The 112,817-nt window shown below is 35.8% G+C and carries 132 protein-coding genes, 1 pseudogene and 2 riboswitches (2 of these 135 running past the window's edge); of the genes and pseudogenes, 101 read left to right on the top strand and 32 right to left on the bottom strand.

Annotated features, from left to right (window positions below; translation table 11 throughout):
• From AC3EMB_RS20970 to glcK, 12 genes are all read left to right on the top strand, one after another.
• Window positions 1–891: the 3' portion of an MFS transporter gene (locus AC3EMB_RS20970; protein ID WP_023523062.1), read on the top strand. It extends 387 nt beyond the left edge of the window; only the last 891 of its 1,278 coding nucleotides appear in the window; the start codon falls outside the window, past its left edge; it ends in the stop codon at window positions 889–891.
• Window positions 892–1,000: 109 nt separating this feature from the next.
• Complete coding sequence (locus AC3EMB_RS20965) at window positions 1,001–3,136, top strand: peptidoglycan D,D-transpeptidase FtsI family protein (protein WP_488517255.1); 2,136 nt, start codon at window positions 1,001–1,003, stop codon at window positions 3,134–3,136.
• 461 nt (window positions 3,137–3,597) lie between these two features.
• Window positions 3,598–4,506 carry a PstS family phosphate ABC transporter substrate-binding protein gene (locus tag AC3EMB_RS20960; RefSeq protein WP_206702091.1) on the top strand — a complete coding sequence of 303 codons (909 nt, stop codon included), beginning with the start codon at window positions 3,598–3,600 and terminating at the stop codon, window positions 4,504–4,506.
• Window positions 4,507–4,533: 27 nt separating this feature from the next.
• Window positions 4,534–5,484, top strand: a complete 951-nt coding sequence (gene pstC / locus AC3EMB_RS20955) for a phosphate ABC transporter permease subunit PstC (RefSeq protein WP_016080273.1) — start codon at window positions 4,534–4,536, stop codon at window positions 5,482–5,484.
• A gap of 1 nt (window position 5,485) precedes the next feature.
• Window positions 5,486–6,352: a phosphate ABC transporter permease PstA gene (pstA, locus tag AC3EMB_RS20950; RefSeq protein ID WP_029443309.1), complete on the top strand. Its 867-nt coding sequence runs from the start codon at window positions 5,486–5,488 to the stop codon at window positions 6,350–6,352.
• A gap of 28 nt (window positions 6,353–6,380) precedes the next feature.
• Window positions 6,381–7,196 carry a phosphate ABC transporter ATP-binding protein gene (gene pstB, locus AC3EMB_RS20945; RefSeq protein ID WP_000226681.1) on the top strand — a complete coding sequence of 272 codons (816 nt, stop codon included), beginning with the start codon at window positions 6,381–6,383 and terminating at the stop codon, window positions 7,194–7,196.
• 289 nt (window positions 7,197–7,485) lie between these two features.
• The gene (gene phoU / locus AC3EMB_RS20940) at window positions 7,486–8,142 is read left to right on the top strand and encodes a phosphate signaling complex protein PhoU (RefSeq protein WP_000251246.1); all 657 of its coding nucleotides are present in this window, start codon (window positions 7,486–7,488) and stop codon (window positions 8,140–8,142) included.
• 340 nt (window positions 8,143–8,482) lie between these two features.
• On the top strand, window positions 8,483–10,837 hold the full coding sequence (locus AC3EMB_RS20935; protein WP_048563824.1) for a sugar phosphate nucleotidyltransferase: 2,355 nt from the start codon (window positions 8,483–8,485) through the stop codon (window positions 10,835–10,837).
• Window positions 10,838–10,906: 69 nt separating this feature from the next.
• Window positions 10,907–11,056, top strand: coding sequence for a 50S ribosomal protein L33 (rpmG, locus tag AC3EMB_RS20930; protein ID WP_001265616.1), 150 nt, complete (start codon window positions 10,907–10,909; stop codon window positions 11,054–11,056).
• A 104-nt stretch (window positions 11,057–11,160) separates the two neighbouring features.
• Window positions 11,161–11,739 (top strand): 5-formyltetrahydrofolate cyclo-ligase, encoded by a 579-nt coding sequence (locus AC3EMB_RS20925; protein WP_069356203.1) that lies wholly within the window; start codon window positions 11,161–11,163, stop codon window positions 11,737–11,739.
• A gap of 102 nt (window positions 11,740–11,841) precedes the next feature.
• Window positions 11,842–12,042: a YqgQ family protein gene (locus AC3EMB_RS20920; protein ID WP_000253699.1), complete on the top strand. Its 201-nt coding sequence runs from the start codon at window positions 11,842–11,844 to the stop codon at window positions 12,040–12,042.
• Between the two features lie 19 nt (window positions 12,043–12,061).
• Window positions 12,062–13,045, top strand: a complete 984-nt coding sequence (gene glcK, locus AC3EMB_RS20915; RefSeq protein ID WP_000391701.1) for a glucokinase — start codon at window positions 12,062–12,064, stop codon at window positions 13,043–13,045.
• An 80-nt stretch (window positions 13,046–13,125) separates the two neighbouring features.
• Here the strand turns inward: glcK and AC3EMB_RS20910 are convergent, their stop codons facing one another.
• A complete protein-coding gene (locus AC3EMB_RS20910) occupies window positions 13,126–13,299 on the bottom strand; it encodes a DUF2759 domain-containing protein (RefSeq protein ID WP_000524852.1) in 174 nt (57 codons plus the stop codon).
• A gap of 170 nt (window positions 13,300–13,469) precedes the next feature.
• Between AC3EMB_RS20910 and AC3EMB_RS20905 the strand changes: the two genes are divergently transcribed.
• Complete coding sequence (locus tag AC3EMB_RS20905) at window positions 13,470–14,099, top strand: MBL fold metallo-hydrolase (protein ID WP_000871225.1); 630 nt, start codon at window positions 13,470–13,472, stop codon at window positions 14,097–14,099.
• Window positions 14,100–14,108: 9 nt separating this feature from the next.
• Window positions 14,109–15,221 carry a class I SAM-dependent methyltransferase gene (locus tag AC3EMB_RS20900; protein WP_098678667.1) on the top strand — a complete coding sequence of 371 codons (1,113 nt, stop codon included), beginning with the start codon at window positions 14,109–14,111 and terminating at the stop codon, window positions 15,219–15,221.
• Window positions 15,222–15,363: 142 nt separating this feature from the next.
• Here the strand turns inward: AC3EMB_RS20900 and AC3EMB_RS20895 are convergent, their stop codons facing one another.
• The 4 genes from AC3EMB_RS20895 to metI form a co-directional block, all read right to left on the bottom strand.
• Window positions 15,364–15,654 (bottom strand): ArsR/SmtB family transcription factor, encoded by a 291-nt coding sequence (locus AC3EMB_RS20895; protein WP_000894377.1) that lies wholly within the window; start codon window positions 15,652–15,654, stop codon window positions 15,364–15,366.
• A gap of 433 nt (window positions 15,655–16,087) precedes the next feature.
• The gene (locus tag AC3EMB_RS20890) at window positions 16,088–16,600 is read right to left on the bottom strand and encodes a cysteine hydrolase family protein (RefSeq protein WP_488517254.1); all 513 of its coding nucleotides are present in this window, start codon (window positions 16,598–16,600) and stop codon (window positions 16,088–16,090) included.
• 164 nt (window positions 16,601–16,764) lie between these two features.
• Window positions 16,765–17,928: a cystathionine beta-lyase gene (gene metC, locus AC3EMB_RS20885; protein ID WP_023523020.1), complete on the bottom strand. Its 1,164-nt coding sequence runs from the start codon at window positions 17,926–17,928 to the stop codon at window positions 16,765–16,767.
• Entirely contained in the window at window positions 17,925–19,037 is a 1,113-nt protein-coding gene (gene metI, locus AC3EMB_RS20880; RefSeq protein ID WP_000103889.1) for a cystathionine gamma-synthase/O-acetylhomoserine thiolyase, read from the bottom strand. Before metI ends, metC begins: the two co-directional genes overlap by 4 nt.
• 94 nt (window positions 19,038–19,131) lie before the next feature.
• Window positions 19,132–19,242, bottom strand: a riboswitch (SAM riboswitch).
• A gap of 203 nt (window positions 19,243–19,445) precedes the next feature.
• Window positions 19,446–19,555, top strand: a riboswitch (SAM riboswitch).
• 70 nt (window positions 19,556–19,625) lie between these two features.
• On the opposite strand from metI, the gene AC3EMB_RS20875 reads away from it, so the two are divergent.
• The 6 genes from AC3EMB_RS20875 (at window position 19,626) to AC3EMB_RS20850 (ending at window position 27,426) form a co-directional block, all read left to right on the top strand.
• Window positions 19,626–21,458 carry a bifunctional homocysteine S-methyltransferase/methylenetetrahydrofolate reductase gene (locus AC3EMB_RS20875; RefSeq protein ID WP_000770353.1) on the top strand — a complete coding sequence of 611 codons (1,833 nt, stop codon included), beginning with the start codon at window positions 19,626–19,628 and terminating at the stop codon, window positions 21,456–21,458.
• The gene (gene metH, locus AC3EMB_RS20870; protein ID WP_023523018.1) at window positions 21,458–24,856 is read left to right on the top strand and encodes a methionine synthase; all 3,399 of its coding nucleotides are present in this window, start codon (window positions 21,458–21,460) and stop codon (window positions 24,854–24,856) included. Before AC3EMB_RS20875 ends, metH begins: the two co-directional genes overlap by 1 nt.
• An 18-nt stretch (window positions 24,857–24,874) precedes the next feature.
• The gene (gene murG / locus AC3EMB_RS20865; protein ID WP_089171761.1) at window positions 24,875–25,933 is read left to right on the top strand and encodes an undecaprenyldiphospho-muramoylpentapeptide beta-N-acetylglucosaminyltransferase; all 1,059 of its coding nucleotides are present in this window, start codon (window positions 24,875–24,877) and stop codon (window positions 25,931–25,933) included.
• 194 nt (window positions 25,934–26,127) lie between these two features.
• Window positions 26,128–26,388: a DUF3966 domain-containing protein gene (locus tag AC3EMB_RS20860; RefSeq protein WP_000817964.1), complete on the top strand. Its 261-nt coding sequence runs from the start codon at window positions 26,128–26,130 to the stop codon at window positions 26,386–26,388.
• 95 nt (window positions 26,389–26,483) lie between these two features.
• Complete coding sequence (locus AC3EMB_RS20855) at window positions 26,484–26,858, top strand: nucleoside 2-deoxyribosyltransferase (RefSeq protein ID WP_001012331.1); 375 nt, start codon at window positions 26,484–26,486, stop codon at window positions 26,856–26,858.
• Window positions 26,859–26,937: 79 nt separating this feature from the next.
• Window positions 26,938–27,426: a hypothetical protein gene (locus AC3EMB_RS20850; protein WP_141544804.1), complete on the top strand. Its 489-nt coding sequence runs from the start codon at window positions 26,938–26,940 to the stop codon at window positions 27,424–27,426.
• 34 nt (window positions 27,427–27,460) lie between these two features.
• Here the strand turns inward: AC3EMB_RS20850 and AC3EMB_RS20845 are convergent, their stop codons facing one another.
• Window positions 27,461–27,772 (bottom strand): hypothetical protein, encoded by a 312-nt coding sequence (locus AC3EMB_RS20845; protein ID WP_001093240.1) that lies wholly within the window; start codon window positions 27,770–27,772, stop codon window positions 27,461–27,463.
• A 253-nt stretch (window positions 27,773–28,025) separates the two neighbouring features.
• On the opposite strand from AC3EMB_RS20845, the gene AC3EMB_RS20840 reads away from it, so the two are divergent.
• Window positions 28,026–28,241: a DUF3912 family protein gene (locus AC3EMB_RS20840; RefSeq protein WP_049107956.1), complete on the top strand. Its 216-nt coding sequence runs from the start codon at window positions 28,026–28,028 to the stop codon at window positions 28,239–28,241.
• An 87-nt stretch (window positions 28,242–28,328) separates the two neighbouring features.
• Window positions 28,329–28,721 (top strand): annotated as a pseudogene (locus AC3EMB_RS20835) (hypothetical protein).
• A 79-nt stretch (window positions 28,722–28,800) separates the two neighbouring features.
• On the opposite strand, the gene AC3EMB_RS20830 reads toward AC3EMB_RS20835, so the two are convergent.
• From AC3EMB_RS20830 to AC3EMB_RS20820, 3 genes are all read right to left on the bottom strand, one after another.
• Window positions 28,801–30,195, bottom strand: coding sequence for an L-cystine transporter (locus tag AC3EMB_RS20830; protein ID WP_001094344.1), 1,395 nt, complete (start codon window positions 30,193–30,195; stop codon window positions 28,801–28,803).
• Window positions 30,196–30,302: 107 nt separating this feature from the next.
• Window positions 30,303–30,545: a DUF2626 domain-containing protein gene (locus AC3EMB_RS20825; RefSeq protein WP_000375619.1), complete on the bottom strand. Its 243-nt coding sequence runs from the start codon at window positions 30,543–30,545 to the stop codon at window positions 30,303–30,305.
• A gap of 126 nt (window positions 30,546–30,671) precedes the next feature.
• Window positions 30,672–31,367, bottom strand: a complete 696-nt coding sequence (locus AC3EMB_RS20820) for a helix-turn-helix transcriptional regulator (RefSeq protein WP_000434107.1) — start codon at window positions 31,365–31,367, stop codon at window positions 30,672–30,674.
• 205 nt (window positions 31,368–31,572) lie between these two features.
• On the opposite strand from AC3EMB_RS20820, the gene comGA reads away from it, so the two are divergent.
• From comGA to AC3EMB_RS20770, 10 genes are all read left to right on the top strand, one after another.
• Complete coding sequence (comGA, locus tag AC3EMB_RS20815) at window positions 31,573–32,616, top strand: competence type IV pilus ATPase ComGA (RefSeq protein ID WP_001013187.1); 1,044 nt, start codon at window positions 31,573–31,575, stop codon at window positions 32,614–32,616.
• Window positions 32,609–33,640 (top strand): competence type IV pilus assembly protein ComGB, encoded by a 1,032-nt coding sequence (gene comGB, locus AC3EMB_RS20810; RefSeq protein WP_083530659.1) that lies wholly within the window; start codon window positions 32,609–32,611, stop codon window positions 33,638–33,640. Before comGA ends, comGB begins: the two co-directional genes overlap by 8 nt.
• Before the next feature lie 11 nt (window positions 33,641–33,651).
• Window positions 33,652–33,951 carry a competence type IV pilus major pilin ComGC gene (comGC, locus tag AC3EMB_RS20805; protein WP_053563652.1) on the top strand — a complete coding sequence of 100 codons (300 nt, stop codon included), beginning with the start codon at window positions 33,652–33,654 and terminating at the stop codon, window positions 33,949–33,951.
• Window positions 33,948–34,403, top strand: coding sequence for a competence type IV pilus minor pilin ComGD (gene comGD, locus AC3EMB_RS20800; RefSeq protein WP_002094140.1), 456 nt, complete (start codon window positions 33,948–33,950; stop codon window positions 34,401–34,403). Before comGC ends, comGD begins: the two co-directional genes overlap by 4 nt.
• On the top strand, window positions 34,396–34,698 hold the full coding sequence (locus tag AC3EMB_RS20795; protein WP_000829462.1) for a hypothetical protein: 303 nt from the start codon (window positions 34,396–34,398) through the stop codon (window positions 34,696–34,698). Before comGD ends, AC3EMB_RS20795 begins: the two co-directional genes overlap by 8 nt.
• Window positions 34,668–35,138: a competence type IV pilus minor pilin ComGF gene (gene comGF / locus AC3EMB_RS20790; RefSeq protein WP_000923102.1), complete on the top strand. Its 471-nt coding sequence runs from the start codon at window positions 34,668–34,670 to the stop codon at window positions 35,136–35,138. The genes AC3EMB_RS20795 and comGF overlap by 31 nt, the downstream gene beginning before the upstream one ends.
• Window positions 35,135–35,506 carry a competence type IV pilus minor pilin ComGG gene (gene comGG / locus AC3EMB_RS20785; RefSeq protein WP_069356197.1) on the top strand — a complete coding sequence of 124 codons (372 nt, stop codon included), beginning with the start codon at window positions 35,135–35,137 and terminating at the stop codon, window positions 35,504–35,506. The genes comGF and comGG overlap by 4 nt, the downstream gene beginning before the upstream one ends.
• Before the next feature lie 174 nt (window positions 35,507–35,680).
• Window positions 35,681–36,331, top strand: coding sequence for a 2OG-Fe(II) oxygenase (locus tag AC3EMB_RS20780; protein ID WP_000183863.1), 651 nt, complete (start codon window positions 35,681–35,683; stop codon window positions 36,329–36,331).
• 115 nt (window positions 36,332–36,446) lie between these two features.
• Entirely contained in the window at window positions 36,447–36,944 is a 498-nt protein-coding gene (locus AC3EMB_RS20775) for a shikimate kinase (RefSeq protein ID WP_488517253.1), read from the top strand.
• 38 nt (window positions 36,945–36,982) lie between these two features.
• Window positions 36,983–37,183 carry a YqzE family protein gene (locus tag AC3EMB_RS20770; RefSeq protein ID WP_000106083.1) on the top strand — a complete coding sequence of 67 codons (201 nt, stop codon included), beginning with the start codon at window positions 36,983–36,985 and terminating at the stop codon, window positions 37,181–37,183.
• A gap of 65 nt (window positions 37,184–37,248) precedes the next feature.
• Here AC3EMB_RS20770 and AC3EMB_RS20765 read toward each other — a convergent pair whose 3' ends face one another.
• Window positions 37,249–37,881 carry a VC0807 family protein gene (locus tag AC3EMB_RS20765; RefSeq protein WP_001073111.1) on the bottom strand — a complete coding sequence of 211 codons (633 nt, stop codon included), beginning with the start codon at window positions 37,879–37,881 and terminating at the stop codon, window positions 37,249–37,251.
• Between the two features lie 141 nt (window positions 37,882–38,022).
• Window positions 38,023–38,139 (bottom strand): hypothetical protein, encoded by a 117-nt coding sequence (locus tag AC3EMB_RS20760; protein WP_001987222.1) that lies wholly within the window; start codon window positions 38,137–38,139, stop codon window positions 38,023–38,025.
• A 73-nt stretch (window positions 38,140–38,212) separates the two neighbouring features.
• Here AC3EMB_RS20760 and AC3EMB_RS20755 point away from each other — a divergent pair, with 73 nt between their 5' ends.
• Together AC3EMB_RS20755 and AC3EMB_RS20750 are read left to right on the top strand one after the other, a co-directional pair.
• Window positions 38,213–38,440, top strand: coding sequence for a hypothetical protein (locus AC3EMB_RS20755; RefSeq protein WP_000032702.1), 228 nt, complete (start codon window positions 38,213–38,215; stop codon window positions 38,438–38,440).
• A 96-nt stretch (window positions 38,441–38,536) separates the two neighbouring features.
• Entirely contained in the window at window positions 38,537–38,668 is a 132-nt protein-coding gene (locus tag AC3EMB_RS20750) for a hypothetical protein (RefSeq protein WP_050844516.1), read from the top strand.
• 49 nt (window positions 38,669–38,717) lie between these two features.
• Here AC3EMB_RS20750 and AC3EMB_RS20745 read toward each other — a convergent pair whose 3' ends face one another.
• Complete coding sequence (locus AC3EMB_RS20745) at window positions 38,718–39,512, bottom strand: YqhG family protein (RefSeq protein WP_044784477.1); 795 nt, start codon at window positions 39,510–39,512, stop codon at window positions 38,718–38,720.
• Window positions 39,499–41,181, bottom strand: a complete 1,683-nt coding sequence (locus AC3EMB_RS20740; RefSeq protein ID WP_001100040.1) for a DEAD/DEAH box helicase — start codon at window positions 41,179–41,181, stop codon at window positions 39,499–39,501. Before AC3EMB_RS20740 ends, AC3EMB_RS20745 begins: the two co-directional genes overlap by 14 nt.
• Before the next feature lie 390 nt (window positions 41,182–41,571).
• On the opposite strand from AC3EMB_RS20740, the gene gcvT reads away from it, so the two are divergent.
• The 11 genes from gcvT to AC3EMB_RS20685 all read left to right on the top strand — a co-directional run bounded on the left by gcvT (window position 41,572) and on the right by AC3EMB_RS20685 (window position 50,145).
• Window positions 41,572–42,672: a glycine cleavage system aminomethyltransferase GcvT gene (gene gcvT, locus AC3EMB_RS20735; protein ID WP_000631769.1), complete on the top strand. Its 1,101-nt coding sequence runs from the start codon at window positions 41,572–41,574 to the stop codon at window positions 42,670–42,672.
• Between the two features lie 20 nt (window positions 42,673–42,692).
• Window positions 42,693–44,036 (top strand): aminomethyl-transferring glycine dehydrogenase subunit 1, encoded by a 1,344-nt coding sequence (gcvPA, locus tag AC3EMB_RS20730; protein WP_000903240.1) that lies wholly within the window; start codon window positions 42,693–42,695, stop codon window positions 44,034–44,036.
• Complete coding sequence (gene gcvPB / locus AC3EMB_RS20725) at window positions 44,033–45,508, top strand: aminomethyl-transferring glycine dehydrogenase subunit 2 (protein WP_000795702.1); 1,476 nt, start codon at window positions 44,033–44,035, stop codon at window positions 45,506–45,508. Before gcvPA ends, gcvPB begins: the two co-directional genes overlap by 4 nt.
• 442 nt (window positions 45,509–45,950) lie before the next feature.
• Entirely contained in the window at window positions 45,951–46,154 is a 204-nt protein-coding gene (locus AC3EMB_RS20720; RefSeq protein ID WP_000262496.1) for a DUF3929 family protein, read from the top strand.
• Window positions 46,155–46,224: 70 nt separating this feature from the next.
• On the top strand, window positions 46,225–46,416 hold the full coding sequence (locus AC3EMB_RS20715; RefSeq protein ID WP_000535933.1) for a hypothetical protein: 192 nt from the start codon (window positions 46,225–46,227) through the stop codon (window positions 46,414–46,416).
• 118 nt (window positions 46,417–46,534) lie between these two features.
• Window positions 46,535–46,939, top strand: coding sequence for a GntR family transcriptional regulator (locus AC3EMB_RS20710; RefSeq protein ID WP_366985810.1), 405 nt, complete (start codon window positions 46,535–46,537; stop codon window positions 46,937–46,939).
• A complete protein-coding gene (locus AC3EMB_RS20705) occupies window positions 46,914–47,786 on the top strand; it encodes an ABC transporter ATP-binding protein (RefSeq protein ID WP_095690219.1) in 873 nt (290 codons plus the stop codon). Before AC3EMB_RS20710 ends, AC3EMB_RS20705 begins: the two co-directional genes overlap by 26 nt.
• Window positions 47,767–48,435: an ABC-2 transporter permease gene (locus AC3EMB_RS20700; protein WP_001249554.1), complete on the top strand. Its 669-nt coding sequence runs from the start codon at window positions 47,767–47,769 to the stop codon at window positions 48,433–48,435. The genes AC3EMB_RS20705 and AC3EMB_RS20700 overlap by 20 nt, the downstream gene beginning before the upstream one ends.
• 14 nt (window positions 48,436–48,449) lie before the next feature.
• Window positions 48,450–49,082 (top strand): ABC-2 transporter permease, encoded by a 633-nt coding sequence (locus AC3EMB_RS20695; protein ID WP_326340812.1) that lies wholly within the window; start codon window positions 48,450–48,452, stop codon window positions 49,080–49,082.
• Between the two features lie 32 nt (window positions 49,083–49,114).
• A complete protein-coding gene (locus tag AC3EMB_RS20690; protein WP_142947059.1) occupies window positions 49,115–49,711 on the top strand; it encodes an ABC-2 transporter permease in 597 nt (198 codons plus the stop codon).
• Between the two features lie 245 nt (window positions 49,712–49,956).
• Complete coding sequence (locus AC3EMB_RS20685) at window positions 49,957–50,145, top strand: hypothetical protein (protein WP_095690222.1); 189 nt, start codon at window positions 49,957–49,959, stop codon at window positions 50,143–50,145.
• Between the two features lie 16 nt (window positions 50,146–50,161).
• Here AC3EMB_RS20685 and AC3EMB_RS20680 read toward each other — a convergent pair whose 3' ends face one another.
• The 5 genes from AC3EMB_RS20680 to AC3EMB_RS20660 all read right to left on the bottom strand — a co-directional run bounded on the left by AC3EMB_RS20680 (window position 50,162) and on the right by AC3EMB_RS20660 (window position 52,811).
• Window positions 50,162–50,419: a DUF3975 family protein gene (locus AC3EMB_RS20680; RefSeq protein WP_488517252.1), complete on the bottom strand. Its 258-nt coding sequence runs from the start codon at window positions 50,417–50,419 to the stop codon at window positions 50,162–50,164.
• Between the two features lie 15 nt (window positions 50,420–50,434).
• Window positions 50,435–50,749, bottom strand: a complete 315-nt coding sequence (locus AC3EMB_RS20675; RefSeq protein ID WP_046956356.1) for a DMT family transporter — start codon at window positions 50,747–50,749, stop codon at window positions 50,435–50,437.
• A gap of 1 nt (window position 50,750) precedes the next feature.
• Window positions 50,751–51,083, bottom strand: coding sequence for a DMT family transporter (locus tag AC3EMB_RS20670; RefSeq protein ID WP_071713565.1), 333 nt, complete (start codon window positions 51,081–51,083; stop codon window positions 50,751–50,753).
• Between the two features lie 71 nt (window positions 51,084–51,154).
• Window positions 51,155–51,730 (bottom strand): TetR/AcrR family transcriptional regulator, encoded by a 576-nt coding sequence (locus tag AC3EMB_RS20665; RefSeq protein WP_000126386.1) that lies wholly within the window; start codon window positions 51,728–51,730, stop codon window positions 51,155–51,157.
• 103 nt (window positions 51,731–51,833) lie between these two features.
• Entirely contained in the window at window positions 51,834–52,811 is a 978-nt protein-coding gene (locus AC3EMB_RS20660; protein ID WP_001273986.1) for a LacI family DNA-binding transcriptional regulator, read from the bottom strand.
• Between the two features lie 314 nt (window positions 52,812–53,125).
• Between AC3EMB_RS20660 and AC3EMB_RS20655 the strand changes: the two genes are divergently transcribed.
• Window positions 53,126–53,662, top strand: coding sequence for a DNA polymerase III subunit delta (locus AC3EMB_RS20655; RefSeq protein WP_071729690.1), 537 nt, complete (start codon window positions 53,126–53,128; stop codon window positions 53,660–53,662).
• Between the two features lie 40 nt (window positions 53,663–53,702).
• On the opposite strand, the gene AC3EMB_RS20650 is transcribed toward AC3EMB_RS20655, so the two are convergent.
• On the bottom strand, window positions 53,703–54,086 hold the full coding sequence (locus tag AC3EMB_RS20650) for a rhodanese-like domain-containing protein (RefSeq protein WP_000108653.1): 384 nt from the start codon (window positions 54,084–54,086) through the stop codon (window positions 53,703–53,705).
• Between the two features lie 170 nt (window positions 54,087–54,256).
• Here AC3EMB_RS20650 and AC3EMB_RS20645 point away from each other — a divergent pair, with 170 nt between their 5' ends.
• A complete protein-coding gene (locus AC3EMB_RS20645) occupies window positions 54,257–55,093 on the top strand; it encodes a lipoate--protein ligase family protein (protein ID WP_000514081.1) in 837 nt (278 codons plus the stop codon).
• Window positions 55,094–55,121: 28 nt separating this feature from the next.
• On the opposite strand, the gene AC3EMB_RS20640 is transcribed toward AC3EMB_RS20645, so the two are convergent.
• From AC3EMB_RS20640 to AC3EMB_RS20630, 3 genes are all read right to left on the bottom strand, one after another.
• On the bottom strand, window positions 55,122–55,961 hold the full coding sequence (locus AC3EMB_RS20640; protein WP_053563664.1) for a hypothetical protein: 840 nt from the start codon (window positions 55,959–55,961) through the stop codon (window positions 55,122–55,124).
• Window positions 55,962–56,162: 201 nt separating this feature from the next.
• Window positions 56,163–56,834, bottom strand: coding sequence for a DUF1129 domain-containing protein (locus AC3EMB_RS20635; RefSeq protein WP_139213260.1), 672 nt, complete (start codon window positions 56,832–56,834; stop codon window positions 56,163–56,165).
• Window positions 56,835–56,839: 5 nt separating this feature from the next.
• A complete protein-coding gene (locus AC3EMB_RS20630) occupies window positions 56,840–57,157 on the bottom strand; it encodes a PadR family transcriptional regulator (RefSeq protein ID WP_062923521.1) in 318 nt (105 codons plus the stop codon).
• A gap of 157 nt (window positions 57,158–57,314) precedes the next feature.
• Here AC3EMB_RS20630 and splB point away from each other — a divergent pair, with 157 nt between their 5' ends.
• From splB to AC3EMB_RS20615, 3 genes are all read left to right on the top strand, one after another.
• Entirely contained in the window at window positions 57,315–58,340 is a 1,026-nt protein-coding gene (gene splB / locus AC3EMB_RS20625) for a spore photoproduct lyase (protein ID WP_065485176.1), read from the top strand.
• A 144-nt stretch (window positions 58,341–58,484) separates the two neighbouring features.
• Window positions 58,485–58,913, top strand: a complete 429-nt coding sequence (mntR, locus tag AC3EMB_RS20620) for a transcriptional regulator MntR (protein WP_001143080.1) — start codon at window positions 58,485–58,487, stop codon at window positions 58,911–58,913.
• Window positions 58,914–58,967: 54 nt separating this feature from the next.
• Complete coding sequence (locus tag AC3EMB_RS20615; protein WP_454500878.1) at window positions 58,968–59,630, top strand: HAD family hydrolase; 663 nt, start codon at window positions 58,968–58,970, stop codon at window positions 59,628–59,630.
• On the opposite strand, the gene AC3EMB_RS20610 is transcribed toward AC3EMB_RS20615, so the two are convergent.
• Both AC3EMB_RS20610 and AC3EMB_RS20605 read right to left on the bottom strand, forming a co-directional pair.
• On the bottom strand, window positions 59,627–60,028 hold the full coding sequence (locus tag AC3EMB_RS20610) for an SA1362 family protein (RefSeq protein ID WP_001014463.1): 402 nt from the start codon (window positions 60,026–60,028) through the stop codon (window positions 59,627–59,629). The genes AC3EMB_RS20615 and AC3EMB_RS20610 overlap by 4 nt on opposite strands.
• A gap of 79 nt (window positions 60,029–60,107) precedes the next feature.
• Window positions 60,108–61,028 carry a DUF1385 domain-containing protein gene (locus AC3EMB_RS20605; protein WP_000807120.1) on the bottom strand — a complete coding sequence of 307 codons (921 nt, stop codon included), beginning with the start codon at window positions 61,026–61,028 and terminating at the stop codon, window positions 60,108–60,110.
• Window positions 61,029–61,272: 244 nt separating this feature from the next.
• On the opposite strand from AC3EMB_RS20605, the gene AC3EMB_RS20600 reads away from it, so the two are divergent.
• From AC3EMB_RS20600 to efp, 4 genes are read left to right on the top strand one after another with little or no spacing between them, the layout of a single operon-like run.
• Window positions 61,273–61,761, top strand: a complete 489-nt coding sequence (locus AC3EMB_RS20600) for a YqhR family membrane protein (RefSeq protein WP_048563838.1) — start codon at window positions 61,273–61,275, stop codon at window positions 61,759–61,761.
• A 52-nt stretch (window positions 61,762–61,813) separates the two neighbouring features.
• Window positions 61,814–62,254 carry a type II 3-dehydroquinate dehydratase gene (gene aroQ, locus AC3EMB_RS20595; protein ID WP_000735140.1) on the top strand — a complete coding sequence of 147 codons (441 nt, stop codon included), beginning with the start codon at window positions 61,814–61,816 and terminating at the stop codon, window positions 62,252–62,254.
• Window positions 62,255–62,258: 4 nt separating this feature from the next.
• Window positions 62,259–63,320: a Xaa-Pro dipeptidase gene (gene pepQ, locus AC3EMB_RS20590; protein WP_000411057.1), complete on the top strand. Its 1,062-nt coding sequence runs from the start codon at window positions 62,259–62,261 to the stop codon at window positions 63,318–63,320.
• Window positions 63,321–63,341: 21 nt separating this feature from the next.
• Window positions 63,342–63,899 carry an elongation factor P gene (gene efp / locus AC3EMB_RS20585; protein ID WP_000626513.1) on the top strand — a complete coding sequence of 186 codons (558 nt, stop codon included), beginning with the start codon at window positions 63,342–63,344 and terminating at the stop codon, window positions 63,897–63,899.
• 36 nt (window positions 63,900–63,935) lie between these two features.
• Here efp and AC3EMB_RS20580 read toward each other — a convergent pair whose 3' ends face one another.
• A complete protein-coding gene (locus tag AC3EMB_RS20580; protein ID WP_078400973.1) occupies window positions 63,936–64,256 on the bottom strand; it encodes a hypothetical protein in 321 nt (106 codons plus the stop codon).
• On the bottom strand, window positions 64,237–64,815 hold the full coding sequence (locus AC3EMB_RS20575) for a GNAT family N-acetyltransferase (RefSeq protein WP_023522996.1): 579 nt from the start codon (window positions 64,813–64,815) through the stop codon (window positions 64,237–64,239). Before AC3EMB_RS20575 ends, AC3EMB_RS20580 begins: the two co-directional genes overlap by 20 nt.
• A gap of 191 nt (window positions 64,816–65,006) precedes the next feature.
• Here AC3EMB_RS20575 and AC3EMB_RS20570 point away from each other — a divergent pair, with 191 nt between their 5' ends.
• From AC3EMB_RS20570 to AC3EMB_RS20530, 9 genes are read left to right on the top strand one after another with little or no spacing between them, the layout of a single operon-like run.
• Complete coding sequence (locus AC3EMB_RS20570; RefSeq protein WP_000816050.1) at window positions 65,007–65,288, top strand: YqhV family protein; 282 nt, start codon at window positions 65,007–65,009, stop codon at window positions 65,286–65,288.
• Window positions 65,289–65,315: 27 nt separating this feature from the next.
• Window positions 65,316–66,242, top strand: a complete 927-nt coding sequence (gene spoIIIAA, locus AC3EMB_RS20565; protein ID WP_000665907.1) for a stage III sporulation protein AA — start codon at window positions 65,316–65,318, stop codon at window positions 66,240–66,242.
• Entirely contained in the window at window positions 66,236–66,751 is a 516-nt protein-coding gene (gene spoIIIAB / locus AC3EMB_RS20560; protein ID WP_000238703.1) for a stage III sporulation protein SpoIIIAB, read from the top strand. The genes spoIIIAA and spoIIIAB overlap by 7 nt, the downstream gene beginning before the upstream one ends.
• 14 nt (window positions 66,752–66,765) lie before the next feature.
• A complete protein-coding gene (gene spoIIIAC, locus AC3EMB_RS20555; protein WP_000020914.1) occupies window positions 66,766–66,969 on the top strand; it encodes a stage III sporulation protein AC in 204 nt (67 codons plus the stop codon).
• 23 nt (window positions 66,970–66,992) lie between these two features.
• Window positions 66,993–67,376, top strand: a complete 384-nt coding sequence (gene spoIIIAD / locus AC3EMB_RS20550; RefSeq protein ID WP_077393170.1) for a stage III sporulation protein AD — start codon at window positions 66,993–66,995, stop codon at window positions 67,374–67,376.
• A 10-nt stretch (window positions 67,377–67,386) separates the two neighbouring features.
• Window positions 67,387–68,559: a stage III sporulation protein AE gene (gene spoIIIAE / locus AC3EMB_RS20545; RefSeq protein WP_000946113.1), complete on the top strand. Its 1,173-nt coding sequence runs from the start codon at window positions 67,387–67,389 to the stop codon at window positions 68,557–68,559.
• Window positions 68,560–68,571: 12 nt separating this feature from the next.
• Window positions 68,572–69,204 (top strand): stage III sporulation protein AF, encoded by a 633-nt coding sequence (spoIIIAF, locus tag AC3EMB_RS20540; RefSeq protein ID WP_001161037.1) that lies wholly within the window; start codon window positions 68,572–68,574, stop codon window positions 69,202–69,204.
• Entirely contained in the window at window positions 69,194–69,856 is a 663-nt protein-coding gene (gene spoIIIAG, locus AC3EMB_RS20535; RefSeq protein ID WP_000368890.1) for a stage III sporulation protein AG, read from the top strand. Before spoIIIAF ends, spoIIIAG begins: the two co-directional genes overlap by 11 nt.
• Before the next feature lie 15 nt (window positions 69,857–69,871).
• Complete coding sequence (locus tag AC3EMB_RS20530; RefSeq protein WP_065485172.1) at window positions 69,872–70,516, top strand: SpoIIIAH-like family protein; 645 nt, start codon at window positions 69,872–69,874, stop codon at window positions 70,514–70,516.
• Window positions 70,517–70,629: 113 nt separating this feature from the next.
• Here the strand turns inward: AC3EMB_RS20530 and AC3EMB_RS20525 are convergent, their stop codons facing one another.
• Window positions 70,630–70,824 carry a hypothetical protein gene (locus tag AC3EMB_RS20525; protein ID WP_002000935.1) on the bottom strand — a complete coding sequence of 65 codons (195 nt, stop codon included), beginning with the start codon at window positions 70,822–70,824 and terminating at the stop codon, window positions 70,630–70,632.
• 469 nt (window positions 70,825–71,293) lie between these two features.
• Between AC3EMB_RS20525 and accB the strand changes: the two genes are divergently transcribed.
• From accB to AC3EMB_RS20450, 15 genes are all read left to right on the top strand, one after another.
• Window positions 71,294–71,782, top strand: a complete 489-nt coding sequence (gene accB, locus AC3EMB_RS20520; RefSeq protein WP_000472863.1) for an acetyl-CoA carboxylase biotin carboxyl carrier protein — start codon at window positions 71,294–71,296, stop codon at window positions 71,780–71,782.
• 16 nt (window positions 71,783–71,798) lie between these two features.
• Window positions 71,799–73,151, top strand: coding sequence for an acetyl-CoA carboxylase biotin carboxylase subunit (gene accC / locus AC3EMB_RS20515; protein ID WP_000592870.1), 1,353 nt, complete (start codon window positions 71,799–71,801; stop codon window positions 73,149–73,151).
• Between the two features lie 22 nt (window positions 73,152–73,173).
• The gene (locus tag AC3EMB_RS20510) at window positions 73,174–73,566 is read left to right on the top strand and encodes an Asp23/Gls24 family envelope stress response protein (protein WP_000807630.1); all 393 of its coding nucleotides are present in this window, start codon (window positions 73,174–73,176) and stop codon (window positions 73,564–73,566) included.
• Between the two features lie 346 nt (window positions 73,567–73,912).
• Complete coding sequence (gene nusB, locus AC3EMB_RS20505; RefSeq protein ID WP_000830247.1) at window positions 73,913–74,305, top strand: N utilization substance protein NusB; 393 nt, start codon at window positions 73,913–73,915, stop codon at window positions 74,303–74,305.
• Window positions 74,306–74,328: 23 nt separating this feature from the next.
• Window positions 74,329–75,189, top strand: coding sequence for a bifunctional methylenetetrahydrofolate dehydrogenase/methenyltetrahydrofolate cyclohydrolase FolD (folD, locus tag AC3EMB_RS20500; RefSeq protein ID WP_000226732.1), 861 nt, complete (start codon window positions 74,329–74,331; stop codon window positions 75,187–75,189).
• A 26-nt stretch (window positions 75,190–75,215) separates the two neighbouring features.
• The gene (gene xseA / locus AC3EMB_RS20495) at window positions 75,216–76,574 is read left to right on the top strand and encodes an exodeoxyribonuclease VII large subunit (protein ID WP_000415244.1); all 1,359 of its coding nucleotides are present in this window, start codon (window positions 75,216–75,218) and stop codon (window positions 76,572–76,574) included.
• The gene (gene xseB, locus AC3EMB_RS20490) at window positions 76,564–76,794 is read left to right on the top strand and encodes an exodeoxyribonuclease VII small subunit (protein ID WP_000428423.1); all 231 of its coding nucleotides are present in this window, start codon (window positions 76,564–76,566) and stop codon (window positions 76,792–76,794) included. Before xseA ends, xseB begins: the two co-directional genes overlap by 11 nt.
• Window positions 76,794–77,684 carry a (2E,6E)-farnesyl diphosphate synthase gene (gene ispA, locus AC3EMB_RS20485; RefSeq protein WP_000150374.1) on the top strand — a complete coding sequence of 297 codons (891 nt, stop codon included), beginning with the start codon at window positions 76,794–76,796 and terminating at the stop codon, window positions 77,682–77,684. Before xseB ends, ispA begins: the two co-directional genes overlap by 1 nt.
• A gap of 301 nt (window positions 77,685–77,985) precedes the next feature.
• Window positions 77,986–79,878: a 1-deoxy-D-xylulose-5-phosphate synthase gene (dxs, locus tag AC3EMB_RS20480; protein WP_000366452.1), complete on the top strand. Its 1,893-nt coding sequence runs from the start codon at window positions 77,986–77,988 to the stop codon at window positions 79,876–79,878.
• Between the two features lie 3 nt (window positions 79,879–79,881).
• Entirely contained in the window at window positions 79,882–80,721 is an 840-nt protein-coding gene (locus tag AC3EMB_RS20475; RefSeq protein ID WP_000111872.1) for a TlyA family RNA methyltransferase, read from the top strand.
• A gap of 142 nt (window positions 80,722–80,863) precedes the next feature.
• Entirely contained in the window at window positions 80,864–81,313 is a 450-nt protein-coding gene (argR, locus tag AC3EMB_RS20470) for an arginine repressor ArgR (RefSeq protein ID WP_001032580.1), read from the top strand.
• A 264-nt stretch (window positions 81,314–81,577) separates the two neighbouring features.
• Window positions 81,578–83,317: a DNA repair protein RecN gene (gene recN, locus AC3EMB_RS20465; RefSeq protein ID WP_000947734.1), complete on the top strand. Its 1,740-nt coding sequence runs from the start codon at window positions 81,578–81,580 to the stop codon at window positions 83,315–83,317.
• A gap of 118 nt (window positions 83,318–83,435) precedes the next feature.
• Complete coding sequence (spoIVB, locus tag AC3EMB_RS20460; RefSeq protein ID WP_002000940.1) at window positions 83,436–84,734, top strand: SpoIVB peptidase; 1,299 nt, start codon at window positions 83,436–83,438, stop codon at window positions 84,732–84,734.
• 287 nt (window positions 84,735–85,021) lie between these two features.
• Complete coding sequence (gene spo0A / locus AC3EMB_RS20455) at window positions 85,022–85,816, top strand: sporulation transcription factor Spo0A (protein WP_011110369.1); 795 nt, start codon at window positions 85,022–85,024, stop codon at window positions 85,814–85,816.
• Between the two features lie 658 nt (window positions 85,817–86,474).
• The gene (locus tag AC3EMB_RS20450) at window positions 86,475–88,001 is read left to right on the top strand and encodes a glycosyltransferase family protein (protein ID WP_053563675.1); all 1,527 of its coding nucleotides are present in this window, start codon (window positions 86,475–86,477) and stop codon (window positions 87,999–88,001) included.
• A gap of 177 nt (window positions 88,002–88,178) precedes the next feature.
• Here AC3EMB_RS20450 and AC3EMB_RS20445 read toward each other — a convergent pair whose 3' ends face one another.
• Entirely contained in the window at window positions 88,179–88,325 is a 147-nt protein-coding gene (locus tag AC3EMB_RS20445; protein WP_001247671.1) for a YycC family protein, read from the bottom strand.
• Window positions 88,326–88,375: 50 nt separating this feature from the next.
• Here AC3EMB_RS20445 and AC3EMB_RS20440 point away from each other — a divergent pair, with 50 nt between their 5' ends.
• Window positions 88,376–89,104, top strand: coding sequence for a glycerophosphodiester phosphodiesterase (locus tag AC3EMB_RS20440; protein ID WP_000172580.1), 729 nt, complete (start codon window positions 88,376–88,378; stop codon window positions 89,102–89,104).
• A gap of 49 nt (window positions 89,105–89,153) precedes the next feature.
• Here the strand turns inward: AC3EMB_RS20440 and AC3EMB_RS20435 are convergent, their stop codons facing one another.
• On the bottom strand, window positions 89,154–89,387 hold the full coding sequence (locus AC3EMB_RS20435; protein ID WP_001190211.1) for a DUF2627 domain-containing protein: 234 nt from the start codon (window positions 89,385–89,387) through the stop codon (window positions 89,154–89,156).
• 137 nt (window positions 89,388–89,524) lie between these two features.
• Here AC3EMB_RS20435 and AC3EMB_RS20430 point away from each other — a divergent pair, with 137 nt between their 5' ends.
• The 19 genes from AC3EMB_RS20430 (at window position 89,525) to AC3EMB_RS20340 (ending at window position 108,156) form a co-directional block, all read left to right on the top strand.
• The gene (locus AC3EMB_RS20430; RefSeq protein WP_078400971.1) at window positions 89,525–91,597 is read left to right on the top strand and encodes a sigma-54 interaction domain-containing protein; all 2,073 of its coding nucleotides are present in this window, start codon (window positions 89,525–89,527) and stop codon (window positions 91,595–91,597) included.
• 195 nt (window positions 91,598–91,792) lie between these two features.
• Window positions 91,793–92,692: a phosphate butyryltransferase gene (gene yqiS / locus AC3EMB_RS20425; RefSeq protein ID WP_053563676.1), complete on the top strand. Its 900-nt coding sequence runs from the start codon at window positions 91,793–91,795 to the stop codon at window positions 92,690–92,692.
• A 34-nt stretch (window positions 92,693–92,726) separates the two neighbouring features.
• The gene (locus AC3EMB_RS20420; RefSeq protein ID WP_000171355.1) at window positions 92,727–93,827 is read left to right on the top strand and encodes a leucine dehydrogenase; all 1,101 of its coding nucleotides are present in this window, start codon (window positions 92,727–92,729) and stop codon (window positions 93,825–93,827) included.
• An 87-nt stretch (window positions 93,828–93,914) separates the two neighbouring features.
• Window positions 93,915–95,018 (top strand): butyrate kinase, encoded by a 1,104-nt coding sequence (gene buk, locus AC3EMB_RS20415; RefSeq protein ID WP_000115781.1) that lies wholly within the window; start codon window positions 93,915–93,917, stop codon window positions 95,016–95,018.
• A gap of 4 nt (window positions 95,019–95,022) precedes the next feature.
• Entirely contained in the window at window positions 95,023–96,444 is a 1,422-nt protein-coding gene (gene lpdA, locus AC3EMB_RS20410) for a dihydrolipoyl dehydrogenase (protein ID WP_001051295.1), read from the top strand.
• 27 nt (window positions 96,445–96,471) lie between these two features.
• Window positions 96,472–97,473: a 3-methyl-2-oxobutanoate dehydrogenase subunit alpha gene (gene bfmBAA, locus AC3EMB_RS20405; RefSeq protein ID WP_000852551.1), complete on the top strand. Its 1,002-nt coding sequence runs from the start codon at window positions 96,472–96,474 to the stop codon at window positions 97,471–97,473.
• Between the two features lie 13 nt (window positions 97,474–97,486).
• Window positions 97,487–98,470, top strand: coding sequence for a 3-methyl-2-oxobutanoate dehydrogenase subunit beta (gene bfmBAB, locus AC3EMB_RS20400; RefSeq protein WP_000290071.1), 984 nt, complete (start codon window positions 97,487–97,489; stop codon window positions 98,468–98,470).
• 15 nt (window positions 98,471–98,485) lie between these two features.
• Window positions 98,486–99,805, top strand: a complete 1,320-nt coding sequence (locus AC3EMB_RS20395) for a dihydrolipoamide acetyltransferase family protein (protein ID WP_095690229.1) — start codon at window positions 98,486–98,488, stop codon at window positions 99,803–99,805.
• 342 nt (window positions 99,806–100,147) lie between these two features.
• A complete protein-coding gene (locus AC3EMB_RS20390; RefSeq protein WP_000831181.1) occupies window positions 100,148–101,326 on the top strand; it encodes an FtsW/RodA/SpoVE family cell cycle protein in 1,179 nt (392 codons plus the stop codon).
• A 108-nt stretch (window positions 101,327–101,434) separates the two neighbouring features.
• A complete protein-coding gene (locus AC3EMB_RS20385; protein ID WP_000550963.1) occupies window positions 101,435–102,139 on the top strand; it encodes a DUF421 domain-containing protein in 705 nt (234 codons plus the stop codon).
• A gap of 70 nt (window positions 102,140–102,209) precedes the next feature.
• Window positions 102,210–102,674 (top strand): NUDIX hydrolase, encoded by a 465-nt coding sequence (locus AC3EMB_RS20380; RefSeq protein WP_053563679.1) that lies wholly within the window; start codon window positions 102,210–102,212, stop codon window positions 102,672–102,674.
• Between the two features lie 121 nt (window positions 102,675–102,795).
• Window positions 102,796–103,203 carry a YjdF family protein gene (locus AC3EMB_RS20375; RefSeq protein ID WP_000424203.1) on the top strand — a complete coding sequence of 136 codons (408 nt, stop codon included), beginning with the start codon at window positions 102,796–102,798 and terminating at the stop codon, window positions 103,201–103,203.
• Between the two features lie 144 nt (window positions 103,204–103,347).
• Window positions 103,348–103,761, top strand: a complete 414-nt coding sequence (locus AC3EMB_RS20370; RefSeq protein WP_166504400.1) for a BrxA/BrxB family bacilliredoxin — start codon at window positions 103,348–103,350, stop codon at window positions 103,759–103,761.
• A gap of 252 nt (window positions 103,762–104,013) precedes the next feature.
• Complete coding sequence (locus AC3EMB_RS20365) at window positions 104,014–104,793, top strand: transporter substrate-binding domain-containing protein (protein WP_000737678.1); 780 nt, start codon at window positions 104,014–104,016, stop codon at window positions 104,791–104,793.
• 36 nt (window positions 104,794–104,829) lie between these two features.
• Entirely contained in the window at window positions 104,830–105,489 is a 660-nt protein-coding gene (locus AC3EMB_RS20360) for an amino acid ABC transporter permease (RefSeq protein WP_001046915.1), read from the top strand.
• A complete protein-coding gene (locus AC3EMB_RS20355) occupies window positions 105,482–106,204 on the top strand; it encodes an amino acid ABC transporter ATP-binding protein (RefSeq protein ID WP_075716803.1) in 723 nt (240 codons plus the stop codon). The genes AC3EMB_RS20360 and AC3EMB_RS20355 overlap by 8 nt, the downstream gene beginning before the upstream one ends.
• Before the next feature lie 100 nt (window positions 106,205–106,304).
• Entirely contained in the window at window positions 106,305–107,273 is a 969-nt protein-coding gene (locus tag AC3EMB_RS20350; RefSeq protein ID WP_000472671.1) for an aromatic acid exporter family protein, read from the top strand.
• 16 nt (window positions 107,274–107,289) lie between these two features.
• Window positions 107,290–107,850 (top strand): L,D-transpeptidase, encoded by a 561-nt coding sequence (locus tag AC3EMB_RS20345; protein ID WP_340782720.1) that lies wholly within the window; start codon window positions 107,290–107,292, stop codon window positions 107,848–107,850.
• 66 nt (window positions 107,851–107,916) lie between these two features.
• The gene (locus tag AC3EMB_RS20340; protein ID WP_000281167.1) at window positions 107,917–108,156 is read left to right on the top strand and encodes a DUF3894 domain-containing protein; all 240 of its coding nucleotides are present in this window, start codon (window positions 107,917–107,919) and stop codon (window positions 108,154–108,156) included.
• Between the two features lie 72 nt (window positions 108,157–108,228).
• Here the strand turns inward: AC3EMB_RS20340 and prli42 are convergent, their stop codons facing one another.
• Window positions 108,229–108,321 (bottom strand): stressosome-associated protein Prli42, encoded by a 93-nt coding sequence (gene prli42, locus AC3EMB_RS20335; protein WP_000549037.1) that lies wholly within the window; start codon window positions 108,319–108,321, stop codon window positions 108,229–108,231.
• 189 nt (window positions 108,322–108,510) lie between these two features.
• Here prli42 and AC3EMB_RS20330 point away from each other — a divergent pair, with 189 nt between their 5' ends.
• From AC3EMB_RS20330 to AC3EMB_RS20320, 3 genes are all read left to right on the top strand, one after another.
• Complete coding sequence (locus AC3EMB_RS20330; RefSeq protein ID WP_025118231.1) at window positions 108,511–109,056, top strand: GNAT family N-acetyltransferase; 546 nt, start codon at window positions 108,511–108,513, stop codon at window positions 109,054–109,056.
• Window positions 109,057–109,183: 127 nt separating this feature from the next.
• Window positions 109,184–110,302: a tripeptidase T gene (locus AC3EMB_RS20325; RefSeq protein ID WP_488517251.1), complete on the top strand. Its 1,119-nt coding sequence runs from the start codon at window positions 109,184–109,186 to the stop codon at window positions 110,300–110,302.
• Window positions 110,303–110,645: 343 nt separating this feature from the next.
• Complete coding sequence (locus tag AC3EMB_RS20320) at window positions 110,646–111,884, top strand: DNA polymerase IV (RefSeq protein WP_069356180.1); 1,239 nt, start codon at window positions 110,646–110,648, stop codon at window positions 111,882–111,884.
• A 41-nt stretch (window positions 111,885–111,925) separates the two neighbouring features.
• On the opposite strand, the gene AC3EMB_RS20315 is transcribed toward AC3EMB_RS20320, so the two are convergent.
• Both AC3EMB_RS20315 and mgtA read right to left on the bottom strand, forming a co-directional pair.
• A complete protein-coding gene (locus tag AC3EMB_RS20315; protein ID WP_416474794.1) occupies window positions 111,926–112,627 on the bottom strand; it encodes an MgtC/SapB family protein in 702 nt (233 codons plus the stop codon).
• Between the two features lie 73 nt (window positions 112,628–112,700).
• Window positions 112,701–112,817, bottom strand: partial view of a magnesium-translocating P-type ATPase gene (mgtA, locus tag AC3EMB_RS20310; protein WP_488517250.1) — the end only. The gene runs 2,589 nt beyond the window's last position; the window shows 117 of its 2,706 coding nt (coding positions 2,590–2,706); its start codon lies beyond the right edge, outside the window — the gene reads right to left on this strand; the stop codon is at window positions 112,701–112,703.

Genomic DNA, 112,817 nt, shown 5'->3' with positions numbered 1-112,817 from the left:
TTTGAAATTACAGAACCAGAAACAAGAGATTTCTTTAATGGGTTTCTTGGACTTCTTACATCCTTCTCTGGGATGATCGGACCAATAGCAGCAGGATACACAATTTCACGTATGGAGAAATGGAGTGGTTATACTGTTATATTCTTTCTTTCATTAGTTCTATTTGCAATTGCTGTCGTCTTAAGCTTCTTTTTATCTAAAAGAGAATGTGAAGGGCGTTATGAAATCGTGCAAGTATTGAAAGAACGACGGATTGATAAAAACTGGGGAAAGATTACACGAGCTCATTTTTTCCAAGGATTGAGAGAAGGAACGTTTATTTTTGTCATTTCAGTATATGTTTATTTAGCAACTAATAGTGAGTTCGCATTAGGGAAATATAGTTTAGTGAACTCTGCTGTATCCTTTGTATGTTATTACTTAGTTGCTCGTATGTTAAAGAAGGAGTGGCGAAAAAAAGCAATTTTACTTGGAGGCATTATTTTATATGCTGTCGTCTTTTTAGTTATTTTCAATGTTACATACACGAAATTACTTATTTATGCGGCATGTATTGCGATTGCATATCCTATTTTACTTGTTCCGTACGGATCAATGACATATGACGTAATTGGTAGAGCGAAAAATGCGAGAGAATGGCGTGTGGAATATGTCGTTGTTCGGGAGCTGTGGTTAAACGCCGGAAGAATCTGTTCCATTTTAAGTTTTTTATGTGCTGTACTATTCTTTCCACCTGAAAAAAGTTTACCTTACTTATTATGTATTTTAGGTGCTGGACATTTTCTTATTTATTTTGCAGTTAAAAATGTCAAATATGATGAGGGAAATGCGAGTAAAACAAGTGTTGTAACGCAAGGAAACGCGCAAAACCAAACTGAACCAGAAGGTTAACTTCTCGTTTGTTTTATGCTAGAATAGAAAAAGATGTAAGACAGCAGTGAGGACACCTGTATGAAGGTGTCCCTTTCACATTACATAGCTGTTGGTAGAGGGGGTTTGTATGAGCAAGAAGCAGAAGCAAAAGCAAAATAAGAAAAAGACCCACGTTCCTTTTCGGTTAAACGTGCTGTTTTTCTGCGTGTTTTTAATGTTCTCCGCGGTTATTGTAAGGCTCGGATATGTACAAATTGTTCGCGGTGAAGAATATAAGAATGAAGTGGAGAAGAAAGAAAACTCAACGATAAGTAATCCTGTACCGCGTGGGAAAATATTTGACCGTTATGGGCGATCTGTAGTAGATAATGCAGCCATTCGTACTATTACATTTACAAAAATGAAAGGATCAACTGCAGAGGATCGCTTAGAAACAGCGAAAAAGCTAGCAGATTTGATTGAAGTACCGACAGATAAATTAACAGATCGCGATAAAAAAGATTATTGGCTTGCTATGCATAAAGAGGAAGCTAAAGAAAAAATTACGAATAAAGATCGTCAAGAGTTTAAAGATAAAAAAATTGATGATAAAGAATTAGACGAGCGTCAGCGCAGTCGTGTAACAGAAGAAGAGATTAATCAATTATCCGCAAAAGATCTAGAAATACTAGCGATTAAGAGTAAGATGGATGGCGGATATGCAATGACACCTCAAGTTCTTAAGAAAAATGCAACAGATGAAGAATATGCGATTATTAGTGAAAATTTAGCACAATTGCCGGGAGTAGATACAAGTGTTGATTGGGAACGAAAATATGCATATGATGGTGATTTGTTCCGAAGTGTACTTGGTGGTGTAACAACTTCTGACGAAGGTTTACCAAGAGAAAGACTAGATTACTATCTTGTTCGTGATTATAATCGAAATGACCGAGTAGGAAAAAGTTATCTTGAACAACAGTATGAAGATAGTCTGCACGGTACGAAAGCAGAAGTTAGAAATGTTACAGATAAAAACGGTAATATTTTAGAAACGATTAATGTATCAAAAGGACAAAGTGGTAATGACCTGAATTTAACGATTGATATGGAATTACAAAAGCGCGTGGAGGATATTCTTACGAAGAATTTAATGAGATTTAAAGGAAGCGAACCTCTTTTAGATCGCGCATTCGTTGTAATGATGAACCCAAAAAATGGTGAAGTTTTATCTATGGCTGGGAAACAATTAGTTAACGAAGATGGTCAAACGAAAGTAAATGACTTTGCATTAGGTACCATGACAAGTTCTTATCCGATGGGGTCAACTGTAAAAGGTGCAACAGTACTTACTGGATATCAAACTGGTGCGATTCAACCAGGTTCAGTACAATTGGATGAACCAATTAAATTAAAAGGTACACCTACGAAGTCATCTTGGAAAACGATGGGATATATTAATGACCTTACAGCTTTAAAAATGTCTTCTAACGTTTATATGTTTAAAACAGCGATGAATATCGCCGGTGTTCAGTATGTGAGAGGTGGTACGTTAGATATACCTCAAAAAGCATTTGATACGATGCGTTATTATTTCGGACAGTTTGGACTTGGTGTAAAAACAGGAATTGATTTACCGAATGAATCTGCTGGTCAGATGGGGAGAGGTAGTCAACCAGGTTTCTTACTAGATTTATCAATTGGACAGTATGATACGTATACACCGCTTCAATTAGCGCAATATATTTCGACGATTGCCAATGGTGGATATCGTATGCAACCACAAGTTGTAAAAGAAATTCGTCAACCGGCAGTGAAACCAGATGAAGTTGGGAAAGTTGTTCAATCTATGGAACCGAAAGTATTAAATCGTGTTGATATGCCAGAATCGCAAATTAAACGTGTTCAAGAAGGATTTAGACAAGTGTATAATGATTCAGGTGGTACAGCTACCAAATACTTTACAGGTGCAAAATATAAAGCGGCAGGGAAGACAGGTACCGCGCAAACTGTGTATGGCGGAGATAAAGAGATTGGTAGAAAGGCAAATGGTGAACGTGTGGAAACATATAACTTAACATTAGTAGGTTATGCGCCACTTGAAGATCCAGAAGTAGCATTCTCTGTTGTTGTTCCATGGGTACATGATGATAAGACTGGTATTAATGGATATATTGGTCGTGAAATTATGGACGCCTACTTTGATTTAAAAAACCAAGAAGTAAATGGTGAAGCTCCAAAAGATGATAAAAACAATAAAAATAAAGATCAAGATGATGAATAAAAAAATTTTAAAAAAGCACACTATCTGAAAAGATAGTGTGCTTTTTTTTATGGTTTATGCATATCGTGTAATAAATGTGGACAAGTATACAATATTGGGAAATACGCGGCCTTATAAATAATACTTGTATATGATGAGATAGGGGATAACTGTTTTATAGGGAAATTATCAGAGAAAATGAATAACTACTACCGATTAAAATTGTATCCCGCTATTAACGGGCAGTAAGACCCCCATCTCAAAATTCAGCGAAAGCAAAAAAGTTAGGTGGGGGTCGGGCTGTCCGTAAAAGCCCGATTGGTGAGGGCAGATTAAAGTTTCACTTTATCGTATGTTGATTTTTGTGGAACTTTACAAAACTTTTACAAACAATTAAAACCGAATTAATAGTTTAGCAGTATTCTTATATCTGTAATCCTGTTATTTCCGGTTACTTCTAGGAGGAAGAACACGTGAAATGGATGCGTACACCGATTATAATTTTCGTACTATCGATATGGTTCCTCTGTTTTGAAATGTCTACTGCATTTGCTTTAAATGATATGGGAGAAGTGAGAGTTGATGGATCCTCAACGGTTTTTCCTATTATAGAAGCAGTAGCGGAGGAATATACAAAGGTGCATCCAGACGTGAAAATTTCCATCAGTGTTTCTGGAACTGGAGGAGGATTTAATCGTTTCAGTAAAGGAGAAGTAGATATAAATAATGCTTCGAGAGTAATGAAACAAGTCGAGAAAAATGAGATGAAGAAAAACTCTATTCAGTTCACACCTTTTGAGGTCGCTAACGATGGTCTTACAATCGTTGTGAATCGGCACAATACATGGGTAGACGATATGTCAGTAGACGAGTTACGTTTACTGTGGAGTGAAGATGGAAGAGAGAAGCGATGGTCACAAATTCATTCAACATGGCCACGTGAACAAGTGAAGTTTTATGCACCAGGCGTAGACTCTGGTACTTATGATTATTTTCAAAATGTCATCTTACAAAATCATCGCATTGTAAAAAAAGTCTCTTTGTCTGAAGATGATCAAGTTATTATGCAAGGGGTAATGAATGATAAACATGCCATTGCTTTTGTAGGATATGCTTATTATATGGCTAATCGAGATAAGGTGAAAGCAATAAAAGTGAATGGTGTATTTCCGACGAAAGAGACCATTCAGTCAGGTAAGTATAAGCCGTTATCTAGGCCGCTACTTACTTATGTGAATAATGCCTCTATCCGAAATAAAATGAATGTAGCAAACTATGTTGAGTTTATGATTCAGCATGTTGGTAACCTCGCTGAAGAGGTCGGGTATGTAAAATTACGAAAAGAAAAATACAATGAACAGCTGCGTATGTTAACAGAAATAAAAAGGTAATGTCAGGGTGGAAAGGGGTTTTCATCTTTGGCTCATAATGACAAAAGTCAAATTACATTTTCTGTACAACATTTGATTGAAAGAAATACAAAACAAAGAAAAAAAACGCAGCGAATCAATCGAATAATGCCTTTGTTACTAAAAATAATTGCTAGCGTTTCTATTGCTACGACACTTGGAATTGTTTTTACGCTCTCTAATGAAACAATCATGTTTTTTCAAAAAATATCATTGTACTCCTTTTTGACGGAGAAAGAATGGTTACCGTTTTTTGAAAATCCTAAATTCGGTATATTACCACTTATATGTGGAACGTTCCTTGTAACAGCAATCGCTATGTTTGTAGCAATTCCTATTGGTTTAGCGTGTGCCGTATTTTTAAGCGAATATGCTTCAAATAGTGCACGGAAAATATTAAAGCCGATGTTAGAGCTATTAGCAGGTATCCCGACAATTGTATATGGTTTTTTTGCATTAACAATTGTTACGCCGCTTTTACAAAGGATTATACCAGATTTACAGTTTTTTAATGCGATTAGCCCAGGAATCGTTATCGGATTTATGATGATGCCTACAGTTGCATCTCTATCTGAAGACGCGATGAGAGCTGTGGCGAAAGGGACGAAAGAAGCTTCATTAGCACTCGGAGCGACGCGGTTTGAAATGGTAAAACAAGTGGTGTTTCCGTCCGCTTTTACAGGGATTATGGCAGCAATTATATTAGCGGCTTCGCGTGCAATTGGTGAAACGATGATTGTTGTAATTGCGGCAGGATCCACACCAAATGTATCGCTTGATCCGACACATTCTATTCAAACGTTAACAGCCTATATTGTGCAAGTAAGTTTAGGTGATGCTCCGCATGGAACGATTACGTATTACAGCATGTATGCTGTAGGTGCAACATTATTTTTGTTTACTTTTATTATGAACATCATTTCGCAGTCAATTATGCGCCGTTTTAGGAGGATGACATAATATGCGGATGTTGAATCATAAAAAAATACAAAAAAACATGGCATCACGCTTTTTAAAAGATCGAATTTACAAATTGTTATTTTATATAGCGATTTTATTTTCAATCGTAATTTTGTTTGTGTTACTGTTTCAAATTGTTGAAAAAGGTATAAGCTATCTTTCAATAGATTTCTTTACAAATTTCGCTTCACGTAATCCGAAAGAAGCTGGTATTGCTGCAGCTTTGTCAGGGACAATATTATTTATGAGTATTGTTATACCTGTTTCTTTTATATTTGGAGTTGGAACAGCCCTTTATTTAGAGCAATATGCGAAGGAATCTCTATTTAAAAAAATAGTAGAGATTAATAATCAAACATTAGCAGGAGTACCATCCGTTGTATTTGGATTGCTTGGTTTAACTATTTTTGTATATGCTCTTCATTTAGGAGAGAGTATAGTTGCAGCAGCACTGACGATGAGTTTACTCGTCTTACCAACAGTTGTTGTGGCGAGTCAAGAAGCAATCCGATCAGTACCAAGTGCATTATTAGAGGGTTCTTACGGATTAGGTGCTACGAAGTGGCAAACGATGTATCAAATTGTATTGCCATATGCTTTCCCGGGGATTATAACGGGCTGTACGTTAGCGATATCAAGAGCAATTGGAGAAGCAGCACCACTATTAGTTATTGGGGCACTTGCGTTTGCAAATTATGTTCCATTTAGTATGTTTGATAGATTTACAGTTTTACCAATTCAAATTTTTAATTGGATGAGTAGGCCACAAGAAGAATTTCAGTATGTAGCAGCAGCTGGGATGATTGTTTTGTTAGGTTTGTTGCTATTTATCAATATATTTGTTTTATGGTTACGAAATCGAAAATAAGTTGGAAGTGGATGAAAGGGGAATTCAAATGGTAGCAACAGTAGTAAATGTACAGGTGAAAAACGAAGAGAAAATCGAGACTGCGCCAAAGAAAGTAGTATTTGATACGAAAAACTTAAATTTATGGTATGGGGAAGACCATGCTTTAAAAGATATTAATTTAAGTATTCATGAGAATGAAGTTACAGCAATTATCGGTCCAAGTGGCTGTGGTAAATCAACGTACTTAAAAACGTTAAATCGCATGGTAGAGTTAGTACCGATCGTTCGAACTACAGGTGTAATTGAGTATAGAGAACGCAATATATTTGATAAATCATATCCAGTTGAAGAATTAAGAACGCACGTAGGAATGGTGTTCCAAAAGCCAAATCCATTTCCAAAATCTATTTATGAGAATGTAGCATACGGTCCAAAAATCCATGGTATTCGTGACAAAAAGACATTAGATGAAATTGTTGAGAAAAGTTTACGCGGAGCAGCGATTTGGGATGAGTTAAAAGATCGTTTGCACGATAATGCATACGGTTTATCTGGTGGACAGCAACAGCGTCTATGCATCGCACGTTGCTTAGCTATTGAGCCAGACGTTATTTTAATGGATGAGCCAACATCGGCACTAGATCCAATTTCAACATTAAAAGTAGAAGAATTAATTCAAGAGTTAAAGAAAGACTTTAGTATTGTTATCGTAACGCATAATATGCAACAAGCAGCGCGTATTTCAGACAAAACCGCTTTCTTCTTAAGCGGGGAAGTTGTGGAGTATACAGATACAAACAAATTATTTACGACGCCTTCAGATAAGCGTACAGAAGATTATATTACAGGTCGCTTTGGTTGATATCGTTGCAAAGCTAAGAGAAAATGCCCTCTTAACAGAGGGCATTTCTTATTTTTATCTCACTTTAATAGGGAAGTAATACCTTCTCTTTATCTTAAGGTTTATTACAAGCGTAAGAGGTTATGTAGGAGATTTATCCCGCTATTTGCGGGCAGTAAGACCCCACCTCAAAATTCAGCAAAAGCAAAGAAGTTAGGTGGGCAGGCGGCCTGTAAAAGCCCGATTGATGAGGGGTGATTAAAGTTTCACTTTGTATATAATGGCACATAATATTGAGGGGGAAGAAAAAATGGTAAGAGAACAGTTTCAAGGTGATTTAAAAGTGTTACAGCAAAAGGTGATTGAGCTTGGCGAATTAGCAAATGCGGCTTTATTGATTGCTATGGAAGGTCTGCATACAAGGGATGTAGAGAAAGCGTTAGAGGTCATTGATGGTGATTACCGTATGGATAATTTAGAAGAGGAAATAAACGATCTTGCGCTTATGCTCATTACGAAGCAGCAACCTGTAGCAAGTGACTTAAGAAGGATCTTTATTTCAATTAAAACAGCGACAGATTTAGAGCGTATTGCAGATCATGCTGTTAATATTGCAAAGGCTACAATTCGTCTTGGGGAAAAAGAAGTGGCTGTTAGTTTGCACAACCTGGATGAAATGTTTGCGGTTGCAAATAAGATGTTGCATTTAGCGTTAGAAGCATATGAACAAGAAAATTTAACTTTCGCGAAACAAATTGCTGAAATGGATGATTCCGTTGATGAAATATATGGAAAAGCAATTCGTGAGTTTATATCTTCAGTTCCGGAACAACCAGAAGCAATTACGCAAATTACACAATTATCATTTGTGGCGAGATATATTGAGCGTGTAGCAGACCATATTACAAACATTGCTGAAAATGTATTTTATTTAGTAAAAGGAAAGCATTATTTATTGAATGAGTAGGAATGAAAGTAGGTGATGAGAAATCACCTGCTTTTTTTAGTCAAAACATGACAAAAAAAGCTCGTTGTTTCCTTTAGTTTATGATGATAAGATGTATCATAATGTAATGGGAAAATTAGTATATATGTTGTTCGTTAATAAGTATTATTTATCAATTAATAGTAAGCGCTTTCTTGTCGTTTGAAATGTACGTTTTTATAGGTGGGAAATTTAATTATAGGGTCTTTTAAATGAGGATTCGTTTAACTAATCAAGTTTATGCTGCTAGTTCATGTGGGATAGAGAATATACATATGGTATATGGAGCTACTGAACATTATATAAGTGGAGGCTGAAGTATATGAAGGGGGTTATTTTAGCTGGAGGAAAAGGAAGACGCCTTAGACCATTAACATGTAATACTCCAAAGCCGATGTTACCATTATTAGAAAAACCAGTTTTAGAATACAATATTGAGTTATTACGCCAGCATGGTATTCGTGAAATTGCAATTACTGTTCAATATATGAGTACGACGATTAAGCGATATTTTGGTGATGGTAGTAAATGGGGAGTTAACTTGTATTATTTTGAAGACTCTCCTCCGCTTGGTACAGCAGGGAGTATTAAACAAGCAGAACAATTTTTAGATGAAACATTTGTTGTAATAAGCGGGGATGCATTAACTGACTTTCAATTATCAGAAGGAATTAGGTTTCATGAACAAAAGAAAAGAATGGTAACAATGTTTGTGAAAGAAGTAGAAAATCCACTCTCATTTGGATTGGTTGTAATGAATAAAGACCAGGAGGTTACACGATATATAGAAAAGCCGGGCTGGAATGAGGTAGTATCTAATGTTGTGAATACAGGCATATATATTATGGAGCCAGAAATCTTTTCTTACATACCGCCTAGACAATTTTTTGATTTCAGTCATGATGTGTTTCCGTTATTGGCAAACAAAAATGTGTTATTCGCATATTTGTCAGAAGGTTATTGGTTAGATATCGGCACATTTAATCAATATCGACAAGCACAATTTGATTTGTTAACGAAAAAGTTACAAGTACCTATTCCTTATACGGAAGTATTACCGATGGTATGGATGGGAGAAGGGGTGACGATTGGGAAAGGGACAAAAATTCATGGCCCCTCTTTCATTGGAGAAGGAGCAAAGATTGGTACAGGAGCTGTAATTGAGCCATATTCTATTATTGGAAAAAATAGTATCGTTTCAAATTATTCTCATCTTCAAAAAAGTATTGTTTTTGCAAATGCCCATATTGGAAAGTATTGTGAACTATTAGAAACGACAATAGGAGAGCGTACAATAGTTGAAGATGACGTTACACTGTTTCAAAAAAGCATTGTAGCGGATCACTGTCATATCGGGAGAAGTACGATAATTAAGCAAAAAGGAAAACTATGGCCTTATAAGGCGATTGATAGTCATTCGATAGTAGGAGCGGCTGGTATTCAAGAGAGTGAAATGAGTGCAGGGTGGTTACAAAAAAGCCGCATTGTAGGAAGAGGGAATGTTGAAATTACTCCCCAGTTTATCGTGAAGATTGCGATGGCGTATGGCTCTCTTTTTACAAAAGGAGAAAGTATATTAATTGGAAGTCAAGAAAATATAGAAACAACTTCTTATAAAAATTTATTTTTACATGCTATTCATGGTATAGGGATTCATACGATGGAATGCAAAGAAATGAACGAGTCACTTTTTCAATATAGTGTTCATCATTTGCAATGTGCAGGTGGGGTTTTCATTCAAGTGGAGAATGAGAATGAGATTGTTATAAAGTTGTATGGTCAAGCTGGCATGCCGTTAACGTATAAGCAGCAAAAAGAGATAGAACAAGTATATATGTCCGAATTGTTTTATTACGTGCATGAGAAAGAGATGGGGAGAAATAAGCTGGTTCATGTTTCTATGAATGAGTATATAGAAGTTATATTGGGGCATATTGATATCGAGAAAATACAGATGCAGAAGTTTCATCTTCTTATTAATAAGAGAAATGATACGTTGCAACATTTACTTATGCTCTTTCTACAAAGACTTGGTTGTACAGTTACATGGATTTATGCAAGCGAACAAAAAGATCATGTGAAAGCTTTGATGAAATCAAGTAAAGCAAATATGGCTCTTATGTTTTCTGAGCAAGGAAATCATTTCGAGTTATACGATAAACATAGTAATATTTACCAAGGTACAGATTTGGAAGAGGTAGATATTCCAGATTTCTTACTCGAATCTACAGGAAATATTTACCCAATGTCTTTGAAATTAGGAGAATGTTATCTTCTGTTTTATACGCAGGATGAAAGGAAGTCGTTTCAAGTAAGGTGGAAGCGAGATATTTTATATCGAATTGGAAAATTATTTGAGCTAATAGCATTGCAAGGAAAAACGTTTCTCAGCATAGTAGAGCAATCACCTCCGCTCTATTTACTTTATGATGAAGTGGTATGTTCATGGAATGAAAAAGGGAAAATTATGAGGAAATTATTGGATGATATTGAAAGGAAGGGAGAAGGTATATTTGAAGGAGTACAGTTCAAATATACTGAAAAAGAGTGGTCTTATATCGTTTCTGACACAAAACAACCAAAATTTTTAGTGTATTCACATGCTAGAAACCCAGTAATAGCAAGGGAAAACATGAAAAATCTTATAGAAAAAATTAGACAATATCAAAAGGTGTAGAATTTTTATTTTAAAAGTGGTATTATAGTATAGTCTGATTTAAGTTATTAGTACTGGAGGGAAATAAGAATGCGTGTGAATATTACTCTAGCATGTACAGAATGCGGAGATCGTAACTATATCTCAAAGAAAAATAAACGTAACAACGCTGAGCGTATCGAGCTTAAAAAGTATTGCAAGCGTGACAAGAAGTCTACGTTACACCGTGAAACAAAGTAAGCAGTAGGAATATTTTCCTACTGTTTCTTTTTTTATTCGATTCCTATGTTAAAAGTGATACACTATCATCATAGAGTAAAGTGTCACTGTAAGGAGGAGAATGTGTGAAAGAAGAGAAAGTGCGTTTGCGTAAACAAATAATAGAACACATGAATTCTTTATCAGAAGAACAATATACAACTTTATCAGAACAGATTGCATTTTCGTTGTATGCGCAAAAAGAGTGGGTTGAAGCTAAAACAATTGGAATTACTCTCTCAATGGAAAATGAAGTGAATACATATCCTATTATCGAAAAAGCTTGGGAAGAAGGAAAGAAAGTTGTAGTTCCTAAGTGTAATAAAGGAACAAGAACGATGTCCTTCCGGAAAATTAGTGATTTTGATCAATTAGAAACGGTGTATATGAACTTACGTGAACCGATTCCGGGACTTACGGAAGAAGTGAGTGCGGATGACATTGATCTTCAAATTGTGCCAGGCGTAGCTTATACAGAGCGAGGAGAACGGATTGGATACGGCGGGGGCTATTATGATCGTTATCTCGTGCATTATAAAGGGAAAACGCTATCATTAGCATATGATTTTCAAATGGTAAAACACATTCCGATAGAGCCATTTGATAAAAATATAGAAAAAATTATTACAGAAAAAGGAACAATGCTTATAAATGAGCTTGTATAGACAAATAAAAATTGACGAGACTTTTTCTTCTTGATTATAATAAAATATGTGAACGTTTTCTTATTATAATTTTTATAGTAAGTGAGCATAGAGGGTGATGAAATGGTATCTATTTATGATATTCAGCAATTGCTAAAGAAATTTGGTACGATTATTTATACGGGAGATCGAATTGCAGATTTACAATTAATGCAAGATGAATTGCGTGAATTAAATCAATCACAGCTAATCGATCCACAAGACTATCAAACAGCTTTATTTTTATTGAAGCAAGAAATTCAAAAAGAGCTAAATAAGAATTAGATAAAGGTAGGTAAGCAACATGGAAGAGAAATGGTTAGTTGGTGTTGACCTTGGTGGTACAACGATTAAATTAGCATTTATTAATGTATACGGCGAAATTTTACATAAGTGGGAAATCCCTACAAATACAGGTGAGCAAGGAAAACATATTACACTTGATGTTGCGAAAGCAATTGATAAAAAGCTAGAAGAATTAGGCGAATTGAAGAGCAAGTTAATTGGTATTGGTATGGGAGCTCCTGGCCCTGTACATGTGGCATCTGGAATGATTTATGAAGCGGTTAATTTAGGGTGGAAAAACTATCCGCTAAAAGATTTATTAGAAGTAGAAACAGGATTACCTGTTGTTATTGATAATGATGCAAACTTAGCAGCGCTTGGTGAAATGTGGAAAGGTGCTGGTGAAGGTGCAAAAGATTTAATCTGCATGACACTTGGTACGGGCGTTGGTGGTGGTGTAATCGCCAATGGTGAGATTGTACACGGCGTGAGTGGTGCTGCTGGTGAGATTGGACATATTACAGTAGTTACAGAAAATGCTTTCCCATGTAATTGCGGGAAGTCTGGTTGCTTAGAAACAGTAGCATCTGCGACAGGTATTGTACGTGTTGCTATGCAAAAAATACAAGAGACTAATAAAGAAAGCATGTTGCGTTCTATGTTAGCTGAAGAAGGACGTATTACATCAAAAGATGTCTTTGAAGCACTTGGACAAGGTGATGAATTAGCAGGCGAAGTAGTAGAAAAGGTAGCTTCTTATTTAGGGTTAGCTGTAGCGAACCTATCTAGTACGTTGAACCCAGAGAAAATTGTTATTGGTGGAGGCGTGTCTAAAGCTGGAGATGCGCTATTAGAACCAATTCAACGCTATTTCGAGCAATACGCTTTCTCACGTGCTGTAAAGAGCACGAAGTTAGCTATTGCAACACTTGGTAATGATGCAGGTGTTATCGGAGGAGCTTGGCTTGTAAAAAAGCACAAATACGAAGCGAAGATGATATAAGTTTTGAAATATGAAAAGAGGAAGGGGGAACCCTTCCTCTTTTTGTGTGAAATCTCGATGAAGAATAAAGTGTAAACGAATTAAGCTGCTGGTGGATACCCGTTATATAGAACAGTCATGATCGTAAACCATCCGAAAACGAGTACAGTTGCAATTGCAAAGCCGCTCGCGAAAAAGTTTTTTTCGCGAAGTGTTCTAAGCGTAGCAAATACAGCTAACAGAGTGACAAGTGTAAAAATAATAACAAGGCCCATGCAATATCCTCCTCTGTCTACCCATTTCTTATTATGAGTTTTTGGAATATTTACTCTTTTATATTGTACATGTTTTAAAAATGATTGTCGAGATAGCATCCTTTCTTTTCCTAAGAGAAAGAAATGTTGTATCATTAAAAGTAAGTTTAATAACTGGAGGAGATTTTCATATGAAATGGATACAAATGCCGTTAGGCCCATTACAAACAAATGCTTATATTTTAATGAACGATCAAAAAGAGTGCATTATCTTTGACCCTGGGCACGAAGGTGAAAAGCTCGTTACATATTTACAAGAAGAACAATTAAAACCATTGGCTGTTTTATTAACGCATGCTCACTTTGATCATATCGGTGCTGTTGATGCGGTAAGAGACGCTTTTCATATTCCTGTATACGTACATAAAGAAGAAGCAGATTGGTTAGGAGATGCAACTGTAAACGGCTCTCAAATTTTTATGATGAACCGCAGTATTACAGCAAAACCAGCGGATCATATTATTGATGCAGAAGGTACATTAACAATTGGATCATTTAATTTTGAAATTTTTGAGACGCCAGGACATTCTCCAGGAAGTATTTCTTATTATAGTAAAGAGGCAAATGCTGTATTCTCAGGAGATGTATTGTTCCAAATGAGCATTGGAAGAACAGATTTGCCTGGTGGAAGTTTTGCTGAATTAATTGGAAGTATTGAAGAGAAATTATTTGTATTACCAGATGAGACAGCGGTGTTATGTGGACATGGTCCAGAAACAAGCATTGGTTTTGAAAAAGAAAATAATCCGTTTTTACAATAAGGAGTCATTATGGGAATGGAGCTCATTTTAAGAGAATGGATGGGGAAAGAAAAGGATTATTCAATTTCATATAGTACGTATATGAACCTTGTATTGTATACAGAAGGTCATGGATATTATATGAAAGAACGTGAAAAGATTGGAAGACAAGGGGATTTTTTTACAAGTAGCAATGTATCCTCTGTTTTTGCAAAAACTTTTGCTAAACTTTTTATTCGTCTTGTTGAAAATGGTGAAGTTGCTTCGAATATTTGTGAGGTTGGTGGGGGAACTGGAAAGTTTGCCTATGATGTTTTACAAGAATGGAAGCAATTATCTCCAAAAACCTTTATTGATTTAAACTATTCAATGATTGAAGTGAGCCCTTTTCATAGGAAATTACAGCAGGAGCACCTTAGCTCATTTTCTAATGTATCGTACTATACCTCTTATAGTGAAATGGGAGATTCTTTCGAGGGAATTCTTTTTTCGAATGAGTTGTTTGATGCATTTCCTGTTGAAATAATTGAGAAAAGAAATGGTATGTTGTATGAAGTGCGTATTACATATACAGAGGAAGGAAACCTTTCAGAAGTATGTAGGCCGTTAGATAAAAGAATTGGTCGATATTTATTGAAATATAATATTCATATTGCTGAAGGGCAACGTTTTGAAGTACCAATTGTGATGGAGGAGTATATAAAAGAAATCGCGAAATGGTTTCAAAAAGGTATATGTATTACAGTTGATTACGGATACACAAAAGAAGAATGGATGCATCCAGCACACCGTGAAGGAAGTTTGCGAGGTTATTATCAGCATAAGCTAATACGTAACCCACTAGCGCATCCAGGTGAAATGGATCTTACTACTCATATTCATTGGGACGAGCTAAAGGAGATGTTTAGTATGCAAGGAATGAGTGCAGTATGGCATAAGAAACAATCTGAGTTCTTGTTAGCTGCAGGGATATTAGAACAGCTTAAGAGCCATCAAGATATGAATCCTTTTTCTGAAACGCAAAAACAAAATCGAGCAGTTCGTTCTATGATTTTGAATGGAGGAGTAGGGAGTGCGTTTGATGTTGTTATACATACAAAAGATATGCAACATTTACATTTGGATCGGTATGTAACAATATAAAAAACAAGACACAGTATATACTGTGTCTTGTTTTTTAATACGACTTATGTAGTATTATATATTTCCTCTCATGATATATATTTATATTAAAGATATGAGATAAAAAATATAGAATACGTTCTTTTTCTTCGATTATTAGTCCCTAACCTAATAATACGCGAACGAGTTGAATTATTGTTTCGTTCTCTACTTTGTAATAAATTTCCAATCCTTTTCTTTCACTAGAAACGATTTTAGCGCTTTTTAATTTTGCTAAATGCTGTGAAATTGTAGATTGTGGCATGTTTAAGCCAGTGTACATTGTAGAAACGTTGCTTGGACCGCGCTCAATTAATCCTTTTACGATACATAAACGAACAGGATGAGCCAGCACTTTTAATAATTCTGCATTACTTTCATATAGTTCTAATTCTTTTTGAAAGGTTTCTAACATGTTCTTTTCCACCTCCGTGTGAGCTATTATACCATACTATACATACCAAAAATTTAAAGAAAAGAAAATAGTTGTTGCAGAAAAAAAGTCCTAAAGTAAAGAAATTGTAAGAAAAGAGACCATGATGTAAATAAAATAGGTAAATTAGCACGTTTTTGTAAAATGACATTTTTGGGTGAAAATTTCGATGCGTTTTAAAAATTGAAAGATATAGATATATTTGTAACACAATTTTATCATGATTTTCTTATTCTTTCAAATGAATATACGAAATTTTTAAAATAATATGACAAAGGAATTATAATGATATATATAGAATATAAAACAGGTTAAAAGAACAGAAGCTGAATGTAATTCGCTTCTTTATGGTGATAATGAAATATTTGATTACGGCTGATAAATCTTAGGATAATCAAGTCATTAGTCATTTATTCTAAAATTCATCTTTTAGCAACGTTAAAAATCTGTGATTCCATATGTTCTCGTAAAAATCAATTGTCTCTTTTGCGGACATAAAAGGATTATTCAACGTAGAGGTTGTTTTCTGTATCATAAAGTTTTCGTATCCCAGTCCGTGGGCAAACTTAATCGTAGCATCCATACAGTACTCTGTTTGGGCACCGCAAAATTCAATGCGATTTACAGATAATTGATCTAAAATTTCTTTTAAGTTTGTTTTATAAAATGAATTTGCATGTGTTTTTCTTACAAAAAAATCTTGTTCTTGAACATCAAGATCGGTATGAATAGCCCAAAGTTCTTTCTCGGGTACTAAATCATCATCACAATGTTGAACAAAAAGGATTGGTTTATTTAATTTTCTGTATGAAGAAATTCTTTTATTTACTTTTGTTAGTAAGTTCTGTAAATCAAATAAATGCTCTCCGCCATAACATACGCCATTTTGTAAATCGATAACGATTAAAATATCTGCACAAGTATTCATTATTTTTACCCCTTTTTCATTTTTTAATATATCAATTAATCAATTTTTTAGAAATAGATGATATACTTTTATTTTTTATGGACTATAAGAAAAATTTCAAATGACTATAACTAAATCGCATAAAAAGAAGATATGAAAACCTATTCTCATATCTTCTTTTTTCTCTATGCATTTACAGGTTCTTCTACATAAGAAAGGGCATTTTCAAAATCGGATATTAAATCGTTAACATTTTCAAGACCGACTGATAACCGAAGTAATGAATTAGAGATTCCTCTTTCATCACGAGCTTCTTGCGACAGTGCTGCATGTGACATTTTTGCTGGATAAGAAAGAATTGACTCTACAGCTCCTAAACTAACTGCAAAAACAGGTAATTTTACTTTTGATAAAAATTGGCGGAGTGCATCTTCTGACTGCAAAGTAAATGATAAGACTGCTCCAGCTGATGTTGCTTGAGATTGTTGAATATCAAATCCGAGATGTGTTTGTAATCCCGGATAATAGACATTTTGTACTTTAGCGTGCTCTTGTAAATAATGTGCAATTTTATTGGCATTTTTAGCTGAATGCTCGAGGCGTACATGTAATGTTTTTAGACCGCGAAGTACGAGAGAACAATCTTGAGGTCCTAAAATAGCACCGAATGCATTTTGTAAAAATCCAAGCTTTTGAGCGAGTTCTGCATCTTTTACTACTGCTAATCCGGCAGTAACATCACTATGCCCAGCAATAAATTTTGTGGCACTATGAAGAACAACATCAGCTCCAAGTTCAAGTGGTTTTTGGAATAGTGGTGTCAAAAATGTATTATCAACAAAAGTAAGAGCCCCAATAGATTTTGCAAGTTTAGAAACCTCGCGAATATCTGTCACCTTTAAAAGTGGATTAGAAGGTGTTTCTACATAAAAGAGCTTTGTATTTGGTTTAATGCTTTGTTTTATTTCTTCTAAATTGGTCATATCAACAAATGTATGTGAAACACCGTAACGGGAGAGTACCTCAGTTATCACTCGGTAAGTGCCTCCGTATACATCTTCTGAAATGAGTACGTGATCACCTTGTGAAAGAAGGAGGAATGCAGTGGAAATCGCTGCAATGCCTGATGCAAAGGCGAATCCCTTTGTTCCACCTTCTAATAAAGCAATGATATCTTCAAGAGCTTCACGAGTTGGATTTCCTGACCTGCTATAGTCATATTTTCCGAACGTATCTACATCAAACTGGTGAAAAGTTGATGTGTTATAGATAGGAACGTTCACAGCTCCTGTTTGCGAGTCATGTTTATATTGGTTGTGTAGTAAGAGTGTATCTATAGAATAACTCATATTCTTACACCTTCTTTTACAAGTTTAATGGCTTGCTTTAAGTCTTGAATTAAATCGTTACTATTTTCAATGCCAACGGAGAATCGAAGAAGACGATTACATACACCGTTTGCTGTTCTAATTTCTTCAGGAATATCAGCATGTGTTTGCGTTGCTGGATAAGTCATTAAACTTTCTACACCACCAAGACTTTCGGCAAATGTAATTAAGGATAAAGATTGTAAGAATGGATTAATCCAAGCTTCATCTTTAAGGCGAAATGAAATCATGCCGCCTCTTCCAGGATAAAATACATCTGTCACCCCGTCTTCATCATTTAAATATGCAACAACTGCTTTCGCATTTTCTTCATGCTGTCTCATGCGAAGCGCTAACGTTTTCATACCGCGAATTAATAACCATGAGTCAAATGGGCTTAAAACTGCACCTGATGCATTATGATAATGAGCGATTTCTTCACAAAGTTCCTTTCCTTTTGCAACGACAAGTCCGCTTAGTACATCGTTATGTCCCCCTAAATATTTCGTTGCGCTGTGAAGTACAATGTCAGCACCTTCTGTTAATGGTTGCTGTATATAAGGTGTGTAGAATGTGTTGTCTACAATAAGAAGTAGTCCGTGCCTTTTCGCTACAGTTGCGACAGCAGCAATATCAGTAACTTGCATTAATGGATTAGTTGGAGTTTCTATGAAAATAGCCTTCGTTTCAGTTGTGATAGCTTGCTCAATTTGTTTAATAGACTGTGTATTTACGTATCTACATCGAACATTCCACTTTTTTTCATGTTCAGAAAATAATCGATACGTTCCACCGTATAAATCTTCAGATACAATAAGTTCGTCTCCAGAGCGGAATAGAGAAAGGACGAGGAGAACAGCCGCCATCCCTGAACTACAGGCATAACCTTGTTCGCCATATTCTAAGTCTGCGATTGCCTGTTCTAAAAGACCTCGAGTTGGATTGCCAGTTCGTGAATAGTCAAAGCCAGTAGATTTACCAATTCCTTCATGACGATAAGCGGTTGAGAAATAAACTGGTGGATTAACCGTTCCAGTTGTAGTTTCACTGCGATTGCCGATTTGTGCTAGTTTTGTTTCGATTGTTGACATGTGAAAATTCCTCCTTTTTAAATTGAAACATTAAGTGAATATAAAATAAAAAAAGCCTTCTAAGAAGAAGGCTTTCGGTTTGAATAGAGTCTTCTTCTCATCTGTCAAATCTTTCACAATTTGCTGGAATTAGCACCTTATTAACAAAATGTTAATGGTTGCTGAGGCGTCACAGGGCCAGTCCCTCTACCTCTCTAGATAAGAATGTTCGTATGAAATTTTTATTATGTTTTTAACTTTACAACAAAAGATAATTGAATTGCAACTTTATTTTGAAAAATTTTTATTTTTCCGCAAGTGTCATTGACTTTTACTTTTGTGCATGCTAAATTTATTAAAAAATTAACAAACATTGTTAAAAGGGGAACGCATTTCCTTTTAGCTACATAAATAAAATAATAAAGACAACTCTTATTGAGAGCGGTGGAGGGAAAGGCCCTGTGAAACCCGGCAACCTTCAAACGAAATGTTTGAAACGGTGCTAATACCTGCAAAACGAATGTTTTGCATAATAAGAGGAGGAACGATTATGTCCCCCTCTTCAAAGTGAAGAGGGGGTTTTTATATTGATAGAAATGAGGGAGATTCGTGAAATTACTAGATTTATTATCAAAAGGAATTGTAATAGGTGATGGTGCGGTTGGAACGTTATTGCATTCACATGGCTTGCAAAGTAGCTTTGAAGAATTGAATGTATCTGATCCAGACTTAATTATATCGATCCATAAACAATATGTAGCTGCTGGAGCAGATGTAATTCAAACGAATACGTATGGAGCAAATGAGGCGAAATTACGTATGTACGGCTTAGAAAATCAAGTTACAGAAATTAATAGAGCGGCAGTAAAACTGGCGAAAGCATCTGTTACAGATAAAAATGCAATTTTAGGAACAATTGGTGGTATGAAACATATCGGAGCCGTTACAACGACTGATATGGAAAGGGAGTTTATGCTACTTGAACAGGCAGGGGCTTTACTAGAAGAACAGGTTGATGGATTACTATTAGAAACTTTTTACGATGAATTTGAATTACTTCATGCTGTTAAAGTATTGCGTAAGCAAACGAACATTCCAATTGTTGCTCAATTAGCGTTACATGAAGCAGGTACGACTCAAAATGGAAATGATGTCAATGAAATATTAAAGCAACTTATAGATTACGGTGCAAATGTTGTTGGATTAAATTGTCAACTAGGGCCGCTTCATATGACGGAGGCTTTCAAAATGATATCGATTCCGCAAAATGGCTATTTATCAGCATACCCAAATGCAGGTCTCCCGAATTATGTGGAGGGACGTTACGTATATGAGGGAAGCCCAGCTTATTTTGAGGCGATGACGCCGAGATTTATTGAGCAAGGTATTCGGTTATTAGGTGGTTGTTGTGGTACGACTCCAGAACATATTCAAAGTATGAAGCACGCTGTTGCGAATGTTACACCTGTAATAGAAAAAGACACCATTCAAAGGCCGAAAGTTGTTCATACGCATGAGAAACGTTCGAAGGCTCACGTCACTCTAGCAGAGAAAGCGAAAAAACAAACGACAGTTGTAGTGGAATTAGATCCACCGAAAACGTTAGATACACAGCGGTTTTTTGAAGGAGCAAGAGCTTTAAAAAGAGCGGGAGCAGATGCTATTACTCTAGCAGATAATTCATTAGCATCGCCTCGTATTTCTAATATGGCAATGGGTGCGTTATTAACGAAGCATGATATCCCGGTATTGACACATTTAACGTGTAGGGATCATAACGTCATTGGACTACAATCTCATTTGTTAGGTTTATCGGCGTTAGGGATGGAAGAAGTGTTAGCTTTAACTGGTGATCCAGCGCGCGTTGGTGATTTTCCTGGTGCAACTTCTGTATACGATTTGTCCTCTATTGAGCTCATTAAAATGATTAAAGAAATGAACGATGGACGTTCAATTTTAGGGAAATCAATTGGACCGGCGACAAGGTTTTCTGTAGGCGGCGCATTTAATCCTCACGTGAGGCACTTAAAAGCAGCGGTTAAGCGAATGGAACGAAAAATAGATGCTGGAGCGGAATATTTTTTAACTCAGCCAATTTACGATATCGCGTTAATTGAAGAAGTGTATGAAGCGACAAAGCATTTGGAACAACCTATTTTTATTGGAATTATGCCGTTAGTAAGTAAGCGGAATGCAGATTTTCTTCATTTTGAGGTACCGGGTATTACTCTTCCAGAAGAAATAAGAGAGAGAATGGATGGACACGAAACGAAAGAGGCGGCAATTGAGGAAGGGATTCGCATTTCGCAAGAATTGATCGACGCAGCGATGAAATATTTTAATGGTATTTATCTTATTACACCATTTTTAAAATATGAAATTACAGAACATCTTGTTAAATATGTAAGAGAAAAGCAAGAAGTGAAAGAAGGTATTAATTGATGAAGTGTATAGAAGAAAAATTACAAAATAGCATTTTAATATTAGATGGTGCAATGGGAACAATGATTCAGCAAGAGGATTTAACTGCTGAAGATTTCGGAGGAGAAGAGTACGAGGGCTGTAATGAATATTTAGTAGAAACAAGACCAGACGTTATTTTAAAGATTCATAAAGCTTATATTGAAGCTGGAGCGGATATTATTGAAACAAATACATTTGGGGCAACGAATATTGTACTAAGTGATTATGAGCTGTCTCATTTAGATGAAGAACTAAATGAAAAGGCAGCACTTTTGGCGAAGCAAGCTGTTAAAGAAAGCGGTAAGGAAGTATATGTTGCGGGAGCGATGGGACCAACAACGAAAGCAATTAGTGTTACTGGTGGTGTGACTTTTGAAGAATTGATTGAGGCTTATACAAGGCAGGCACGAGGATTATTAAAAGGAGAAGTTGATGTATTACTCGTTGAGACGAGTCAAGATATGCGTAACGTGAAAGCAGCTTATATTGGAATTCAAGCTGCTTTTGAAGAACTGAAAAAAACGGTTCCTATTATGATTTCAGGAACGATTGAGCCAATGGGAACGACTCTGGCTGGGCAAACAATTGAAGCTTTTTATTTATCAGTAGAACATATGAAACCATTATCTGTTGGGTTAAATTGTGCGACTGGTCCGGAGTTTATGAGGGACCATATTCGTTCACTATCTGATTTATCGGAGTGTTACATTTCTTGTTATCCAAATGCAGGTCTTCCTGATGAAGATGGACATTACCATGAGTCTCCATCTTCTCTCGCTGAAAAGGTGAAGCGATTTGCTGAAGAAGGATGGGTTAATATTATCGGTGGTTGTTGTGGCACGACACCAGAACATATAAAAGCAATGAAAGAAGCACTAGCATCTCTTAAGCCTCGTGACCATCATGAGAGAGAAGGACATGGAATTAGTGGATTAGAGGCACTGCAATATGATGAGTCTATGAGACCGTTATTTGTAGGTGAAAGAACGAATGTTATTGGATCACGTAAATTTAAACGATTAGTAGCAGAAGGGAAATTTGAAGAGGCTGCTGAAGTGGCAAGAGCGCAAGTGAAGAAAAATGCTCATATTATTGATATTTGTATGGCAGATCCTGATCGTGATGAAATAGAAGATATGGAGAAATTTTTGACAGAAGTTACGAAAGTGTTAAAAGTACCGATTATGATTGATTCAACGGATGAAAATGTTATGGCAAGAGCACTTACTTATATTCAAGGAAAAGCTGTTATCAACTCTATTAATTTAGAAGATGGAGAAGAGCGTTTTGAAAAGGTAACACCGCTTCTTCGTAAGTATGGTGCTGCAATTGTAGTTGGTACAATCGATGAAGATGGTATGGCAGTAAGTGCTGAAAGAAAATTAGAAATTGCAAAAAGAAGTTACGAATTATTAACGACGAAATATGGGATACGCCCGTCAGATATTATTTTTGATGCACTTGTGTTTCCAGTAGGGACAGGTGATGAAGAATATATTGGTTCAGCGGCAGCGACTATAGAGGGCATTCGCCTTATTAAAGAAGCGTTACCAGAGTGTTTAACGATTTTAGGTGTAAGTAACATATCATTTGGTTTACCACCGGCTGGACGTGAAGTATTGAATTCCGTCTTTTTATATCATGCTACGAAGGCTGGATTAGATTACGCGATTGTTAATACGGAAAAATTAGAACGCTATGCGTCGATTCCAGAGGAAGAAAAACACCTTGCAGATGCATTACTGTTTGAAACGACGAAAGAGACGTTAGAAGAATTTACAAACTTTTACCGAGTCGCTAAAAAGAAAGATGTCGTTGTGCAAGAAACGTTAACGCTAGATGAACGACTAGCAAATTATATTGTAGAAGGTACGAAACAAGGATTACACGAGGATTTAAGTCTTGCACTTGAAGAAGGAAGAAAACCTCTTGATATTATTAACGGTCCGCTTATGACAGGGATGGATGAGGTAGGACGACTATTTAATAATAATGAACTTATTGTTGCTGAAGTATTGCAAAGTGCCGAAAGTATGAAAGCTGCTGTAAGTTATTTAGAGCCACATATGGAATCTAGCGATAGTGCAAAAAAAGGGAAAGTATTATTAGCAACTGTAAAAGGTGATGTGCATGATATTGGGAAAAATCTCGTTGAAATTATTTTAGCGAATAACGGATATGAGATTATTAATTTAGGAATTAATGTACGTTCGGATCGAATTGTTCAAGAAGTACAAGAAAAGAAGCCGGACATTATAGGCCTTTCAGGTTTATTAGTAAAATCAGCGCAACAAATGGTAACGACTGCTGAAGATTTAAAAGCAGCAAATATTGATGTTCCCATTGTTGTAGGTGGTGCAGCGTTAACGAGAAAGTTTACAGATAATCGGATTTCACCATCATATAAAGGGCTCGTTTGTTATGCGAGTGATGCGATGACGGGGCTCGATATTATTAATAAGCTTCAAAAAGAAGAAGAGCGTGAGAAGATGAAACAGGATAAAAAAGAACGTCATCTTCATATCGTAAAAAAAGAGGAGAAGAAAGTAGAAATTCCAGCAGTAATTGAGCCATTACCGAAGGCTGAGGTTATGGTGCCTGATTCAACAAAACGAATTGTATTACGTGATATTCCGGCTCTTCATCTCGCTCCATTTTTAAATAGACAAATGCTACTTGGGCATCACCTTGGATTAAAAGGAAATGTGAAGAAGCTTTTGAAAGAGGGAGATAAGAGAGCACATGAATTAAATGATTTAATAGATGAATTATTGCAGGAAGGACAATCTTGGTTAAAGCCGAAAGCAGTGTATCAATTTTTCCCAGCGCAAAGCGACGGACAAAACATTGTAATATATGATCCAGAAGATCATACGCGTGTTATAGAGCGTTTCACATTCCCTAGACAAGGAAAGGCTCCCTATCGTACTTTAGGCGATTATTTGCGCCCAATTGGAGATGAGATGGACTATGTTGCTTTCTTATCTGTTACGGTTGGGGAAGGAGTTCGGGACATTGCTGAAGAGTGGAAGGCGAAAGGTGATTACTTACGTAGTCATGCCATTCAATCGTTAGCGCTTGAATTAGCAGAAGGACTTGCTGAAAAAACACATATGCTCATTCGTGACCGCTGGGGCATTCCAGACTCACCTGAACTGACGATGGAAGAACGTTTCCGTACGAAATATAGAGGAATACGCGTGTCATTTGGTTATCCGGCGTGTCCAGAACTTGCAGATCAAGAAAAGCTATTTCGCTTAATTCATCCAGAGGAAATAGGTATTTCATTAACAGAAGGATTCATGATGGAGCCAGAAGCGTCCGTAACGGCTATGGTATTTTCTCACCCTGAGGCAAGATATTTTAGTGTATTATAGTCTAGAAGGGGGAGACGTATGAAGAAAATAGTCTTTACAGGTGGCGGTTCGGCAGGACATGTAACACCTAATTTAGCCATTATCCCATATTTACAAGAAGACAACTGGGATATCTCTTACATTGGTTCTCATCAAGGTATTGAGAAAACGATTATAGAAAAGGAAGGCATTCCCTACTATAGTATTTCGAGTGGAAAGCTACGTCGTTATTTTGATTTAAAAAATATAAAAGATCCTTTTCTTGTAATGAAGGGGGTTATGGATGCGTATGTAAGGATTCGAAAACTAAAACCAGATGTGATTTTTTCAAAAGGCGGTTTCGTATCCGTACCAGTCGTAATTGGAGGATGGCTAAATAGAGTACCAGTTTTATTACATGAATCTGATATGACGCCAGGACTAGCAAATAAAATTGCGCTTCGTTTTGCTTCGAAAATATTTGTTACATTTGAAGAAGCGGCGAAACATTTACCGAGAGAAAAAGTAATATATACGGGATCTCCTGTACGTGAAGAAGTGCTGAAGGGAAATCGTGAAACAGGTTTAGCATTTTTAGGTTTTTCACGTAAAAAGCCAGTTATTACGATTATGGGAGGTAGCTTGGGCGCGAAAAAAATTAATGATACGGCTCGAGAAGCATTACCAGAACTTCTTAAAAAGTATCAAATTGTTCACCTTTGCGGAAAAGGTAACCTTGATGAAAGTTTACAAAATAAAGAAGGATATAGACAATTTGAATATGTACATGGAGAACTGCCAGATATATTAGCGGTAACAGATTTTGTTATTTCACGCGCGGGCTCCAACGCAATTTTTGAATTTTTAACATTACAAAAGCCGATGGTTTTAATTCCATTATCGAAATTTGCAAGCCGTGGAGATCAAATATTAAATGCAGAGTCCTTTGAAAGGCAAGGGTATGCCTCCGTATTATATGAAGAAGATGTAACTGTAAAATCTCTTATAAAGTATGTCGAAGAATTGAATCAAAATAATGAGAAGTATAAAACAGCACTAAAAAAATATAATGGAAAAGAAGCAATTAAAACAATCATTCAAAATATTTCAGAGGCATGATGAAACAATCATGCCTCTTTTAGTAGGGTGAAAGATTCCAAGAATTGATATTTTTATGTTACAATAAAGTGAAACTTTAATCAGTTGGGGGCATCCTCCATCTAACTTCTTTGCTTTCACTGGAATTTGAGGAGGGGGTTTTACTGCCCTCAAATAGCGGGATAACAAATGGGTTAATAGGGAAATTCCAATTAATGAAGCGTGAAAATACGAATGGATTAGGAGTGACTGTGTTGGAGCTAAGTCTCTATGAAAATACTGCACTTATTATATGCTTTGTGTTGTACGTTGGTAGTGTTATTGTTTATATTTCAAGGAAATTTTCGCAAGAAAGAGAGCTTGAAAAATCAGAGATAACAGCTGAACTAGAAATGTTAGCTGATGAAAGTTATAAAAAACAAAAAATAAAAGAAGACCATGAAGCATCCCATCATTTAAACGCAAATAAGTTTTAAAGATGGGGATTTTTTTTGAAGTTGTTCTTTATTATAGCTATAACAATTAACGCTAAAAAGGAGTTTCCCCATACATAATGAAGGAGTGTATATAAATGAATTTTTATATCGCCTCAGGTTTCCAAAATAAACATCTTGTATGTTCCGTAGCAAATGAACTGAAACATGCAGGATGGCACCATACATATGATTGGACCAAAAACGAAAGAGCAGTGAATCAAGAACAATTAAGAGAAATTGGTCAGGCAGAAAAAAATGCTGTAAAAGAAGCGGATGTGTTTTTACTTATATTAGATGGCGGAAACGGGAGCCATACAGAGTTTGGAATGGCGATTGCACTAGAGAAAACGATATATGTATATCATGCAGGAAACCCGCTCCAAACAACGTTCTATCACTTGCCAGAAATAAATATTTTTGAAGGAGATGTAGCTGAGTTTGCATCTTATGTTATGAATCATGTGAAATAATAGTAACTACCTAAAAGGTTATAAAAGTGATCTTTTGGGTACAGTGATGATAAGAAACGTATATAAAGGAGTACATAATATGAAATTAGAAAATGGATGGGAAACGAGCTTTTTAGAAGTCGTACAAAATAGTGAATTTAAGAAAGAGGCACTTCTTAGTCAATTGCTTTGTCAGGATAGTGAAGAGGTAGAAGAGCTTGTGGATGATTACGGCTACGAAGAACTTGTTGAACGTGAACATGATGATGAGTTAGCTGAAATCTTAGGAGAAGAACTTTTTAGTGAGATGGAACGCCAAGTATTCTTATCTTCAAACCCAGAAGAAAAACTTATTGCATTCGTCAATGGATTAGGTTTTCATGTGTTAGATTGGATCGTTCTTCTTGAAACAGAATTTGGCATTGATAGTGCAAACTTTACATCAGATGCTGTAAAGGTGTTAGAAAAGCGTTTCAGACAGTTTCCGTACATAGAGGACAATATAATTTTTGACATGACATTTGGAGAATCGATGGATGTATTAGAATCTGTTACAGGATTACAACTAAAGGAAAAGATGAACATATAATGAAAAAAGAACGTGATTCAATCACGTTCTTTTTTTACATAATAATAATTTTATCATCTAGTTTTGTCTGCCCGGTAAGAAGTGCGTTTAAATATTCCACTTTTCTTATACAAGCTTGTATATGTCTTTCAACCTCTTGTAACTCTGCTTGGTGATGTGTTTCAATTGGATGAATTTGTACGTTGAATTTTTCAAATTGACTACTATATGTTATTTCTGCATAGCCGCTCATAATATCGGTTTCGTTATGAAATAAAAATTGCCTCGTTTTGTCACAGAATGATACATCCTGAAAGCCATATACTTTTAATGCTTCAATTACTTTTTTAATCATTTTTGTATTCATTTTTTTAACCCTCTTTACGAAGTTCTACTTTTATATTATAACATAAAAAATTACATAGAAAGCGCTTCCAAGTGTATTTTATTATAAACTTTACGTTTCAATCACAAAAATGAAACAAAGAAAAAATAATTGTAAAGAAGGAAGGACTCTTTTATTGTTTCGTCATATATATAGAGAAATAGTGCAATGAAAGGAAATTTTCCGAGGTGGAGATCGTATTTCCAATTTGAGCGCAGTAAAAGAGGTGAGAATCTTGAACTTTGATATTGTAGGACAAAAAGCATATATAAAAGATGGACCGCATCGGAACCAAATTGGAATTGTAAAGAAAAACGAGACAAAATTAGCATCGCAGTTTGCTATTGTAATTGGAGAACAAATTATTGATGTAGAGCTAAAGGATATCGTGTTAGTTGGAGTAGACGTAGGACAATTTCATAAATGGTGCGAACAAAATGGTTATTTGTGAAAAGGACGGGCTGTGAGATAATGAAATATATTTGAGGAAAGAGAATATATTATTGTATTCTCTTTTTCTATGTTTAAGGAGGCGAAAATGAAATATAAAGAACAGGAGTTTACGTTGGAGTTAAAAGAGAACATTCAATGTATGGAGAAGGAAATAGAGCGAATATCACTTAAATTGTATAAAGAGTATTCGCATTTATACATAGAAAAAAACATGGAATTAGATATGGGATTTGCAAGAGAAAAAGAGAATCCCTTTGAGGTGGGTTATTATTCAACAGTTGCTATAGCTATATTAGATGAAGAAAAAGAGATGATTAAATTTCACAATATTCCGATTTATGAATGTTAAAGAATCTTTTTAGGAATGCCAATTCAATCAAACATTTTGGGTAGTAAGAAAGTAGGAGAACTCGCTGATGAATCTTGTTATGAGATTGAGGAAGAGTTAAAAGAGCAATTAGAAGAATACTTGGAGTGATAATTCTCAAGATAAGATCTATAAAGAGGGAACGGAATAAAAAAGACGCTAACAATTGTATGTTAGCGTCTTTTTTTCATTATGAAGCAATTTCACCAGTTTTTGTATCATCTTGATTGTACGTATCTTGATCTAATTCACCAAGCCATTTACTTGAAATAAGACCTGCTGTCATAGAACCACTTACGTTAAGAGCTGTACGACCCATATCGATTAATGGCTCAACCGAGATAACTAGAGCAACAATACCGATTGGTAAGTTCATTGTAGATAGTACGATTAAAGCTGCGAATGTTGCACCGCCACCAACTCCGGCAACACCGAATGAGCTAATAGCAACAACAGCGATTAAAGTTAAAATAAATTGTGGTTGTAATGGATCAATTCCTACAGTTGGAGCGACCATCATTGCAAGCATTGCTGGATAAATACCTGCGCAACCGTTTTGTCCGATAGATACCCCAAATGAAGCTGCGAAGTTTGCAATTCCTTCGGAGATACCAAGCTTTTCTTTTTGAGCTTCAATATTTAATGGCATCGCACCAGCACTAGAGCGAGATGTGAATGCAAAAGTTAGTACAGGGAACACTTTTTTCAAATATTGAATTGGATTTAAACCAGACAATGCAATTAATAATAAGTGAATGATAAACATTACGATAAGTGCTACATAAGAGGCTAACACGAAGTTACCAAGCTTTAAAATAGCATTTATATCGCTACCAGCAACTGTTTTTGCCATAAGAGCTAATACGCCGTATGGAGTAAGGCGTAAAATTAATGTTACCATACGCATTACGATTGCATATACAGCATCAAGCATTTTCTTAAATAGCTCTGCTTGTTCTGGATATTTTCGTTTTACACCTATAAAGGCAATGCCGATAAAGGCTGCAAATATTACGACAGAAATTGTTGATGTTGGACGAGCGCCTGTTAAATCAAGAAACGGATTTGTAGGCAATAGCTCTAATAATTTATCTGGAATTGTTGTCTTTTCAATAGAAGTAAATCTTTCTTCAACTAGTTTCAGACGAGCAGATTCTGCATCACCTTGTTGCAAGCCTGTTGCAGATACATCAAATCCTGCACTTGCAGCGATACCGACAGCTGCAGCGATTCCTGTAGTAAGAATTAAAATTCCGATAATAAGACCACTAATTTTACCAAGGTTTTTCGTTAACTGTAATTTTGTAAATGCTGAAATAATAGATACTAAAATAAGTGGCATAACGATCATTTGAAGTAATTTCACATAACCGTTACCAATTAAGCCAAACCAAGTATTTGATTCAATAATTACTTTAGAAGTTGGCTCATAAATGAATTGTAATATAAGACCGAATAAAATTCCGACTCCTAAAGCGGTAAATACACGTTTATTAAAAGATACATGCTTACGTTGCATATAATATAATACGCCAACTAAGATGAGCATGACTGCAACGTTAATTCCGACAAGCAGTGTATTCATGTTGATTCCCCCTAATTCCAATCTGTTATATAGAATATAAGGTAATAAAACCTATAAGTCAACTAGGAAATTCCGGGATTAAAAAAAAGATGGCAAAATGCCATCTTTTAATGTCCAGCCCCAGGGACAAGTAAAAATGTCGTGTAGTATGTAAATCCTATGAAGAAAACAGTTAAATATGCCCCAAATACGTATATATACATACGCTCTGTTAATTTTAAATAGCTTAAAAGTACGAAGAAACCTGTTTGTCCTAAAAATAGTAGTGCAGCCTGTTGCATATCTCCTACGTAAAACATAACCGAGAAAATTCCAGTCCAAAAGCCGAGAACGCGAAACATGCGATCCATGCTATTTCCCTCCTTTTCTAGAAAAAGTAAAACCTCTTTTCATTATAGTTTATTTTTCTTACTATTGTAAATATTCGTTCGTATAAAAAGAAGCCAATTATTATTGGCTTCTTTTTATATGATAAATTAAATTGTTAGTTTATAATTACAAGATTTACATCCATCTAATAGACTATCATGTCGAGTTAATTCCATGTTAGGGAATAGGATTTCAAAAATGCCTTTCATCATATCTCCGTGCATGTTACAAATTTCAGTTGGATGATGAACAGCAACTTCTTTAAATGGACAATTGTGTACATCATAGAAAATTTTTGTTCCATCTGCACTTAATTCAAATGCAGGTGATAAGCCGGCTGTTGAGAAAGCTTCTTTTGCAATTTGAACTTTTTGCTCTACTGTTAAAGCATCTTCACTCACATTTAAACGTTGCATATGTTGTTGCATTAATTCGGCCCCGAATTGTTTTCCTGTTTCGTATAGCGCTTTTTCACCAGCAGCGCCAAGGCTAAGTAAAGAATTAAATGCTATTCTTGCTAACAATTGATAATCACGGAATGGAAATTGCAATTGAATAACATCTTCAGATAAGACATATAATCTGCTTGGTCTTCCGCCTTTTCCAGTTTTCTTCGTTTCCGATTTAAGCATATGAACATCTTCTAATTTAGATAAATGTAAACGCGCTACGTTTGGATGAATATCGAATTCATCTGCAATTTCTTGTACAGTTACGTAACTATGTTTTTGCGAAATATATTTATAAATGTAATAACGAGTTGGGTCAGCTAAAACACCTGTAATTTTTAAAGCTTGTTCCATGAGGATCTCCACCTTTATCACTTTATCCAAGATAATAACATTATAATACAGATAAACATGAGTATAGGTAATTTCAGACAATAATTCAGAAATTGTTCATAATTTCACAAACATATTTTTCCTTTTTGTTCTAGTGAAAATACAAAATTCCAAATTTTTATTGTGCATGTTTTCATGCTATATACATAGTGAGGAGGGAAAAGTGATGAATGGGATTGAAATTTTTGCGAATACAATTTTAAAAGAAGCGTGTAGGGTACAAGCGTCAGATTTACATATTGTGCCCCGGCAGAAGGATGTAGCGGTGCAACTACGTGTAGGAAAAGATTTAATGACGAGACATTGTATTGAAAAGGAGTTTGGAGAAAAACTTGTCTCACATTTTAAATTTTTAGCATCTATGGACATAGGAGAGAAACGGAAGCCACAGAATGGTTCGTTGTATTTGCAAATTGATGGACAAGAAGTGTATTTACGCCTTTCAACACTTCCAACAGTATATCAAGAAAGTCTCGTTATTCGCCTTCATTTACAAGCATCTGTGCAGCCCTTATCACATCTTTCGTTATTTCCAAGTACGGCAGCAAAACTACTCTCGTTTTTACGCTATTCACAGGGGCTACTCGTGTTTACTGGACCGACTGGTTCTGGGAAGACAACGACAATGTATGCATTATTAGAGGTAATTAGAAAAAAGAAAACACGTCGCATCATTACACTTGAAGATCCAGTTGAAAAAAGAAGTGACGATGTATTACAAATTCAAATAAATGAAAAAGCGGGTCTCACATATGAAACAGGGTTAAAGGCTATTTTACGTCATGATCCAGATATTATTTTAGTCGGTGAAATCCGTGATGAAGAAACAGCAAAAATAGCTATAAGAGCAAGTTTGACAGGACATTTAGTCATGACAACGCTGCATACGAATGATGCGAAAGGAGCAATCATTCGTTTCATGGATTATGGTATAACGAGGCAAGAGATTGAACAGTCTTTATTGGCTGTAGCTGCACAGCGACTTGTCGAATTGAAGTGTCCGTTTTGCAGAGGAAAGTGCTCAACTTTATGTAAATCAATGAGGCAAGTAAGGCAAGCAAGCATTTATGAGCTGCTATATGGATATGAGTTAAAACAAGCGCTTAAAGAAGCAGATGGAGAATGTGTTACTTACAAACATGAGACTTTAGAATCGTCAATAAGAAAAGGATATGCTTTAGGTTTTTTAGAAGATGATGTTTATGTTTAAGAAAACTTGGAGTTTAAGTGATCAAGTAGTATTGTTGAAACGTTTAGGAGAATTACTAGAAAAAGGCTACTCTCTTTTACAAGCATTAGAATTTTTACAGTTTCAATTACCTGTAGAAAAGAAAGTACAATTGCAGCACATGATTGAGGGGTTAAAAGATGGGAAAAGTCTACACGATTCTTTTCATCAGTTAAAGTTTCATCAGGACATGTTAAGTTATTTATTTTATGCCGAGCAACATGGTGATATTTCTTTTGCTTTGCAACAAGGAAGTGCACTTCTTTATAAGAAAGATAAGTATAGGAGAGATATGATGAAAATCATGCAGTATCCTATGTTTTTAATGTTTTTTCTACTAATCATGCTTTTTATTTTCAACCTCATTTTATTACCTCAGGTTGAAATGGTTTATAGTTCGTTCGGTTCTAATACACCACTACTTACAGAACAAATTTTAAGTGCAATAAAACTGCTACCTTACATTATTTTAACCGCTATTTTAACTGTTATTATTGGATGTAGTTTGTATATGTTGTATTTTAGGAAACTTCCACATATTAGCCAGGTAAAAATCATGCTTCGTATGCCCCTCATCAAAACATTTCTTATTTTAAAGCATTCACATTATTTTGCTACTCAGTTGAGTGGTTTATTAAATGGTGGACTATCAGTATGCGAAGCTTTAACAATAATGATGGAGCAAAGATATCATCCGTTCTTTCAATATGAAGCGAGCCGGATTGAAAGACAATTAATTGGAGGAGAACAGTTACAATCTATCATTGCTAAAAGTGGGTATTACGAGAAAGAACTTTCTTATGTTATTACGCATGGACAAGCAAACGGCAATTTAGCGATTGAATTAGGTGACTATAGCGATCTTATTATGGAAAAGATGGAACGGAAAATTAAACATATGTTAGTTATCATTCAGCCTATTTTATTTACATGTATTGGAGGAATCGTTGTCCTTATGTATTTAGCGATGATTATGCCAATGTTTCAAATGATGAATTCTATTTAGGGGGCATTTGTATGCAGAATGAGGAAGGATTTACTCTGTTAGAGATGCTATTAGTAATGGTTGTCATAACTATATTATTACTATTAATTATTCCGAATGTAGTTACACAGCGTTCATCGGTCCAAGGAAAAGGGTGTGCAGCTTACGTGAAATCTATAGAAGCGCAAATACAAGTATATCAATTACAACATAATAAAATTCCATCGTTAAAAGAACTGACAGATGAAAAGTATATTACAACTGATAAGTGCCCGAATGGCGAATCTATTCATATTTCAGATGATGGCTCAGTATCAATTAGGGCATTGTGAAACAACAGGGGTTTACTTTTTTAGAAATGTTACTCGTTTTATTTGCTATTTCTGTATTAAGTGTAGTTACGTATTTTAGTGTTCATTCCTTATACGAGCGACAAAAAGTTGAACAATTTTTGAGACAGTTTTCAAATGATATTTTGTATATGCAGCAATTAGCGATAAATCGTCAAAAGCACTATACATTACGTTGGCATAAAGATAGAAATATGTATGCTATAAAAGAGTCAGGTACAAAGTATTATATCGTCAAGCGGGAGTATGAAGAAGATATACAAATTGATTTGCATACGTTTCCAAATCCGATGACATATAATCCAAGTGGAAATATTAATAGAGGTGGTACGATTATAATTTCATATCGAAATTATAAATATGAAATTGTATTTCAGCTTGGAAGAGGGAGATTTACGTATCGTGAAATGTCAAAAAGGATCCATAATGGCTGAAATGATTGTATCGTTAAGTATTTTAATGATGGCTGTATCGTTACTACTACCGCAAACAGTATTAGTTATGCAAGAAAGAAAAAATATACAAATTCGTTATAAGGCATCTGGATTATTAAAAAAGGAAGCAATTATATATATGTATGGAAATGAAGAAAAGCGAATAATAGAAAAGAATATAAATGGAATTGTGTATTACACATATTGGGGAGGCAATGAAGTTTGTACCATGTGGAGAGATGTGAAAGACAGAGTGATGGAACAATGCTTTTATGTAGGAGAAAAAATAAATTAGAATTTGGTTTTTCATTAATAGAAATGATTGTATGTCTGTTTCTATTATCAATATTTTTTTTGCTCTTTCCCCGCCTACATTTCATTGAAATGGAAAATAAACAGTCGAAAGGGTTAAATGATTGGGAGTGGGATGTGTATTTAGGGCAAATGCAATTGGAGTTTCGTGAAGTATCATCTGGAGAACAGCTAGCATTTGAAAATGGAGAAAGTATTTTACGATTTCGATCGCGTAATGGGAGTGAAGTATCGTATGAAAAAGAGAATAGTCGTCTTATAAGAAAGGTAAATAGGCGCGGGAGGGAAGTTGTTTTACAAAATATTGGAACGGTTTCTTACAAACTAACACCTCATGTACTCATTATAAATGTGAAAGATACTAGCGGAAAAATATATGAAGGTGTAGTTATGCGATATAGTGAAATGGAAATGAATGTATGAGAGGGCAAAATGGGTTTACAATGCCTGGAACACTCATCTTTCTTATTTTATTAACTTCTTTTTTTATATACGAAACAAATATGTTGTTTACAGATAAAAATTTTTATATAGAAATAGAACAAAAGTTTTTACTGGATGAACTACTTAACCGATCTATTACAGATATAAAAAAAGACTTACAGCAAAAAGAAAAAGAAGGTGCATTTTTCTTTCAGTATGAAAAGGGAGAAGTGAGTGGAAATTATATCTTTGAAAATGATTTAATTCTCGTTGCGTTGCAGTGTACACTCAAACAGGAAGCTTTCTATACGGTGAGCTTTCGGTATAGAAAAAAGGATGGAAAAATAGTCGATTGGATAGAAGAATAGTATGTAAAAAATACGAAGAAAAACCAGGGATTTCTATTGTAAATTGAATTGATTTTTTAGAAGAAATGGATAAATATAATGATTAAAAGTTTAAATTTTCTCAAAAAAGAGAAAGGTAGAAAGAATGTGATATATTCATGCTATCCAATCATTATTTTTAGGGAGAATAGGGAAATGACAAACAACAATCAAATAGGTGAAAATAAGGAACAAACTATTTTTGATCATAAAGGAAATACGATTATGACAGAAGATAGAGAAATACACATTATTTCAAAATTCGAAGAACCCCTTATTGTCGTATTAGCAAATGTACTAAGTGATGAAGAGTGTGATGAATTGATTGAAATGTCTAAAAATAAAATGAAGCGTTCTAAAGTTGGTTCATCACGTGATGTAAATGATATTCGAACAAGTAGCGGTGCATTTTTGGAAGACAATGAACTTACTTCAAAGATTGAAAAACGAATTTCATCTATCATGAATGTTCCTGCGTCGCATGGTGAAGGATTGCACATTTTAAATTATGAAGTGGATCAACAATATAAAGCACACTATGATTATTTTGCGGAACATAGTAGATCAGCTGCTAACAATCGTATTAGTACGCTTGTAATGTACTTAAATGATGTAGAAGAAGGCGGGGAAACGTACTTCCCGAAATTAAATCTTTCTGTACACCCTAGAAAGGGAATGGCAGTATACTTTGAGTATTTTTATCAAGATCAATCACTAAATGAGCTTACGTTACACGGAGGGGCACCTGTAACGAAAGGCGAGAAATGGATTGCAACGCAGTGGGTGAGAAGAGGTACTTATAAGTAAAAGCGAGTGTTACGTTTTGTTCTTCATAGTATAAGAACAAAACGTTTTTTTATTAAACAAAGTAGCATCTTTCGTTATAATAACAATTAATAAATGACGATTGAGAGGACAGAAAATGAAATCTATATACATAACCGGCTATATGGGAGCAGGGAAAACAACAATTGGAAAAGCATTAAGTCAAGAACTTCAAATGGATGTTGTAGATACTGATCAAAAAATCGAAGAGAAGCAAGAGAAGGCAATTCGTGATATTTTTGCCGAAGAAGGCGAAACGGCTTTTCGGGAATATGAAAGCGAAATGTTACGTTCGCTACCAGTCCATAATGTCATTATTACAACTGGTGGGGGAATTATTGAACGAGCGGAAAATCGCAAGTGGATGAAAGAGAACGGAACTGTCGTGTATTTATATTGTGATCCGCATGTAATTGCAGAGAGGCTTCGTGAAGATAAGACACGTCCACTATTTCAAAAGAAAGATATAGATGCATTTGTAACGAAATTTGAATTACGCCGAGCTTATTATGAAGAGGCTCATATTCATATCGATACGACAAATAAGTCTGTAAAGCAAATTATGAATGAATTAAAGGGAAAGATTAATGTATAAAAAAGTGGACATACTAATCAAGTAGAGGTGATGATAATATGTCTACTAATGATTATGTTCGCTTTGTGACGCAGCAGTTTGTGTCGTATATGGATGCTCCAAAAGAAGATCGAAAACAAAAGAAAGAACAACGCCGTGCTGAAAAAGAGCCATTTATGAATAAGTGGTTTGGTGTTATGCCGCTGAGTGCTGCTTTGTTTTATCGAAATGTAAAAAGTAAAAGAAAAAAATCAAGTTAAATTTTAGTCATATGTCTAGCAAAATAAAGATCCCCTAGTGTCGTAATACACTAGGGGATCTTTATTTACTGCACGGATTCTTGTTCTTCCGTAACGGCATGTATTTTATTGTTCACCCATACGAACCCTATTCCGATACAAATAGAAATGCCCCAGCCGACAGCGGTCATAATCGCTCTCATTTCACCGTAGCCATCTACACCAAAAACAGAGATGAAATAAATTTTTAAAAAGCTTTTTAATATAAATTGCAGCCCGAAAAATAACGTTAAATATTGCAGTGCTGGATATATACGACTATCACGATAAAGCTCACGACTTTTATCGCGGTCATGTCCTTGCAGCGCTGCAATATCCGCAGCGAAATATAACATGAGTGGTTTTTTTATGAAAATTGTACAGATGACGATAATACCGAGTACGATGTGATAATATGCATCATTCCACAACATTCGTTCAGCTGACCCAGATAATAAATCTACCGTTGTATTAGAAATGAGTGTAATTAAAATAAAGAACCCTGTCACGTTAAACTGTTTTTCTTTTTTAAAGGTATACAGTGTATAAATAATCCCCGGAACAGAGGAAAGTAACATCGCGTAATAAGGATCGATATAAGGTTTTGCAAATTTCCAAATGAGGAATGGGATTACGAGATAAAAGACAAGATCTAATATAGCTTTTTTATTTTGATTCATACAAAGCCTCCTTAAGTCATACATATATTTTATAATATAATTTCTGAAAATTGTATAAGGTTTAATGGGAAAAGAAAAAATATATCAATTTTCGAGGGGTTAGTAGATTGAAAAAAATTGCCCCTAGCGTAGTAAGTTTTTTTAGTATATAATAAAGGAAACGCTTTCATTTTTAATTTGTTCACAAAATGGACGGAAAATCACATATTTACTATCGATATGTTGCTTTATAATGAAACTAATTAAATATACATGCATACAATATTGTGAAATAAATAACATAAATAATCTATATAAATGTAAACGTTATCAAAAGAGAGAGGTGGAGACAATGAGTAAATTTTTCTTCAATCATAATCCAGCAACAGTAGAGGATGGAAGGCTTGTTAAATATGCTGAAATTATTTATGGAGAAGGTGGCCGTTCTGTATTAGAAAATTTAATGGTGAAGGCATCTATCAGATTGCGTGATCGTTATCCGAATAAATCTGACGAGCAGATCTCGAACCTAGTAAATAAAGGCATCCATGATATGTTTCAAAAATATGTGAGCGAGTAAGAGTAGCCAATGGCTGCTCTTATTTTTTGTATAAGGATTGTAACTCTAGCTGAAAATAAACATGTATTTTGAAAAACGTAAAAAGGAGTGGGAAAGATGAGCAATGGAATTGGACGTTCGAAAGAAAATCTTCCAACTGATGCAAATCATGTGAGTGCAAAGGATCGTGCACACCAGAAACGTATGGCACAGAAAAAACAGCAAGAGCGTAGTGGCGATAGCGAGTAGGGTAGAAAATAGCTCAAAAGAGGCTCCTTCTAAAGCAGAAGGAGCTTCTTCAAGATAGAAAATGATTCGCGGTAACATAAAAAAGGCCACCGTTAATAATTTGCACTGTAATATGTGGTTCATACTGTTCTTGCAGAGCTTGTTTTTCAATTTCATAGCTCTCAGGAAGTTCGTCACTTTCTTCATAAAAACGGTTTAAAAGGTCTAAATCATGATTCCAACGCACTCTTGCTTCTTTTGCCCACGTATGGTCATCTTCTGCAATTATATTTTTTAAAGCGTCTTCTATGCGTTGTAAACCACTTTGAGGTTTAATGATGGGCGAGAGCGTAAAACAAAAATCAGGTATTTTTGGTGTAAGTTTAATGTTTGTTAATGTTTCATGAAAGTTTGCCATCATTGTTCCAGAAATGAGATGAATGCCAATCGAGTGAAGGATGTCTTTTTTTCGATCACATTGATAGGAAACTTTTATATTAATACCGAGCCAAGGGTGGAGCGGTGTATGTGTGGCCCCATTATGTCTTACATCCTCATATAAACGTATGTAAGAGCCTAATTCTTTTGTCGTTTGGAAAATTTGATGTAGACGTGGTGAACCGTAGTGAATAAGCTCACCATCATTTTCTTCATTTTCTGGATTTGTAATAAGAGTAAGGCGCATCGGATTCGGTACGCCTCCTGTTTTCTCAAGATAGTGCCAATAAAAAGGGCGATTCATTAATAATTTATCCATCTCAATTGTTAACTGTACATCTAATAAATGAGGAGAACGTTCTAAAATTTCACAGTTATTCGCTTCAAAGAAATTGTATAAGTAATTATGAATTTCATGTTGCTGCATAGCCTTGCACCTCAGCTTCATTTCGTTTCGCAAAGTCGATAATAGATGTTAAGTTTTCCATCTTAATTCTAATCTCACCTTCGCTTTTTGATTGCGCGAAAATTTCTTGAATGTGCGCGTCGATGTTTTTCATATTAATTCTCGTTAAAATTTCATCGAGTTCACCGATAACACGCTCGAATAAGTTGATTTTTTCATATAACAGTTTCAGAATATGTTCTTCAACAGTATGCTTTGTAGCTAAGTTATAAATATGAACATCATTCTTTTGACCGAGACGGTGAATACGTCCGATTCTTTGCTCAAGACGCATTGGATTCCATGGCAAATCATAATTGATCATATGGCTACAAAACTGTAAGTTAATGCCTTCTCCGCCAGCTTCCGTTGCAATTAACACTTGGGCACGATTTTGGAAAAGTTCCTTCATCCAATCTTTCTTCCCGCGTTTAAATCCGCCGCGGAATGGGACAGAAGAAATACCGTGTTGTTGTAAAAACCATTGTAAGTACATCTGTGATGCTCGGTATTCCGTGAAAATGACGACTTTATCGTCAATTTCTTTTATAAGCTCTAGAGCTTTAGTTGCTTTCGAGTTGAAAGGAATATGATTAATTTTGTCCATTAGCACATCGATATGTGGATCTTTTATATAATGTTCATTTTCTTTCTGTCTTTTTTCTACATGCTTTTTCAATGAATAGTAAACAGCCTCACGACTACTGCACGCTTCCCGTTTTAAAGTTAACGATGAGAAAGCAGATGTGAAGGCGTCTTGTCCTCGCCAATTTTCGATATCATTATATAGAGCTTGTTCTTGTTCATTAAACTCAACAAAAATTGTACGTACATGTCTCTTCGGCCAATCGATACCGGTATTATGTCGTCTATTTCGCACCATTACTTTGTTAATGAGAGCTTTTAAGTCTTCATCTGATTCGGCTGAACGATTTTTGGAAGCGTAATATTCTTCAAAGTTGGATTGATTGCCTAGATGTCCTGGCTTTAATAAAGAAACAAGGTTAAAAATTTCATCAATCTTATTTTGAACAGGAGTAGCGGTTAGTAATAAACAAAACTTCTTTTTTAATCGTTGTGCAAATTCATAGTTTTTTGTTTTATTATTTTTCAGTTTATGTGCTTCATCGATAATAATAAGGTCATATTCTAAGTTCAACACGATATCGCGATGTGGTGAACGTTTCGCAGTATCAATTGATGATACGATTACGTCAGCTTGTTCCCACGAGTAGCTTTTCTTTTGTGCTACAGCGGGAATGAAAAACTTTGTATTCAGCTCGTATGCCCATTGTGATACGAGAGAAGCTGGGACAAGTATAAGTACCTTTTTCACAAGCCCGCGGACCATGTATTCTTTCAAAATAAGTCCAGCTTCGATTGTTTTTCCAAGACCTACTTCATCTGCTAGAATCGCTTTACCATTCATTTGTTCAATTACATTTTGAGCGACTTCTAATTGATGCGGAAGCGGTGTGAAATGGGATAAATGTTTCGGTGCTTGTAGTCCATCAAAAGTAGGAACAAGTAACGATTTTTCTGTTTCATAAGCTAAGTGATATAAATCCCAGTTTGTCCAAGGACCATCTTCATCAATTCTATTTAAAAAATTGTTTTGCCACGTCCGATCTACGGAAATATCGACATTCATTACGACTCTCCCACCTTTTATAAACTAAAGTAATTATTTTTTAATGTATGATGATTTGCCTTAAAAGAAGGCATAATTATCGTTATTAAAGGCTATATGATAGACAATAATAAAGTATTAAATCTCAAAAGCTGTATTTATTGTGTTTTAACATAAAAAATTCTAAATTATTTTTTATGCTAGAATATTGATGAAATATAGCGAATGATGTTAGGATAATGGTGTGAAATGTGTGGAATCTTTCGTATTTTATCCAAGAAAGTGATTTTTTATTTACGCTTTCATAAAAAAATATAATGAGATTCCGTATATCCTATCTTTTCAGAATGAAAATGTTTAGAAAAGGGAAGCAACTTTTATTGATTTGTCAAAGCATAAGGGGGAGAGAGCATGATTACATTACAACGTACACCGTTATTTGATGTATACGCGAAGTATGGTGGGAAAACAATCGACTTCGGTGGTTGGGAATTACCAGTTCAATTTTCAAGCATTAAAGAAGAACACGAAGCTGTACGTACAGCTGCAGGTTTGTTCGATGTGTCTCATATGGGAGAAGTTGAAGTAAAAGGTGTAGATAGTTTAGCATTTTTACAACGTGTTGTTACAAATGACGTATCTACCTTAAAGGTAGGGGGCGCACAATATACAGCTATGTGCTACGAAAATGGTGGTACAGTAGATGATTTATTAATCTACAAACGTGGTGAAGAAGACTATTTATTAGTAATCAATGCATCAAATATCGAGAAAGATTACGAATGGTTAGCAAGTCATGTAATTGGCGATGCGACAGTAGTCAATGTTTCTAGTGAAGTTGCACAGCTTGCAATTCAAGGACCAAAAGCAGAAGGCATTTTACAAAAAGTTGTGTCAGAAGATTTGAAAGAAATTAAGTTCTTTAAATTTAAAAACGATATTCTTGTAGATGGAATTCCAGCACTTGTATCTCGTACAGGTTATACAGGTGAAGATGGATTCGAAATTTACTGTAAGAGTGAAGATGCTGCAAAACTTTGGGAGAAACTTCTTGAAGTTGGAGCAGAAGAGGGCTTAAAAGCATGTGGTTTAGGTGCTCGTGATACACTTCGATTCGAAGCAACATTACCACTTTATGGACAAGAATTATCAAAAGATATTACACCGATTGAGGCTGGAATTGGCTTTGCGGTAAAAACAAATAAAGAAGCAGACTTCTTTGGAAAAGCAACGTTAAAAGAGCAAAAAGAAAACGGTGCGCCTCGTAAATTAGTCGGCATCGAAGTAATCGAACGTGGAATTCCTCGTACGCATTACCCTGTATTTATTGGTGAAGAAAAAATTGGGGAAGTAACGAGTGGTACACAATCTCCAACGTTAAAGAAAAGCATTGGTTTAGCACTAATTGATGTAAAATACGCAGCAGTTGATACAGAAGTAGAAATTGAAATTCGTAATAAACGCGTCAAAGCAGTAGTTGTTCCAACACCATTTTACAAACGTTCAAAGTAACGGGGAGAGGGGTAGATTTCATGTTGCATCGTTATCTTCCAATGACAGAAGAAGACAAAAAAGAAATGTTACAAACGATCGGCGTTCAAACGATCGATGAATTATTCTCTGATATTCCAGAGAGTGTTCGTTTTAAAGGGGATTTAAAAATTAAAGAAGCAAAATCAGAGCCAGAGCTTTTAAAAGAGCTATCTCAAATGGCTAGTAAAAATGCTAACTTAAAAGAATACGCTTCTTTCTTAGGAGCAGGCGTATACGATCATTATGCTCCAGTAATTGTAGATCATGTTATTTCTCGCTCAGAATTTTATACAGCTTACACACCATACCAACCGGAAATTTCACAAGGGGAATTACAAGCAATCTTTGAATTCCAAACAATGATTTGTGAATTAACAGGAATGGATGTAGCAAACTCTTCTATGTATGACGGGGGTACAGCTTTAGCTGAAGCGGCAATGTTAGCAGCTGGCCATACTCGCAAAAAGAAAATTCTTGTATCTAGCGCGGTTCATCCAGAATCAAGAGCAGTACTTGAAACGTATGCAAAAGGTCAAAATCTTGAAGTTGTTGAAATTAATCATAAAGATGGTGTAACAGATTTAGACGTATTACAAAGTGAAGTAGATGATACAGTTGCTTGTGTAATCGTTCAATATCCAAACTTCTTCGGACAAGTTGAAAAATTAGCTGATATTGAAAAAATCGTTCATCAACAAAAATCATTATTTATCGTTTCTTCAAATCCATTATCATTAGGCGCATTAACACCACCAGGGAAATTTGGTGCTGATATTGTAATCGGTGATGCACAACCATTCGGTATTCCAACGCAGTTTGGTGGACCGCACTGTGGTTACTTTGCAACAACGAAAGCATTTATGCGTAAAATTCCAGGACGTCTTGTTGGACAAACTGTAGATTCAGATGGTAAACGTGGATTTGTATTAACGTTACAAGCACGTGAACAGCATATTCGCCGTGATAAAGCGACGTCTAATATTTGTTCAAACCAAGCGTTAAATGCATTAGCAGCTTCTGTTGCAATGACGGCACTTGGCAAACAAGGTGTGAAAGAAATGGCACGTCAAAACATTTCTAAAGCACAGTATGCAAAACGTCAATTTGAGGCGAAAGGCTTCACAGTAACATTTGCTGGACCATTCTTCAATGAGTTTGTTGTAGATTGCAAACGTCCAGTGAAAGAAGTAAACGATGCATTATTACAAAAGAATATTATCGGTGGTTACGATCTAGGCCGTGATTATAAAGAGCATGAAAACCATATGCTTGTAGCAGTAACTGAGCTTCGTACAAAAGAGGAAATTGACACACTTGTAAACGAAATGGGGGCTATCCAATGAAGAACCAAGACCAAGCACTTATCTTTGAAGTGAGTAAAGAAGGACGCATAGGATATAGCTTACCCAAATTAGATGTAGAAGAAGTGAAACTAGAAGATGTGTTTGAGAGCGATTATATTCGAGTAGAAGATGCAGAGCTACCAGAAGTATCTGAACTTGATATTATGCGCCACTATACAGCACTTTCAAACCGTAACCACGGTGTTGATTCTGGATTCTATCCACTTGGATCTTGTACGATGAAATATAATCCGAAAATTAATGAGAGTGTAGCTCGTTTCGCAGGATTTGCAAATATTCATCCACTGCAAGATGAAAAGACAGTACAAGGTGCAATGGAATTAATGTATGACTTACAAGAGCATTTAATTGAAATTACAGGTATGGATACTGTTACTTTACAACCAGCAGCTGGTGCACACGGAGAATGGACAGGTTTAATGTTAATTCGTGCATACCATGAAGCGAATGGTGACTTTAACCGTACGAAAGTAATTGTACCTGACTCTGCTCACGGAACGAACCCGGCATCTGCAACTGTAGCTGGTTTTGAAACAATTACAGTAAAATCAAATGAAAATGGCCTTGTTGACTTAGAAGACTTAAAACGTGTTGTAAACGAAGAAACAGCAGCACTTATGTTAACAAATCCTAATACATTAGGTCTATTCGAAGAAAATATTTTAGAAATGGCAGAAATCGTCCATAATGCAGGCGGTAAGTTATACTATGATGGTGCAAACTTAAATGCGGTATTAAGCCAAGCACGCCCAGGAGATATGGGATTTGACGTTGTGCATTTAAACCTTCATAAAACATTTACAGGTCCTCACGGCGGTGGTGGCCCAGGTTCTGGTCCAGTAGGTGTGAAAGCTGATTTAATTCCGTACTTACCAAAACCGATTTTAGAAAAAACGGAAAATGGTTATCACTTCAACTACGACCGTCCAGAAGCAATTGGTCGTGTGAAGCCATTCTATGGTAACTTCGGAATTAACGTTCGTGCATACACGTATATTCGCTCTATGGGTCCAGATGGCTTGCGTGCAGTAACTGAGTATGCTGTATTAAATGCGAACTATATGATGAGAAGATTAGCGCCATTCTACGATCTTCCATTCGATAGACATTGTAAGCATGAATTTGTATTATCAGGTCGTCGTCAAAAGAAACTTGGCGTACGTACATTAGATATTGCAAAACGTCTGCTTGATTTCGGTTACCATCCACCAACAATTTACTTCCCATTAAATGTGGAAGAATGTATTATGATTGAGCCGACAGAAACAGAATCAAAAGAAACATTAGATGGTTTCATTGATAAGATGATTCAAATCGCTAAAGAAGTAGAAGAAAATCCAGAAGTTGTACAAGAAGCACCGCATACGACAGTCATTAAACGTTTAGACGAAACGATGGCTGCACGTAAACCAGTTTTACGTTATGCAAAGCCAGCTCCTGTACAAGTTTGATTAGAATAACAAAAGGAGAACTCGCTGCGGCGGGTTCTTTTTTTGTATGGAGAATTTGTCCCGCATTAACGGACAGTAAACTCCCAACTCAAAACTTAGCTGGTGCAAAGAAGCCAGGTGGGAGATAAACTGTCCGTAAATGCCCGATTGGTTCAACTAATAATCAGTGGGGATGAACAAAAATCCCCACTGATTAAAGTTTCACTTTATGCAGAAATAGTGAAGAAAATGTTAAAAAAATATGTTTTTTGTTTCCTAATGGTGTAAAGGTGTAGTTTTATAGGTAGTTTTGTTGAAAAAGTCGGTTTGATAAAAGTATTTATTTTTGTTAGAATTTTATTGAAATTAAGAAGATGTGATGAGGCAAAAATTACTCATTTTTATGTATATGTGAAAAAACGAGCAAGACGGGGGTGAAAGTGTGGGATATCGATGTTATAGAATGGTATACCATTTAGAAAATGGAGAAACAATTAAAGATGTAAAAGAATTTTGCTATCGAGACCAAGGGAAAGTGTTAGAAAGAGTAGCAAATCGTGTAATGGATAATAGAGAAGTGACGGCGATTGATAAACAAGGAACAATCATTTCAATAGCATGTGAGGACATTGTAAAGGTGGAACTTGATTACATAACAGAAAGTTAACCTTGAGTCATATCGAATTATTCGATAAAATAAACTGTTGAATGGTGAAGTGAGAAGAGAGGAGTTTATCATGGGTAGTACAAGACACTTTTATATGTTTATCTTAGCGTTTGTTCTTGTTGTGGCATTAACGATTTACTTAATCGTTGACAGCAGCTGGTACAACACGGTTCATCCGGCATTCCTTCTGTTTATGTATATAGGAATTGCAGTAGTAAGTTTCGGAATGAGAGACGAGATGTTAGATCGCTTTGAAAAGTGATACATATACGAAAGACCAACAGGAAAATGTTGGTCTTTTTTTCTTGCCAAAAATAGGATGATGTGTATATACTGTATATATAAGGTATATACAGTATATACACACACTGGAGGAAAACATGAATATTATTATTTCGAATTCTTCCCAAGACCCTATTTATGTGCAAATAAGAAAACAATTAAGCCAGCTTATTTTAAATGGTGGTTTAAAGGGTGGAGACCAATTACCGTCTATTCGTAGCTTAGCGAAGGAATTGCAAATTAGTGTAATTACAACGAAGCGTGCGTACGAGGAGCTTGAAAAAGAAGGATATATAGAAACTGTTGCTGGGAAGGGGACTTATGTTTCACGTAAAAATAATGAACTATTAAAAGAACAGCGGCTACGTCTATTGGAAAGTAAGGCTGAAGAAATCGTAAAAGAAAGTAAAGTGTTGCAGCTTTCACTTGAAGAATTGCAGCAGATGATTGCGTTTTTATATAAGGGGAATGAGAGAGATGTTAGAGTTAAAAAACGTTTGTAAAAGTTATGAAGATTTTGCAGTGAAAAATATAAGTTTTGCATTACCACGAGGATATATTATGGGGTTTGTCGGACCAAATGGTGCTGGGAAAAGTACAACGATCAAAATGATTATGAATTTAATTAGAAAAGATAGCGGCGATATAAAAATTTTTGGCAAAGACAATAAGAAAGCTGAAAAGGACATAAAACAAAATATTGGTTTTGTATATGATGAAAATCATTATTACGAAGATTTAACGTGTGAACAAATGAAACGTATTATTGCACCGTTATATAAAAAGTGGGACGAAAATCAATACCAATCGTATATGCACAGATTGCAAGTTCCAAAGTATAAAAAAATTAAAGAGCTATCTAAAGGAATGAAAATGAAGTTTGCGATTGCCATCGCACTTTCACATCATGCAGAGTTTATCATTATGGATGAGCCGACAGCAGGATTAGATCCAGTTGTCCGAAGTGAATTACTTGATATGTTGCAAGAAATTGTAATGGAAGATGAAGTATCTGTATTATTCTCAACCCACATTACAACGGATTTAGAACGTATTGCAGATTATATTACGTTTATCAACGATGGAGAAATTATATTTACTGGTGAAAAAGATGAATTAATGGAGAACTACGTAATCGTTAAGGGAAGCAATGATTTATTAGATCGAGAAGGAAAAGAACTATTTGTTGGATTACGAAAAAATAAATTCGGTTTCGAAGGTTTAGCGAAGGATAAACAAGGAATTATCGATTGGTTTGGAAATGAGGTTGTACTAGAAAAGCCTACATTAGATGACATTATCGTTTACACTGCGAAAGGGAGAGGTGCTTATGCGTCAGCTCGTATATAAAGATTTGTTCTTTTTTCGGGTAATTTGGTTAGTGAATCTTGTTATGCCCCTTTTGTTCTTTATGTTAGATGCAAGTGGTGAATTGTTATTTCCAATGAGTTGTCTATTTATAACCTTTTCATCGGTTATGACGTTAACCGTTATGGATGAAAGAAATAAAAGTGACATTGTTATAAATAGTTTACCGGTAAGTCGAAAGGATATCATAATTGCTAGATATATTTCCTGTGCAATATTCATTGTTGGTGCCATTCTCTCTACGATGTTAGTTGTTTTTCTTATAAGGGGTATTGTGGTTATTAGTGATATCGGTGTATATCATCCTAATCTATACATTGAAATTCCATGGTATGAAGTCATAAATGGAGCTGTTTATGCCACATTTTTTGTTGTCACGTTTTTCCCTAGTTATTATGGTACAAAATCGAAGGTAGTAAGAAGTATAGGATCAGCAGCATCAATAGGAGTGGGTGTAATTCTTTGGATATTTATTAGTGATGGGCTGAATGAAACAACATCTTCATTCAGTGAGTGGATTATGAATCCAGTACATATTGGTGTATTTATAGTTGGAGGAATGATATTAGCTAGTGTCTATATCGTTTCTATGTTTCTTACAATTAAAATTTATGAAACGCGTGATTTATAGAGAGGAGAATTTATATGCAACAATTGATTTTGAAGGAGTTTTTCTTACAGAAGAAGATGTCTCCTTTCTATTTTTTAATACCTATTTTATCTATTTTTAAGCATTCCGTCGAACCAATGGGGATTGCAATAGGATTATTTATAACATGTAGTACGATTATATATATTTCTTTTTATTATGAAGAGAAAAGTAAAGCGGAAAAAGTATTAGTGAGCTTGCCTATAACGAGAACAGAGATAGTTATAGCTAAATATATTGCAAGTTCATTATTTATTATGGCTGGTTTGAGTGTAACTTTTATAGTCTTAATATTAGGAAATATTTTATTGGGCAGGGATATAGTCATGCCTGGATATGCAGTATTTTCAGCAATAGTAGCAACTTTAATCTATTGTGTTGTAACGATACCCGCTAATTACATTGGAGGATATAAAGCGACTTCTGTTTTGAATGTTATTATGATTTTGCCTTTAACAGGTATGATTGGCCTTATGTGTAATATTTTTGGTGATAAAACAATTATGCTAAAAGTACTCCACTCTCAAGAGGCTACACTAGCAATGAGTGTTCTTGGTATCGGAGTATTAGTAAGTATATTCATATCAATGTTCCTCTCAATGAAAATGTTTCAGGAGGCAGAGTTATAGAAGTGACATTTTCATATTAGGAGGTGTAATACATGATCAAGCAACTAATTTTAAAAGATTTCATCATTCAATGGAAATTTTTAATTTGGTACATACTGTATCCTGTTTTCTTTTATATGGCCTTAACGGATACGGAAAATCTGTTCATAATTATGTCAGTAATTATTACAATTGGGGCAACAGTAAAAACATTTGAAGCAGATAGTAAAAATGAAAGTGAAGTCATAGTAAATAGTTTCCCAATATTGAGAAAACAAATTGTGTATGCAAAATATATAGTAGCAATTATTATTCTTTTTATAAGTGTAACGGTTGGTTGTTTCACGATGGGAATGAAGAGTGGGGTTAACTTATTTGAATTTATTGAAACGAAAATGGTTGCTAGTAGTAGTTTTATTTTAGTGTATTTAAGTTTGGTTTTACCGCTATCCTTTTGGCTAGGGTATAAGAAAACTATTTTTATTGCGATTTTTATACTAATAGCACCTATGGCTGTTTCTTCTATTTTCTTTGGAATCAACCTAGAACAAATTCAGCTATATAACAGCTTGTTATTCATTGGTTCAATATGCATGTTCATAGCATCTATCTTCGTTTCAGTAAAAATATATGAAAAAAGAGAATTTTAAAAGGTGCCTTAAAAAAGGCACCTTCTTCAATAACGACAATACGAGAGCAGTAGTTTATAAAAAGAAACGCTATTTGGTACATCTTTCGGAGTATGTAATATAAAGCTGAAAACGATGATGAGAATAAGAAATAGGAAAAATAAAAATAGAATTTGCTTATGTATAGAATTTTGCATATTATCCACTCCTTTTTTAGGTAGTATGTCCAAAAGAAAGGAGTGTATGAAAAATTTTAGGAGGGGAGAATGATGAACAAAAGAAAATGGTTATATAGAATAGGGGTACTTTTTATTTCAATCGGTCTCATATTAGCAAATTTTTATTTAGACATACCGTCACCGTTTCCTAATTTGCATAAAGGAATTGGTATAAGTATTGTCATAGTTGGTCTTCTTTGTCTTATTGCATCTAACTTTTATAGAAAATCTGAATGAATACGAAAAAGGACAGTTACTCTTTTTCAGAAGTACTGTCCTTTTTAAATAACTTATTCCATAGCTTGGCGATACTCCATATAATGATGATTGCAATGGAGGCGATAATGGACCAAGCAATAGATATAATTTCAAGTGTCATGTTAGGAAGGAAGGTAAGAATGGATACTACTTTATGAAACAACCATTCTATTATATGAAAACTTATTTGTAATAGAATGACGATACCAAGTGTGATCCATGCTAATATTTTCTTTCCTTTTTCTTTCCACATGACATTCACCTCACGTTAGCTTAATAGTTTTAAGCCAACAGCGCCGCATAGAATGCAGCTTAAGAAAGCAAGACGACGCCAATCCGCTGATTCTCGGAAAATGAGAATGCCTAGAAGTGCACTTCCAGCAGTTCCGATTCCAGTCCAAATCGCGTAAGCAGTCCCCATCGGTAACGTGTTCATTGCAAGAGATAAGAAGAAGAAGCTTACGCCGAAGTTAGCGATTAAAATAACTTTTGGTGCCCAGCCTTTCTTTTCAGTGGCTACTTTCATAAAGAGTACACCAATAATTTCACAAATACCAGCTAGAATTAAAAATAACCAAGCCATTTTATGCGGCCTCCTTCGCGTCTTTTTCTTCTGTTACTCGTTTTAAACCAATTACTCCGAAGAAGATTAAACCGATTAATAAAACTTTTACGATAGAGAAAGGTTCTCCGAAGATGAAAATCTCTGTAAGAACGATTCCACCAGCTCCAATTCCTGTGAAGACTGCGTATACAGTGCCGACAGGTAAATCTTTATAAGCTCTAAATAATAAGACGAAACTAATTGTAATTAATAGAGCGACACCAGCCCATTCAAGTGGTGCCTCCGCTTTTTTTAGTCCAATCACCCAAAAGATTTCAATAATACCAGCGATGATTACATAAATCCATGCCATATGTCATTTCTCCTTCCTACCAGTCGTTAGGTAAAGGGCTTAAAAACGACGCATTGCAAAGGAGCAATCCGTCAGTTTGAAAGTCCGCGCCAAAATACTTTCCAAGAAGCGTCTAAACGTGTCTCAAAACGATTTAAACCTGCGTATAGTAGTTCAACCATAAGACCGTCGAGTAAGCATAGAAAAGCCTCTAAGGCGTCTTTTACTTCAATGTTATGCAGCTCATCTTGTTCGCTTGCTCTTTTAAATACAGGGAATAAAAGTTTTCCGACGTTTTCAATGTGTACATTTGCTTTATTAATAATTTGTTCGCGAAATGCATCAGGCGGAAAATAAGAAGTTCGTAACCAAAACATTGATTCTTCACTTTCACCAAAGCGTTTTGCATAGCCTTTTAATAATTTTAAAAGCAATTCTTCAGTAGACGAATTGGAAAAGCTTTCAATATCGCCTGTGAAGCTCTGCAAATCTTTTTGAAGAGCAGATTCTAAGCATATGAAATATAGCTCTTCTTTTCCTTTAAAGTGTGCGTAAATCGATGGTTTTTTAATCCCAACTTCTTGAGCAATATTTGCCAATGAAGTTCCTTCATAGCCGTAGCGTGCGAAATGAGAAAGTGCTACAGCTTTAATGCGGTTTGCTGTCATTTTTCATCCCCTACCTACCGTTCGTTAGGTTCATTATATGAGATAAAAAATATAATGTCAATAGGTGAAGAGCTGAAAAAGAGCGTTATAAGTAACGCTCTTTTTAGACAGTCTCTCGCTCAATTAAATGGAATGAAAGTTCTTTTGCACTGCCGACAATTTGCTCGCTTTGGATCTGCTTATGGAATAAAGAAAAAGCATGTGAGCCCATTGCGAGACCGGGATGTTCAATTGTGGAAATTTCTAATGCCTTTGAAATTTCATGATTATCAAATCCAAGGATAGCAAGGTCTTCAGGTACTCGAATACCATGTTTTCGAGCCTCTGTTAATAAACCAGCTGCAACTTGATCGTTCGCTGTAAAAATAGCAGTTGGACGATTTTTCATATTTAAAATACGATGGAGTATTTGTGCTCCGTCCTGCATTGTATAGCATTGGTGGAAAATCCATTCAGGATGCAACGTTTTCCCTTCGTTACGAAGGGTATCGGCGAACGCTTTTTCGCGCTCCATGGAATTTACACTTGTTTTTCTTGCTAAACAAATTCCGATTTTTTCATGGCCTTTACTTAGTAAATAGGCAGTACCGAGACGGAAACCTTCATAATGATCTACGTAGATGGATGAAATGAGGGGGTGCTTCATTTTTTCACATGAAATAATAGGGGCAAATTTTGCGAAAGGTTCGATTTGTTCCCAAGAGCTCGTTCGGGAGCAAATAATCATCCCATCAAATTGTTTCATTTTCATCATTTCAAGAACACGAATTTCTTCAAGGCTATCGTAATTTGTTTGGCATAAATTAATGTGATATCCAGCTAATAATGCTTCGTTACCGATTCCTTCAATAATGGTACTGAAGTAGGGGAGGTTAATGAAAGGAAGCATAACGCCAATTGTATATGTTTTCCCTCTTATTAAATGGACAGCATTTATATTTTTTGCGTAGTTTAATTCTTCAACAGCGTCTAGAACACGCTTACGCTTTTCTTCTTTTACGTAAGGGTGATTATTCAGAACACGAGAAACAGTTGATATCGATACACCAGCAGTTTTAGCAATTTGTTTTATATTGGCCATATGTATCACCTCTTTCCCTTATTATAAAGGGAAAATAATAAGAAAGAAAAAATCTTGACCTGAAAAGCTTTTCACAAACTATGGTATTAATAAGACTTCTTTTTATTCGCGTAACCTTTTCACTTGGGCGTAAGAATGATAGGGGTCTTTTTTGTTTGCAAAAAGTGTTGTCAAAATGTGTGAGAATAACGTGGAAAGTTTTCAAAGGTGGAGTTTGATGACAAAGCGAATATGAAGAGCATATCAACGCTTCGTTCGTTAAGAGAGCGGTATGAAAGGGCGGAAACAAATTGAAAAAAAGAATCATTTGTTTCGTGTTTTCTAGTTTTGTACTTAGTTCGTGTTCGTTTCAGCAAACGATGCAAGAAGGAAAACACTTTGTGGGAACAACAGGAGGAGCTATGGATCGTGTTACGGATCCTATTCCGCTAAAGGAACTTCCAAAATATTTTCCGGTGAAGTTTAAAGTTCCAACGTTTTTACCGTACGACATTACAAGTGATGTGAAGGGTGAAGTAAGAACGCTTGGGAAAAAGAACGCTGTCTTAACGATTAAATATAAACAGAAGGAGCCAGGTAGAAATGAGTATATTGAGTTAAATGTCGCGAACTTTCCTTATAGTTTTCCGGATCTTATGGAAGAGAAGCGATTTCAAGAACAAATGAAACTGAATAATGGAACGTCTGCTTATTTTAAAAATAAAGATGATTATGAACGTGGTGACGAATTTGCTACGCTTATATGGAAAGAGAAAGGAATTGAATATCAGCTGCTGTATCGGAATGTAGAAGAGAACGATGAAAAGGTAATCAAGCAGAATTTATTATACATTGCGAATAAGATGAAATGAAAAAACTAGCTGATTTATTCAGCTAGTTTTTTGTATGTTATTATTTCTTTTTAATTTTGCCTGTCCAAGATTTAAATCCACCTTGTAATTGGTAGAAATCTTTGTAGCCTTGTTTTTTTAAGTATTGCGCTGCACGACCTGTACGGAATCCGCTTTGGCAATATAAGTAAACAGGTTGATCTTGACGAAGTTCTTTATGGCGAAGGCGAATTTGTGATAACGGAATGTTACGTGCACCTAAAATATGCCCTGCGTTATATTCGTCTGCTTCACGAATATCGATAAGCTGTGCTTTACGGTAGCCAGCGCGAAATTCTTCTTCTGTAAGAGTTTTAATTAATTTTTTCTGATAGAAGTACATCCATACAGTGTAGCCGATAAATGCTACGATTACGGCTAATAAAATAATCCAAGTTGTTGACACGATTCTATCGCTCCCTTTTTTCTTATCCTACTTTCAATATTATAATGCCCATATGTATTTATGCAACAGATTCATTTGCATATAAGAAGAAATTTCGTATTCTTTCACAAATTTTGTCGAATTTGGTAGACTAGAGAATGTGAAAAATAATTGGTTATATGAGGTGCAGGATGGGAAAAGAAAAATGGTGTTATATTAACTCTGGTCAATGTTCACCGGCATTTAATATGGCGTTAGATGAATGTTTGTTAAATTGGCAAAGTGAAAAGAAAATGCCACCAACAATTCGTTTTTATGAATGGGAAGTACCAACATTAACAGTTGGATATTTTCAACGTGTTGAGAAAGATATTAATATGGATGTAGTTAACGAAAAAAAATATGGATTCGTTCGTCGTCAAACAGGCGGCAGGGGTGTACTACATGACAAAGAGTTAACGTATAGTGTTATTGTGTCTGAAGATCATCCGAATATGCCGAAAACAGTTACAGAAGCATATCGTGTTATTTCGCAAGGCTTATTAGATGGTTTTAAGGCATTAGGGTTAGAAGCATATTATGCAGTTCCAAAAACAGAAGCAGATCGTGAAAATTTGAAAAATCCACGTTCAGGTGTATGTTTTGATGCACCATCTTGGTATGAAATTGTAGTGGAAGGAAGAAAAATTGCTGGTAGTGCTCAAACACGTCAAAAAGGTGTTATTTTACAGCATGGATCGATTCCATTAGAAATTGATTTAGATGAACTATATGATCTATTTTTATTCCCAAATGAACGTGTGAAGGAACGTATGAAGAGTATGTTCTCTTCTAAAGCAGTAGCAATTAATGAATTAACAGACCGTACATTTACGATAGAACAGTTAATTAAAGCGTTTGAAGTTGGCTTTGAAAAAGGATTGGATGTAGAACTTGTTCCATATGAATTAACAGAAGAACAGTTACATGAAGTTCAAACGTTAGCGAAAGAAAAGTATGAAAGTAATGAGTGGAATTATAAAAAATAAGAGATGGCAATTGCCACCTCTTATTTTTTTATAGTAAATTAAGTACTTTTTCTACTTTGATTCCTTTATCTTGTAAAGAACGAAGGCGACTTACAACGTCCATAATTTCTTTGTCAAATGTAACGCTAATACCTTGGCTTTGTAGTTCTTCTTTTAAGCTTTCAATAGAATCATCTATGTCGATGCCAAGCTCGTAATCTTGACAAACTTCAATTGTCTTTTTCACGAGTTTCACATAATTTTCTTGTAGTTTTGTATTTGTTTCAGTCAAAGCAGATTGCTTCGGTTTTGCAGGCGCAACCGGTGCAGACTCTTGCTTTGTAACTGGAGTTGGTACTGCTTTTTTCACAGGTGCTGGAGTAGATAATTCCATAGCAGCTTCTACACTTACTGGCTTCGGTGTTGGTACCGGAGTAGGTTTAGGTGCTGCAGGTGTTTCTACTCGCGTAACAGGTTTTGGAGCAGGTGTAACTGCTTTTGGCGCTTCTACAACTACTTCTTTTTTCGGAGTAGCTTCTACAACAGTTTCTTCTTGCTCAGCAGCTTCTTTATTCTCTTTGCTCCACATAACGCGTTCAATTTCTAGAGAAACATTGTTTTTGTTCATCGCTGTTAATGTAACTTTACCAACTTCAGCGTTTCCAGTGAAATCAACAATTTTATAAATAACACTCTTGTTCCAATCCACGTTTCCGCTCAAAAATAATTCTTCGTTACATTTCGGCGTTAAGCCCTCGATTTTAATTTCTGCGTTTACACCGTTTTCACTATATACCATAATTAGCGAAGCATTTACATCTTCGTCTGCTAACATTAGTTCACGTACCATTTTGCCGGTGCGTACTTGCGTTTTCTTCTTAACTGACATCTAATTTCTCCTCTCAAAAATTCAGTAATAATAAAAAAATCGTATAACGAAAAATAATTGCTCACGAAGATTTATGATACCGATAATAAAAGCATCACGTCAACAATTAACTTTAATTATTTTGCATTTTTCTTATTTTCTTTATGAAATTTTTCAATTTGTAAAATTAGACAGAAGAAAAAACAGCCTTTTGAAGGGCTGTTAAAAATTTGATTTTTTATATAGTAATTTATATAAAATAAAAAATAAGATAGCGATTAAGGCATTTTGCCAAAAGGTTAGATGATAAATGAGATAAGGTTGTTTTTTAAAATAAATATTTAAGAATATAGCGGAACAAAACGGGATAGCAAATGCGAATCCAAATAGAATTCTTCTTTTCCAATTCATTTTCTGATCAAAGGAGTACCGCTTTAATAAATATAAAATAAATAGTATACCTAGTATAATTATTGAAACAGACGAAGTAGTTCCAAGGATACTAAAAGGTGGACTTATTATTTCGGTGTTCTTTTCAAAAAAGAAAATGAAAAGAGAAGCAATGGTGTCCATTCCAAACTGTATAGCGAGAAGTAAGCTAATAACAAAGCCGATTAAAGAAGTTTTTTCTAACATTGTTTGAACCGGCAAAGCCGATATGAGTTCATCACAATAAGATTGTAAGTCATCACCAAAAATGTCATAAGCATTTTTATTTTCTGTTTGTGCTTCGATGAGATGGTCTAATATTTCTAGTAATAGTTCTTCTACTTGTTGCTCGGGTACGTTTGATATTCGAAGATATACTAACATATCACCATAAGCAGCCTCGTTTTCGGAAGTTAGAAGCTCACGTTTTTTATTATTCAATTCAATCATGTCTTGTGCATTCATCCCTATCACTCCCTCTGTAATAAGTTATTTACCGTAGTTGAAACCATTCCCCAGCTTTGTTTAAATTCTTCAAGCTGCTCTAATCCTTTATCGGTTACGTGATAATATTTTCGTTTTGGACCGAGTGAGGAGGCTTTTAATGTTCCTTCAATCAATTTTTCTTTTTGCATACGTAACAATAACGGATATATGCTTCCTTCGCTTACGAATGTAAATCCGTGTTTATTTAATTTTGTGCTCAGTTCATATCCGTACACTTCTTCTTGTGAAATGATGTATAGGATGCAACCTTCTAGTACACCTTTTAACATTTGGCTGTGCATGATTTCACCACCTTTTACTCAGGTAACTTGCGTTGCAAGGTAGCTGTTATCCAAATTATAACATTCAGTAACTTGCAACGCAAGTTACTGAAGTGGAAAACTTTAATGCGTGTTAATTTTTCAACGTTTCCCATACTAACGAGAGGGAGGGAAGCACATGAAACCATTTATGCCAAAACTCGTTTACTTTGAACCAAAGGCACTTGAATATCCGCTTGGAAAAGAGCTTTATGAGAAGTTTACGAAGATGGGATTAGAAATTCGTGAAACGACATCACATAATCAAATTAGAAATTTGCCAGGAGAAAATGATTTGCAAAAGTATCGTAATGCAAAAGCGACGCTTGTCGTTGGAGTAAGGAAGACGCTAAAGTTTGATACGTCAAAACCGTCAGCTGAATATGCAATTCCGCTCGCAACAGGGTGTATGGGACATTGTCATTATTGCTATTTGCAAACAACACTTGGGAGTAAGCCTTACGTTCGTGTGTATGTCAATCTTGATGAAATATTTGAGAAGGCAAAGCAATATATGGATGAAAGGGCACCTGAAATAACAAGATTTGAAGCAGCGTGTACATCAGACATTGTTGGGATTGATCATTTAACACATGCATTAAAGCGGGCGATTGAATTCATTGGAGAAAGTGAATATGGGCGCTTACGTTTCGTCACGAAATATTCGCACGTTGATCATTTATTAGATGCAAAGCATAATGGGAAAACTCGTTTCAGGTTTAGTATAAATTCACGATATGTAATTAAAAATTTTGAACCAGGGACATCGCCATTTGAGGAGCGAATTGAGGCGGCACGTAAAGTAGCAGGTGCAGGTTATCCACTTGGTTTTATAGTCGCGCCACTTTATATGCATGAAGGATGGGAAGAAGGATATCGTGAACTATTTGAGCGACTGTACAATGCGCTGAAAGATATGACGATACCAAATTTAACGTTTGAATTAATTCAGCATCGTTTTACGAAACCAGCGAAAAAGGTTATTCAAGAGCGTTACCCAAATACGAAGCTTGAAATGGATGAAGAGAAGCGAAAGTATAAATGGGGACGATATGGAATTGGGAAATATGTATATAAAAAAGATGATGCAGAAGTATTGGAGGAAACGATTCGAGGATATATTCATCACTTTTTTCCTGACGCAGAAATTCAATATTTTACATGAAAGGAACTTGTATGTGAATACAGGTTCTTTTCACTTTTGCAGATTTAGGCTCGTTTCCACCTTGTCACGTTATTCTTTCTGGTGTATCATTTTATTGATTGCTTCGTACGGAATAAGCAAAATGAAATTGGATGGAGGAAACCGATGCCTACCCCTAGTATGGAAGATTATATTGAACAAATTTATTTGTTGATTGATGAAAAGGGTTATGCCCGTGTATCTGATATTGCTGAAGCGCTTAGTGTACATCCATCCTCTGTAACAAAAATGGTACAAAAATTAGACAAAGACGAATATCTAATTTATGAAAAATATAGAGGGCTTGTATTAACATCAAAAGGTAAAAAAATCGGGGAACGTCTCGTATATCGACATGAATTGTTAGAACAGTTTATGCGCATTATCGGTGTGGATGAAAGCAAAATTTATAATGATGTAGAAGGAATTGAACATCATTTAAGTTGGGAATCAATTGACCGTATCGGTGATTTAGTACAATACTTTGAACAAGATGAGGTTCGAGTGGAAACACTTCGTGGTGTTCAAAAAGCAAATGAAGAGAAAAGTAATTAAGGGGAACGGATGGCGTTTCCTTTTTTATTTCAATTCGAAAAGGATGGGAGAATTATGAAAGCAATTATTTTTGATTTTGATGGATTAATTGTGGACACAGAAACGATATGGTTTCACTCTTTCAGAGATGCTGTTCGTGAATACGGCGGGGAACTACCTTTAGAGGAATTTGCGAAATGCATTGGAACAACAGATGAGGTACTTTATGCATATTTAAATGATCAATTAAAAGAGAAGTTTAACAAAAGTGTATTAAAAGAAAAAGTGGCAACTTTACATAAAGAGAAAATGAAAATACCAGAAGCTCGTGACGGGGTAAAAGAATATTTAGAAGAAGCGAAAGAAATGGGATTAAAAATCGCACTAGCTTCTAGTTCGTCTAGAGAATGGGTTATTCATTTTTTAGAAGAGCTACAGATTCGAGAATATTTTGAAGTAATTAAAACGAGAGAAGATGTTGAGAAGGTAAAACCAGATCCAGCTCTTTATCGAGTTGCAATAGAAGAATTAGGAATTAAGCCATCTGAAGCTGTTGTATTTGAAGATTCATTAAATGGATTGAGAGCAGCAGTTGCAGCGGGATTAACGTGCGTTGTTGTACCTAATGATGTGACACGGAATTTACCATTTAAAAATCATCATCTTCGAATTGAAAGTATGAGAGAGAAAAGTTTAAACGAAGTGCTTCAAAGTATAAAAAAAGACCGTATTTCCTAAAAGGAAGCACGGTCTTTCTTTTTACTTTTTTTGCCTTCAATGACAGTTAAATGAGACTGTTTTCTTTTTCGTTTTAAAGTGGAAGAATTCCCTTTTTTACTTTTGTCATTAGAAGTATTTGACTTAAAGAAAGAATTGCCTAGGGGTGCTACATTTTGTTTCCCATGTTTGCGGTTCGATTGTTTTGCCGCACGCTTATATGAGCTTTGCGAATTTGCGGAACCACTGGAATTTGTAAACATCTTGTATAGCAAGTAAAAGATACCGACAACAAGTAACATGTACCCGATATTTCTTAATACACCCATGGGATTTGTAATAACAGATGAAACAAGGCCGAATATTGCCAATCCAATAATAAGCACAAATATAGCGAAAGTAAACGAACGACCGTTCATAAGGGACACCTCCTAAAAACGTATATTAAAATTAGTATATTAACGATGAGGAAAGGAGTTGAACACCATTTTTAAATAATTATTGTTTGTTCTCTAAACGTAATAATTCTTCAAACGATGCAATTGCTACTTCCACTTGGTCATCTGTTGGTTCTTTCGTTGTTAATAGTTGTAGCCATAACCCAGGATATCCAAGTACGCGTAATACGGGAATATCTCTTAATCGATTTGTAAATTGCAATACTTCAAAAGAAATACCAAGTACAACTGGAATTAATAAAATTCGGTTTATAACTCGTGCCCAAAGAGGATCTGTAGGGACTAGGAAATAAACGAACATTCCAATAATGACTGTAAATATAATAAAGCTACTGCCGCATCTATAATGGAGGCGAGTTTGCTTTTGAACGTTTTCTACAGTCAGAGGAAGGTTATTCTCATAAGCATTGATTACCTTATGCTCTGCACCGTGATACTGAAATACCCGCTTAATAAGTGGGGTTAAAGAAATAAAGTATATATAGCTCAATAATAGCATGAGCTTAATGACACTTTCGACAATGATTTGCCCAGTATGAGATGGGAAAATCGGTCTCGTTAATTCAGCTAATAGTGCAGGAACTGCTGTGAAGATGACTTTACCGAATATGAAAGATAAAACGCCAACAGCTGCAACTCCTAATACCATCGTTAATTTTGATTGTTCTTCTTTTTTATTTGCAATTTGTTCATCATCTTCTGGGTGGACGTCAAATCGTTCTGAAGCGAAGTTTAAATGCTTTGCTCCATTCGCACTTGCATCCACAATAGCGGCAATACCTCGTAAAAATGGAATTTTTTTTAGGATAGATAATACTTTATTACGAACGCGTGGTAATCGATAAAATTCAATCGATTTATCTTTACGACGAACCGCTGTAACAGTATATTCTCTACCGCCAAACATAACTCCTTCTATGACCGCTTGCCCGCCATATATTTGTTTTGACTCTTCTGCCATGTTAACACCAACCTGTATTTGTTTCTCTCTTATGTAGAAAAAGAGGCAATTGTCATACTGGGTTCTGTCGTTTTGAAATAAGACAATCACCGAGTTTCCTTTATTTTATCGGCAAATACAAGTAGATGACAAGGGAAAATGTTATGAGAGTCGGACATTTCTTATTCTTTTTATAGACAAATTTCGCAGGATTTAAACATGCTTCAAAATAGTTTCGGGCATACTATTGAGTGGAGGTGTCGATGTGAGTCAAGAACAATTAGGAACAAGGAATTTTGTGCAGATTGGTTTGTTTGGTGGAATCTTTTGGGGCGGGATATGGTATTTCCTTCATATATTTTCATTTACGGAGGCGGGACCGAATTATTTCCTTTTACCATTTGCGTTTGGAAGTTGGAAAGAAGGTGTATGGGGCAATGTGTCAGGAATAGTGTGTATGGGACTTCTTTCAATTTTGATTGCCTTTTTGTATAAAGCATTTTTTGCGAAGTTTGAAGGGATTATTCCGGGAATTATTTATGGGCTATTTTGGTGGGCATTGCTGTTTTTTGGGATGGGTTTAATGGCCCCTGTTATTAAAAGTGCGCTCCATTTACCAAAAGAGACAATTGTGACGACAATATGTATTTTTATATTGTATGGTGTGTTTATAGCATATTCTGTTTCTTACGCAGTAAATAGCAATAAAGTAGAACAAGAAGGGCAAGAGAAGACGAACTATTCAAATAAGTAACTCCTATGTTAAAATATTGTATAGATATTTAATATTAAGGAGTTTTAAGAATATGAAAAAGTTACTCCTCGTAAACGGTCCTAACCTAAATCGCCTCGGTGTTCGTGAGGTAAATGTATATGGGAAGGGCACGCTAGCGACACTTGAAGCAGATATGAAGCAAGAAGCAGAAACAATGGGAGTGGAGTTAGAATGTTTCCAATCGAATCATGAAGGTGCCATTATCGACATTATTCATGAAGCGGAAGATATATATGAAGGGATCATTTTAAATCCAGGAGCATTTACGCATTATAGCTATGCGATTCGTGATGCCATTGCGAGCATTTCGATTCCTGTTATTGAAGTACATATTTCTAACATTCATCAGCGTGAATCGTTCCGTCACGAATCTGTGACGGCAGCTGTTTGTGCAGGACAAATTGTTGGATTTGGTTTTTATGGCTATAAGTTAGCGTTATTTGCATTAATGGAGAAATTGAGGGAGGCATAAAGTAATGGAGAAAATTGAAAGATTACGAAGTGCATTTGGTGAGGCTGGCATTGACGGTATTTTGTTAACAAATGAACATAGTCGTAGATATATGGCTAACTTCACAGGAACAGCAGGTGTAGTTCTTATTTCAAAAGATCGTGCGCAATTTATTACAGATTTCCGTTACGTCGAGCAGGCAAGTAAACAAGCGGTTGGATATGAGATTGTACAGCACGCAGGATTAATCATTGATGAAGTGGCAAAGCAAGTGAAAGAGCTTGGAATTCAAAAGCTTGGTTTTGAGCAAGATACTCTTACATATAGTTCTTATTCAGCGCATAAGGAAGCGATTGATGCTGAATTTATCCCAACTTCTGGACTTGTAGAAAAGTTACGCTTGATAAAGACTGATTCAGAGATTAAGATATTAAAGGAAGCTGCACAGATTGCAGATGCTGCCTTTGAGCATATTCTATCATTCATTCGCCCGGGAGTATCTGAAATTGAAGTGTCAAATGAACTTGAATTTTTCATGAGAAAACAAGGAGCAACATCTTCTTCGTTTGATATTATCGTTGCTTCAGGTCTTCGTTCGGCATTACCGCACGGCGTGGCATCTGAAAAAGTGATAGAAACAGGAGATTTCGTTACATTAGACTTCGGCGCTTATTACAAAGGATATTGCTCTGATATTACTCGTACGATTGCAGTCGGTGAACCATCTGATAAATTAAAAGAAATTTATAATATCGTTTTAGAAGCACAACTACGTGGTGTGAACGGTATTAAAGCTGGTTTAACAGGTCGCGAGGCTGATGCGCTAACGCGTGATTACATAACGGAAAAAGGATATGGTGAATACTTTGGACACTCTACTGGTCATGGAATAGGTCTTGAAATCCATGAAGCGCCAGGTTTAGCGTTCCGTTCTGATACAGTACTTGAACCCGGTATGGCTGTAACAGTAGAACCAGGTATTTATATTCCAGGTATTGGCGGCGTACGTATTGAAGATGATATCATTGTGACAAGTGAAGGTAATGAAGTAATTACGAAATCACCAAAAGAACTTATTATTTTGTAATACACAGGAGGATTTTTTTACATGATTTCAGTAAACGATTTTCGTACAGGTTTAACAATTTCAGTGGACAATGCCCTTTGGCAAGTACTTGATTTCCAACACGTAAAGCCAGGTAAAGGTGCTGCATTCGTTCGTTCTAAACTACGTAACATTCGCACAGGATCTGTTCAGGAGAAAACATTCCGTGCAGGTGAGAAAGTAGAAAAAGCACACATCGAAAACCGTCGTATGCAATACTTATACGCAAGTGGTGAGGCTCACGTATTTATGGATAACGGAACTTATGAGCAAATCGAGCTTGGTGAAAAACAAATCGAGCGCGAGCTTAAATTCCTAAAAGAAAACATGGAAGTAGCAATCATGACTTACCAAGGCGAAGTACTTGGTGTTGAACTTCCAAACACAGTTGAATTACAAGTTACAGAAACAGAGCCTGGTATTAAAGGTGATACTGCTTCTAACGTAACAAAACCAGCTACATTAGAAACTGGTCTTGTTGTACAAGTACCAATCTTCATTAACGAAGGCGAAATGCTTATCATCAACACTGGTGAAGGTAAATACGTTTCTCGTGCATAGTAGAAAAGCACTCGTGATAATTCACGAGTGCTTTTTTTATAGGAAATAGGGTATATAGTAAATAGCTGTTATAATAAAACTGACTAAAACAAGTGAAAGAGTACCCATAATAGATGGAGTCAAAACAATTTGAAATGGTTTTATTTCGCCAGTCTCAACACCAGTTAATGTTTTACTTATTGCGTGATCTGTAATGTTATTTCTATGGTTACTCATAATAATTAACCACATAATTGCAAATATTGCTAAACTACCAAGGAAAAATGTCTCTATAAATGACCAACCGACCAATAAGGAAAAAAGATAAATAAGAGCTAATTCTACTACAACGGTTAAACTAATTTTCAATGTCTTCATATTTTTCCCCCTCATTCTGTAATCTCAACCAGTTTAAAAAATTTTCACGTGACACGACATGCAAAGAGCAAGTTGACTTTACTTCTTTCTCTAGTGCAGCGTATTCGTCTGGAAACTTGTTTTCCACATGCAATGAAATATAAGGTAGTTTTTCTTGTGCTTTTAACGAGCGGGTATTATTCGTTTTAGCACCAGCAAATACGTAGGAAAGTTGTAAGTCTAAAAAGGCGATTTTAAAGATTTCTTTTTTAGCAGCCTCGTTATAGCCTTTTCCCCAGTACGGATAGCCGAGCCAACTACCAATGTGAGATTGCTTCTTCTCATCATTAATATGTTTAAGTGTGGTGAGGCCAATTATTTCATTCTCTTCATTCACAATCATTCTCGATAAGGATTTCTTTTGATGTTCTTCTTCTATTGCGAAAAGAAGAAATGCTTTTGTGTCTTCGATGTTTTCTACCGTTATCCCTAATGCATTTTTTATATGTGGATCACTTGATAGCTCGAAAATCACATTTGTATAGCGTAAATCGAGTGGTAATAAAGTAACGTGCTGCATGATTTATACCCCTTTTAAACTAAATGTACCATAATATACCATAAAATAATATGAATATTCAGATTCTAATTCGGGCTTTAGAGAAAAATTATGTTTTTACTTCTGAAATAGACAACCTCTGCATATGGTTGTACAAATATATTCTTTTTAAGAATACGAAGTTAGTAACTGTTACGGGAGAAGGTGGAAGAATGAAACAGTGGCTAGCGGCAATGGAAACATCCGTGCTTGTTATGGGAGCACTTCGATTATTTTCAGGTAGTGCGGAGATATTTGCTGCTTTGCTTATGCTTTATGTGAATGATGCGAAGAAAGCGTTGTTTATAAATGGTATGTTAGCGTTTGTTGGACCTACCGTATTAATTTTAACAATGACAATTGGGATAGCGAGTGTAGCAAGTGAAATTTCTTTCTTGAAGCTCTTTTTTCTAGCGCTTGGAATTTGCTGTATTTTTATCGCATTACTGAAATAGTAAGTCGAGTATAGTGGGGAGAAGCCGATGAAAGAGGTATTAGAAGTTTTACCAAAAACGATGAAGTATTTAATTGAAGAATGTAAGCAATACGATGCTTTAGAGGAAATTCGTGTTCGAATTGGAAGACCGCTAGAGTGTATTGCACACGGAAAGGTGTTTTTTTATGACTATATCACTACTGCAGAGGATGCTATTTACTTACTGAATAAGTTAAGTCAATTCTCAATTTATACGATGGAAGAGGAATTAAAACGTGGGTATGTGACACTTCGCGGGGGGCATAGAATCGGATTAGCGGGAAAAGTCATTACAGAAAAAAGCGCAGTGAAAATGATTCGTGATGTCTCTTCCTTTAATATTCGTATTGCTCGTCAAAAAATAGGGATTGCTGAACCGCTTTTGCCATATTTGTATGAAAAAAGATGGTTAAACACGATGGTAATTGGCCCTCCGCAAACGGGAAAAACGACACTTTTAAGAGATGTAGCTCGTTGCATGAGTCAAGGAGTAAGTGCTTCGGAAATTCCTTCTTGTAAAGTGGGGATCGTTGATGAACGGTCAGAAATTGCTGGCTGTGTGAAAGGGATCCCGCAATATGATTTTGGTACCCGAGTCGATGTGTTAGACGCGTGTCCAAAGGCAGAAGGAATGATGATGATGATTCGTTCTATGAGTCCTGATATTTTGATCGTAGATGAAATTGGCCGTAAAGAAGATAGTGAAGCAATTATGGAGGCAGTGCATGCAGGTGTTCAGCTTTTTATAAGTGCACACGGATTTTCCTATGAGGATGTTGTGAGACGTCCATCGCTAAAGGCAGTGCTAGAGCTTGGTATATTTGATAGGTTTGTGGAGTTGTCAAAAGCGAGGGGTCCAGGAACGGTTATGCAGGTGAAAGATAAATATGGAAAACCAGTGCTATCAAGTAGAAAGGCTGAGGGCGTATGGTGAAAATATTCGGTGCAGTGTTAATCGTTGCGGTCAGCACCTTTTTCGGATTTTCATACGCTAAAAGATATAGTGAGAGGCCGAGGCAACTTAGATTATTAAAATCAGCACTTCAATCATTAGAAGCAGAAATTATGTATGGACACACACCTTTATCTGAGGCTGCCGAGCGATTAGTTAAACAAATGCCAAAGCCATTAAATTGGATATTTCAAAGTTTCGCCAGAAGACTACAAAGCGGGGAACAAACAGTAAGAGAAGCGTGGATAGATAGTTTGAAAGAGAACTGGAAGTTAACCGCATTTCAACAAACTGAGTATGAAATACTGCAGCAATTTGGTGAAACGCTCGGGCAACATGATCGTGAATCACAACAAAAACATATTCGCTTATGTATTACACATTTGGAGAGAGAAGAAGGAGAAGCGAAAGCACTACAACTGCAATACGAAAAAATGATTAAGAGCTTAGGGGTACTAGCAGGGCTACTTATTGTAATTTTACTGCTATAGGGGGGAGAAAGGCGATGTCCATTGATGTTGGATTAATATTTCAAATCGCCGGAATCGGCATTGTTTTAGCTTTCATTCATACTGTACTAAAAGAATTAAAGCGGGAGGATATTGCAAATTGGGTTATCCTTGTCGGTTTTGTCGTCATTTTATTTCATGTTGCATTTTTAATTAACACGCTATTTGACAAGATTAAAAGTGTCTTTCTCTTCCAGTAAAGGAGGCGGTTCGAATCGAAATTATACAAATTGTCGGATTAGGCCTCGTTGCTACGTTTTTAGCTGCTGTTTTGAATCAGCATAAATCTAGTATTACATCTTTATTTATTGTGTTCGTAGGTAGCGTGATGTTTCTTATTTTAATCGATCAAATTCATTCTATTTTACAAATGATTGAGAGAGTAGCAAGTGAAGCGAAAGTTAGTAACGTCTACGTGGAAACGTTACTAAAGATTATTGGAATTGCTTATATTGCTGAGTTTGGAGCCCAAATTACAAAAGATGCTGGTCAAGGTGCCATCGCTTCGAAAATTGAACTTGCTGGGAAAATCTTAATTCTCGTTATGGCGATTCCTATTTTGACGGTTGTAATTGAAACTATTCTCGGATTTTTACCGACGGGATAAGGGGGAGTGAATGTTGAGGAGGTTTGGAGCTAAGCTGCTATTTGCTTGCTTCCTTTTCTTTTCTTTACCGGTTGTTGTACAAGCTTCTCCTGTAGAAACAAACGTCGTTGATCAACAATTGGATAAGCTCGGAATTGAAGATGTGAAGCAATTTTGGGACGGGCTTGTTACAAAATATGGAGGCTATTTGCCAGAGAGTCAAAAAGGGAGCTTTATGGAGTTTGTAAAGGGAGAAAAAGAATTCTCTCTAAAAGAGTGGATGATAGGGTTATTAAAATATTTATTTCATGAGCTTGCTGCTAATGGAAAACTGCTTGGCACACTTATTATGCTCACAATCTTTAGTGCATTGTTGCAATCACTGCAATCCGCTTTTTCAAAAAGTAGCGTAAGTAAAATTGCTGATGCTGTTGTGTATATGGTACTTATTATTTTTGCTTTAAATAGTTTTTATGTCGTTATGACATATGCAAGAGAAACGATACAAACAATGGTAGATTTCATATTAGCGTTATTGCCAATTTTGCTGGCGCTTATAGCAACTGGGGGCGGGGTTGTATCTGTATCATTTTTTCATCCGGTTATCATTTTCTTAATGAATACGAGTGGGCTTCTTATGAATTATATCGTTCTACCACTTTTATTACTGGCAACGATATTAAGTATTGTAAGTACAATGAGTGATCAATATAAAGTGACGAAATTATCCAAGCTTCTGCAAAACGTTAGCGTAGGGATTATCGGTGTCTTTTTAACAATTTTTTTAGGAGTATTATCTGTACAAGGGACAGCAACAGCTGTTGCTGATGGAATAGCTGTGAAAACTGCTAAATTTGTAACAGGAAACTTCATTCCAGTAGTTGGAAGGATGTTTACAGAAGCGGCAGATACTGTTATTAGCGCATCAGGATTATTGAAAAACACAGTCGGAATTATTGGGCTCGTCATTTTATGCTTAATTGTTGCTTTTCCAGCGATTCAAATTTTCTGTATTGCATTTATTTATAAATTCGCAGCAGCAGTATTGCAACCGGTTGGCGGCGGAGCAATTATTCAATGTTTAGACATTATTGGACGAAGCATCATTTACGTATTTGCTTGCTTAGCTATCGTATCATTTATGTTCTTTTTAAGTATTACAATTATTATTGCTGCGGGGAATATTACACTCATGATGCGGTAGGAGGTGAAGAGTATGCAATTTGTTACAGAGTGGATCAGAAATATTATCGTTTTTTTGCTCTTAGCAACAATGCTTCATCTTATTCTTCCAAATTCGAATTTGCAAAAATACGTTAAATTCGTTGTAAGTCTTTTGTTAGTCGTATTAATTTTAACGCCCCTTTTTAAACTATTGCAGACAGATGTAAATGAAGTAATTGCAAATTTTAATGAAGAAAAGTACGTAGCAGAAGGATCTGTAAAAAATTCAATAGATTCGAAGAAAAAAGAAATACAAGCTCTAACACGTGCATATAGTTTAGAAGAGATGGCTACCAAAATGAAAAAAGAAGTAGGAAAAGAGTTTGAGAAAAAGTATGGTATGACTGTCTCTGAAATACAAATAGTCGCAGCAGAAAATACAGAAGAAGTAAAGTCAGCGAAAGATATTCAATCTGTTGTTGTGACGTTGAAAGAAAAAGAACGTAGTAAAAATGATGCAATCGAAACAGTAAAGCCAATTGAAATTAACACGAAAGAGCCTCCAAAAAAAGTGGAAGAAACGAATGTAGAAATGAAAGATTTCTTTTCAAGCAGGTGGCAACTAGAGGGTAAACAAATCCAAGTTCAAATGGAAGGGAGGACAGGTAGAGTAAATGGACAATAAAGATAAAAATTCGAAGTTCTCATTTTTTCGAAACTTATTGAATGGGGATCAAAAAGAAAGCAACGAGAAGGGTAAAAAGGTAACACCTAAGTTTTTACTTGTCCTACTCATACTTGGAATTTTGCTTATGTTTTCTAGTAGTCTCTTTTCAAGTAAAAAAGAAGAAGTACCTGTATTTAAAGAACAAAAAACTCAAAATCAAGAAAAAGACGTACCAACTTTCGGACAAAAAAGTAATGATAGTATGTCAAATGTAGAAAAATATGAAAAAGCGTATGAACAAGAATTAAAAACTGCTTTAGAAGAAATAGCAGGAGTAAAAGACGTAACGATTAAAGTGAATTTAGATTCATCTGAAGAAAAAATTTTAGAAAAAAATACAGTGAAACGCTCACAAACAACAGGTGAAACAGATAAAACAGGCGGTAAGAGAGAAGTAGAGGACGAGTCTCTTGATGAAAAGACTGTCATTATACGTGAAGGGGATAAAGAAACTCCTGTTGTTTTACGAACAGAGAAGCCGAAAGTACGTGGTGTTCTTGTCGTAGCAAAGGGAGTGGATAATATACAAGTTAAAGCAATGGTAAAAGAAGCTGTGATAAGGCTGCTAGATGTACCGGCCCATCGCGTTTCAGTTTCACCGAAAAATTGATAGGGAGGAAATAAAGTGTTAAAAAAACAAACAGTTTGGTTATTAACGATGTTAAGTTTAGTTGTTGTACTATCTGTGTATTACGTGACAACTCCTGACAAAATGAATACAGCATCGCCGGCAACAGGTGAAAAGATTGGACAAGAAAAACAAGGTACTGATAAAGCAGTAACAAACGAAGCGCCTAAAGAAACTCCGAAAAAAGAAAATACAAGCAAGGAAACAACAAATAAAGAAACAGACAAAAAAGAAAATGCAAAAAAAGAAACAAGTAAAAAAGAGGGCAATGTATCAGTTCAATCAAGTGATGAGAATTTCACAGCTTTACGTATGCAAATGGAAGATCAGCGTAGTGAAGCGAAAGCAAAATTACAAGAAGTGATGAGTTCAACAAAAGCTTCAGCAACAGAAAAGAATAAAGCAAAAGAAAATTTTGATGCCATTACGACAATGGAAACGAAGCAAGAATTACTTGAGACAGTAATTAAATCTCAAGGAGGATATCCAGATGCTCTTGTAAGAGCTGATGGTACTGACATTAGAGTAACGGTTAAAGCGGCAAAACATTCACAGAAAGAAGCAAATAAAATTATTCAACTTGTAAGAAGTGAAGGCGGATCAAAAGATGTAGGTGTGAAATTTGATCCACCAGCGAAATAAGTGAAACTTTAATCCGCAGGGATTTCCCTGCGGATTATTATCTTTTACTAAGCAAAGGGTATGCAAATAGTAAAATAGAGTATGTAAGTAAACGTGTGAATAGAAAAAAGCTATCATTTTCGATAGCTTTTTTCTATTTCGTCTTTGTAGTTATTTTTACTATGTTCAACTCGGAATGGAGAAACACGTTGCGAGTAAAAGATTAATGGTTCATGGTACTGATGATTACTTTTTCCGGATTTGACGTGGATGCAAAGAACACATGCCCAAACGATTACAGCAGGTAAAAAGAGAATGAGCCATATCATATTTCCACACCTCGACACAATATATTTTCTACACTTTGAACATACTATTCTTATATGAAGGAATGATGAACGGCGTGTAAACAAAAAAATAATATTTGGTAAAAATATGTTATTGACTATAGGGGTAGTGAAGAGTGGAGAGGGAATGGCATGTTTGCTGTGTAACGTTTTGCTAAAGTAGTGAATGTTTTTTAAGAAGTGGTCTTGCCAATTTCATGTGAAACTTGGTATTATTACTAGGTATTAAATTTTTGTTGGAATAATATTTTTACAGGAGTTTCGATTTATTATAAAGAAATATAAATTGGAATGTTTAAAAAATTTATCGTAAGATGGAAATAGTAAATATTTCTATTAGTTAATGAAATATATTTTCTAATAGAATACATCGTATTTTTACAGTCAATCTAGTTTTCGTGACGAGAATCTGTAAAAACGGGACAAACAAGAGTATGGGAGTGGATTTTACATGTTTAAAATTCAAGAAGTTCGTGAATTAATTAAATTAATTGATAGCTCTAATATTGATGAATTTGAATACAAAAAAGACGGTACAACAATCAAAATGAAAAAGCGTGGTAATGAAGTTGTTGCTGTGCAAGCACCTGCAGCAAAACAAGCTATGCAACCAGTAGCGCCTGTTGAAGTTGAAACGACAGTAGCAGCAGCGCAAGCAGAAGCGCCAAAACAAGAAGAGAAGAAAACTGTTCAAGATGAAAACCTACATAAGATCACCTCACCAATGGTAGGTACATTCTATTCTTCTTCTTCACCTGATACACCTCCATATGTAAGTGTTGGGGATAGAGTATCGAAAGATTCTATCGTATGTATTGTCGAGGCTATGAAGTTATTTAACGAAATTGATGCTGATGTAGAGGGCGAAATTGTTGAAATTCTTGTTAATAACGGACAGCTTGTTGAGTATGGACAACCGCTATTTCTTGTAAAAGCGTAATAAGGGAGTCTTTGTGATGATAAAAAAAGTATTAATAGCCAATCGTGGGGAAATTGCTGTACGAATTATTCGTGCTTGTAAAGAAATGGATATTGAAACAGTTGCAATTTATTCAGAAGCAGATAAAGAGTCACTTCACGTACAGATTGCAGACGAGGCGTATTGTGTAGGACCAACGATTTCGAAAGAAAGCTATTTAAATTTGACGAACATTATTAGCGTTGCGAAGTTAACAGGCTGCGATGCTATTCATCCGGGATATGGATTTTTAGCAGAGAATGCAGATTTCGCAGAGTTATGCCGTGAATGTAACTTGATTTTTATCGGTCCAAGTCCAGAAGCTATTTCAAAGATGGGCACAAAAGACGTTGCTCGTGATACAATGAAAGAAGCAGGGGTTCCGATTGTACCAGGTTCACAAGGGATTATTAAAAATACCGAAGAAGCGATCGAGCTTGCTAATCAAATTGGATATCCAGTTATTATTAAAGCGACTGCAGGTGGCGGCGGAAAAGGTATTCGTGTTGCACGCCATGAAGAAGAGCTTATAAAAGGAATTCAAATTACACAGCAAGAAGCTAGTACCGCTTTTGGGAACCCTGGTGTATACTTAGAAAAGTACGTTGAAGATTTCCGCCATGTTGAGATTCAAATAATGGCAGATACACACGGAAATGCCATTCATTTAGGAGAGCGTGATTGTACAATTCAGCGCCGTTTGCAAAAACTATTAGAAGAAAGTCCATCACCTGCACTTGATGAAGATATTCGCAAGCAGATGGGTGAAGCGGCAGTTAAAGCGGCGGTAGCGGTTGATTATACAGGTGCTGGTACGGTTGAGTTTATTTATGAATATAAAACGAAAACCTTTTATTTCATGGAGATGAATACGAGAATTCAGGTTGAGCATCCGGTTACTGAAATGGTAACGGGAATGGACTTAATTAAAGAACAAATTCTTGTTGCTTCAGGAGAAAAGTTATCGTTACAGCAAGAAGAAGTACAATTTAATGGTTGGGCAATTGAATGTCGAATTAATGCGGAAAACCCTGCCAAAAAATTTATGCCATCTCCAGGTAAAGTAGAAATGTACTTACCACCAGGAGGATTTGGTATTCGCGTCGATTCAGCTGTATATCCGGGATATTCAATCCCACCTTTCTATGATTCGATGGTTGCTAAATTAATTGTTCACGGAAAAACACGTGAAGAGGCAATTGCAAAAATGAAGCGCGCACTTAGTGAATTTGTCATTGAAGGCGTACATACAACAATCCCGTTCCATTTGCAATTGCTAGATCATCCTGATTTTGTAAAAGGTGAGTTTAATACGAAATTTTTGGAAGAGCATGAACTTGTGACGCAGTGATACATTAAAGGAGGTTTTTTTCATGGCTGAACATATGTTAGATATGGGTCAAGATACAACTCTTGGTAAAGTAGAAATTGCACCAGAAGTAATTGAAGTAATTGCAGGTATTGCAGCTGCTGAAGTAGAAGGTGTAGCGGCAATGCGCGGTAATTTTGCTACAGATGTTGTTGAGAAGTTAGGTAAGAAAAATCATGGTAAAGGTGTAAAGGTTGAATTAGCAAACGAAGATATTATCGTTGACCTTTATGTTGTAATGTATTTTGGTGTAGCAATTCCAGTTGTTGCACAAAAGATTCAAGACAATATTCGCCAAGCACTCTTTACGATGACAGGACTTGAGCCAAAAGAAGTGAATGTTCACATCGTTGGCGTAACATTCGAAACACAAAAAACAGAAATCGAACCAGTGTAAGAATGAAAAGGTGCCTAGTAACATAGGCATCTTTTTTATCGTTTCATTTCTTCACAAATTACAACCCTCTAATTATTATACTATTTCAAAAAATAAGAAATAAACAAGAAAATGTGTCGTTTTTCCAAAAAACGTACATTGTGATAAGATATGGAACTTGAAGTTAATCTTTTTATTATTTTTCAGCCTTGTAACCCGTGTGTGAAACGATAAATTGTGTTATTATCATTGTATTATAAGGTTGGAAAATCAATGAAAACTGTAAGAGTAAGTGAATTGACGGCTTATAAATTATAATAATATAACAAAGTATAAGGAAAGACTTGAAGCATAAAGGAGAGTTACAATGAAACGTAGGACGGCTAGAGAAAGAGCAATGCAAGCATTATACCAAATGGATATTACAGGTGAATTAGAACCGAAAGTAGCAGTGGAAAACACGCTAGATGAAGGCGAAGAAACAAATGAGTTTCTAGAGTCACTTGTAGTAGGTTTTGTAGAAAATAAAGAAGCAATCGATGAAGCGATTCGTCAAAACTTAAAAAAGTGGAAGCTTGAGCGTATTAGCATTGTTGATCGCAGTATTTTACGTGTAGCTGTGTATGAAATGAAATACATGGAAGAAATTCCACACAACGTAACAATTAACGAAGCAATTGAAATTGCTAAAACATTTGGGGATGAGGAATCTCGTCGTTTTATTAACGGCGTTTTATCTAATATAAAAGATACACTGTAAATTCTTTAAGGGGGAATCTTAAAATGGTAGCAGTAATCATCAAAGGAAATGAAGTTGCGGAGAAAAAACGAGCACAATTAACAGAAGAAGTTGTGAAGTTGAAAGAGCAAGGTATTGTACCAGGGTTAGCAGTTATTTTAGTTGGAGAAGATCCAGCATCTCGTTCTTATGTGAAAGGAAAAGAAAAAGGCTGTGAACAAGTAGGGATTTACTCAGAGCTAATTGAACTTCCTGAAACAATTACTGAGGAACGTTTGCTTGCTGAAATCGATCGCTTAAATGGCGATGACCGTATTAATGGCATATTAGTGCAATTACCTTTACCAAAACATATTGAAGAAAAAGCTATCATTGAAAGAATTTCACCAGAAAAGGATGTAGACGGATTTCACCCAATCAGCGTGGGACGTATGATGACGGGACAAGATACATTCCTTCCATGTACACCGCATGGTATTGTAGAATTAGTAAAAGAAACAAATCTTGATATTTCTGGAAAACATGTAGTAGTAATTGGAAGAAGTAATATTGTCGGTAAACCAGTGGGGCAATTGTTTTTAAATGAAAATGCAACTGTCACATATTGTCATTCTAAGACGCAAAATATGAAAGAGTTATCGAAGTTAGCTGATATTTTAATCGTAGCTGTTGGACGACCTAAAATGATAACAGCGGATTATATTAAAGAAGGAGCGGTTGTAATTGACGTTGGTGTTAACCGTTTAGAAACAGGAAAACTTTGTGGTGATGTTGACTTTGACAACGTGTTAGATGTTGCGGGTTACATTACACCTGTGCCAAAGGGTGTTGGTCCAATGACAATCACAATGCTTCTTCATAATACTGTTGAATCTGCCAAACGTGCAGGTGTCGTTTGTAAATAATTTGAGTCGGCTATGAGGAGAGAGAAATGGAGAAGCAATATTTAACCGTTACAGCGTTAACACGCTATATAAAAACAAAAATAGAATATGATCCGCATTTGCAGTCTGTTTGGTTAAAAGGTGAAATTTCCAACTTTAAAAATCATAGCCGTGGCCACATGTATTTTACATTGAAAGATGAAAATGCAAGAATCGCAGCGGTTATGTTTGCGGGTCATAATCGTAATATTAAATTCAAACCTGAAAATGGGATGAAGGTACTCGTGAAAGGGAAAATCTCTGTTTACGAGGCGAGTGGTTCTTATCAAATTTATATTCAAGACATGCAGCCTGACGGAGTCGGAAATTTACATTTAGCGTACGAACAGTTAAAAGTTCGCTTAGAAGAAGAAGGACTTTTTTCTCAAGTTTATAAAAAAGCAATTCCTCCTTACGCTAAAACAATAGGTGTGATTACGTCGCCAACAGGAGCAGCGATTCGTGATATTATAACAACGATTAAACGTCGTTATCCAATTGGGAATGTTATTGTATTTCCGGTACTTGTACAAGGGGAGTCAGCGGCTCCCTCGATTGTACAAGCGATTCGTACAGCGAATGAAATGGGAGAGATAGATGTACTAATCGTTGGTCGTGGTGGAGGTTCTATTGAGGAATTATGGGCTTTCAATGAGGAAATGGTTGCAAGAGCAATCTTTAAGAGTGAAATTCCTATTATTTCGGCAGTAGGCCATGAAACGGACTTTACAATCGCAGATTTTGTTGCAGATTTACGCGCACCAACACCGACTGCAGCAGCTGAGCTAGCAGCACCTAATATTATAGAGTTACAAGAAAAGGTATTACAAAGAACTCTGAGATTGCAAAGAGCAATGAAAGAGTTAGTACATAAAAAAGAAGAAAAACTACAAGTGTTGCAAAAATCGTATGCGTTCCGTTATCCAAGACAAGTATATGAGCAAAAGGAAGAGCAATTAGATAGAGCGCTAGAACAGCTTGTTTTAGCGAAAGAGCGCTATATTGATAAAAAGGTGAATCAGTTAAAGCAACTTTCATTTTATTTAGAGAAGCACCACCCATCTCAAAAAATTATTCAAACGAAGGTAGCTGTTGAAACTTTGCAAAAGCAATTACAACGTGAAATGCAAACGTTACTTCAAACGAAAGAATTTGCCTTTGTAAGAGCTGCTCAAAAACTTGAAGCGTTAAGTCCGCTTAAAGTAATGATGAGAGGGTACGGGCTTGTATATGATGAAGAGAAGCAAGTGTTAAAAAGTGTGAAAGATGTAAGCCTTGGAGATGCTGTTTCAGTTCAATTACAAGATGGAATACTAGATTGTAGCGTATCAGGCATAGAGGAGCGTGAATTGAATAATGGAAAATAAATTAAGCTTTGAAGAGGCAATTTCGCAACTTGAGCATCTTGTTTCTAAGCTAGAACAAGGTGACGTACCTTTAGAAGAAGCGATTTCTTATTTTAAAGAGGGTATGGAATTATCTAAGCTTTGTGATGAGAAGTTGAAGAATGTACAAGAACAAATGGCAGTTATTCTTGGGGAAGATGGAGAGCTTGAACCGTTTACTGCTTTAGGAGATGAAGCATAGTGACGATTGCTTTTGATACTTTTTTGAAGGAAAGTAAAACTTTCGTAGAAGAGAAACTTGTAAGCTATGCAAATGAATTACAATGTCCAAATGTACTTCGTGAAGCGATGGCATATTCTTTAGAAGCGGGTGGAAAACGTCTCCGCCCGTTACTTTTGTTTGCAACATTACAAGCGTTTGGGAAAGAAAGAAATCTTGGAGTAGGTGCAGCTTGTGCTCTTGAAATGATTCATACATATTCGTTAGTTCATGACGATTTACCTTGTATGGATGATGATGATTTAAGAAGAGGAAAGCCCACAAATCACAAAGTATTTGGTGAAGCGATGGCAGTTTTAGCAGGAGATGGCTTATTGACGTATGCTTTTCAAGTTATTATGGCATATGAGCAAAAAGAAATTTCTGCAGAAAAAAAAGTAAGACTTGTACTTGAACTTGCAAAAGCAGCAGGACCAGAAGGAATGGTTGGCGGACAAGTGGCAGATATGGAAGCTGAAGGGAAACGCCTTACGATTGATGAATTGGAGTACATCCATAAACATAAGACCGGAAAACTGCTTGAATTTGCTGTACTTGCGGGTGCGATACTTTCTGATGCGACAGAAGAGCAAGAAGAAAAGTTGCTTACGTTTGCTAAATATATCGGTCTAGCTTTCCAAATTCGAGACGATATTTTAGATGTCGAAGGCACCGAAGAAGAGATTGGAAAACCGATTGGTAGCGATCTTTCTAATGAAAAGAGCACATATACGACGTTGTTTACTGTAGATAGAGCAAAGGATATTTTAGAAGAAACAATTGCAGAAGCAAAAGGTGCAATTAGCTCCTTGCAATTACAAGATGAATATTTACTATCTATTTGCGATTTGATTGCAAAACGTAATAACTAATATAACAGCGTTTTCATTTGTTGAGTCATTCATCATTTTATGATATAAATGTAGGAAAAGGTTTTTCTTTTCTTGTTATTGGCAAAAATATATGTAGATTACATTGCCGTTATCACTTCGTGTTAGCGGCTATTTTTTTCATCGCCTAAAGAAATATGGTTTATAATAGGATTAAGGCGCAATAGACTGGTTAATAGCGGGACAAGACGAAAAATAGAAAAGAGAATTTCTTGTTTTGTGTAAATGTTTTTTATAATATTTGACATGTTGACAGATTATGAAATGAAAGTGAGTGATCCATGTGGATCTAACGCAAATTCAAAACCCTAGTTTTTTGAAAGATATGTCTATCAGTGAACTAGAGGGATTGAGTGAGGATATTCGTAAGTTTTTAATTGAAGAGCTCTCTCAAACAGGTGGACATATTGCACCTAATTTAGGTGTAGTAGAACTCACAATTGCTCTGCACAAATTATTTGATAGCCCGCAAGATAAATTTTTATGGGATGTAGGACATCAATCCTATGTACATAAAATTTTAACTGGACGCGCGAAAGAGTTTGGTACATTAAGGCAATATCAAGGTCTATGTGGTTTCCCGAAACGTTGCGAGAGTGAGCATGATGTATGGGAAACTGGTCATAGCTCGACTTCGTTATCGGCTGCAATGGGAATGGCTCTGGCACGTGATTTAAAGAAAACGAAAGAATATGTTATACCAATTATTGGAGATGGTGCTTTAACAGGTGGAATGGCCTTAGAGGCATTGAACCATATTGGACATGAAAAAACAGACATGATTGTTATTTTGAATGATAATGAAATGTCAATTGCACCAAACGTTGGTGCGCTTCATAATGTACTCGGTCGTTTACGTACCGCAGGAAAATATCACTGGGTAAAAGATGAGTTAGAGTATATATTAAAGAAAATCCCAGCAGTTGGCGGAAAAGTGGCTGCGACAGCAGAGAAAATAAAAGATAGTCTTAAATATTTACTAGTATCTGGTGTCTTTTTCGAAGAGTTAGGCTTTACATATTTAGGTCCAGTCGATGGGCATGATTATGAAAAGTTATTCGAAACGTTGCAATATGCAAAGAAAACAAAAGGCCCAGTACTTGTTCACGTTATTACGAAAAAAGGAAAAGGTTATAAACCGGCTGAGAGTGACGTTATTGGAACTTGGCATGGAACAGGACCTTATAAAATTGAATCAGGTGACTTCGTTAAGCCAAAAGAAGTTGCACCAGCATGGAGTGCTGTCGTTAGTGAAACAGTACTTAAGCTAGCGAGAGCGGATGAGCGTATCGTAGCAATTACACCTGCAATGCCTGTTGGATCAAAACTTGAGAAATTCCAAAAAGAATTCCCAGATCGTATGATTGATGTAGGTATTGCAGAACAGCACGCTACAACAATGGCAGCAGGTATGGCAACGCAAGGAATGAAGCCATTCTTAGCAATTTATTCGACATTTTTACAAAGAGCATATGACCAAGTTGTTCATGATATATGCCGCCAAAATTTAAATGTTTTCATCGGAATAGATCGCTCGGGATTAGTAGGAGCAGATGGTGAAACGCATCAAGGCGTATTTGATATCTCATTCTTACGTCACTTGCCGAATATGGTGCTTATGATGCCGAAAGATGAAAATGAAGGGCAACATTTAGTTTATACGGCGATGCAATATGAAGATGGACCAATCGCATTGCGTTATGCTCGTGGTAATGGACTTGGCGTTCATATGGATGAAGAATTAAAGGCGATTCCAATCGGTACGTGGGAGACGTTAAAAGAGGGTACACAAGCAGCTATTTTAACGTTTGGTACGACAATACCAATGGCAATGGAAGCAGCTGAGCGTCTTGAAAAAGCTGGGGTTTCAGTGAAAGTAGTGAATGCTCGCTTTATTAAACCAATGGATGAAGCATATTTACATGATCTTCTAGGGAAGAATATACCGATTTTAACGATTGAAGAAGCTTGTTTAATCGGTGGTTTTGGAACAGGAGTAGTTGAATTTGCATCTGAAAATGGTTACCATAGTGCATTAGTTGAACGAATGGGTATTCCAGACCGCTTCATAGAGCACGGAAGTGTAACAAAATTATTAGAAGAAATTGGTTTAACGACAGATGCTGTTGTAGACCGTATTCATACAATGATTCCATCAAAACAAAAAAGGGCGTAACAAATGAGCGTAAAAAAAGAAAGAGTAGATGTACTATTAGTAGAGCGAGGACTTATAGAAACGCGTGAGAAAGCAAAGCGCGCCATTATGGCCGGACTCGTATATGCAAATGAGATGAGACTTGATAAGCCAGGAGAGAAAATCTCGCAAGATACTGAGATTACGGTGAAGGGACAAGTTATGCCGTATGTAAGTCGTGGTGGTTATAAACTTGAAAAGGCATTAGAGACATTTCATCTTGATTTACAAGATAAAGTTATGATAGATATTGGTTCATCAACTGGTGGCTTTACAGATTGCGCGCTTCAAAATGGAGCGAAATTATCTTATGCATTAGATGTAGGATACAATCAACTAGCGTGGAAATTACGTCAGGATGAGCGTGTTGTTGTAATGGAACGAACAAACTTCCGTTACGTGACACCAGCAGACTTAGAACGTGGTTTACCTCAATTTGCAAGTATTGATGTTTCATTTATATCATTAAAGCTTATACTGCCAGTTTTAAAAACAATGCTTATGCCTAACGGAGATGTAGCAGCGTTAATTAAACCGCAGTTTGAAGCTGGAAGAGAGCAAGTTGGGAAAAAAGGTATCGTTCGTGATAGAAAAGTACATGAAGCTGTTGTAGAAATGATTGTCGATTTTGCTTTAAAAGAGGGCTATGATGTGGAAGGTTTAACATTCTCACCAATTACGGGTGGGGATGGTAATATTGAATTTTTAATTCATCTGAAATGGCATGGTGAACGTGAGAATGGCGAAAATCATTCTCCGATTTCTATAGAGCAAGTTGTTACAGAAGCACATGACGTTCTAAAACAAAAAGGGAAAGGGGAATAACATATGTTGTTCCTCTTTTTGCTGTAATTGTATAATGATTGTAAAAACAATTGTGTACAAGAAACGAATTATAAGTTAACATAAATAAGTGAAGTATACCAATGTTTAAACTATGGTAAGAGATAGTGTGAGGTGCAAATGTATGAATAAAGGTCAGCGCCATATTAAAATCAGGGAAATTATTGCAAACAAAGAAATTGAAACACAAGATGAATTAGTTGATATTTTACGTAATGAGGGATTTAATGTAACGCAAGCAACAGTATCGCGCGATATTAAAGAACTGCACTTAGTGAAGGTGCCATTACATGATGGGCGCTATAAATATAGCTTGCCAGCAGATCAACGATTTAACCCGTTACAAAAATTAAAACGAAATCTAGTGGATTCATTTGTAAAATTAGACACGGCAGGACATATGCTTGTGCTAAAAACATTGCCTGGTAACGCTCATTCACTTGGAGCACTTATTGATCATTTAGAGTGGGATGAGATCATCGGAACCATCTGTGGTGATGATACTTGCTTAATTATTTGCCGTACACCTGACGATACAGGTGTTGTCTCTGATCGTTTCTTAAATATGTTGTAACAAAAAATCTTGTTTGCTTTCCATCGTAAAGTGGGAAGTGAACAAGATATTTTTATTGGTCAAAAATATGATTTTTCAATTGTAATATAATATTTTGTTTGCATAAAGTTAGAAAATAGATGGATTGACCCGTAAAACAAATGTTTGGTACAATGAAGCGGGTTAGAAGAGTATATACATACAAATATATAGCATGATTATTTGAATGAAGAAATGAGAAAATCCTTTAGTAAGGGATTATTTTATAACGAGGTGAATGGGGCATTGTTATCGGAATTATCGATTAGAAACTTTGCTATTATTGAAGCATTAAATATTTCTTTTCAAAAAGGTTTAACGGTTTTAAGCGGTGAAACAGGGGCCGGAAAATCGATTATTATTGATGCGATTAGTTTACTTGTAGGTGGCCGTGGGTCAGCAGAATTTGTTCGATATGGAACAGAAAAGGCTGAGATTGAAGGGCTGTTTTATGTTGAAGATGATAAGCATCCATGTATTGAAAAGGCAGAAGAGTTAGATATAGAAATAGAAGATGGCATGATTATTTTAAAGCGTGATATTGCTGCGAACGGGAAGAGTGTATGTCGTGTAAATGGGAAGCTTGTTACACTTAGCATATTAAAAGAAATTGGGAAAACACTTGTTGATATTCATGGACAGCATGAAACGCAAGATTTAATGAATGAAGAACGACATCTGTTTATGCTTGATCACTTTGATGGGGATCGAATCGTTAAACAACTAGACATATATCAAAACGTATACGCTGACTATGAAAAATTAAAAAAACAATTGAAATCGTTAAGTGAAAATGAACAACAGATGGCACATCGCTTAGATTTAATTCAATTTCAGCATGAAGAAATTCGCAAAGCTGATTTAAAGATGGATGAAGAAAATGAATTAACTGAGGAACGATTGCAAATTTCTAATTTTGAAAAGATTTATAAAGCATTAGGTGATGCATATCGTTCATTGAGTGCTGACGGACAAGGATTAGATAATGTAAGAAGCGCAATGGGACAAATGGAAAGTATTACACATTTAGATGAAATGTATCAAGAGAATCATGATTCAATTGCAAATAGCTATTACTTATTAGAAGAGGTTGCATATCAACTGAGAGAAAAGCTCGATATGATGGAATATGATCCAAATCGTTTAGATGAAATCGAAACACGTTTGAATGAAATTCGTATGCTAAAGAGAAAATATGGAAATACTGTAGAAGAGATTTTAGCGTATGCAGATAAAATTGAACAAGAAATATTTACAATTGAAAATAAAGACGTTCATATTGAAACGACGAAGAAACAGTTGAAGGAATTAGAAAGTGTTATTCTGAAAGAAGCAACGTTGTTAAGTAATATGCGTCATGAGCTTGCAGAACACCTTACAAATGCAATTCATCAGGAATTAAAAGAATTATATATGGAAAAAACGAAATTTGAAGTGAGAATTATGAAGAGAGAAGGAAATGCAGAAGAGCCCCTTGTGGAAGGTGCACCGGTAAGACTTACGGCAGATGGTTACGATCATGTGGAATTTTATATTTCGACCAACCCAGGAGAGCCGCTAAAACCACTTTCAAAGGTTGCTTCTGGCGGAGAGTTATCTCGTATCATTTTAGCTTTAAAAAGCATTTTTTCTAAGCATCAAGGGGTTGCATCTGTTATTTTTGATGAAGTGGATACGGGTGTAAGTGGCCGGGTCGCACAGGCTATTGCTGAAAAAATTTATCGAGTATCAGTAAACTCGCAAGTACTTTGTATTACGCACTTACCTCAAGTAGCTTCAATGGCAGATTCGCATTTATTTATTCGAAAACAAGTAGCGAATGATCGGACAATTACATCAGTTACTGTTTTAACTATGGAGGATAAAGTAACAGAAATAGCTCGAATGATTTCTGGTGTGGAAATCACAGATTTAACGACGGAGCATGCGAAAGAATTACTTACGCAAGCGCATCATTTTAAACAGACAGCAGAGGCTATCCAGTAATGGATAGCTTTTTTTCTCAAATGATGATTTCTTAATTCTTCCGGTTATAAATAAAGCATTGCAAGGAGAGATTAAAAAGTGAAGCCAAGAGGCTGAATGTGGGGTAGGAGCGAGGAGAGTGAACAAGTTGAAATTAGAAAAATTTCGAAAAATAATAGGTCTTTGTCTCCTTGTTTCTTTAGTTTTTATTGGATGTTTTAAACCGCTTCGAACGTTTATTTCATCACCGAAACAACTTGTTGTTTTTGAAGGACAACAATCAGAAATATCATCATTACCAGTTTTCAAAGCTTCATCCACAAATCGTCATGTATTTACAGTGAGTTCGAATGAACAAAAACAAGGACTTATGGTAAATTCTCATCAAAATGGTGAAGCTGATATGGTATTTCAGCTTGCGGGTTTTCCAGTGAAAAAAGTAAATGTGAAAGTGTTAAAAGATTTTAAAGTGATTCCAGGTGGACAATCAATTGGTGTGAAATTAAATACAAAAGGTGTACTTGTTGTAGGCCATCATTTAATTCAAACTGAAAAAGGTAAAATATCTCCTGGTGAAACAGCAGGTGTACAAATTGGAGATATGATTACTGAAATTAATGGTAAAACCATTGAAAGAATGAGTGATGTAGCACCGTTTATTCATAATAGTGGAGAAACAGGTGAACCGCTTAATCTTGTATTGTTAAGAGATGGAAAATATATTCGCACGAAGCTAACGCCGCAAAAAGACAATGGTGAATCGTCTTATCGAATTGGCTTGTATATCCGCGATTCGGCAGCTGGAATTGGAACAATGACATTTGTTCATCCGGATTCTATGAAATACGGGGCGCTTGGTCATGTTATTTCTGATAATGATACAAAAAAGCCGATTCAAGTCGAAGATGGACAAATTATGCGCTCGACAGTTACATCAATTGAAAGAGGCAGTCATGGGAATCCAGGCGAGAAATTAGCAAGATTTTCACCAGATCGTGAAGTGATTGGCAATATTACAATTAATAGTCCATATGGTATTTTTGGAAAATTAAATACGAATATGAAAAACGGTATAATGGATAAAGCAATGCCTATCGCATTATCTCATCAAGTAAAAGAAGGACCGGCAAAAATATTAACAGTTATTGATCAAGATAAAGTAGAAGCGTTTGATATTGAAGTTGTTAGTACAGTGCAGCAAAAATTCCCAGCTACAAAGGGTATGGTAATAAAGGTAACAGATAAACGTCTATTAGCGAAAACGGGCGGTATCGTACAAGGAATGAGTGGAAGTCCAATTGTACAAAATGGAAAAGTAATTGGTGCTGTTACACATGTATTTGTAAATGATCCAACATCCGGATATGGTGTTCATATTGAATGGATGTTACATCAAGCTGGAATTAATATTTATGATCAAGAGAAAAAAGCGAGCTAATACATATTAGCTCGCTTTTTCTGTTGAAAAATTCGTTGAAATTTTGTAAAAGCTCCGCAAGAGGTGTTTTTTGTTGTAAAATAAAAGAAAAGGGTTGAACGTTTCGTTGTATTTCTATGATGGAATGTGTTGCGAAAGGGAATAAATGAACGATAAACATATTTTTTTGTGATTTTATCGGAAAGTAAGAAACTTTAAAAGGGAATTTTCACACAATTGTCGAACAATTCATGTAGCCTAGAAGGATACACATGTCGGAGAATCGATTCGGTAAGGGAGGAAAAGCTGTGGAGAAAATTAAAGTATGTCTTGTGGATGATAATAAAGAACTAGTATCAATGTTAGAGAGCTATGTAGCTGCTCAAGATGATATGGAAGTAATCGGTACTGCTTATAATGGTCAAGAGTGTTTAAACTTATTAACAGATAAGCAACCTGATGTACTCGTTTTAGACATTATTATGCCACACTTAGATGGTTTAGCTGTATTGGAAAAAATGCGACATATTGAAAGGTTAAAACAGCCTAGCGTAATTATGTTGACAGCATTCGGGCAAGAAGATGTGACGAAAAAAGCAGTTGACTTAGGTGCCTCATATTTCATATTAAAACCATTTGATATGGAGAATTTAACGAGTCATATTCGTCAAGTGAGTGGTAAAGCAAATGCTATGATTAAACGTCCACTACCATCATTCCGATCAGCAACAACAGTAGATGGAAAACCGAAAAATTTAGATGCGAGTATTACGAGTATCATTCATGAAATTGGTGTACCCGCTCATATTAAAGGATATATGTATTTACGAGAAGCAATCTCCATGGTATACAACGATATCGAATTATTAGGATCGATTACGAAAGTATTGTATCCAGATATCGCAAAGAAATATAATACCACAGCAAGCCGTGTGGAGCGAGCAATTCGTCACGCGATTGAAGTAGCTTGGAGCCGTGGGAATATTGATTCTATTTCGTCCTTATTCGGTTATACAGTATCCATGTCAAAAGCAAAACCTACGAACTCTGAGTTTATCGCAATGGTTGCGGATAAGCTGAGACTTGAACATAAGGCTTCGTAAACGCTGTAGTATCAAGGTGTTAAGCGTATTTCATAATAAAATTTAATAACCAACGAATTACGTATGTAGGCAATAAAGTACATAGGTAATTGGCGGTTAATTTAAAAACCTTCTATTTATTGGATTGAAATTTTGATTCCAATAGCTAGGAGGTTTTTTGTTGTATGAATAACTTTCAAATGAATGTAGAAAACTTTTTACTTCATTGCGATGCAAAGCATCTAAATAGAAGAAAATGATGAACTCTTATTAAGTTGACCTATCAATTTGAGGATGGGCACCAATAAATAGAATCATTTAATGATAGTTATGAAATATACAATGCCTTGATATAGCGATGGTAATACAGTATCCATGTCAAAAGCAAACCTACGAATTCTGAATTTATGGCAATGGTTGCGGATAAGCTGAGAGTAGGAACAGTAAGGGATTTAAGTTATAGTAAAGCTTAATAATTCTTGCAATTTATACTCGATAGTAAATTTAAAATCAATGAGTTTTTTATTTACCTCGATTTAAGGATTTTGAAGGAATACATATTTATATAGAAAAATGCAGTGAAAATACGGATATGTACAGAAAATAAGTGGATTTGACATCATAATCTCTATAACGTATCATTGATTTGGAAAAGTTAGAGATATAGGAGAATGGATGAATGACTTTAAAAAAAATAGTAAATCGAGCGTACCCAATCATTGTCATGACGGTGTTTTTATCTATATTTTCAATGATAGTAAGTAAATTTTTTATCCCAAAAACAATTTTGATGAGGGGTGAATTTCCTTATCCGACTGAGGAGTATACTCCCAAAAAAGTCGCTGCTGTTATAGCGTTGACGTTGCTTTTATTTGTGCTCTTCTTTATGTATTATAAATTGGTTATTAATAAAATGAAAAGAACGTATACAAATATTATGATTGCTTTAGGTATCATAATCATTTTGACGATGGAAATAATTATTACTTCCATAGCATTTAACCCTGTTGTTGGGGATTATGCTATCCTTAAACAAGGAATTGTCTCTGTGTTTAATGGAGATAATCAATTTTTAGAAATGGGACAGCTTTTATTTTATCCATATAATACACATGTTGTATTAATAGGAGGATATTTTGCTAAATTGATAGGGAGCGTAGATTTAGCGATAAAAATATTACCAATAGCTTGTATCACAGGCAGTATTATTTTAAATGTATTGATTGTAAGGAAAATTACAAACTTTAAAGTTGCTCACATATCGATTGTGTTATCTGTGCTAAATATTTTTATATATTGGCAGGCACCAGTTTTCTATACTCATACATTGGTAATATTTTTTATTTCAGCAACAATGTATACATATTTGTGCTTGAAAACGGCGGAAACAAAAAGAATGAAGATTATTTTATGGATTTTATTAGGGGTTTTCGCAGCTTGTACTTATATTATAAGACCGACAGCATTAACCGTAGCGTTAGCGATTTTAATTGAAAATATTTTTAAGTTTCGTAAGGAATACTCTGTAAAGGTGTTAAGTAGTGTTTTATTTTGTTTAATCCTTATTGTAAGTTTTAAAGGTATAACGACAAAGCTAAATCTCAGTACCGATAATGAAATTGAAAAAATTCCATTCACTCATTGGGTGAAAATGGGCCTGAACAAAGATACGTATGGTGTGTGGAATCAGGCAGATGCAGATTATATTGATGATGAAAACATAAAGAATACGAAAGATTTGAATGAGCACAATCAAGAAGTTATAGTGCAACGTTTCAGTGAACTTGGTGTAATGGGTTATGTGCAACATTTGAATGAAAAAATAACTAGAGAATGGGTATCAAGTCAGTTCTCCATGTACCGTATTGGGCAATGGTTTGAACAGAAGAATGACATGGTAACTAATTACGTATCGAATTATAGTACAACGAAGTATAAAATCGTTACTATATATTCGTATATTATCAAATTATTTGTTTATATAGCTGTTTTGGCGGCTGTTATTCTTTATAAAAAGAAAGATGAAAATGAATCGGAAGTTATACGAATTGCGATGATTAGTGCATTAGGGGTATTTACTTTCTTGTTACTATGGGAAACAGCTCCTCATTATACGTATGAAGCATTTGCATTTATGAATATTCCAGCTTCTTTAGGATTGTATAAAGTGTTTATGATTTTTAACAAAGAAAAGAAAAACGCATAATTTGAGTAACTAAAACGAGTAATGAGAAGCCCCCTCTTTTGTTAAAAGAGGGGGCTTCATTTAAATGTTTGAAGAAAAGATTAAATGGGATCATAGTATATCCGGTAAGGGATTTTAGCAAGGAAGTCATCCGTGATATAATAGAAAATATAAAAAGCCCTGCAAAACAGGACTGTATTACTCTTCGTCTTTATTTTGTTTTTCTAATTCAACTAGCTTTTGAATTAAAATGTGCTGCGGCATATGCATGAGTTGTTCAAGTGGAACACCTAGTGCTTTTGATAAGCGGACTGCAGTATCTGGAGAAATTTGTAATGGTCTCATAGAAGTACCTCCTTTTTCGTATAGTATAGCATAAGATTGGGGGAGTGAGGATGACTCTTATATTTGCACATCGTGGTGCGGCTGGAACGTACCCAGAAAATACAATGATTTCATTTGAAGCGGCTGAGTCTTTTAGAGCGGATGGAATTGAACTTGATGTTCAATTAACGAAAGATGGAAAAGTTGTCGTCATTCATGATGAAACGGTGGACCGAACAACAAATGGAAAAGGTGCGGTTCGGAATTATGTATATGAGGATTTATGCAAGTTAGATGCAAGTTATAAATTTGGTGATAAAGTAGGGTTTTGTAAAATACCACTTTTAGAAGAGGTATTAGAATGGCTTGAACAAACGAGTTTGCTACTTAATATTGAACTTAAAAATAATAAAATTCCATACAGAGGTTTAGAGGAAGAAGTTATAACGCTTGTACGGAAATTTAGTTTAGAGGATCGTGTTATATTTTCTTCGTTTAATCACTACAGCATGAAGCGGTGTCATATGATGGCTCCTGATATTCAAACAGCAATTTTATATCGCGAAGGTTTGCATAGTCCGTGGGCGTACGCGAAAAAAATGGGGGCTACAGCAGTACATCCGAATTATCGTTACCTTCAAGATGCTATTGCTGAACTAACGATGGAAAGTGGTGTAGAGGTTCGCCCTTATACAATTAATGAAGAAACGCTTATGCGTAAATATTTTGATATGAATATATCGGCGATTATTACTGATTACCCTGAAACGGCAAGAACGTTGTTGCCAATAAAAAAATGAGACCGCGTGTAACGGTCTCATTTTTTTATTTATAAATAGTGGGGCCTTCCTATCTTCTAAAGCGAGCCTGTACTTTATTTCGTTTACGGTCTCGGTGCAAGACGAAGCCACCGAAGATATAAAACCCGAGCCCGAAGCAGAGAGCACCGATTAAAAATTGTAACCACAGTATAGAGATTGGTGGAAATAGAATCCCGAATACAGTATCTCTCATTAACTTTATACCAAACACAGCTAATGAAATAGGGATGAGTGCTAATAGTAGAGCAACGTAACGCTGCATACATAACTCTCCTTTTCAGATTATTTCGTATATTTTAATGATGTTATACGGAAAGGGGGTTTGTCAAGAGGGTGCTGAACGAGTAAGATAAGGGTGTGAAAAAATTTGCAGAGTTACTTCGAGAGGAAGTGTAATATATGAAACAAAAAGTATTAATTGTTGGTGCAGGTGAAGGCGGGAGCGCACTGCTGAATCTGTTACATAGTTCGAATATATTTCAAATTATAGGGATTATTGATATAAATCCGTTGGCAAAAGGATTACAAATTGCTAAGGAATATGGAATTGCAATTGGAGAAAGTGTAACTCCATTTCTTTCTATGCATATCGATGTAATATTTGATATGACAGGTGAAGATGATGTACATAAAGTTTTATTGGAAAAAAAGAAAAAAGACACTCTTCTTATACCAGGTGATATTGCAAAAATTGTTACAGGATTAGCGCATGAGAAGGAAGGGTTAATTGGGCGGTTAGAGGAACAAACGCAACAAGGAGAATTAATTTTAAATTCTACGCATGACGGCATGATCGTAATTGATCGAGAGGGACAAGTTCGTCTTTTTAATAAAAGTGCGGAGCGTATTATCGGATATAAAAAAGAAGAGGCGATAGGAAAATATATTTTAGAAGTCATTCCCACTAGTAAATTACTTCGCATTATACGTACGAAACAAATAGAAGTAAATTATGAACTAACATTAGAGAATGGAAAGAAAATTATTACAACGCGTATACCGATATTAAAAGAAAGCGGAGAGGTACAAGGGGCATTTGCAATTTTTAAAGATATAACAGAAGTTGTAGATTTAGCGGAAGAAGTTACAGACTTAAAAGAAATTCAAACACTATTAGAGGCAATTATCAACTCATCTGAAGAAGCGATTTCGGTTGTGGATGAAAAAGGAAGAGGTTTAGTCATTAACCCCGCATATACGAAATTAACGGGTCTAACAGAAGAAGATATTATTGGGAAGCCTGCTACAACTGATATTGTAGAAGGCGAAAGTATGCATATGAAAGTACTTCGAACGCGTCGTGCGGTGCGCGGAATACATATGAAGATTGGGCAAAAAAAGCGCGATGTAATTGTAAACGTAGCGCCAGTTATTGTGGATGGAATATTGAAAGGAAGCGTTGGCGTTATCCGTGACGTGTCGGAAATTCAAAAGTTAACAAATGAATTGAATAGAGCAAGGCAAATTATTCGCACATTAGAAGCAAAATATTCATTTGATGATATTGTCGGAAATTCAGATGAAACAACGGCAGCTATCGAACAGGCGAAGCTAGGAGCGAATACACCAGCAACGGTACTGTTACGCGGTGAATCTGGGACTGGTAAAGAATTGTTTGCACATGCAATCCATAATGGAAGTAATCGAAAATACAATAAATTCGTCCGTGTAAACTGTGCGGCTATTTCGGAGACGTTGTTAGAAAGTGAATTATTTGGTTATGAGGAAGGGGCGTTTTCTGGAGCGAAAAGAGGCGGGAAACGTGGGTTCTTTGAGGAAGCGAATAACGGTAGTATTTTTTTAGATGAAATAGGGGAGTTATCTGCAAATACACAAGCGAAACTCCTTCGTGTATTGCAGGAAAAAGAAATTGTAAAAGTTGGTGGGACGAAAGCGATACCCATTAATGTTCGAGTAATTGCAGCGACACATGTGAATTTAGAAAAGGCTATTCTAGAAGGGAAGTTTAGGGAGGATTTATATTATCGATTAAATAAAATTCCAATTCAAATTCCATCTCTTCGTCAACGTAAAGGAGATATACCGAAAATTGCGGACAGGTTGATTCAAAAAATTAATCAAGATTATGGTCGTAATGTAGAAGGGCTCACTGATTCAGCTATTTTATATTTACAATCATACGAATGGCCAGGAAATGTGAGAGAACTTGAAAATATTTTAGGACGAGCGATTATTTTTATGAATTATAACGAGATCTATATTGATGTACAACATTTACCACCATTACATAATGAAGAGCAGGTAGAGTCAAAGCAATCTCATTTATTACCTGAATTAGAAGAAAAGCCACTTGAACATTTAGTAACAGAGTTTGAAGGGAATATTATTCATGAATATTTGGAGAGATTTGATGGGAATAAAACACAAACTGCAAAAGCGTTAGGAATTTCCGTTCGAAATTTATATTATAAGCTAGAAAAGTATGACCATGCAAAAAATAGCATGCAATAAATTGCGTACCGTGCAATTTATTGCATGGTATACAAAAAGCGACAAAATAAGACAGAATCTTTTGTTATTTTCCAAAGTATTGATTTTACTGCATTTTGAATGCGTTTTCATTATTGGTAAGACCACTTTTAAAAGTTGGCACGGTATTTGCTTTATAAATAGACGAGGGACGACGGAAAGGGTTGATTACAAAATATGAAGTTAGAATACTTAATTGATCAAGCAGCGGGACAGCCTAAAAAAACTGTAGCTGTAGCAGTAGCTGAAGATCATGAAGTAATTGAAGCTGTAGCGAAAGCAATTAAATTACAGCTAGCTCAATTTCGTCTATATGGAAATCAAGAAAAAATAATGGGGATGCTACAAGAACATGGTTTACAAACTTCAGAACATGTTGAAGTGATTGCAGCAATGTCTAATGCAGAGGCTGCAGAACTTTCTGTTAAATCTGTGAGAAATGGTGAGGCAGACGTGCTTATGAAGGGTAACATCCCAACAGCGAATATTTTGAAGGCTGTGTTAAACAAAGAGTGGGGCCTACGTAAAGGTAGCGTACTTTCACATGTAGCAGCATTTGAAGTTCCAAATTATGATCGTCTTATTTTCGTTACAGATGCAGCGATGAACATCGCACCTGATGTAACACAAAAAGCTGCTATTATACAAAATACTGTAGAAGTTGCCCGGGCAATAGGAATCGACTTGCCAAAAGTGGCACCAATTGCAGCAGTAGAAGTTGTGAATCCAGCGATGCAGGCGACAATTGATGCAGCGATGTTAACACAAATGAATCGCCGCGGACAAATTAAAGATTGTATCGTTGATGGACCACTTGCTTTAGATAATGCAGTATCACAAATTGCAGCAGAGCATAAAGGCATAGTAAGTGATGTAGCAGGTAAGGCAGATATTTTACTCGTCCCAACGATTGAAGCTGGAAATGTGCTATATAAATCACTCGTATACTTTGCGGATGCAAAAGTAGGAGCAATGATTGCTGGCGCAAAAGCACCGATTGTTTTAACATCTCGTGCTGATTCAGCAGAAACAAAAGTATATTCATTAGCATTGGCAGTTGCGACTGCTTCAAAATAAACCAAAAAGGGTAAAACATTAGGGGGAAACGACAATGACATTAGAAATCTTCGAATACTTAGAAAAATATGATTATGAGCAAGTGGTATTTTGTCAAGATAAAGAATCTGGTTTAAAAGCAATTATTGCAATTCATGATACAACACTTGGACCGGCTCTTGGTGGAACAAGAATGTGGACATATGATTCTGAAGAAGCGGCGATTGAAGATGCATTGCGTCTTGCAAAAGGGATGACATACAAAAACGCAGCAGCTGGTTTAAACTTAGGTGGTGCGAAAACAGTAATTATCGGTGATCCTCGTAAAGATAAGAGCGAAGCAATGTTCCGTGCACTAGGACGTTATATCCAAGGACTAAACGGACGATACATTACAGCTGAAGATGTTGGTACAACAGTAGATGATATGGATATTATCCACGAAGAAACTGACTTTGTAACAGGTATCTCACCATCATTCGGTTCTTCTGGTAACCCATCTCCAGTAACTGCATACGGTGTTTATCGTGGTATGAAAGCAGCTGCAAAAGAAGCTTTCGGTACTGACAATTTAGAAGGAAAAGTAATTGCTGTTCAAGGCGTTGGTAACGTAGCATATCATCTATGCAAACATTTACACGCTGAAGGAGCAAAATTAATCGTTACAGATATTAATAAAGAAGCTGTACAACGTGCTGTAGAAGAATTCGGTGCATCAGCAGTTGAACCAAATGAAATTTACGGTGTGGAATGCGATATTTACGCACCATGTGCATTAGGCGCAACAGTTAATGATGAAACTATTCCACAACTTAAAGCAAAAGTAATCGCAGGTTCTGCAAATAACCAATTAAAAGAAGATCGTCACGGTGACATCATTCATGAAATGGGTATTGTATACGCACCAGATTATGTAATTAATGCAGGTGGCGTAATTAACGTAGCAGACGAATTATATGGATACAATAGAGAACGTGCACTAAAACGTGTTGAGTCTATTTATGACACGATTGCAAAAGTAATCGAAATTTCAAAACGCGATGGCATAGCAACTTATGTAGCGGCAGATCGTCTAGCTGAAGAGCGCATTGCAAGCTTGAAGAATTCTCGTAGCACTTACTTACGCAACGGTCACGATATTATTAGCCGTCGCTAATCATTCATATATAACTTTTACAAAAGGTGTGGTTACCTCTTATGAGGTTTCCACTTCCTTTTGAATTTATTAGTGGAGGTAGCAACATTGTCTGTAAATCGAATTCTTGTTATTAACCCAGGTAGTACATCCACAAAAATTGGTGTTTTTGATAATGAAAGACCCGTTCTAGAAGAAACGATTCGTCATGACGTAGAACAGATTGGAAAATATAAGAGAATTATCGACCAATATGAGTTTCGAAAAGAAACGATTTTAGAAGTTCTACATTCTCATGGTATTAACATTTCAAAATTAAACGCTGTTTGTGGGCGTGGTGGATTACTTCGTCCAATCGAAGGCGGTACGTATACAGTAAACGATGCGATGTTAGAAGATTTGAAAAATGGCTTTAGCGGTCATCACGCTTCAAACCTTGGAGGCATTTTAGCATATGAAATTGCTTCTGGATTAAACATTCCTGCATTCATTGTAGATCCTGTCGTTGTAGATGAGATGGAGCCGGTTGCTCGTATAAGTGGCATTGCTGGTATGGAACGCAAAAGTATCTTCCATGCATTAAATCAAAAAGCAGTTGCTCGTAAAGTAGCTGAACAGTTAAATCACAAATACGAGGATTTAAATTTATTAGTTACACATATGGGTGGCGGTATTACAGTTGGTGCTCATAAAAAAGGAAGAGTAATCGATGTGAATAACGGTTTAAACGGAGAAGGACCATTTAGTCCAGAGCGCGCTGGTACAGTACCAGTAGGGCAACTAGTAGAAATGTGTTTCTCTGGTGAGTATTACCGTGATGAAATGATTAAAAAACTTGTCGGACAAGGTGGACTTGTAAGTTTAATCGGTACAAATGATGCGATTAAAGTAGAGCAAATGGTTGAAAAAGGTGATCCTGAAGCAACTCTTATTTATAAAGCAATGGCATATCAAGTTGCAAAAGAGATTGGCGGAGCTAGCGCTGTACTTCACGGGAAAATCGATGCAATCGTATTAACTGGTGGACTGGCATACAGTAAAATTCTTGTCGATGAAATAAAAGAGCGAGTGGACTGGATTGCAGATGTTATCGTACATCCAGGCGAAGATGAGTTAGAAGCGTTAGCAGAAGGAGCACTTCGTGTATTACGTGAAGAAGAAGCTCCAAAAGAATACGTTGTACGTGAAAAAGAAACGGTAGCTAGGGGTTGAGATAATGGCAAAAGAATATGATTTAGTCATCGTTGGCGGCGGTACTGGTGGATATGTTGCTGCAATTCGTGCATCACAATTAGGGTTAAAAACAGCACTAGTCGAAAAAGAAAATCTTGGTGGTACTTGTTTACACAAAGGATGTATTCCTAGTAAAGCTCTTTTACGTAGTGCGGAAGTATATGCAACTGCTAAAAAAAGCGAAGAGTTCGGAGTTATTGCAAGCAATGTAGAACTAAACTTTGCAAAAGTACAAGAGCGTAAAGAGAAGATTGTAACGCAGCTTCATAAAGGCGTTCAACATTTAATGAAACAAGGTAAAATTGATGTGTTTGAAGGTATTGGTCGTATTCTTGGCCCGTCTATTTTCTCTCCTATGCCAGGGACAATTTCAGTTGAACTTGCAAGTGGAGAAGAGAATGAAATGTTAATTCCAAAAAATGTACTTGTTGCAACAGGTTCTCGTCCAAATTCATTACCAGGTTTAGAATTAGATGGAGAATACGTAATGTCTTCGGATCATGCCCTAAAAATGGAAACGCTTCCTAGTTCGATTATTATCGTTGGTGGCGGTGTAATCGGTATTGAGTGGGCATCTATGCTTGCTGACTTCGGTGTAGAAGTTACAGTATTAGAGTATGCAAAAACGATATTACCACTAGAAGATCAAGACGTTTCAAAAGAAATGCAACGTCTATTCAAGAAAAAAGGTATTAAAGTGGTAACTGGTGCAAAAGTATTACCAGAAACATTGGTAAAAGATAATGGAGTAACAATCCAAGCTGAACACAACGGTGAAAATAAAGAATTTAAAGCAGAAAAAATGCTTGTATCTGTAGGAAGACAAGCGAATACGCAAAATATTGGCTTAGAGAACACAGATATCGTTGTGGAAAAAGGATACATTCAAACAAATGAGTTTTATCAAACGAAAGAATCGCATATTTACGCAATTGGAGATGTAATCGGTGGCCTGCAACTTGCTCACGTTGCTTCTCATGAAGGAATTGCTGCAGTAGAACATATTGCAGGGAAAGAAGTTACACCAATTGATTACTCTATGGTATCAAAATGCGTATATAGCAGTCCAGAAGTTGCTTCTGTCGGTTTAACAGAACAAGAAGCGAAAGAAAAAGGCTATAAGTTAAAAGTAGGTAAGTTCTCATTCCGCGCAATCGGAAAAGCACTTGTATACGGAGAATCAGATGGTTTCGTAAAACTTGTAGTTGATGAAGAGACAAATGACATTCTTGGTGTTCATATGATTGGACCGCATGTAACAGATATGATTTCTGAAGCTGGTCTTGCAAGAGTACTTGATGCAACACCTTGGGAAGTAGCACATACAATTCATCCGCATCCATCATTATCTGAGGCGATTGGTGAAGCAGCACTTGCTGTAGATGGAAGAGCGTTACACGCATAAAAATGTGGATTTAGGAGGTTATGAAAAATGGCAGAAGTAAAAGAAAAGCGCCATGAAGAGCTTGGCTTAAGTGATGAGCAAGTATTAGAAATGTTCCGTACGATGTTACTTGCACGTAAAATCGACGAACGTATGTGGTTATTAAACCGCGCTGGTAAAATTCCATTCGTAATTTCTTGTCAAGGACAAGAGGCTGCACAAGTTGGAGCGGCGTTCGCTCTTGATAGAGAGAAAGATTATGCATTACCATACTATCGTGATATGGGTGTTGTACTAGCATTTGGTATGACAGCTAAAGAGCTTATGTTGTCTGCTTTCGCGAAAGCTGGAGATCCAAACTCTGGTGGTCGTCAAATGCCTGGTCACTTCGGTCAAAAGAAAAATCGTATTGTTACAGGTTCATCTCCAGTAACAACGCAAGTACCACATGCAGTTGGTATTGCACTAGCTGGAAAAATGGAGAAGAAAGATTTAGTAACGTTCGTTACATTTGGAGAAGGTTCTTCAAACCAAGGTGACTTCCATGAAGGGGCAAACTTTGCTGGTGTACACAAACTACCTGTTATTTTTATGTGTGAAAATAACAAATATGCAATCTCTATTCCGGTTGAAAAACAATTAGCATGTAAAAACGTATCAGATCGTGCAATTGGTTACGGTATGCCTGGATATACAATAGACGGAAACGATCCGCTTGCAGTATATAAAGCTGTAAAAGAAGCAGCAGATCGCGGTCGTCGTGGTGAAGGCCCAACTTTAATTGAAACAGTATCATATCGTTTAACAGCACATTCTAGTGACGATGATGATCGTGTTTATCGTGATAAAGAAGAAGTAGAAGAAGCAAAGAAAAAAGATTCAATTATAACATTCGCGGCTTATTTAAAAGAAGCTGGTGTGTTAACTGAGGAATCGGAAAAACAAATGTTAGACGAAATTATGCATATCGTAAATGAAGCAACAGAATATGCAGAAAATGCTCCGTATGCAGCACCTGAAGATGCATTGAAGCACGTATACGCAGAATAGGGGGGAACGTTTCATGGCTGTAATGTCTTATATTGATGCTATTACATTAGCAATGCGCGAAGAAATGGAACGCGATGAGAAAGTATTCGTTTTAGGAGAAGATGTTGGTAAAAAAGGTGGCGTGTTTAAAGCGACACACGGTTTGTATGATCAATTTGGTGAAGATCGTGCGCTTGATGCACCGCTTGCAGAATCTGCAATTGCTGGGGTAGCAATTGGTGCAGCAATGTATGGTATGCGTCCAATCGCTGAAATGCAGTTTGCTGATTTCATCATGCCAGCAGTAAACCAAATTGTTTCTGAGGCAGCAAAAATTCGTTATCGTTCTAATAATGATTGGACTTGTCCAGTTACAATCCGTGCACCATTTGGTGGGGGTGTTCACGGTGCATTGTATCATTCACAATCTGTAGAAGCGATGTTTGCAAACCAACCAGGTTTAAAAATCGTTATCCCTTCTACACCATATGATGCAAAAGGCTTATTAAAAGCAGCCATTCGTGATGAAGATCCAGTATTATTCTTCGAACATAAACGTGCATATCGTTTAATTAAAGGTGAAGTGCCGGAGGATGACTACGTATTACCAATCGGAAAAGCAGATGTAAAACGTGAAGGTGATGATATTACAGTTATCACGTACGGATTATGTGTTCATTTTGCTCTTCAAGCGGCTGAAAAGTTAGCACAAGATGGCATCTCTGCACACATTCTTGATTTACGTACTGTATATCCATTAGATAAAGAAGCAATCATTGAAGCAGCTTCTAAAACAGGTAAAGTTCTTCTTGTAACAGAAGACAATAAAGAAGGAAGCATTATGAGTGAAGTGGCAGCAATTATTGCTGAAAACTGTCTATTTGATTTAGATGCGCCAATCGCACGTCTTGCAGGTCCAGACGTTCCAGCAATGCCATATGCACCAACAATGGAAAAATTCTTTATGGTAAATCCAGATAAAGTTGAAAAAGCAATGCGTGAACTTGCGGAATTTTAATCGGGGGGACTATACATGGCTGTAGAAAATATTACAATGCCTCAGCTCGGGGAGAGCGTTACAGAGGGCACAATTAGTAAATGGCTCGTTAATGTTGGCGATCACGTAAACAAGTATGATCCGCTTGCAGAAGTAATGACTGATAAAGTAAATGCTGAAGTACCATCTTCTTTCACGGGGATTGTAAAAGAGTTAATCGCTGGTGAAGGTGATACGTTAGCTGTAGGTGAAGTAGTTTGTGTGATTCAAGTAGAAGGCGCAGATGAAGTAGCAGCAACAGCTGTTGAGGAAAAAACAAAAGAAGAACCAAAGGCAGAAGTAGCTACGTCTGAAAAAGCATCGAAAGTAAAACAACCAACTGATGGAAAACCACGTTTTTCACCAGCTGTGTTAAAACTTGCGGGTGAGCATAACGTTGATTTAGATCTAGTAGAAGGTACGGGAGCAAACGGCCGTATCACTCGTAAAGATATTTTAAAGCTAGTGGAATCTGGAAATATTCCGCAAGCAGGTGCGGCGAAGAAAGAGGAAGCTGTAGCGGCAGTAGTAGAAGCTCGCCCAGAAGCACCAAAAGCAGCACCAGTAGCGCAAAAAGTAGAAGCCGCGAAACCAGTTTCTGTACCTACAATGCCTGGAGATATCGAAATTCCAGTAACAGGTGTGCGTAAAGCAATCGCAGCAAACATGTTACGTAGTAAACACGAAGCACCACATGCTTGGATGATGATTGAAGTAGATGTGACAAACCTTGTGTCATACCGTAACTCAATTAAAGGTGACTTTAAGAAGCGTGAAGGCTTTAACTTAACGTTCTTTGCTTTCTTCGTAAAAGCAGTAGCACAAGCGTTAAAAGAGTATCCTCAAATTAATTCAATGTGGGCTGGCGATAAAATTGTTCAGAAGAAAGATATTAACCTTTCTATCGCTGTTGCAACAGAGGAAGAACTATTTGTACCAGTAATTAAGCAAGCGGACGAGAAAACAATTAAAGGTATCGCTCGTGAAATTACAGAACTGGCAGGAAAAGTACGTACGAAATCGTTAAAAGCAGACGAAATGCAAGGTGGAACATTTACAATTAATAACACAGGATCATTCGGTTCTGTTCAATCTATGGGTATTATTAATTACCCACAAGCGGCTATTTTACAAGTTGAATCAATTGTAAAGCGCCCAGTAATTATGGATAACGGTATGTTCGGTGCTCGTGACATGGTTAACTTATGTTTATCACTTGATCACCGCGTACTTGATGGCTTAATTTGTGGTAAGTTCTTAGGACGTGTTAAAGAAATTTTAGAAAACATGTCAGAAAATAATACATCTGTATATTAATAAAAAGCTCGCTTATGCGAGCTTTTTATTATCTTATTTCTTCATCTACATCCTACTATATGTATAAATACCTTTCCCGGTAATCTTACAATAAACGATTATGTATTAGGAATTTACGAAAATACATTGCTGATATATGGTATATGGATATAAAATAAGAAAAGAATAATTTTTTTGGCAAATCTTACTGATGAAACTGTAGTATAATATATTGTATTGTATGAAAAAGAGAGTTATTCTATATAAGTGTTTTATAGATAATGTGTAATCAGTCGTCAAAACATGAAGAATGTTGACTCCTGGTTTTTTATTTTTGCCGTAACAATGTTTCAGGAGGATGTCATGAAAAGAAGTACCGAGTTTCTAAAAAGTTTAGATGTAAAATTAATTTTAATTTTGTGTGCACTATGTGTGACGAGTATAGCTGCTATATATAGCAGTCAGCAAACGGGACAGTATGGAGCTGCAAACTTTGCTATGAAACAAGGTGTTAACTACATAATTGGGGTTGTATTGTTACTTCTTGTTGCAAGCATTGATTTAGATCAGTTACAAAAATTATCTTGGCCGCTTTATATTGCTGGGTTTGCTTCACTTATTCTTTTGAAAGTATTACCACCATCAGGTTTTACACCTGAAAAATTAGGTGCAAAAAGATGGTTTGTTTTCCCAGTATTTGGACAAATTCAGCCGTCTGAGTTTTTCAAAATTGCATTGCTACTTGTAGTAGCGAGTATAGCAGTAAAACATAATGCACAGTATATGGCAAGGACATTCCAAACAGATTTAAAGCTAGTAGGTAAAATTATGCTAGTGTCACTTCCACCTATGGCGGTTGTATATAGTCAACCGGATACAGGTATGGTGTTCTTATATGCTGCTGCTATTGCATGTATTTTATTTATGTCAGGTATTCAAAAGAAATTGATAGCATTATGTACAGTTATTCCGTTGACCATATTATCTGCTTTAATATTTATTTTCTTTAAGTATCAAGATTTTTTCTATAATAATTTAGTTACTTTACTAAAACCTCACCAACAGTCGCGTATTGTAGGTTGGTTAAATCCATTTGAAAATGCAGATCAAGGTTATCAAACGCAACAATCGATTTTAGCTGTAGGTAGTGGAGGAATGGAAGGTAAAGGGTTTGGGGGAGGAAGCGTCTATATCCCAGAGAAGCATACTGACTTTATTTTCGCTACAATTGCCGAAGAAGGTGGATTTATCGTAGCAGCGCTAGTTGTCTTCTTGTTCCTGTTGCTACTATATCGAACAATTATTATTGGTTATTCCGCTGATAATTTATTTGGTACATTATTATGCGCTGGATCTATCGGTATATTAACAGTTCAAATATTCCAAAACATCGGTATGATCGTTGGATTAATGCCTGTAAAAGGTATTGCATTACCTTTCTTATCGTATGGGGGAAGTTCCTTATTCTCGAATATGATTATGATGGGGCTAATACTATCGGTACGGAAAACTTATAAAAAATATATGTTTTCAGTTAAGTAAAAAAAGCTGGTTCGTTTTTAAACGAACCAGCTTTTTTTACATATATGCTCATAAACGTTGCAAACTAAAACAGGATAGCAGTTTGAGACGGGTAAGGAGTGCAAAGTGATGCATATGCATATTTTTGAAGGAGCACGGCATCTTTCTAATAGTGAATGGGTTATTCGGGCTATTATAGCATACATATTTTTAATATTAGTTGCGAAAGCAATGGGGCAAAGGTCTATCGCACAACTTCGTTTTTTAGATGTTGTATTAGTGTTATTGCTGGGTGGGAATATTTCTAACGCATTGTCTGATGAAAAAGTAGGGTTACTGGGCTCGATGATTACAACGTTCATACTCGTTGTACTTCATATTATAAGCTCAGTTTTAATGCTGAAATGGGATAGATGGAGACGCTTTTTAGAGCCAGCACCTATCATTCTTATACATAATGGTTCCATTGATTTTAGCAATTTGAAAAAGGCGAGAATTACCGTGGAATATTTGTTTTCGGAACTTCGTATGCGAAATGTGAGCGATATTCAAACGATTAAATTAGCATTATGGGAAGCGAACGGTGTCGTTTCTATATTTCGGTATCCAGAATATGAAGCAGTTTCGCGGCTTGATCTTAAAGTGGCGGGAAGAAAATCTCCAGTTTCTTTTGTATTAGTAAAGGATGGGAGGATTCAGAAAGATGTTCTTGCATTATTAGGAAAAACAGAAGCGTGGGCGAGAGAATTTCTAGAGGAGAGTACAGAAGTCGAATCCATTATGTTAGCTACAGTAGATGAATCACATAAAATAAATATTTTGTTAAAAAAATGAAAAATATACGCATTTTGTCGTTTCGTACATATGATACAATAGTGTGGACAACGAAAAAGGAGGCGATACGGTGGGATATGTAGAAGAATTACGAAAAATAGTTGGTCATCGCCCTTTAATTTTAGTTGGTGCTGTTGTACTCGTTATAAATGAAAATGGTTATGTTTTATTGCAGCAGCGGACAGAGCCGTACGGAAAATGGGGGCTACCTGGCGGGCTAATGGAGCTTAGTGAATCACCAGAAGAAACAGCTTATCGTGAAGTATATGAAGAGACAGGAATAAAAGTGAAGAACTTGCGACTAATCAATGTATTTTCTGGAGCGAACTACTTTACAAAATTAGCAAACGGTGATGAATTTCAATCTGTAACAACCGCCTATTATACGGATGAATACGAAGGGGATTTTGTTATGAATAAAGAAGAAGCAGTTCAGCTTAAATTCTTTTCAGTAACAGAACTACCTGACTATATTGTAGGATCGCATAAAAAAATGATTGTTGAATATATGAAGATTATGGAAAAAAAGATATAATAAAAGTGAAAGAAATACAAAAACACAGCTCTGGTTGGTAGTCCAGACGCATGATTTCATGTCAGTAACCTTCCCCTCCGGGATGTCCCGTATTTCTAATTTTTTAAAGGAGGGGCTGTCAATGGAGTTGACAGTATATCACGATGGCCAATTTTTTGTTGGAATCATTACATGTAAAGAACAAGGGAAATTGTATGGAGCAAGGTATATTTTTGGAGCGGAACCGTCAGATGAAGAAGTGCTTATGTTTGTGAATAGTTCACTTTTAGAGCATTTTCAGCATTTTGCAAAATGTGGTGTAGAAGTTAAAGAAAAACAGCGTCCTAAAAACATAAAGCGTATCATACGACAAGCAGCAAAAGAAACAAATGTTAAACGTTTTACTAAGGCGCAAGAGGCGATTAGTTTATCTTATGAATTGCATAAACAAGAAAAGAAAGTGCAGTCTAAGGAGAAGCGAGAAGCTGAAAAAGAAAGAAGACGTTTAATTAAAGTACAAAAAGCAAAGCAAAAACATCGTGGTCATTAAAGAAAAGGTGTTAGAGCAATTGCTCTAACACCTTTTCTATACTTAAATACAAGTAAACTTACTTGTATTTCATAAACATTAACTGGTAAGATACAAATAGGTAGTTTTAGAGGAGGGAAAAGAGTGATTAATTTTAACTTTTTTATGAATGATGTTGTCCGCCAAGCGCGTGAAGAGATTGTCTCTGCTGGATATACAGAATTGACGACGCCAGAAGCGGTAGAAGAAGCGTTTAAAAGAAATGGAACAACACTTGTAATGGTAAACTCTGTATGTGGTTGTGCAGGTGGTATTGCTCGTCCTGCTGCTGCGCATTCCGTACATTATGATAAACGTCCTAACCACCTTGTAACGGTGTTTGCAGGTCAAGATAAAGAAGCGACAGCAAGAGCACGTGAATATTTCGAAGGGTATCCACCTTCTTCTCCATCATTTGCTTTATTAAAAGATGGAAAAATTGTAACGATGGTAGAGCGTCATGAAATTGAAGGTCATGAACCGATGCAAGTTATTGCGAAACTACAATCACATTTTGAAGAGAATTGTGAAGAACTATAAAAAATAAGAGAAAAGGCGGCACGTCCACAATCAAGTGGATGTGCCGCCTTTTTTATTTATTATTAAAATTTCAGAGATATGCATAGTTATGTTATTTTATGCATTATTTTATACATAACAAATAGCATTTATATTGTTTTATTATTTATTTTTATTTTATATATTGCATAAAAATAAAAGTGCTGATACAATACAAACATCGAATAAATATTCTATTAAACTTTTAAATATACATTATTAGGGGGAAGAAAGATGAAGAAGTTAGTATCAATATCGTTTGCACTTATTTTAATTGTAAGTATATTCAGCGCTTGTAGTAATGGGGAATCGAAAGAAACAAAAGGAAATAAGAAAGTACTCGTAATGGGGACTTCAGCAGATTATAAACCATATGAATACGTGGAAGCTTCAAAAAGTGATGAAATTATTGGTTTTGATGTTGATGTTGCTAAATATATCGGAAAAGAACTTGGGTATGAAGTGAAAGTGAAAGATATGGATTTTGGTGGTTTATTGGCATCTCTTAGTTCAGGAAAAGTTGATTTCGTAATGGCAGGCATGACGCCAACTGCAGAGCGTAAAAATAATGTTGATTTTACAGATATTTATTTTGTTGCGAAAAATATGGTTGTTTCTAAAAAGGATTCTAATATTAAATCTGTAGAGGATTTAAAAGGGAAAAAAGTAGGGGTACAAACAGGATCTATTCAAGAAGAGAAAGCGGCAGAATTTAAAAAACAAGTAGATTTCCAAGTTGAGGGACGTGACCGTATACCAGAAATCGTACAAGAAATTAAAGCTGGTCGTTTTGACGCTGCAATTATAGAAGATACAGTTGCTAAAAATTATTTAGAGAAAATGAAAGATTTACAAGGAATTGAAATTAAAGAAGCGCCAGAAGAAGTTGGAGCAGCAATTGCCCTTCCGAAAAACAGTGATAAAACAGCTGAATTTAATAAAGTAATTAAAAAAATGCAAGAAAATGGAGAAATGGATAAATTAGTGAAGAAATGGTTTGGCAGCGGAAAATAAGCTGCCTTTCACTTTTCTGTGAGGGGAATGAAAAGAATGAACTTAGATTTTTCGGCGATTACGCCTTCGATACCATATATACTAAAAGGTTTAGAAGTTACTTTGAAAATTGTAGCGGTATCAGCTTTAGCAGGATTTATTTTAGGAACGTTATTAGCACTTTGTAAAATTGCTAGAATACGAGCATTAAATATAGCAGCAGATTTTTATACATCAATTTTTCGTGGTACACCACTTGTATTGCAATTAATGATTATTTATTTCGGTGTCCCGCAAATAATTGGTTATGAAATACCAGCATTCTTAGCAGCTGTACTTGCATTTAGCTTGAATTCAGGTGCATACATGTCAGAAGTAATTCGTGCTGGTATTCAAGCAGTTGATAAAGGACAAACAGAAGCAGCAATGGCTTTAGGGATACCATACGGAAAAATGATGAGAAATATTATTTTCCCTCAAGCATTAAAAAATATATTACCAGCGCTTGTGAACGAATTTGCGACACTTACGAAAGAATCAGCTGTAGTAACAGTAATAGGCGCGACTGATTTAATGCGTCGTGCTTACATTGTAGGCGGTGAGACATTTAAATATCTTGAACCATTACTTTTTGTTGGACTGATTTATTATATGTTAGTCATTATTCTTACATTAGTCGGGAAGGCAATTGAAGGGAGAATGAAGAAAAGTGATTAAAATTGAAAACCTTCATAAATCATTTGGTAAAAACGAAGTATTAAAAGGAATTACAACAACGATTGAAAAAGGGGAAGTAGTTGCAATTATAGGACCTTCTGGATCAGGAAAATCAACATTTTTACGTTGTATGAATATGTTAGAAGCACCAACGGATGGTCACATTTGGATTGGAACGGAAGAAGTAACGAATCCGAAAACAAATGTTATGCATGTTCGTGAAAATGTCGGTATGGTATTTCAGCATTTTCACTTATTTCCTCATATGACTGTATTAGAAAATATTACGTATGCCCCTATCAATGTAAAAGGGGTAACGAAGCAAGAAGCTGAAAAGAAAGCTGAGAAACTTTTAGAAAAGGTTGGATTAGTAGATAAAAAAAATACGTATCCGAATCGTTTGTCGGGAGGACAAAAGCAACGTGTAGCAATTGCAAGAGCGTTAGCGATGGAACCGGAAGTTATGTTATTTGATGAACCGACATCGGCGCTAGATCCAGAGATGGTGAAAGAAGTGTTAGAAGTTATGAAATCGTTAGTTACGACAGGAATGACGATGGCTATTGTTACACATGAAATGGGCTTTGCAAAAGAAGTGGCAGATCGTGTTCTTTTCTTGGACGGAGGAAAGCTTGTAGAAGATAGTGTGCCAGAAGAATTTTTTGCAGCGCCGAAAAGTGAACGTGCGCAACAATTTTTACAAAAAATATTGTAATATGAAAAGGTTATGTGAATAATAAGTAGAAAAGGATGACATTGTGTCATCCTTTTTTTATACTAGCTGTAAATACGTTTATACATATAGGAGCAATGATATGTTCAAAATTGGATACCGTACAGTAAAAACAGCAATAGGGACAGGCGCGGCAGTTTTTATTGCTCAGTTATTAGGATTAGAATTTTATAGTTCAGCAGGTATTTTAGTTATTTTATGTGTACAAAATACGAAGCGCAAATCGCTTCAAGTATCGTTACATCGTTTTCTAGCGTGTGTATTATCAATGGTATTCGCGTTTTGTATTTTTGAAACGATCGGCTATACACCACTTGCAATTAGCATATTGTTACTTACATTTATTCCGACTGCAGTAATGCTTAAAATTCAAGAAGGTATTGTCACGAGTTCAGTTATTGTTATGCATCTATATTCATTGAAGCAAATTACATGGCTTATAGTTGGAAATGAAATTGCTATATTAACAATAGGAATTAGTGTGGCGTTATTAGTAAATATGTATATGCCGAGTAGTGAAAATAAGCTAAAAGAGTATCAGGATAAAATAGAGAGTAATTTTAAAACGATTTTGTTTGAAATGGTTGTGTATTTACGAAATCGAGAAAGTAGTTGGAGTGGAGCAGAACTCATTGAAACCGAGAATATGTTAAATGAAGCAAGAGATTTATCGTTTAAAAAACTTGAGAATGCATTTATGCGAGAAGATGATTATTACTATCGTTATTTTAATATGCGTATGCAACAATTCGAAATTTTAGAGCGAATGATACCATTAGCAGCTTCTTTATCGTGGACGTATGAACAAGCTGACATGATTGCAGATGTTGTTGAAAACATTGGTAATGCTATTAGCCCTGAGAGTACAGGCGTTATTTCCTTAAGGCAGCTTCAAGAAATGAGGGAATTATTTAGAGACATGCCATTGCCAGCTACACGCGAAGAATTTGAGATACGTGCGAAACTTGTTCAACTTGTGTATGAAATGGAACAATATTTACTCATTAAAAGTCGCTTTAAGGGAAAGGATAATATAAAAGAACTTATATAGAAGGTAGGAATTATCTATGCCGTATCTTCTCTCTATCATATTATGTCTTTCTTTATCACCGATTTGGCCTCTTGGGGATAATCCACGTGCCGGAGATCCTTTTATTATTGTAAATAAAGCAACGAATAAATTAGCTTACATTGACGATGGAAAGATTCAAAAGGTTTTTCCAGTAGCGACAGGGAAAACGAATGAATTAACTCCAGAAGGAACTTTTGATGTTGTAATGAAAGCGAAGAATCCGTATTACATTGCGAAGGATATTCCAGGTGGATCGCCAAAAAATCCACTTGGATCAAGGTGGATTGGATTTAATGCAAGAGGAACTGATGGAAGTAAATATGGAATACATGGAACAAACCAACCGAGTTCAATTGGAAAGTATATTTCACAAGGATGTATAAGAATGAAGAAAAACGATGTGGAATATTTGTTTGATCGTATTCCAATTGGAACGAAAGTATGGATTGTGAAATCGAAAAAATCATTTCAGCAATTGGCAAAAGAAAAAGGAGCCGTTGCATATGAAGAAGCCAACGAAAAGGTTGGCTTTTTCTATTGTAATAAGTTGTCTTGACATGTGTACATAACCATGCGTTAATGAAAGTATAGAAAGATAAAATTAGATAAAGGGGTTGCTCATATGTACTTGAATCCAAAACTTTCGTATATGCAGTTTTTTATGGGATTTCTATTTGTTATTACATTCATATTGGCAACTTTTAATATATGTTCTTATCTTGTAGCGATTGTATGTATGGCATTACTTAATCTCACTTTTGTTATTGGGGCATTTCAGCAGAAACAATATACAAGTTTTGTCATAGCACTTGTAATGTCATTTTCCTTTAGTATTGTAGCGATTGTGTTTTATATAAAATAAACCATCTCGATGTCGAGATGGTTTATTTTGTCATGTGTAAAAAGTAAAAAAAGGACGAACACATCGCCCTTTTTACCAAAACATACTCGCGCCAGCAAGTAATGTTGTTACAAGCATAGAAATTAGCATCACATAAACCATAATTTTTTGAGCTTTTTTATGCATCGTTATACCTCCTTGCAAATCAGTACAATTTCATTGTAACGAGAAATGAAATTATGGACAAGGGGAGAGTAAGGACAAAATTCGGGAAGGGGTTGCAAAATATAACAGGAAATTTGAGTGTGTGTAGAGAATATAGTAAAAGGGTATATTGTTAATTTTTAGTTGGGCAAGCTGAAGAATGGAGATACGATGATGAAAATATACGAAACAGATCGTTTATATTTAAAGGAAATTGATGAGTCGTATGCTGAAACAGTTCTTCAATATTACGACAGAAATCGTGAGTTTTTAAAAGCTTGGGAAGAGTATAGACCGGATGATTTTTTTACGCTAGATTATCAAAAGAAAAAGTTGCAAAAGGATAGAAAAGAGTTCGAAGAAGGGAAAATCATCAGACTATGGATTTTTAAAAAGGGTGATGATACGAAAATAATTGGGTGTATTTCATTTAATTTAATCGTTCGTGGCATTTATCAATCTTGTGTACTCGGTTATAAATTAGATAAAGCAGAGTTAAACAAAGGGTATACGACAGAAGCGCTTAGAAAAGCAATTCAAGTTGCTTTTGAGGGATTTCAGTTACATCGTATAGAAGCTCCGATTATGCCTCGTAATTTAGCATCTATACAAGTAGTGACGAAGATAGGTTTTCAATATGAAGGCGTGTCTAGGAAGATGTTAATGGTAAATGGCGTGTGGGAGGATCATATGCGCTGGGTATTGTTAAATGAGTAATAGAAAGCAGATGGTTATCTAGACATGTAAACCATCTGTTTTTTGTCTTGTATTTCGAAACTTTTGCGAAATTCTGTTATAATTAATAGTGTTACATACATAATGGTAGTGCAGGAGGCGCAGTCTTATGATTAATCAAGAACGTTTAGTAAATGAATTTATGGAATTAGTACAAGTAGATTCTGAAACGAAATTTGAAGCAGAAATCTGCAAAGTATTAACGAATAAATTTACAGATTTAGGTGTAGAAGTATTTGAAGATGACACAATGGCTGTAACTGGTCATGGTGCAGGTAACTTAATTTGTACTTTACCAGCAACAAAAGATGGTGTTGATACAATTTACTTTACTTCTCATATGGATACAGTAGTTCCTGGTAATGGAATTAAGCCTTCTATTAAAGATGGATATATCGTATCAGATGGTACAACAATTTTGGGCGCGGATGATAAAGCTGGATTAGCATCAATGTTCGAAGCAATCCGTGTTTTAAAAGAGAAAAATATCTCTCACGGTAAAATTGAATTTATTATTACAGTCGGAGAAGAATCAGGTCTTGTTGGTGCAAAAGCTTTAGATCGTGAGCGTATTACAGCGAAGTATGGCTACGCATTAGATAGCGATGGAAAAGTTGGTGAAATCGTTGTTGCAGCTCCAACACAAGCGAAAGTGAACGCAATTATTCGCGGGAAAACAGCTCACGCTGGTGTAGCACCGGAGAAAGGTGTATCTGCAATTACTATCGCAGCGAAAGCAATTGCGAAGATGCCACTTGGTCGCATTGACTCTGAAACGACTGCAAACATTGGACGTTTTGAAGGTGGTACACAAACGAATATCGTTTGCGATCATGTACAAATCTTTGCAGAAGCTCGTTCTTTAATCAATGAGAAAATGGAAGCACAAGTTGCGAAAATGAAAGAAGCATTTGAAACAACTGCAAAAGAAATGGGTGGTCATGCAGACGTTGAAGTAAACGTTATGTACCCAGGATTTAAATTTGCTGATGGCGATCACGTTGTAGAAGTTGCAAAACGTGCAGCTGAAAAAATTGGTCGTACACCTTCTCTTCACCAAAGTGGTGGCGGAAGTGATGCAAACGTAATTGCAGGACACGGTATCCCAACAGTTAACTTGGCAGTTGGTTATGAAGAAATTCATACAACAAACGAGAAGATTCCTGTTGAAGAGTTAGCAAAAACAGCAGAATTAGTTGTTGCAATTATTGAAGAAGTAGCGAAGTAATAGAATAGAAAAAGCGTGTAAATCAATTGTGATTTACACGCTTTTTATTTTGATTCGATTGTTTTTACAAGGCGTATAAGCCAATACAAGAAAAATCATAGCAGTATATAATATTAGACGAGAGAAAAATCCAAACGTATTCATGTTGAAAATTGGAAGGAGTAAATAATTATGATGATTAATATAACTACAAGGAACATATAGTTAATTTCACCATAATCAGCCTCTCTCACATGTGTATCCTCTTTATATGGATTATAAAAAAGAACAAGTAATTATTATAACTATTGTGCAAAATTTGATATAATAAAAGAACGAACGTTCTGATTAGGGAGTGAGTACTATGCGAGAAATGTATCCGAAAAATGGTCGTGTAATTTTACATGTAGATATGAATTGCTTTTTCGCATCTGTTGAAATTGCTCATGATCCATCATTACAAGGAAAGCCATTAGCGGTTGCTGGAAATGAAAAAGAGAGAAAAGGAATTATTATAACATGTAGTTATGAGGCGAGAGAATACGGAATACGTACGACGATGCCCCTTTGGGAAGCGAAAAGGTTATGCCCGCAATTAGTTGTAAGGCGTCCTAATTTCGCATTATATCGCGAAGCTTCATTTCAAATGTTTCAAGTCCTTTCCCGTTTTACAGAAAAGATACAACCAGTCTCAATAGATGAAGGATATTTAGATATTACAGATTGCTACGCACTTGGTTCGCCTCTTGAAATAGCAAAGATGATTCAACAAGCACTATTAACAGAGTTGCAGCTTCCGTGTAGTATCGGAATCGCTCCAAATCTTTTCCTAGCAAAAACAGCTTCTGATATGAAAAAACCTCTCGGTATTACCGTACTTCGAAAACGTGATATTCCAGAACTGATTTGGCCACGTCCAGTTGGAGCAATGCATGGAATTGGTGAGAAAACAGCTGAAAAATTAAATGATATTCATATACAGACAATTGAACAGTTGGCAAAGGGAGACGAGCATATCATTCGCGCTAAAATTGGCAAGCACGGTGTTGATTTGCAAAGGCGTGCAAAAGGTATGGATGATAGGGAAGTGGATCCGAGTCAAATGGGACAGCATAAAAGTGTCGGTAACTCGATGACTTTTTCAAAGGATATGGATGAAGAGAAAGAATTACTTGATATGTTAGAACGTTTATCAAAGTCAGTGAGTAAAAGGTTACAAAAGCGAACCCTTGTCAGCTATAATATTCAAATTATGATTAAATACCATGATAGGCGAACAGTAACACGGAGTAAGCAATTGAAAAATGCGATTTGGGAAGAACGCGATATTTTTCAAGCAGCATCCCGTTTATGGAAGCAACATTGGGATGGTGATTCCGTTCGTTTACTAGGTGTTACAGCTACTGAAATAGAGTGGAAGACAGAATCGGTGAAACAATTAGATTTGTTTTCATTTGAAGAGGATGCAAAAAAAGAACCGCTACTTGCTGTCATTGATCAAATTAATGATAAGTATGGAACACCACTTTTACAACGAGGTAGTCAACTATTACGTAAGCAAGAGAAGTCGTTTCAACAAAAGTTAGAAAATAAATTTATGTAGAAGGTGTCATGAAGTAGTAAAAATCATGACACCTTTCCTATTTAACTCGCTTCTAAATCTAAAGAAGTCTTCCATCCAGCTCCAGTAACGCCAGATTCTAATAGCATTCTACTTACTATTTTTTCAATTAAGATAGCTGCATTTGTCTTGCAATGTAATGTAGCCTGTATACAAACTTTTTGATTAGAATCTACATCTTCACTATACAACTCTTTTAAACTGAGCCCTTCTGTACTTACCATATGCATAAGTAAAAAACGAATATGTGCTTCAGTTTCTTCTGAACAAGTAAGGGAAAGTAAGTAGTTCGTTTGTTCAGGTGATTCTTCTTTTGATTTTTTATTCATAAAAAGAGCAATTGGGCGAAGAAGTATATTTGCTAGTAACACGCCGGCTGCACCTAATATAGCTGCAACGAGGAAACCGGCGCCTGTAAGAGTACCGACAGCAGCTGCACACCATAAAGTAGCTGCCGTATTTAGCCCTCTAATACTAAAACCATCGCGGATAATAACGCCACCCCCTAAAAAACCAATGCCACTAACGACTTGAGCAGCAATGCGTGAGGGGCTAGCATCATGATCAAGCATGACGGATAATAAAACAAATATACAGGCACCAAGTGATACGAGAGCATTTGTCCGCAGCCCGGCCATTCGGTGTCTCCATTGCCTTTCCATTCCGATGCAAGCACCTACAATAATTGCGATAACTAATCTGAATACAATGTCGTACCATACCATCATGGTCACCTCCATATATAAGTATCTGTTATGTCTTTTAGAATGAGCGGGGAATACCCACTCATTCTTATTTTTACAACCAGCTATGAAACTTTTTAATATAAAGCTTTTTCAGGAATTGTGTTAAAAAAGCGTAGCCTAATAGTATTCCTACTAACCAAGGGAAGTAGCTAAGTGGCAATGCTTGTAA

Source organism: Bacillus sp. LQ16 (assembly GCF_057784645.1).
Note: the sequence above shows the minus strand (reverse complement) of the source record. Positions and strands in the feature narration are given on the sequence as shown.

Excerpts from the sequence above, each read along its gene's own strand:
- AC3EMB_RS20965 (WP_488517255.1), top strand. The coding sequence starts at position 1,001 with ATGAGCAAGAAGCAGAAGCAAAAGCAAAATAAGAAAAAGACCCACGTT.
- AC3EMB_RS20960 (WP_206702091.1), top strand. The coding sequence starts at position 3,598 with ATGCGTACACCGATTATAATTTTCGTACTATCGATATGGTTCCTCTGT.
- pstA (WP_029443309.1), top strand. The coding sequence starts at position 5,486 with ATGCGGATGTTGAATCATAAAAAAATACAAAAAAACATGGCATCACGC.
- pstB (WP_000226681.1), top strand. The coding sequence starts at position 6,381 with ATGGTAGCAACAGTAGTAAATGTACAGGTGAAAAACGAAGAGAAAATC.
- phoU (WP_000251246.1), top strand. The coding sequence starts at position 7,486 with ATGGTAAGAGAACAGTTTCAAGGTGATTTAAAAGTGTTACAGCAAAAG.
- AC3EMB_RS20935 (WP_048563824.1), top strand. The coding sequence starts at position 8,483 with ATGAAGGGGGTTATTTTAGCTGGAGGAAAAGGAAGACGCCTTAGACCA.
- rpmG (WP_001265616.1), top strand. The coding sequence starts at position 10,907 with ATGCGTGTGAATATTACTCTAGCATGTACAGAATGCGGAGATCGTAAC.
- AC3EMB_RS20920 (WP_000253699.1), top strand. The coding sequence starts at position 11,842 with ATGGTATCTATTTATGATATTCAGCAATTGCTAAAGAAATTTGGTACG.
- glcK (WP_000391701.1), top strand. The coding sequence starts at position 12,062 with ATGGAAGAGAAATGGTTAGTTGGTGTTGACCTTGGTGGTACAACGATT.
- AC3EMB_RS20910 (WP_000524852.1), bottom strand. The coding sequence starts at position 13,299 with ATGGGCCTTGTTATTATTTTTACACTTGTCACTCTGTTAGCTGTATTT.
- AC3EMB_RS20905 (WP_000871225.1), top strand. The coding sequence starts at position 13,470 with ATGAAATGGATACAAATGCCGTTAGGCCCATTACAAACAAATGCTTAT.
- AC3EMB_RS20900 (WP_098678667.1), top strand. The coding sequence starts at position 14,109 with ATGGGAATGGAGCTCATTTTAAGAGAATGGATGGGGAAAGAAAAGGAT.
- AC3EMB_RS20895 (WP_000894377.1), bottom strand. The coding sequence starts at position 15,654 with ATGTTAGAAACCTTTCAAAAAGAATTAGAACTATATGAAAGTAATGCA.
- AC3EMB_RS20890 (WP_488517254.1), bottom strand. The coding sequence starts at position 16,600 with ATGAATACTTGTGCAGATATTTTAATCGTTATCGATTTACAAAATGGC.
- metC (WP_023523020.1), bottom strand. The coding sequence starts at position 17,928 with ATGAGTTATTCTATAGATACACTCTTACTACACAACCAATATAAACAT.
- metI (WP_000103889.1), bottom strand. The coding sequence starts at position 19,037 with ATGTCAACAATCGAAACAAAACTAGCACAAATCGGCAATCGCAGTGAA.
- metH (WP_023523018.1), top strand. The coding sequence starts at position 21,458 with ATGAAGTGTATAGAAGAAAAATTACAAAATAGCATTTTAATATTAGAT.
- murG (WP_089171761.1), top strand. The coding sequence starts at position 24,875 with ATGAAGAAAATAGTCTTTACAGGTGGCGGTTCGGCAGGACATGTAACA.
- AC3EMB_RS20860 (WP_000817964.1), top strand. The coding sequence starts at position 26,128 with ATGAAGCGTGAAAATACGAATGGATTAGGAGTGACTGTGTTGGAGCTA.
- AC3EMB_RS20855 (WP_001012331.1), top strand. The coding sequence starts at position 26,484 with ATGAATTTTTATATCGCCTCAGGTTTCCAAAATAAACATCTTGTATGT.
- AC3EMB_RS20850 (WP_141544804.1), top strand. The coding sequence starts at position 26,938 with ATGAAATTAGAAAATGGATGGGAAACGAGCTTTTTAGAAGTCGTACAA.
- AC3EMB_RS20845 (WP_001093240.1), bottom strand. The coding sequence starts at position 27,772 with ATGAATACAAAAATGATTAAAAAAGTAATTGAAGCATTAAAAGTATAT.
- AC3EMB_RS20830 (WP_001094344.1), bottom strand. The coding sequence starts at position 30,195 with ATGAATACACTGCTTGTCGGAATTAACGTTGCAGTCATGCTCATCTTA.
- AC3EMB_RS20825 (WP_000375619.1), bottom strand. The coding sequence starts at position 30,545 with ATGGATCGCATGTTTCGCGTTCTCGGCTTTTGGACTGGAATTTTCTCG.
- AC3EMB_RS20820 (WP_000434107.1), bottom strand. The coding sequence starts at position 31,367 with ATGGAACAAGCTTTAAAAATTACAGGTGTTTTAGCTGACCCAACTCGT.
- comGA (WP_001013187.1), top strand. The coding sequence starts at position 31,573 with ATGAATGGGATTGAAATTTTTGCGAATACAATTTTAAAAGAAGCGTGT.
- comGB (WP_083530659.1), top strand. The coding sequence starts at position 32,609 with ATGTTTAAGAAAACTTGGAGTTTAAGTGATCAAGTAGTATTGTTGAAA.
- comGC (WP_053563652.1), top strand. The coding sequence starts at position 33,652 with ATGCAGAATGAGGAAGGATTTACTCTGTTAGAGATGCTATTAGTAATG.
- AC3EMB_RS20795 (WP_000829462.1), top strand. The coding sequence starts at position 34,396 with ATGGCTGAAATGATTGTATCGTTAAGTATTTTAATGATGGCTGTATCG.
- comGF (WP_000923102.1), top strand. The coding sequence starts at position 34,668 with ATGCTTTTATGTAGGAGAAAAAATAAATTAGAATTTGGTTTTTCATTA.
- comGG (WP_069356197.1), top strand. The coding sequence starts at position 35,135 with ATGAGAGGGCAAAATGGGTTTACAATGCCTGGAACACTCATCTTTCTT.
- AC3EMB_RS20780 (WP_000183863.1), top strand. The coding sequence starts at position 35,681 with ATGACAAACAACAATCAAATAGGTGAAAATAAGGAACAAACTATTTTT.
- AC3EMB_RS20775 (WP_488517253.1), top strand. The coding sequence starts at position 36,447 with ATGAAATCTATATACATAACCGGCTATATGGGAGCAGGGAAAACAACA.
- AC3EMB_RS20770 (WP_000106083.1), top strand. The coding sequence starts at position 36,983 with ATGTCTACTAATGATTATGTTCGCTTTGTGACGCAGCAGTTTGTGTCG.
- AC3EMB_RS20765 (WP_001073111.1), bottom strand. The coding sequence starts at position 37,881 with ATGAATCAAAATAAAAAAGCTATATTAGATCTTGTCTTTTATCTCGTA.
- AC3EMB_RS20760 (WP_001987222.1), bottom strand. The coding sequence starts at position 38,139 with ATGCATGTATATTTAATTAGTTTCATTATAAAGCAACATATCGATAGT.
- AC3EMB_RS20755 (WP_000032702.1), top strand. The coding sequence starts at position 38,213 with ATGAGTAAATTTTTCTTCAATCATAATCCAGCAACAGTAGAGGATGGA.
- AC3EMB_RS20750 (WP_050844516.1), top strand. The coding sequence starts at position 38,537 with ATGAGCAATGGAATTGGACGTTCGAAAGAAAATCTTCCAACTGATGCA.
- AC3EMB_RS20745 (WP_044784477.1), bottom strand. The coding sequence starts at position 39,512 with ATGCAGCAACATGAAATTCATAATTACTTATACAATTTCTTTGAAGCG.
- AC3EMB_RS20740 (WP_001100040.1), bottom strand. The coding sequence starts at position 41,181 with ATGAATGTCGATATTTCCGTAGATCGGACGTGGCAAAACAATTTTTTA.
- gcvT (WP_000631769.1), top strand. The coding sequence starts at position 41,572 with ATGATTACATTACAACGTACACCGTTATTTGATGTATACGCGAAGTAT.
- gcvPA (WP_000903240.1), top strand. The coding sequence starts at position 42,693 with ATGTTGCATCGTTATCTTCCAATGACAGAAGAAGACAAAAAAGAAATG.
- gcvPB (WP_000795702.1), top strand. The coding sequence starts at position 44,033 with ATGAAGAACCAAGACCAAGCACTTATCTTTGAAGTGAGTAAAGAAGGA.
- AC3EMB_RS20720 (WP_000262496.1), top strand. The coding sequence starts at position 45,951 with ATGGTATACCATTTAGAAAATGGAGAAACAATTAAAGATGTAAAAGAA.
- AC3EMB_RS20715 (WP_000535933.1), top strand. The coding sequence starts at position 46,225 with ATGGGTAGTACAAGACACTTTTATATGTTTATCTTAGCGTTTGTTCTT.
- AC3EMB_RS20710 (WP_366985810.1), top strand. The coding sequence starts at position 46,535 with ATGAATATTATTATTTCGAATTCTTCCCAAGACCCTATTTATGTGCAA.
- AC3EMB_RS20705 (WP_095690219.1), top strand. The coding sequence starts at position 46,914 with ATGTTAGAGTTAAAAAACGTTTGTAAAAGTTATGAAGATTTTGCAGTG.
- AC3EMB_RS20700 (WP_001249554.1), top strand. The coding sequence starts at position 47,767 with ATGCGTCAGCTCGTATATAAAGATTTGTTCTTTTTTCGGGTAATTTGG.
- AC3EMB_RS20695 (WP_326340812.1), top strand. The coding sequence starts at position 48,450 with ATGCAACAATTGATTTTGAAGGAGTTTTTCTTACAGAAGAAGATGTCT.
- AC3EMB_RS20690 (WP_142947059.1), top strand. The coding sequence starts at position 49,115 with ATGATCAAGCAACTAATTTTAAAAGATTTCATCATTCAATGGAAATTT.
- AC3EMB_RS20685 (WP_095690222.1), top strand. The coding sequence starts at position 49,957 with ATGATGAACAAAAGAAAATGGTTATATAGAATAGGGGTACTTTTTATT.
- AC3EMB_RS20680 (WP_488517252.1), bottom strand. The coding sequence starts at position 50,419 with ATGTGGAAAGAAAAAGGAAAGAAAATATTAGCATGGATCACACTTGGT.
- AC3EMB_RS20675 (WP_046956356.1), bottom strand. The coding sequence starts at position 50,749 with ATGGCTTGGTTATTTTTAATTCTAGCTGGTATTTGTGAAATTATTGGT.
- AC3EMB_RS20670 (WP_071713565.1), bottom strand. The coding sequence starts at position 51,083 with ATGGCATGGATTTATGTAATCATCGCTGGTATTATTGAAATCTTTTGG.
- AC3EMB_RS20665 (WP_000126386.1), bottom strand. The coding sequence starts at position 51,730 with ATGACAGCAAACCGCATTAAAGCTGTAGCACTTTCTCATTTCGCACGC.
- AC3EMB_RS20660 (WP_001273986.1), bottom strand. The coding sequence starts at position 52,811 with ATGGCCAATATAAAACAAATTGCTAAAACTGCTGGTGTATCGATATCA.
- AC3EMB_RS20645 (WP_000514081.1), top strand. The coding sequence starts at position 54,257 with ATGGGAAAAGAAAAATGGTGTTATATTAACTCTGGTCAATGTTCACCG.
- AC3EMB_RS20640 (WP_053563664.1), bottom strand. The coding sequence starts at position 55,961 with ATGTCAGTTAAGAAGAAAACGCAAGTACGCACCGGCAAAATGGTACGT.
- AC3EMB_RS20635 (WP_139213260.1), bottom strand. The coding sequence starts at position 56,834 with ATGAATGCACAAGACATGATTGAATTGAATAATAAAAAACGTGAGCTT.
- AC3EMB_RS20630 (WP_062923521.1), bottom strand. The coding sequence starts at position 57,157 with ATGCACAGCCAAATGTTAAAAGGTGTACTAGAAGGTTGCATCCTATAC.
- splB (WP_065485176.1), top strand. The coding sequence starts at position 57,315 with ATGAAACCATTTATGCCAAAACTCGTTTACTTTGAACCAAAGGCACTT.
- mntR (WP_001143080.1), top strand. The coding sequence starts at position 58,485 with ATGCCTACCCCTAGTATGGAAGATTATATTGAACAAATTTATTTGTTG.
- AC3EMB_RS20615 (WP_454500878.1), top strand. The coding sequence starts at position 58,968 with ATGAAAGCAATTATTTTTGATTTTGATGGATTAATTGTGGACACAGAA.
- AC3EMB_RS20610 (WP_001014463.1), bottom strand. The coding sequence starts at position 60,028 with ATGAACGGTCGTTCGTTTACTTTCGCTATATTTGTGCTTATTATTGGA.
- AC3EMB_RS20605 (WP_000807120.1), bottom strand. The coding sequence starts at position 61,028 with ATGGCAGAAGAGTCAAAACAAATATATGGCGGGCAAGCGGTCATAGAA.
- aroQ (WP_000735140.1), top strand. The coding sequence starts at position 61,814 with ATGAAAAAGTTACTCCTCGTAAACGGTCCTAACCTAAATCGCCTCGGT.
- pepQ (WP_000411057.1), top strand. The coding sequence starts at position 62,259 with ATGGAGAAAATTGAAAGATTACGAAGTGCATTTGGTGAGGCTGGCATT.
- efp (WP_000626513.1), top strand. The coding sequence starts at position 63,342 with ATGATTTCAGTAAACGATTTTCGTACAGGTTTAACAATTTCAGTGGAC.
- AC3EMB_RS20580 (WP_078400973.1), bottom strand. The coding sequence starts at position 64,256 with ATGAAGACATTGAAAATTAGTTTAACCGTTGTAGTAGAATTAGCTCTT.
- AC3EMB_RS20575 (WP_023522996.1), bottom strand. The coding sequence starts at position 64,815 with ATGCAGCACGTTACTTTATTACCACTCGATTTACGCTATACAAATGTG.
- AC3EMB_RS20570 (WP_000816050.1), top strand. The coding sequence starts at position 65,007 with ATGAAACAGTGGCTAGCGGCAATGGAAACATCCGTGCTTGTTATGGGA.
- spoIIIAA (WP_000665907.1), top strand. The coding sequence starts at position 65,316 with ATGAAAGAGGTATTAGAAGTTTTACCAAAAACGATGAAGTATTTAATT.
- spoIIIAB (WP_000238703.1), top strand. The coding sequence starts at position 66,236 with ATGGTGAAAATATTCGGTGCAGTGTTAATCGTTGCGGTCAGCACCTTT.
- spoIIIAC (WP_000020914.1), top strand. The coding sequence starts at position 66,766 with ATGTCCATTGATGTTGGATTAATATTTCAAATCGCCGGAATCGGCATT.
- spoIIIAE (WP_000946113.1), top strand. The coding sequence starts at position 67,387 with ATGTTGAGGAGGTTTGGAGCTAAGCTGCTATTTGCTTGCTTCCTTTTC.
- spoIIIAF (WP_001161037.1), top strand. The coding sequence starts at position 68,572 with ATGCAATTTGTTACAGAGTGGATCAGAAATATTATCGTTTTTTTGCTC.
- spoIIIAG (WP_000368890.1), top strand. The coding sequence starts at position 69,194 with ATGGACAATAAAGATAAAAATTCGAAGTTCTCATTTTTTCGAAACTTA.
- AC3EMB_RS20525 (WP_002000935.1), bottom strand. The coding sequence starts at position 70,824 with ATGATATGGCTCATTCTCTTTTTACCTGCTGTAATCGTTTGGGCATGT.
- accB (WP_000472863.1), top strand. The coding sequence starts at position 71,294 with ATGTTTAAAATTCAAGAAGTTCGTGAATTAATTAAATTAATTGATAGC.
- accC (WP_000592870.1), top strand. The coding sequence starts at position 71,799 with ATGATAAAAAAAGTATTAATAGCCAATCGTGGGGAAATTGCTGTACGA.
- AC3EMB_RS20510 (WP_000807630.1), top strand. The coding sequence starts at position 73,174 with ATGGCTGAACATATGTTAGATATGGGTCAAGATACAACTCTTGGTAAA.
- nusB (WP_000830247.1), top strand. The coding sequence starts at position 73,913 with ATGAAACGTAGGACGGCTAGAGAAAGAGCAATGCAAGCATTATACCAA.
- folD (WP_000226732.1), top strand. The coding sequence starts at position 74,329 with ATGGTAGCAGTAATCATCAAAGGAAATGAAGTTGCGGAGAAAAAACGA.
- xseA (WP_000415244.1), top strand. The coding sequence starts at position 75,216 with ATGGAGAAGCAATATTTAACCGTTACAGCGTTAACACGCTATATAAAA.
- xseB (WP_000428423.1), top strand. The coding sequence starts at position 76,564 with ATGGAAAATAAATTAAGCTTTGAAGAGGCAATTTCGCAACTTGAGCAT.
- AC3EMB_RS20475 (WP_000111872.1), top strand. The coding sequence starts at position 79,882 with ATGAGCGTAAAAAAAGAAAGAGTAGATGTACTATTAGTAGAGCGAGGA.
- argR (WP_001032580.1), top strand. The coding sequence starts at position 80,864 with ATGAATAAAGGTCAGCGCCATATTAAAATCAGGGAAATTATTGCAAAC.
- AC3EMB_RS20450 (WP_053563675.1), top strand. The coding sequence starts at position 86,475 with ATGACTTTAAAAAAAATAGTAAATCGAGCGTACCCAATCATTGTCATG.
- AC3EMB_RS20445 (WP_001247671.1), bottom strand. The coding sequence starts at position 88,325 with ATGAGACCATTACAAATTTCTCCAGATACTGCAGTCCGCTTATCAAAA.
- AC3EMB_RS20440 (WP_000172580.1), top strand. The coding sequence starts at position 88,376 with ATGACTCTTATATTTGCACATCGTGGTGCGGCTGGAACGTACCCAGAA.
- AC3EMB_RS20435 (WP_001190211.1), bottom strand. The coding sequence starts at position 89,387 with ATGCAGCGTTACGTTGCTCTACTATTAGCACTCATCCCTATTTCATTA.
- AC3EMB_RS20430 (WP_078400971.1), top strand. The coding sequence starts at position 89,525 with ATGAAACAAAAAGTATTAATTGTTGGTGCAGGTGAAGGCGGGAGCGCA.
- yqiS (WP_053563676.1), top strand. The coding sequence starts at position 91,793 with ATGAAGTTAGAATACTTAATTGATCAAGCAGCGGGACAGCCTAAAAAA.
- AC3EMB_RS20420 (WP_000171355.1), top strand. The coding sequence starts at position 92,727 with ATGACATTAGAAATCTTCGAATACTTAGAAAAATATGATTATGAGCAA.
- lpdA (WP_001051295.1), top strand. The coding sequence starts at position 95,023 with ATGGCAAAAGAATATGATTTAGTCATCGTTGGCGGCGGTACTGGTGGA.
- bfmBAA (WP_000852551.1), top strand. The coding sequence starts at position 96,472 with ATGGCAGAAGTAAAAGAAAAGCGCCATGAAGAGCTTGGCTTAAGTGAT.
- bfmBAB (WP_000290071.1), top strand. The coding sequence starts at position 97,487 with ATGGCTGTAATGTCTTATATTGATGCTATTACATTAGCAATGCGCGAA.
- AC3EMB_RS20395 (WP_095690229.1), top strand. The coding sequence starts at position 98,486 with ATGGCTGTAGAAAATATTACAATGCCTCAGCTCGGGGAGAGCGTTACA.
- AC3EMB_RS20390 (WP_000831181.1), top strand. The coding sequence starts at position 100,148 with ATGAAAAGAAGTACCGAGTTTCTAAAAAGTTTAGATGTAAAATTAATT.
- AC3EMB_RS20385 (WP_000550963.1), top strand. The coding sequence starts at position 101,435 with ATGCATATGCATATTTTTGAAGGAGCACGGCATCTTTCTAATAGTGAA.
- AC3EMB_RS20375 (WP_000424203.1), top strand. The coding sequence starts at position 102,796 with ATGGAGTTGACAGTATATCACGATGGCCAATTTTTTGTTGGAATCATT.
- AC3EMB_RS20370 (WP_166504400.1), top strand. The coding sequence starts at position 103,348 with ATGAATGATGTTGTCCGCCAAGCGCGTGAAGAGATTGTCTCTGCTGGA.
- AC3EMB_RS20365 (WP_000737678.1), top strand. The coding sequence starts at position 104,014 with ATGAAGAAGTTAGTATCAATATCGTTTGCACTTATTTTAATTGTAAGT.
- AC3EMB_RS20360 (WP_001046915.1), top strand. The coding sequence starts at position 104,830 with ATGAACTTAGATTTTTCGGCGATTACGCCTTCGATACCATATATACTA.
- AC3EMB_RS20350 (WP_000472671.1), top strand. The coding sequence starts at position 106,305 with ATGTTCAAAATTGGATACCGTACAGTAAAAACAGCAATAGGGACAGGC.
- AC3EMB_RS20345 (WP_340782720.1), top strand. The coding sequence starts at position 107,290 with ATGCCGTATCTTCTCTCTATCATATTATGTCTTTCTTTATCACCGATT.
- AC3EMB_RS20340 (WP_000281167.1), top strand. The coding sequence starts at position 107,917 with ATGTACTTGAATCCAAAACTTTCGTATATGCAGTTTTTTATGGGATTT.
- prli42 (WP_000549037.1), bottom strand. The coding sequence starts at position 108,321 with ATGCATAAAAAAGCTCAAAAAATTATGGTTTATGTGATGCTAATTTCT.
- AC3EMB_RS20330 (WP_025118231.1), top strand. The coding sequence starts at position 108,511 with ATGATGAAAATATACGAAACAGATCGTTTATATTTAAAGGAAATTGAT.
- AC3EMB_RS20325 (WP_488517251.1), top strand. The coding sequence starts at position 109,184 with ATGATTAATCAAGAACGTTTAGTAAATGAATTTATGGAATTAGTACAA.
- AC3EMB_RS20320 (WP_069356180.1), top strand. The coding sequence starts at position 110,646 with ATGCGAGAAATGTATCCGAAAAATGGTCGTGTAATTTTACATGTAGAT.
- AC3EMB_RS20315 (WP_416474794.1), bottom strand. The coding sequence starts at position 112,627 with ATGGTATGGTACGACATTGTATTCAGATTAGTTATCGCAATTATTGTA.